Source organism: Arthrobacter sp. AK01 (genome assembly GCF_021109375.1).
GTDB lineage: Bacteria > Actinomycetota > Actinomycetes > Actinomycetales > Micrococcaceae > Arthrobacter.
This window is the reverse complement of record NZ_JAJOHP010000006.1, coordinates 1-104,055: the sequence shown is the minus strand read 5'-3', so window position 1 is coordinate 104,055 and position 104,055 is coordinate 1. Positions and strand designations below refer to the sequence as shown.

Sequence of the window (104,055 nt, the reverse complement as noted above, 5' to 3'; positions counted from 1 at the left end):
CCGGCCCCCCCGCCCGCGGCCTCCCCCCCCCCCCCCCCCCCCCCCCCCCCCCCCCCCCCCCCCCCCCCCCCCCCCCCCCCCCCCCCGCCGGCCGGGGGGCGCGCCCCCCCCCCCCCCCCCCCCCCCCCCCCCCCCCCCCCCCGCCGACTGGCACAGGACCGTTCCCGAAAGGACTGCACCCCCTATGACGTATCGCCTCGAATCAGATTCCCTGGGATCCATCCGCGTCCCAGCCGATGCCTTGTGGGGCGCCCACACTGCCCGGGCCCTGGATAATTTCCCCATCAGCGGGATCCCCGTGTCCCGGTATCCCGGACTGGTGGTGGCCCTGGCCCAGGTAAAGCGCGCGGCCGCCCACGCCAACTCCGGCCTTGGAGTCCTGGATCCCGCCATAGCCACCGCGGTCAGCCACGCCTGCCGGGACATCGAACAAGGGCAGCATCACCAGCACTTCTGCGTGGACATGATCCAGGGCGGCGCCGGGACAAGCACCAATATGAACGCCAACGAGGTCATCGCAAACGTAGCCCTGGAGACCATGGGCCACCCCCGTGGCAGCTACCAGCATCTGCACCCCATCGACCACGTGAACAAATGCCAGTCGACCAACGATGTCTACCCCACCGCCATCAAGCTCGCACTGATCACCGCCGTACAGGACCTTGACCACGAACTAGGCCAATTGACGCAGTCCATGCGGGAGAAAGGGGCCGCCTTCGCCCACGTGGTGAAGATAGGGCGAACCCAGCTGCAGGACGCCGTCCCCATGACGCTCGGTCAGGAGTTTGGAGCCTTTGCCGCCACGATTGAGGAAGACAGATGCCGCCTGAGGGAGTCCGCGGGGCTCATGCTCGAATGCAGTCTGGGAGCAACCGCGATCGGGACAGGGATCACGGCCGAGCCCGGTTACCGGGAGCGGGCCGTTGATGCCCTTTCCGAAATTTCCGGGCTGCCCCTGGTACCGGCGACTGACCTGCTGGAGGCGACATCCGACGTCGGGGTTTTCATGCATGTATCCGGGATGCTCAAGCGATCGGCCATCAAGATCTCCAAAATCAGCAGCGACCTGAGACTGCTGTCCAGCGGTCCGCAAAATGGCTTCGGGGAGATCCAATTACCACCCCGCCAGGCGGGGTCATCCATCATGCCGGGCAAAGTAAATCCGGTGATTCCCGAGACCCTGAACCAGATCGCTTTTGCGGTTGCTGGTGCGGATACCACCGTCACCATGGCCGCCGACAACGGCCAGTTGCAACTGAATGCCTTTGAACCCGTCATGGCCCATGCCCTTTTGCAGGGCTTTTCCTGGCTCACCAACGGCGCGAGGATTCTCAGGACCCATTGCGTCCAGGGCATCACGGCAAACGAGGAACTGCTTGGTGGGCGGGCTGCGGGCTCTGCTGGACTGGCCACCGCGCTGATACCCGCCCTTGGCTACGCAGCCGCTGCGGAGGTGGCCAATCGTGCGTTGAGTGGACGCATGGCAGTGGTCGATGCCGTCACATCGATGGGACTCATGGAACGGGACGCCGCCCAAATGATCCTTGAGGGCGCCTCTGCGTACGGACGCTGAGTTACTGCGATACCCGTCGAATCACGTTGGACAAGGTCATGGCAGTGACGGTGTTGGTCACGCCGGGGAGGGCAGAAATCTGCTCCCAAATCTCCTGCACCCTGCCATGGGATCGGGCTTCGACGCGCACGATCAAATCAAAGTCACCGCTCAGCACATCACACAGAACGATTTCGGGAATCGCCCTGAGCTCACTCAGAACATCCGCTCCCCGCATGCGGTCTTTCCGGTAGACCATCAGGAATGCAGACACAAGATCCTGGGTCCCTACTCCGGCCACGACGGTATAACCCTGGATGTAGCCCTGCCGCTCCATGCGCTCGATCCGCTGGCGGACAGCATTCCTGGAAAGCAGGACCTTTCCGGCCAGCTCGGCGTGCGGGACACGGGCGTTCTTGGTGAGCTCCGAAAGGATCCTCTGATCGATGCCGTCCAGGCCCGCACGCTCCATGAATCCCTTCCCAGTAAAAGCCCCTCAGGAGCCCAGAGGCTCCTGCCCTGACCGAAAGGCCACGAAGAAGATGATACGTCCAGAGCACCACAAACCACTCCCGGGGGCCTACTCGTGCATCCTGTTCGACATGGATGGCACGCTGGTGGACTCGGCCAAGGGAGTCACCGCCAGTGCGGCAGAAGCACTGGCCTCTGTGGGAGCCACCGTGCCAGGTCCTGACCAGTTGCGCCGGTTCGTGGGACCACCCATGATTGACTCGTTCCGGAGCGTCGTTGGGCTTGACGAGAACGTGGCGAAGGTTGCTCTCCAGCACTACCGGGCGGCCTACGCCAGGACCGGAGCTGCCCAGGCCCAGCTCTACGACGGTGTTGAGGCGCTCCTTCATCAATTGCACTTACGGGGCATCCCCATGGCGGTGGCAACGTCGAAAGTAGAGGACCAAGCCATCAGGCTGACCCGCCACTTTGGCGTAGCCCACTACTTCGCGGATGTCTGTGGCGCGTCCGATGCCCACGGCCGCTCGCGCAAAGACGATGTGATCGCGGAATCGCTGAACCGGCTCCGTTCACGCGGCGTCGACACATCGCGGCCCGTCATGGTGGGCGACCGGATATACGACGTTGACGGAGCAGCCAGCTTCCGGATACCTGCCATCTTCGCGCTCTGGGGCTACGGGGAACCCGGCGAATCCGTCCACGCCGCTGCTACCGCGTCTTCTCCCGGCGAACTCTTACCGCTGCTGCAAGGACCCGCGCAGCAATCGACGGCGGTTCAGTAGTCCGGGTTGCTCGGCACCACAAGCCCGGTTTCGTACGCGTAAACCACAACCTGGACACGGTCCCGCAACTGCAGCTTGCTGAGGATCCGGCGCACGTGGGTTTTCACGGTGGCCTCGGAGAGGAAGAACTTGTGGGCAATTTCCGCGTTGGACAGGCCCTCGGCGATGGTGGTGAGGATCTCGGTTTCACGCGGTGTGAGCTCGTCCAGCAGCGGATCGCGGTGCTGGCTGGGCGAGTGACCGGGCACGGCACCACCACGAACATACGTTTCCAGGAGCCGTTGCGTTACCCGGGGAGCAACCACGGCATCGCCACTGGCCACCAAACGCACCGCGTGGACCAGCTCCGAGGGGGCCACGTCCTTGAGCAGGAACGCTGAGGCCCCGGCCTGCAAACCAGTGAAGGCGTACTCATCAAGGTCGAAGGTGGTGAGGATGATGACCCGGGCGTCCGAACCGGAATCCGAGATGCGACGGGTCGCTTCGATCCCGTCCATGGCGGGCATCCGTACATCCATCAGCACGACGTCCGGTTGCAGGGCTTCTACTTGGCGGACGGCCTCGACGCCATCGGACGCCTCGCCTACAACGTGAAGGTCCTCTTCGCCTTCGAGGATCAGCCGGAACCCCATTCGAAGCAGCGGCTGATCGTCAACGAGCAGCACTTTGATGATGTCTTCTGTCATGATTCCCCCTTGTCGCCGTTCCAGCGGAGCTCGGCGTGGACCGCCCAGCCTCCCCTTTTTCCCGGACCGGCAGTAACGATTCCAGCATAGATTCCGGCGCGTTCATTCATCCCGGCAATGCCTTGGCCAGTACCCAGGCTTCCCACGGAGTCGCTGCCACCTTCGTGGGTTCCGCGGCCGTCGTCGAGCACGTCAATGGTGACCCGGTCGCCGTCGCGGGCCACTTGGACGTCCACACGGCTCAGCGACCGGCCGTAGCGGAGGACGTTGGTCAACGATTCCTGGACGATCCTGTAGACGGTGAGCTCGAAAGCAGGGTCTGCCGGCAAGGCTGGACCTGAATGCGCATAATGCAGCGGCAGTCCCGCGGTCCGGAAGCCGTCCAGGAGCTTGGACAGGTTGTGTCCGGATGCGAGCGGCGTGAGCGGTGCGGGCCGGCCCGAATCATCACGCAGGACACCAAGGACGCGACGCATATCTGCCAGGGCGGCACGGCCGGTACGCGACAGTTCGCTAAGGACTTCGCCGGCACGCTCCGGATCCTTCTTGACCACTACGGCTGCGCCGTCCGAGAGGCTGATCATCACCGTCAGCGAATGAGCCACGACGTCGTGCATTTCGCGCGCGATCCTGTTCCGCTCGGTGACCTTGCCCAGCTGTGTGGTCCGGGCTGCCCAGGCGGCGATCTCGGCCTCATGTTCCCTGCGCTGGCGAACAGAAATGCCGATGCCGGTGGCCAATAGATTGGACAACATGATGGTGATTGCCGTGGCGATGTTGTTGATGAGGTGGAAGTTCTCCGGAACGTCCTGCAGGGTGCCCATCTGACTCGGACTTGTCCACATGAACAAGTACAGGAGGCTCAGCGGCAGGCTCGCCGCAGCAAAGACCACCAGGGCGATGCCACGCTTCTTGATGGATGCGAACGCGTATAGCGCAAACCACAGGCCGGCGGAAACGTTTGAACCCCACGGGTTCAGGATGGTCGCCGCAACTTCCAAGAGCCCGACGGCGGCAACCACCTGGAGGGGGAACCGCCGCCTGAACATCAGTACGGCGGCGATCAGCGCAAGCAGCACGGCCACGAGCCACTTGCCGTCGATGATGGAGGTGACCATGGTGGGCAGGGCCAACAGCACGTAGCAGAGGACCACCACAACATCCATCGCACGAGGCCGCTTGTAGAAGTAGCGGCGGATCCTGCCCCTGCGACGCTGGGCAATTTCAGCGAAGGACGCATCGGCCGCGGGGGCCGATGCGTCCTTCACCTGTGGAGCTTCAGTCATGAATTGAGCCTAGACTGCGCCTAGACGTCACGCTTCTTCAGCAGGATCATGGCCAGCGCTACCGGCACAACCACCCAAGCGCCCAGAACCAGGGCCGCCTGCCACGCTTCGAGCGTGTCCGGAACATGTTCGACGGCGGTCAGCGGACTGAGCGTGCTGGTGGGCAGGTACTTGCTGGCTTCCTTGAAGAAGTCGCCCGGGATGAGCTGGAACGCGATCGGCAGAACAAAGAAGATGCCCACCAGGCTCATGATTCCGCCTGCGGAGTTGCGGACGATTGTTCCAAGTGCCATACCAATGGCGGCCACGGCTGCAACGTAGATGCTGTTGACCAGCAGCAGCTTGATGGACTGTGAGCTGCCAAGATCCAGCTTGAGACCGTAGTTATCCACGATCGGCAGCGACACCAGGCCCGCGATGTAGGTGGACACGGCAGTCAGCAGGAAGGCGCTCACAACCACCACAATGAGCTTGGCCAGGAACGGTGAAAGCCGCTTGGGTACGGCAGCAAACGTTGAGCGTGCCATGCCCGTGGTGAACTCGGAGCTCATGAGCAGGACGCCCAAGGAACCGAGGATGAGTTGGGCGAAGGAAATACCCGATGTTGGGATGCTGACGGCCAGATCCCCGCCCTGCGCTGCGATTGCTGCTGCAGCTTCGGGATCCCGTGCGGCCTGCTCTGCAAAACTTCCTGTTCCCCATGCCGCGAGGGCCGCGAAACCAACCATGACGATCGCGGTGGAAGCCAGGAGGATCAACGTGGACATCAGGGTACGGAACTTGATGAATTCCGAGTTCAGCACGCGGTGGAAAGCCGGTCCGGGACCGACGGAGTTACGAATGGACCTGCGGTCCAAAGTGGTGGTGCTCATGTCTATTTCCCTCCGGCCTGAGCGGGAACCGAGGCCCCGGTGGTGATGTGCGAGTGGTATTCGACCTCGTCCTTGGTCAGTTCCATATAGGCCTCTTCCAGGCTCGCCTGGAGCGGGGTCAGTTCGTAGACCATGACCTGGTTCTCAAGCGCAGTCTTGGCGATGCCCCGGGGATCCAGTCCGGACACCTCGAGTAGTTCGCGCTCGTGGACTTCAACGGAAACGCCGGTCCCGGCAAGAAGCTGCATGAGCCGCTCCGGCTGGTCCGTACGGACTCGGGTCCGCGCCTGGCCCTTGCCCGTGATGATTTCGGCGATGGGTGCGTCGGCAATGATCTTGCCGCGCCCAATCACGATGAGGTGGTCGGCCGTCAGTGCCATCTCGCTCATGAGGTGGCTGGACAGGAAGACTGTGCGGCCCTCGGAGGCCAGGTATTTGACGAGGTTGCGGACCCACACCACGCCTTCGGGATCGAGGCCGTTGACGGGCTCATCCAGGATGATGGTCTGCGGGTCGCCCAGCAGCGCGGCGGCAATACCGAGGCGCTGACCCATTCCGAGCGAGAATCCCTTGACCTTCTTCTTCGCCACGTCACTCAGGCCGGTCATCTCGATGACTTCGCGGACCCGGCTCTTGGGGATGCTGTGCGTGGCCGCCATGGCAAGGAGGTGGTTGTATGCAGTGCGGCTCGTATGGACAGCCTTCGCGTCCAGGAGGGCACCGATTTCACGGAGCGGGGCCTTGTGCTGGGCGAACGGTTCACCGTTCACGGTCACAAGTCCTGCCGTGGGAGAGTCCAGCCCCATGATCATGCGCATGGTGGTGGACTTGCCGGCACCGTTCGGACCCAGGAAGCCCGTGACCCGTCCGGCTTGGACAGTGAAGCTGACACCGCCCACGGCGGTTTTCTCGCCGTAGACCTTGGTCAGGCCTTTTGCTTCGATCATGGAAGCGTTCCCTCCTCGGAGCACATGAGTGTGCAAGTGAGTTTTGAATGTACTCACAACGCTACTCACGGACGGGAAGTAAATCGCCTGTCTCAGGGATGATTCAGGGTCCAGTCAGGGTAGTCCTCCCGGATGACCCGCGCCGGATCAGCCAGCCGGCAGCGGCGAGTACACGCGGAGTTCGCGCGGCTTCGCAATGAACGTGGCCGTACGGACACCAGGCTTCGGCTCACCGTCCACGGCCAGGACCAGGGGCTGCCCTATCGCTTCCACAGTGATGGTGGTGGCCTCAGTCAGATGAGTGACTTTGGACGCTGCGACGGTGCCTGTCACCACCGCCCACAGCAGGCGCGCGCGGGCAAACGGCTCGTCCGCCGTGATCATCCGAATGTCCAGGACGCCGTCGTCCAGCACCGGCCTGCGAAGCGGGGCGTGATCCCGCGGGTAGTAGCGGCCGCGCCCCAGGTAAAGGATCCAAAGTTTGTGTTTCACTCCGTCCACGGTGAGCGTGGTGGGCGAGTTCACGCCAAAGGTGCGCAGGGAGGCAACCAGTCCTGCCACGGGTTTCCCGAGCGCCGGCTGGAGCCGCTCACGCCTGCGGACTAGATTGGGATACACCCCTACGCTGGCGGTGTTCAGCATCGCCAGCTCGGTGATCTCCGGAGTCTCCGGCAACCCGCGCTGGACCACGACGTGCCCCAGGTCAACGGACGCTGCCTGCCCCTTGGTCACCGCTTCGATGGCGTCGTCGATCGAGCTGGTGCCCACGTCGCGGGCGAAGTGGTTGAGGGTTCCGCCCGGCAGCACCAGGAGCGGGAGTGAATGTTCGACGGCGGCCGCAGCCGCAGTGCCCACCGTTCCGTCTCCGCCCCATACGCCCAGTGCAACGGTGCCTGGTCGGGTTGCTGCGGCCTCCATCCCGGCCGCAATGTCATCGCCCTCCACCAATTCCCGAATATGCGCTTTCGGGAATATCTCCTTCAGGAGCTCTCCCGTCTCCGGCGTGTAGGAACCACCCATGACGTTGACCGCAATACTGAGCCCCTCGCCGTCGTGGATTGCGGGCGCCTCCACGGGCGTGCGGCGGGGAGTTGGCTCCGGCGGCCGGGCTGGCCACCAGTTGCGTGTCACCAACGCGGCGCCGGCGCCGAGAGCCGAACCCAGCACCACATCGGAGGGCCAATGAGCGCCGGTGTGCACGCGGGAGTAGGCCACCCCTGCTGCAATAGGGGCCAAAGCAAGTCCGATAGCCGGGGACACTATTCCGGCGCCCACAGCGAAGGCAACCGCAGATGCAGAATGGCCCGAAGGCATGGAGGAACTTGTCGGCTGGGGATTCACGAAGCGGAACAGCGGAAGGTGCTCGGGAAGAGGCCTGGACCGGGGGAGTGCCCGCTTGAAGATGACGTTGGTGACGCCGGAGGCAACGCCCAAAGCCAGGAGGCCGTGAAGGGCTGCCCTGCGTGGCTTGCCGGGGAAAGCTGCCATGACTCCCGCGACACCAAACCACAGCTTCCCTTTGGTGGCAACGGCAGAGAGCCTGCGAAAGAAGACGTCGTGATCGCCCTGGGGTTGCCGGGACACCGCCCTCACCAGGAAATGGTCAAGCCGTGCAACCCGTTTGGGGCCCTTGCCCACGAAACCTCGCATCCCAACACAGTAACCCTTGTGGCCTGCCCTAGTGGCGTGGAGCCGAAGTACGCAGCCTTGCATTGGCGGCCATGGCTACGATGTAGTGATGGTTCGCGACATCCTTCGGCGTCAACGGCCCGAGTGGCAGTTGGTGACTCCCGGCCTGCTCCTGCTGTGCGCTTTTGCGGTCCCGGCCGGGATGTTGCTGGCCGGGCAAGGCGAGCCGGCCTTCAACGGCGTGGACACCATGTGGCAGGCCTACTCATTCACCTTGCACTCGCCGTTCTGGGATGCCGTGAATACAGTGCTCAATTGGGCCGGATATGTGGGTGTACTGATCTTCCACACGCTGCTCGCAGTTGCGCTTGTTGTGGCGCGCCGACCCATGACCTCGATCTTCGTCGCCGCTTCCGGCATCTCCGCGCTGGCGCTCACGCAACTGGCCAAAACAGTCGTGGGGCGAAGCCGGCCCGAAGGCGCAAAGGTTTTGACCGACACCGGTTCATACCCTTCAGGGCATGTATCGGCCACCACTGCTTTCCTGATGGTGCTGGTTGTACTCATCGCCCGCTGGTGGATGACTGCGATCGCCACCCTTGGAGTCATCGCCATGATGATCAGCAGGACCTACCTTTCGGCCCACTGGCTGAGCGATGTCCTCGGTGGCGCCTGCTTGGCTGCCGGTGTCGTCCTGCTCCTGTGGTGGCGCTTCCGGGATATATGCACCGAGGAGAACGCCAAAGCCGGCGGAAGAACTATTTGGGCGGCAAAGGCTTCGCGACCCCTGCAAGCAGAAGAGCGAGCAGAATAGGCGCTCCGATGGCCAGCAAGGCCAGGTGGATCCCGGTGTGGTCGCCCAGGTAGCCCAGAAGCGGCGGGCCTGCCAGGAAGGCGATATAGCCGATGGTGGAAACAACAGACACCCGGGCTGCGGCGTGCTTGGGGTCGTCCGCTGCGGCTGACATGCCCATGGGGAAGGCCAGGGCCGCCCCGATGCCCCACAGCGCCGCGCCGATCCCTGCCAGAACGACGTTGCCGGCAAAGACGAACAACGCCAGGCCAGCTGCGGCCGCTGCCATGCTGGCCCGGAGTACCGTCACACGGCCGAACCTGTCGATCGCCTTGCCACCGAGGAACCGCATGACCGTCATCGCCAGGACGAAGAGCGCGAACAGCAACGCGCCCGTGGATTCGGAGGCGCCAAGACCATCAACGGCCGCCTTTGCGATCCAGTCGTTGCCCGCACCTTCGGTGAGGGTGGCACCCAGGACCACGACCCCGATGAGCAGCGTCCTGCCATCGCGCCAAGCCGAGGGGCCCTTCTCAGCCGGCACGCCGCCGTCGTGAATTTCCGTTGACTCGTGCGGCAGGAAGTATCTGGGGACCGTCAGCGCGAGGGCGACGGCAATGGCGGCGATGACCAGCAGGTGCTCTGGCAAACCAACACCGAGCTGGGACAGTCCGGCGCCGATCAGCGCGCCCAGGAAGGCGCCACCGGAGAAGGCCGCGTGGAACTGGGGCATAATGGTGCGCTTGAGCCGGTGCTCAACGTCAGCTCCCTCGATGTTCTGCGCGACATCCCACAGGCCGATTCCGATGCCGAAGAAGAACAGCGCGATTGCCGTGGCCGGAACTGACGCGGCCATCAGCGAGAAGGCAATGGCTGCACCGGCAGCACCCGCAACGATCCCCGCAACGCGAACCGTGTTCGCTGTGCCGATCCTGCCAACCACCCAGCCGGCCGATGGCAGGGCAAGCAAGGACCCTACCGCTGTACAGAGCAGCAGGGTGCCCATCTGGCCTGAGGTAAGGCTGAGGGCCTCGGTAACGGCCGGAATGCGGGCAGCCCAGCTGGCGAACACCAGACCGTTCATGCCGAAGATCAGGAAGGTCGCCACCGCCGCTGCATTGACGTTGGTGGTGCTTCTGGTGTTGGTGGTCATGCAATCACAACTTCCACGGAGAGTTTGTTGAGCCGGGCGAGATCTTCTGGGGATGGTTCCTGGTCTGTCACGATGACGTCCACGGCCTCCATGGCGGTAACCAGGGCCACGGCGCTGGCATTCCATTTACTGCCTGCGGACGCCACGATGACGCGCGCCGCCGATTCGAGGCCGGCGCGTTTCACTGCCGCATCGTCAAGGTCGTGGGCCAGGAGGCCGTCCTTGAGGTTGAGGGCGCAGGGAGTTACGACGGCGGTGTCGAACCTTAGTGAGCGGATGTTGGCTTCCGCCATGGGTCCCCGGAATGATTGTTCGCCTTGGACAAGCCTGCCACCGGGGAGGATGAGTTCAGGTGCCCTGCCAGCCGTCTTTCCTGTCAAAGCCTCGACGCCGTGGAGGGACATGGGCATGACCGTGAGTTCCCGTGTGGCAAGCCTGCGGGCGATCTCCGTTGCGGTTGAGCCGCTGTCCAGCCACACGTGCTCCCGGTCCCTGATGAGGTCGTCAACGGCCGCCGCTATGCGGATCTTGGCGTCGTGGTCTTCCAGCTCGCGCTGCCCGTAGCCTGGGTTTTCTCCCCGGGCCAACAAGCTTCGTGCACCACCGTGGACGCGCTTCAGCACCCCGTTGGCTGCAAGGATTTCAAGGTCCCGGCGGATCGTGGCACCGGAAGCCCCCGTGGCATCCACCAGTTCATCCACAGTGGCTTGTTCGCGCGTGCGCAGCAGCTCGCCTATGAGCCGGTGGCGGTCAGCAGTTCCCATTCTCCAACCGTAGCAAGCTCTGCGCATTTAATCATGCGTTGTGATCACTTACGCACAGACGTTCTCTCACCTCCCGTCGCTTAAAGCGGAACGCTCTCGCAGCCAGTGCAAGAGCGTCCGCGGAAAGTCGCCGATAGGTGAGAGTGGATCCGTGGTTAGCGGGCGCGCTCCACCCGTTTCTCGTCCCACACGGGCTCTTCGGATTCATAGACTTTGCCGTCGGAACCGAAGATCAGGAAACGGTCAAAGGACTTGGCGAACCAGCGGTCGTGGGTCACGGCCAGGACGGTGCCCTCGAAAGCGTCGATCGCCCGCTCCAAGGCCTCGCCCGAGTGCAGGTCCAGGTTGTCCGTCGGCTCGTCGAGCAGCAGGAGCGTAGCCCCAGAGAGCTGAAGAAGCAGAATCTGGAAACGTGCCTGCTGACCACCCGACAAAGACTCGTACTTCTGCTCGGACTGACCGGCCAGCCCGTAAGAGTCCAGCGCTCCGGCAGCGGCCTCGCGGGGGAGACCCGAGCGGTGTTCGTCACCGCGGTGCAGGATCTCCAGCAAGGTCCGGCCCAGAAGATCCGGACGCACATGGGTCTGGGCGAAGAACCCGGGCCTGATGCGGGCGCCAAGCTTCACGGCCCCTTCGTGCGGCACTTCAGCAATAACGACGTCGGACACGGGCAGGTGCTCCCGCTCCGGGTCGGTGCCGCCGGTGGCGAGCAGCCGCAGGAAGTGGCTCTTGCCCGATCCGTTGGAACCCAGCACGCCCACGCGGTCACCGAACCAGATCTCGGTGGAGAACGGCTTCATGAGCCCGGTCAGTTCGAGTTTCTCCGCCACCACGGCGCGCTTGGCAGTGCGACCACCCTTGAGGCGCATCTTCACGTTCTGCTCGATGGGCAGCGCCTCGGGCGGTCCCGCCTCCAGGAACTTGGCCAGGCGGGTCTGCGCTGCCTGGTACCTGTTGGCCATGTCAGAGCGGAACGCGGCCTTGTTCTTGTACATGTTGACGAGTTCCTTGAGCTTGATGTGCTCCTCGTCCCAGCGCTTGCGGAGTTCCTCGAACCGGGCGTTGCGGTCGGCGCGGGCCTCGACATAGGAGCCGAAGCCCCCACCGTGGATCCATGCGCCGGCACCGTTGATGCCTGGCTCGAGCGTGACGATACGCCCGGCCGCGTTGTTGAGCAGCTCTCGGTCGTGGCTGATGAACAGCACAGTCTTCTTGGACTCATTGAGCTTGCCCTCCAACCAACGCTTGCCGGGGACATCCAGGTAGTTGTCCGGTTCGTCCAGGAGCAGGAGCTCGTCCGGGCCGGCAAAGAGCGCTTCCAGCACCAAGCGCTTCTGTTCGCCACCGGACAGGGTGGAGGCGCGGCGGAACTGCGCTTTGTCGAAGGAAATCCCCAACGCGGCCATGCAGACTTCGTCCCAGACGGTCTCGACGTCGTACCCGCCGGCATCGCCCCAGTCCACGATCGCCTGGGCGTACTTCATCTGCGTGGGCTCGTCGTCGTGCTCCATCATGGCGAGCTCTGCGTCCTCCACCGCCTTTGCAGCGGCAGCAAGCCCGGCCTGGGCCGTGGAAACCAAAAGGTCGCGGACGGTTGATTCGTCGCGGACCTGGCCCACGAACTGCCGCATGATGCCCATGTTGCCTGAACGGCCCACAACACCTTCGTCCGGCGTGAGGTCGCCGGAGATGATCTTGAACAGGGTGGTCTTACCGGTGCCATTCGGTCCGATGAGAGCGGTCTTGGTGCCGTCGGGGACCTTGAAGGTCACTCCGTTGAGCAGCTGGGTGCCGTCGGAGAGGAAGTAGTCGATGCCGGAAACGTCAATATGGGCCACGTTTCAATCCTCCCACGGCACGGGATAAGGCTCGACGGCGGTACTCGGCTACGGCTTCCGGCGGGCAAATTCCGGCGCATGCTCGGGACGCGGACCGAAGGCAATCATTCGCGCCGGCAGCTTCCCGAAGGAAGGAAAGTTCCTCGCCACGAAGACCAAGGGCTTGGGAGGCTTCGGTTGCTTGCCGGCCATGACCTGCGCGAACACCACTCGGTGCAGGACCCGCTGGAAGGTCTGGACGATGACAGTGGGAAGCCAGCGCCGCTTTTGGACCGCGGCGAGGTGTCCGTCGTCGAGCGTTTCACCTAGCAAAGGCGACGCGAGCACGCGCGCTGCCGCCACCGCGTCCTGCACCGCAAGGTTGATCCCCACACCGCCGGCTGGGGACATCGCATGCGCGGCATCCCCAATGAGCAATAGCCCCGGCCGGTGCCATCGGGGCAGGCGGTTGAGTTTCACGTCCAGGAGGTGGAGGTCGTCCGTGGATTCGATGGTGTCCACTCGGTCGGCGAGATCCGGCCGCAGGCTGGCAACCTTGTCGCGAAAGGCCTCCACCCCTGCAGCCCGCAGTTGTGGGTCCGAGCCTTTAGCGGCCAAGTACGCGATCTGGTGATAATCCTTGCGGGTCAGGCTCAGCAGTACGTCAGAGGCGCCAAAACGCGGCGAGATGGAGGACATTGGTTCGTCCTCGCCTGCGGTTCGCGGCAGCCTGAACCACCACGTATCGAACGGCACGGGAAATTCATGCGGCACCAGCCCGGCCTTGGTACGGAGCACCGAGCCGCGTCCATCGCATGCCACCGTCAAAGGCGCCTTCAGTTCGCCGGTTGCTACAACAGAACCGGTCAGGGGATCGCGGGTTTGGTATGCCACTCCCGCAACAGCGCCCGAGGAATGGCGCAGCAAGTCCGTGGCCTCAGTGTTCATCAGCAACGTGAACGCAGGTTCCTGTCGAGCTGCCTCCACCAGGAAGTTGAGCAGGTCCCACTGCGGCACCATGGCCACGTAATTGTAGGGGGCCTTCAAGCGTCCAAAATCAGCGAGGACCACTGAGTCGCCTGGCCCGGTCGGTAGCCGGAAATTGCCCAGTTTGCTCTGGGGAAGGGCGCGGAATCCTTCTCCGAGGCCCAGCTCATCCAAGAGCCGAATGGTTGAGGCGTGGACGGTATCACCCCGAAAATCACGCAGGAAGTCGGCGTGCTTTTCCAGCACAGTCACCCTGACGCCGGCACGGGCAAGCAGCAGCCCCAGTACGATCCCTGCCGGCCCTCCGCCGACCACCACACACTGGGTACCTGCCGTCATAGTCTGCCTCCGAATCAGCCCGCCGCAGTAAGGAACGACTTCAACAACGGCCCGCTGGTGGTAGCGCCAAGCCCGCCGTCTTCAACGAACACGGCGACTGCGAGGTCGCCGTGGGTAGCCACGATCCACGCGTGTGTCTTCGGCGGGTTGTCGTTGCCGAATTCCGCGGTACCGGTCTTGGCTCCTACGGGTGCCCCGGGCACCTCCGCCAGGAAGCCGGCGTGGCCGGATGTCACCACGGCGCGCATCATGTCCGCCAGTGCAGCGGCTTCTTCCTTGGTGATCGGCTTGGTGGACGCTGGCGCAGCGCTTGCTGTTGCGGAAGCGGACGACGGCGATGCGGAGCCACTTTCAGTGGGGGTCGAAGCTGCGCTGGGGTCCTGTGCTGCATCGGCGTTCAGCACCAGCTGCGGTGAAACCGGGGCGCCGTTGGCTACGGACGCGGCCATGACGGCTGCCGAGAGTGGCGAGAAGAGGACTTTGCCCTGGCCGATCATGGAAGCGGCGTGCTCGGTGCCTTCTGCGGCGCCGGGAACCGAGCCAAGGAACGCGTCAGCGCCCAGCTTGGGGGCTTCAACGGCCACACCCAAGGCCTGTGCAGCGGATTCGAGTTGGTCCTGGCTGACGGTTTCGCGGGCGTTGATGAAGGCAGTGTTGCAGGAGTGCGCAAACGCATCCCGCAGAGCCACGGAGCCCAGCGAGGTTTCGGGGTAGCCCTCGGCGTTCTTGAAGGTTCGGCCATCGACAGTCAGCGTGGAGGGGCATTCCACGGTGGAATCCGGGGTGGCGCCGTTGCGGAACATGGCCAACGAATCAACGATCTTGAATGTGGACCCGGGAGCGTACTGCCCCAGAAGTGCGGTGTTGTAGCCGTTGCTGCCCGGTCCGGACGCTGCGGCAAGAACGGCGCCTGTGGATGGTCTGAGGGCCACAATGGCAGACGCCGGCTCGACTCCTGCCAACGTTTCCTCCGCCAGCTGCTGAAGCTTCAGGTCCAGGGTGGTCTTGAGGGTGGTGCCCGGCGAGGGAAGGGACGAGAAGAACACCTTGGTACCGGGGGTCTCTCCTTCGGCCTTTTCAGCCGGGGTGGCCACGACTTCCACGCCGTCCTTGCCGCGCAGCAACGAGTCGTATTTCTGCTGCAGGCCGCCGGTTCCCGTGGTGTCTCCGGCTCGCAGGACGCCATTGGATTTCTCGATCTGCTCTGCACTGGCTTGCCCAACGCTGCCCAACAGCGCGCGGGCAAAGGTCCTGGTGGGAGCCAGGGCCATGGAGTCCAGGATGCTGACACCGCCAGGGATGGCTTTGATCCTGGCTTCAGTGATGTCCGCCGTATAGGCACGGAGTACAAGGCCTTCCACAAAAGCCTGGGGTCCCGAAGCAGCAACCTGCTTGGCGTACTCCTCGGCGTCCAGTCCCAGAAGGGCTGCCATGGCACGCGCAGAAGCATCGGCCTGTTCGGCGGGAACCTTGGTCTTGTCGATGCCTACCCGGAAGACAGGCCGGTCCTCAACAATCGGGGCGTCGCCGGCACCAAGGATCTGGCCGCGCTGGGCGGCAACGGTCTTGACCGACAAAGTTTCACCGTCGGAGAGCTGCGGCGCAAGCAGGGCAGGGTTCCATTGGACCGCCCACTTGTCGCCCGACTTCTTCAGCGTGGCTTCGGAGCTGTACTCCCACTTGGCCGAGCCAATGTTCCAACTGTAGTTAAGGGGGAAAGTGGCGGTGTCGCCGTCGAGTTTCACCTCCCCGGACGCAACCGACGGCTTGGCGTCAAGGCCCTCGAAGACGGCTTTGAGTTCATCGTTGGCCGCGGCAGCGTCCTTGCCCTCCACGGCCAGCGAACCGACGTCGAGCGCTGACAGCGAGGAGGCCAGCTGCTTGGCTGCTCCCTCCGCACCGGCCCGTCCGTCATCACAGGCGGTCAGTGAACCAACCATGACAAGAGTCACGAGACCAAGGACAAAACCCTGCTGCATTTTCAGTTTCCCCATTTGCGACATTATGCCCCGTTCCCCTGACAGTTTCTTGTCGTGCCCGGGAAGCGGACAGCCGCCGCCTGCCATCCCCGGGAAGAGGCGGCAAGCGGCGGCTGTCTGGAAATCAAACTAGGGAGCGCACGTGAACTTGGCATCACCCCAGACACCATGCGCGCCGTTGATGGAACCGGACGGGTCCACCACCAATTCCACGTAGGCCACGCCTGTCAGGTCAACAGACACCGATTCCGGAGCGAATCCGGGGGTGTACGTGCGCGACTGGTACTTGTTCACGCCGTCTGCGTTGACCTTGAAGATGATGTTGCCGCCGAAACCGCTCTCAAGGCCCACCTGCGAGGTGAATGTCGAACACTTTCCGCCCAGGTAATACGTGATCTTCGAGGCAGCGTGGACGCCAAGACCCTTGGTGAACACGGGCTGCTGCCCGGTTGCGGGGTCCGTGTAATTGATGGCCAGGGGCTTGTCCGGGGACGACGCCGAGTCCTTGTTGGCCACGTTCTTGCCGATCACGCCGTAGCCGTTCAGGGCCTGGACCCAAGGTGTCTCGGAGGCATATACGGAGCCAACCGGGACGTTCGGCAGTGGCTGGGAGGTCACCTTCCAGTCGAAGAACTTCACCCGCGTATCGGTAGGCAGCGTCACGGACGCCAACTCCTTGGTGGGGTTCAACCGGACAGTGTTGGAGAACGCCTGGTACTTGTACTGCGTGTACTCCGGCGACGGGCCGTTGGCGTTGTTGCGGCCCTGTTCGGACACCGCCAACACTGCCCCGTTCAGCACGGACGGCTGCAACCAGTTGGGGAAGAAGATCGATTGCTTTTCCATGCTTCCATCGGCATATGTCAGGGTGAGCTCGGGACTGGTGCCGTTCCCAACCGCTGCGGATCCGAGGACAGCCAAGTGGGTTCCCTTGCCCTTGACGGCGATCGTTTGCGCGGACAATGCCACCGAGTTGGCGACGTCCGGCCCGACGGCCGGCCACGTGTAGTCCACCTGCGTAGGCTTCCCGGCGTCCACCGTTACCGTGCTGCCCGGTCGGACACCGCCAGCCGGTACCGTAGCGGCAGCCAGCTGCTCGGCCGCGAAGGTGGCCCCTCCGCCGTCGAAGTTTCCGAGTGCCTTACCTGCCACGGTGGTGACTGAAACGGTGTTGTACGCGGCGGCCAAGGAACCGTAAGCGACGTAGATCTGGTTGCCGCCGGTCACTGACTGGGCGGAGCCCGAAGCAGTGTACGACGCCGAAACCCGCACGGTCTGTTGGCCTGCCTTGGCGCTGGAGCCGGGTTTGATGACGAATGTTGCCGTGGTTGTCCCGCCACCGTTGACCTTCGCCGCAGTTGCGCCGGTGGAAGAGACCACGGTCCACCCCTCAGGGAGAACCGGCGTCAGGACCACGTTGGTCTTGGCTTTGGTTCCGGTGTTCACGAAGGCCGCGGTGACGGTGGTTTCCTGGTCCTGGAAGACCTGCTGGCCAGTGGTCACGCGAACTTCGGCCGCCGTGTCTTCCTGGCTCTTGCCACCCAGCGGACCTGCTTGCTGGAGCTGAACCGTTGCGGACTGGTTGGAAGCGATGGAACCCGTCTTCACCCAGATGGTGCCGTTGTTGGCCTCATCGAAGTACCAGCCGGTTGTTGCTGCGGCGTAGGCGGCTTGGGTGGAGTGCTGCGTGAGCTTGGTGCCCCCGATCTTGACGTCCTTGGGAGCTGCGCCGGCGTGGACTTTCAGCTCATACGGTCGGGCAGCGGCCTTGCCGGTGTACTCGCCCTTCCGTTCACCGATGGACACCTTGACGCTGCTGTTGCCCTTGCCCGGAGCGTCCACTGCGAACAGCTGGCTGGAGGACTTTCCGTCCTTGAATTCGCGGGTGACTTTGTCATCCTCGTAGAGCGTGAACGTGTCCTGGCCCTGGGCGTAAACGTCCAGGGTGATCATGGAATCTTCCGGAACCAAGGAGGCGTTGCGGGCCACGATGCCTTGCGGGATCACCGCTCCGGCACGAACGAACACAGGCAGCTTGTCCAAGGGTGCGTTATAGCCGTTGAGGATCTGGCCGCCCTGGTAAAGCTTGCCGGTCCAGTAATCCACCCACTGCTGGCCTGCCGGAAGAAATATGCCGTTACGGACATCTGTCTGGGTGAAGACCGGTGCCACCAGGAAGTCGGAGCCAAGCATGAACTGGTTGTTCGCCTCGGCACCGTAGGACCACTGCTGGTCGGGGAATTCGAGGGCCATGGAGCGCATCATCGATACGCCCGTGGTGGAGGATTCCTGCGCCAACGAGTAGATGAAGGGCATGAGCTGCTGGCGGAGCTGGAGGTATTGGCGGTTGATGGCCGTGGCTTCATCGCCGTAGAGCCACGGACGCTTATCCGTAGCCGCCCAGCCGGACATGGAGTAGAGCGCCGGCGCGAAGGCCTTCCACTGAAGGTCGCGGACATACGACTCCGCAGAGCCGCCAAAGATGCCGTCCACGTCACCCGTGGTGAACGCCAAACCCGAGTTGCCGGCGCCGGTGAGGGCCGAGACCTGCCAGCGGACGGCGTCGAGGTTTCCTGAATGGTCACCCGTCCACTGCATGCCGCAACGCTGGGAGCCGGCCCAACCTTCCACCATCAGCGAGGTGCCGCGGGCATTCGAGTACTGCTCGATGCCGCCGTGTGCTGCCTCGCAACCGGTGAGGGCCTGGCGGTAGCCCTGCCCCACCCACGCAACGTCAAGCTTGCGGAGCCGGACCCCGGCCTCACCTACTTCGTACTCCTGGTTGGTCAGGGAACGCTGGGTCCACAGGCCAACCTTGAGATCGGTTTCTTCCTCGATGTTGCTGACGGTTTCCGGGAGTTGCTGATATTCGCAGCCGTATCCGTCGTTGACCAGCATCCAGCCCGCGGGCATGTCGTTCTCGACGAACTTCCGCGCGGTCTTGATGGCGTCGGGCGTGCGCTGCTTGGCGCCGTCGGGATCGCCGTAGCCTGAGGATGAATAACCCGGGTTGGAGCGGTTGTAGCAGTCGGCATCGCCGTATTCCAGGGCGTAGACCGGTGGCATCATCGGCTTGCCGGTCAGCGTGGTGTAGGCGCCCAGGGACTGCTTGTAATCGCCCACGAAGTAGTAGGCGTCGAAGCGCTTTTCCTCATGCGTGGTGGTGGGCTGGCCGCCGAAGTTGTAGGAACCGCGGGCAAAGGTGTCGCGGAGGACGCCGTAGCCCTTGGAGGACATGTAATAGGGCACGGCGTTGGGGTAGCCGTCGTCGTCCCAGTCGAAGTTCTTGGCGATGTTGATGAGGGCGCCGGTGTGGACGGAGCGGCCGTTCTGCATGCCGCCGCCGATGAACTGCTCGCCATCCTGCTGCGCGAGGTGCTGCGTGGCGGAGTTCGCCCCAAAGGTGATGGGCGCGGACTCTTCCAGGACCAAGGAACCGTCAGCCCTGAGAACCCGGAGCTGGGTGGTGGCTTTGTTGATCTCAACGGTGATCTTCGCGGTCTTCAGGACCAGCCAGTCGCCATCCGTGACGGTTGGGGTGGTCCCGGCGAACTTGTCCTTGCCCACCACGATGTTGGCGGTCCTGGCCGGGTCGCCTTGGTCCGTGTTGGCGGGGTCCGTGAACTTTCCGCTGGGGTCCGCTTCAAGGCGGAAGTTGCCGTCGTCCAGGAACGTGACGCGAATGGCGCCGTTCCCGGTGGAAAGGTCGACGACGTTGCCGGACTGGGTAAAGCCTGTCACCGCACCAAGGGGTACTCCAGCTGCATCGACAGGTACTTCGGGGGTGACGGCTTTAGTGGCGGCGGGGTCGCCGGGCACGGCATTGGCGGCCGCGGCAAACGTGAGCGCAGGGATGGCACCTGCGAGGAGGAGGGAGGCGAGGCCGAGTGACGCGGCCTTTCTGGCTAACGAACCTTTTTTGGCGCGTCCGGAGCTGCTGGGGGCAGCGCCGGACAGGCCCAAGGAGGGTGCGGACATGTGGGGCCAACTTTCGACGAGTGACTTTTTGTGATCTAACTCATAGCGAAACGTGCACTAATCGTCACTGCAAAAGAGCAAAAGGTCAACCGTTTCACCAAAATTGCCGACCCAACTTAGTGCCCGCGGATGATCCTGCGCTGCGTCGCAACCGAGATGGCCGCCGTGCGGTTGTCCACCCCGAGCTTGGCGTAAATGTGCACCAGGTGGGTCTTTACAGTCGCCTCGGAAATGAAGAGTTGCTTGGCCATGGCACGGTTGCTCATGCCCGTCGCGAGCAGCTCCAGTAACTGGACTTCCCGGGCACTCAACGCCGGCGCAGGATTCCGGATCCGCCCCATGAGCCGGGCCGCGACCTCAGGTGCCAGCGCAGTCTGACCGGCAGCTGCCGACAGCACAGCTTGGCGGATCTGCTCAGGCGGAGCGTCCTTCAGCATGTAGCCACTCGCGCCTGCCTCCACCGCGTTGAGGATGTCCGCGTCGGTGTCGTACGTGGTCAGAATCAGCACGGGCGGCGGGGGAGTCCCGGCCTCACCCGCTTTGATCTTCCCGGTGGCCGTGACCCCATCCATGCCGGCCCCCATCTGGAGGTCCATAAGGACCAGGTCCACGGGCTCGCCGAGGGCATGCAGCTTGCTGAGCTCAGCCAGTGCAGCATCGCCGTCAGACGCTTCGGCAACTACCGTGACGCCCGGGAACTCAGCCAACATTGCGCGGAGGCCGGCACGGACCACGGGATGGTCGTCCACCAACAGGACACGGATTTCACTCATGCCACACCTTCATCTACCGGCAGCGGTACCCGAACGGCCACCACGGTTCCTTCGCCCGGAGCCGACTCGATCTCCAGGCTGCCTTCCAGCGCGGCAAGCCGCTCGCGCAAACTCATAAGTCCGACGCCGGTGCCGTCGCCCCGCGCCGTACGGGCCGCCGTCGAGGGCTCGAAACCTATACCGTCGTCGAAAACGTCCAGTGTCACCTCGGCGCCAAGAAAGGACAAAGTCACGACGGCGGCACGTGCGTGGGCGTGCGCCCACACGTTCGCGAGGGAGGCCTGAGCGGCCCGGAGCAAGGTGGTCTGGTACGTGTTGGGCAGCTCCACGGGCGTGCCCACCAGTGCGAAACGGCACCGCAAGGCCGTTCCACGGGCAGCGGCCTCGGTCTCCGTCTTTCCACAGAGCCTGCGCAGGCTGTCCACCAAGCCAGACTGTTCCAAGGCAGGTGAACGCAGGCCCCGGACAAAGCTCCTGGCCTCCGCAAGGTTCGTCGATGCTGTGTCCTGCACGATCCTCAACCGCTCCTTGGCCGCCTGCGCGTCCCCATCGTCCAAGGCCTTCTCCGCGGACCTTCCCATCAGGATGATGCTGGAGAATCCCTGAGCCAGGGTGTCGTGGATTTCGCGGGCCAGCCGCTCACGCTCAGCCAGCATGCCGGCGTCGTGCTGGGTTTGGGCGAGTTCGGCGCGCGTCCGCCGGAGATCGTCGGCCACAACGCGTTGATTCTCGGCCTCCAGGAACAAAGCTCTGTACGCCAGCCCGGTCACCACTGCGAAGCCCGCCCCGAACACCGGTCCCAGGACCATGGCGAGCTGCAATCCGCCGTCGGCCGAACCCCGGCTATGGAACCACAAAGCACCAACCAACAGTGCCGTGCTGAGCGCAATAGCGGGCAACGACAAGCGCCGGGGCAACAGATGAAGCTGGAGGAAGAACAGGGGAAAAGCCACCCACGCGAAGTCGCTGCTGACCAGCAGGAGCAGCAACCAGAGCAGCATGACAGCGGCCAGCCACCACCGCGCATAGGGAGTGGGGTCGAACCGGCCGGCATCGCCTGAGTGGCGCTTCTCCAGGATGGTTCCGGCGAGGTAAACGAGGGCCAGCACGGCGGACAAGCCCAATCCACCCACCACAGCCACGGGAGAAGGCGCCCCGGCAGATCCGACACCAGTCAGCAAGCGCCCAATCGCAACCAGAAGGAGAATTGCGAAACCCACGTGCAGGCAGACGCGCAGGACACGGAGGATGGTGGCGGCACCGGTGGACTGCATGCCTCCCAGCGTATCCCTGGCGCTTCCTTTCAAGGCCCGGATTCGGCGCCGCGACGCGCGAATCAACCATTCGGATGATAGCCGGCTCAACCCCTCGGATCGCGCCAATCCATCCACCTCACGATGTCCCGGCGCGCCATCGCCGGAAGAGTGGAAAGAGCCGGGATCAAGCCCGCAATCAAGCAAAGGACTCTGATGTTTCTCGCCATCCGCGACATTCGTTTCGCCAAGGGCCGCTTCGCGCTCATGGGCAGCGTCGTCGCCCTGATCACCTTGCTGCTCGTCATGCTTTCCGGGCTGACGGCAGGCCTGGGCAATCAGTCGACGTCGGCCATTGCGGCCCTGCCCGTTCAGCAAATCGTGTTCGGCGCGCCTGCAGGCGGTGAGCCCAAGGCGTCGTATACCGAGTCGGAAGTCTCCGGCCAGCAGCTCGAGGCGTGGCGGGAACAGCCCGGCGTTGCTTCCGCCCAGGCAGTGGGAATCAGCCAATCCCGGCTTCAGCCCGTGAGCGATGGCGGCGCGCCGGGCGGCACAGCGAACGTCGCAGTCTTTGGCGGCTCCTTGGCACCGTCCACTGTGGAGGACGGGACCGTTGTGGTCGGCGAATCCTTGGCCAAGGACCTGTCGTTGGAGGCCGGCGGCCGCGTTCGTGTCGGCGGAACTGATCTGACCGTCTCGGCAGTTGTTGAGGACCAGTGGTATTCACACACGGGTGTCGTCTGGACCACCCTGGAAACCTGGCGAACCATCGCCCACGCCACCCCCGGCACCGCTACCGTGCTCGCGGTAACGCACGACGCCGGCACCTCCTTGGACCTCGACGCCGCCAATGCGGCGGCCGGCACAGTGAGCATGGATCCTGTGGGTTCGTTCCAGGCCTTGGCCTCGTACAAAAGTGAAAACGGATCACTCATGCTCATGCAGGCATTTCTCTACGGAATTTCCGCGCTGGTCATTGTTGCCTTCCTGACGGTCTGGACAGTCCAAAGGACGCGCGACATCGCAGTGCTCAAGGCGCTGGGCGCCTCCTCCTCGTACGTATTGAAGGATGCTTTGGCCCAGGCAGCCATGGTCCTGCTGGCGGGCGCCGCAGTGGGTGGTGCCATGGGCCTCGCCGGGGGACTCTTCGCGGCCCAGGCCGCTCCGTTCCTGATCACTCCCCTCACCACATTGCTGCCGGTTGCCGGGATCGTCATCCTTGGCCTGGCTGGCGCCGTCCTCGCCGTTCGCAAAGTCACCAAGGTGGACCCCTTGCTGGCCCTCGGCGGCAACTAATACTTTCCTCGAAAGGAATACACCATGACCACCGCTCTCAACCTCGTCAACATATCCCTCGAATATCCGGACGGCGGATCCACCCTCAAGGCCCTGGACGCTGTGGATCTCGCCGTGCAGCAAGGGGAGTTCCTGTCCCTGGTGGGCCCTTCCGGGTCCGGCAAATCCTCGCTGCTCGCTGTAGCCGCTACCCTCGTCAAGGCCACTGCGGGGCTGGTCGTCATCGATGGGCAGGACGTCTCCGCGCTCAAGGAGGCCGAACGCACAGAGTTGCGCCGCGACAAGGTGGGAATCATCTTCCAGCAACCGAACCTGCTGCCTGCGCTGACCGCCGTCGAGCAGTTACTCATCTGCGAGCATCTGCGCGGCAATCCGTTGAAGGAGGCGCGCCGCAAGGCGGTTGAGCTGCTGGAGGTCGTAGGCCTGTCCGGGGCCGCGCACAAGCGTCCACACCAGTTGTCCGGCGGTCAACGTCAGAGGGTGAACATTGCCCGGGCCCTCATGGGCAGTCCCACTGTCCTGCTGGTGGACGAGCCGACCGCTGCCCTCGACCACGAACGGAGCGAGTCAATTGTCCGGCTTTTGCGCAGCGTCACCGATGAGTTCCAAACGGCTACCGTGATGGTCACGCACGACACCGAATTCCTGCCCCTGACGGATTCAGTCGCGACCATGCGGGACGGGCGGATCAGCCGCGCGTTGGTCCCGTCCGCCCAGCCCAAGTAGGTAGCAGCAGACGCTCTATTGAGCCACCATAAGGGCATTTGCTGCTACTCAGTTGGGGGAGCCGAGGAGGGCTTCGTCCTGTGCGTCGTCGTAGGCATCGCGGGCCTCAAGGATGGTGGGGACGTGGCTCTCCGCCCACTCGCGAAGCATGGACAGGGGCTGCAGCAGGGACTCACCCACCGCCGTCAGTTCGTAGTCCACCCGCGGCGGTACCTGGGCGTGAACGGTCCGGGTGATGAGTCCGTCGCGTTCCAGTGCCCGCAGCGTTTGCGTCAGGACTTTAGGGGTGACCACGCTGACCATCTTGCGAAGGTCGGAGAAGCGCACCGGCCCATCGCCGAGTACCTGGATCACCAGGGACGCCCACTTGTCCCCGATACGCTGGAAGATCACGCGGGACGGGCAGTTGGGGTCCAGGATGTTGGCCGGGAGGTCTTTCGGTTCCATTGTGAGTATCCCTGAGGTAACTAGGTTTCTTTGAAGCTATCAGTATCCGTTGGATACCTTTGACTTATTCGAGGATACCAACCCCAAGGAGAGCTATGAAAATCGCAGTCTACGGCGCAACGGGCATGGTCGGCAGCCAGATCGTCAACGAGTCCCTCACCCGCGGCCACCAGGTCACGGCCATCTCCCGGAAGGGCGCAGAGGTAACCGGTGCCGCAGCGCAGGCCGCTGATCTGGCTGACGGCCAGGCCTTCGCCTCCATCGCAAAGGATCACGACGTCGTTGTGTTGGCGACGGGCCCCAGCCGCACCGGCGGCGACCACGGAGAATGGCTCGACGCCATGGCTGCCGCTTACAGCAACGCCGAAGGGACCCGCCTCATGATCGTTGGCGGTGCCGGAACCCTGGAAATCGATGGTGTCCGCTTGCTCGATTCCCCGGACTTCCCGGAGGCGTACAAAGCTGAGGCCACCACCGCTGCCAAGGCCTTCGAAGCCGTCAAGCAGACCCCGGAGAACATCGACTGGACCGTTCTGGCTCCGGCACCCGTGATCCAGCCGGGTGAGCGCACCGGGGAGTACAACGTGGCCAAGGACTCGCCTGCAGGCAACAGCATTTCCACGCAGGACTATGCCGTTGCGATGTTGGATGAGATCGAACGCCCGGCCTACCGCCGCGCCCGTTTCACCGCCGCCAACTAACGTCAGCTAAAGCCCCAGGCCCAGCCCGGGTACCCGCATCTTGAATATGTCCTTAAGGGCATGTTTTGCCGCGTGGTACCCGGGCATCCCTGTCACACCCGGCCCGGGCGGTGTTGACGACGAACAGAGATACACGCCCGGCATCGGAGTCCTCCACGGCACGTTGGAAACCACTGGCCGTTGCACCAACCCACGCAGGTCCAGGATCCCGGCGCTGAAGTCGCCCCCAACGTAGTTTTCGTTGTACGCAGACAGTTCTGCCGCCGTCGTGGTCTGCGACGCAACCACAACATCCCGGAAGCCCGGCGCGTACCGCTCGATGCGGGCGGTGACGGCTTCCGCCATGTCCACCGTGGAATTGGCAGGTACATGGCAGTAGGACCACAGGACGTGGCGTCCCTCCGGCGCCCGGGTCGGGTCCACCACGGATGGCTGGGACACCAGGACGTAGGGCTCGGAGGGGTGCTTACCCATGGCCACGAGGTTCTCGGATTCGGCCATGGCAAGCCGCGACCCGCCCACATGGACCGTTCCTGCCACCGCCAGGCCAGGGTCCAGCCAAGGAACCGGACCCGACAGGATGAAGTCCACTTTGCACGCTGCATTCCCAAAGCGGAATGTTTCCAGTGCGCGCCGGTACCGGTCGGGTACTTCTGTTCTGCCCAGCCTGGCAAGCGTAGGCGGAGCGACATCCAACAAAATGGCTTTCGATGGCCGGACCTGGTCCAGTGAATCGACGCGTTCTCCAACGTGGATGGTTCCGCCGTGGGCTGTCAGGTCATCTGCCATGGCCGCTGCAATGGAGATCGAACCACCAACGGGTATTGCCCAGCCGCCTGCATGGGCCAGGACGCTGAGCAGAAGCCCAGCCCCGGTTGAGCTCAGCGCTGGCTGCGAACCAAGGGCATGCGACATGACGCCCGTCAGCAACGCAGGAGCGGCATCTTCCCGGAAGCGGCGCCCCCACAGAGGTGTGCCTTGGTCCAGGGTGGCAAGCCCGAACATCATGGCCGCCAAAGGGTCTTTCGGGACCCTCAGCAGCTGGTTGGAGGTAAAGTCCACCACGCCATTCACCCGGGCCAGGAGGGGCTCCAGCAGCCGTCCGTAAGCCGGACCGTCCACACCTAACCCGAGGACTGTCCGCTCCAGCGACTGATACGCCAACGCCGCCCCGCCCGAGTCCAGGGGAGTACCGTGCTGGACTTCGGGAAGCCGGAGATCTATGCGGCGGGATAGCTCGAAGGCACGGAAGAACGGTGATGCCAGGGCCATGGGATGAACTGCGGAACAAACGTCGTACAGGTAGCCCGGTTCGATCAACTCGCTGGTGCGCGAACCTCCGCCGATCATGTCAGCGGCCTCATAAAGATGCACGTCCAGGCCTGCGCGGGCCATCACTACTGCGGCGGCCAGGCCGTTGGGACCAGCCCCGACGACGGCGACATCAGCCATCGCTGCCTACCTCCGCTCGCTGGGCTGCTTGGAGTCATCAGTATTCACAGCAGTTCCGGGCTGCCATGGAAAGACGGACCGCGAGGGACGGAAGAGGTCGATTCTCAGCCAGTCCCTGGCTCCGTTGAAAGGCCCGCCATGGGGATCGTCCTCGTCATGGATGCGCAGCGGGTCCTGGGCAGGATCCCATATGTCCATGACCACTCGTGCCATCAGATAAGCGGTCGCCATCATGTGCAGGCCAACGGCCAGGACGTAGTAGGACATATCTATGTTGTGCTGGACGGAGCCGCCACTGGTCGCTTGGCCCAGGTACATCCAGATGGCGGCCCAGTGCAGACCCTCGGCGGCCTGCCAGATGAGGAAGTCACGCCACTTGGGCCGGGCAAGAGCCAGCAGCGGGATGAGCCAAATAACAAACTGTGGTGAGTACACCTTGTTGGTGAGGATGAACGCGGCCACAATCAGGAAAACCAGCTGGGCGATCCGGGGCCGCCGGGGGGCACATAACGCCAGGGCACCAATGAGGGCACAGGCCAGGATGAACAGGTACAGGGCCAGCGAGTTGATGGTTGCAGCATTCATTTGCGTCCACTGAAGCCGGTCAGCCACAAGGTTGTAGGCAAACCATGGCGAGCTGTAACCCGCGGGACGTTCCTGTGTGAATTCGAAAAAATAGCGCCAGCCAGGGGGATTCATCGCTGCGATGGGCAGGTTCACTGCCAGCCACGAAGCCAGGGCTGACCCGGCGGTGATGAAGAATGTCCGCAGCTTGCCGCTGCGGAGGGCCAGAACCAGCACAGCACCGAGTATCAGCACGGGGTACAGCTTGGTCGCCGTCCCCAGACCGATGCACACGCCGGCAAGGATCAGCTTGTCCCGCGAGAAGAAGTACATCCCCAAGGCAAGCAACCCAACGGCCCACATGTCCCAGTTGATGAATCCGGCCAGGATGATCCCTGGTGCGACTGCCACCATGGCCGCGTCCCAAGGGCGACGCTTGTTGATACGTGCCGTCAAAAGGACCGTGACGATCCAGACCGCCACGATCAGTGTGGCGTTGATGTCGAAGTAACCCAGAATCCGTTCATTGCCCACGCCTTGGCCGGGAACCAACAAAGCGGTGATGCCCGCGATGATCCCCATCAGGACGGGGTATTCGAACAGGCTGCCTTGGGTGAAGAAGGGGAACACGCCATCGCCCAAGCCGCGGTTCTTGAAGAGCTCGGGGAAATCGGAGTAGCAGGTGGCGTAGAACTGGCCGGGAGTCTGCCAACCGTTGACGCGGCAATAGTCCTTGGCGAGCACGGCAAGGACCGCGGCAATCACGGTGAGGATAATGAGGACCCGTTCAACGGTGAAGGGGCCGGAGGAGGCCATTCCCGGTGCCGAGTGCTTCCCCAAAGGGCCGCCGATGAGCTCCGTAAAGTTCCGAAGCAGGGAGTCGCTGCGGCTGGGAACCACAAAGCGGGCACGTTTTTGCTGCCGGTGCGGCTTCGTCTCCTGCATGGATCGAGCTTACAGTCATGCCTTGAAGTACAGCAGCACACGCAGCAGTGCGGCACCCACATCCAGGCCGGTAAGAAGCACTGTTAAAAGGGGGGAGCCCACGCGCAGCCGCGTGGGCTCCCTGAGGGTCAGCATGAATGTGTTGCATCTGAACTCCCTTCGGGGTCGCTCAGGACATCAACGGATGAGTCCCATTTGGTGCAGGACAACGTAGACATCTTCACGACGTTGGTCGAGGAGTTGGCCGTTGAACAGCGTGCGGTCCTTGGGAGCATCGCTGCTCTTGAAGAAGCGCATTTCTTCGGGGCGCTTTAACATGGTTCACCTCCTTTCGGGAGAATATGCTCCGGAATTTAGGCACAACAAATAGAGCCAATTGAATTCATGAGAAATCAAGGCCTGAAAAGGGCACAAAAAGCCGAGGCTAATAAGGGGGATAAAGCGGACCGAATCGGGAAACCCCGAACCGTCGTGCATAATTGCGCGTGCTTCCGGCAGTCGACCCAACAAGAAGCTGGTTCCGAACTTTGGGGGAAACTGCGCACCCGCGGCATGCTGCGTGGAGTCCGCGCCTACAACTGACTACTCAGAAGGCCAACCACGGAGTGTGGCCGACCATGAAAATCCGCCGGCGTCAGGGCCGGTCCGGATGGTTCAGGAGTGGGTCAGAGAGCAAAAGTGGCGTCGATCATCAGCAGAGGCCGGGGTAGCAGTGACGGTCAACTTCCGTCCGCTAGTCAAAGTAATCATTTTCCCAACCTCCTTTTCCCGGCCATTACAGCCTGCTGTGGCATTGTCCCGGCTGACTGAACCGGAGAATGCGCGCCTGGTTCCCGGCGAGTCGCTCTGGGAACAAGATATAAGCTACCCCATCAAGACGGAGTTTGACCAGCGCAATTGGCTAATTTGCCAAAAGTTTTTCTAAATTCTTTCCTTAGAGGCCCCAGCGCACAATTGCCGGCGTGCGCTTATCCCAACCAAGCGTGCAGACCTTGGCTGTCCCAAGAATGAAATGACGGCCTTCGCGGGCGTCCATTTCCAGCCAGCGGGCGGTAAGGATCCGGGAGAAATGACCGTGCGCAACCACAAGGACATTGTCCATTCCGGATTCCAGGACGCGTCCGATGATCTTGTCGGCCCGGGCAGCAACTTCGTCCAGTGTTTCGCCGTTGGGCACGCCGTCGGTCCAGATGAGGTAGTCCGGGTTGTCCTTGCGAATGAGGTCGGAGCTGATGCCCTCGTAGTCGCCGTAGTTCCACTCAACAGCCAGCGGCTCATGGACTGCCTCCGGGTAGCCTGCAAGTTCCGCCGTGCGGCGGGCGCGGCGCAGCGGCGAGGTCAGGACGAGGTCGAAGTCGATGCCTTCCAGGACCTTGCGCGCCTCGACGGCCTGCTGCTCTCCCTCAACAGTGAGGGGGAGATCCGTCAGGCCGGTGTACTGGCCGCTCTTGGACCACTCCGTCTCGCCATGGCGAAGGATCCAGAGTTGCGGACGCGGGGAAGTCGCAGCGTTCATGATGGCTCCTCAGTTTCGGTCAAAGGCTCGACGACGGCGGACTCGGGTTGCGCTTGCCACCAGGCCAAGAGCTTCTGCTCGGCTTCCTCCGGGGACAGTGGTCCGTGTTCCATGCGTTCCTCAAGAAGGAACTTATAGGCCTTGCCCACTACGGGGCCGGGCTTGAGTCCCAGGAGTGCCATGATCTGCGCTCCATCGAGGTCCGGCCGGACGGCCGCCAGCGATTCCTGTTCCAAGAGCGCCGAGATGCGTCGTTCAAGGTCATCGTAGGCGAACGACAGGCGGTCGGCCTTGCGCTGGTTACGCGTGGTGACGTCGGATCGGGTGAGGCGGTGCAGGCGTTCGAGCAGGGGACCGGCGTCGGTCACGTAGCGGCGGACCGCCGAATCGCTCCAGCCGGCATCGCCGTAGCCGTAGAAGCGCATATGCAGTTCGACGAGGCGCGATACGGCTTTGATCGACTCATTGTCGAAACGCAGCGCCTTCATCCGTTTGGCCGTCAGCTTGGAGCCCACAACATCGTGGTGGCGGAAGCTGACCGCACCGCCCGGTTCGAAACGGCGCGTAGCCGGCTTGCCGACGTCGTGCATCAAGGCCGCGAACCGCAGCACAAAGTCGGGGCCTGGCACCGGACCGTCAGGACCTGTTTCCAGCGCGGCGGCCTGCTCCAGAACCTGCAGCGAGTGCTGATACACGTCCTTGTGGCGGTGGTGCTCGTCGGCTTCCAGGCGCAAGGCTGAAACCTCCGGGAGCACGAACTCAGCGAGCCCCGTGTCCACCAGGAGGTCTATGCCTACGCGGGGGTGGGCTCCGTTGATGAGCTTGACCAGTTCTTCCCGGACGCGCTCCGCGGAAATGATCTTGATGCGGTCCGCCATTTGGGACATGGCGAGCCGGACGTCGTCATGAACCGACACGCCGAGCTGGGAAGCGAAACGCGCCGCGCGCATCATGCGCAGGGGGTCGTCCGAGAAGGAGGCCTCCGGGGCGCCCGGCGTGGCGAGCTCGGAGGCGTGAAGGTCGCGGACGCCGCCGAAGGGGTCCACGAGCTCCAGGCTGGGCAGCCGCAGCGCCATGGCGTTGATGGTGAAGTCGCGGCGGAGGAGGTCTTCGGTCAGCGAGTTGCCGAACGCCACTACCGGCTTGCGTGAATCGGGGTCGTAGGCCTCCGCGCGGTAGGTGGTGATCTCGATCTGGAAACCACTCTTTTTCATGCCGATCGTGCCGAACGCGCGGCCGATTTCCCAGAAGTTGTCCGCCCACTTCTTGATGACGGCAATGGTCTGGTCCGGCGTGGCGTCGGTAGTGAAGTCGAGGTCCGGGGATGTCCTCCCCAAGAAGAGGTCGCGCACGGGCCCACCGACCAGGGACAGCTCATAGCCGGCATCGACAAAGCGCTGCCCGAGGTCGAGCACCACCGGATCGATGGTGAAGTTAACAGAAGAGCTGTCCAATACGTGCGCCATAGTTCCTTAAGCTTGGCAGATTTTTGCGCAGCAGTGGGCCACTGTTCCATGCGAAATCAGGCATGTGTCCGCGGAGCGTCTCCCGCAGTCCATCTTGTGGCCATGTCCCGGTCATCACTCCGGGGCAAGAGTCGTTAGAGTGGACCACATGGCCAACCCGATCCCGAGCGCTCCTGGCAGGAGGACAAACGCACCGTTGCCGTCGGCAATCGGTGCGCACGTCGCGCCTGCCCAGCAGCATCCGGTCCAGGCCTCGCTTCCCACGGTGGAGGAAGTGTCGGCGGGCGGCGTTGTAGTAGACACGTCCGACGGCGAACTCCGGGTTGCGATCATCGCGCGCCTTAATAGGGGTGGCCGGCTTGAGTGGTGCCTGCCGAAGGGCCACCCAGAGGGTCGGGAGAACAATGAGGAAGCTGCTGTTCGCGAGATCGCCGAGGAAACCGGCATCGAAGGCAGCATTCTGGCACCCTTGGGCAGCATCGATTACTGGTTCACGGTGAGCGGCCATCGCGTCCATAAAACCGTGCACCATTTCCTGCTCCAGGCGACGGGCGGCGAGCTGACCATCGAGAACGATCCCGATCAGGAAGCCGTGGACGCCGCGTGGGTTCCCATCCAAGAACTGGCCCGCAAACTGTCCTTCCCGAACGAACGCCGCATCGCCGACCTGGCACGGGAAGTGCTGCCAGAACACCTCTGACCCGGGTACGTGGGACGATAAAGGCGATGTCTGAAGCCAAAACCACCCAGTCCGTTCAATCCGGAGAAGCACGTTCCAGCGCCATCATGGCCGCAGGAACGCTCGTTTCCCGGTTCCTTGGCTTCGCAAAAACGTGGATGCTCGGCGCCGCCCTTGGCCTGGGTTCCACGGTCAATGACACCTTCATCAACGCCAACAACCTGCCCAACCTGATCTTCCTGCTGGTGGCCGGTGGCGTGTTCAACGCTGTGCTTGTCCCGCAGATCATCAAGGCAAGCAAGGCCCCGGACCGCGGTGCGGACTACATCAGCCGCCTGCTGACCCTGGCCGTGCTGGTCCTGCTGGCGTTGACAGCCCTGGTGACGCTCGCGGCGCCTCTGGTCATTGACCTCACCACCCAGGGTTACTCCGAGCAACAAAAGGCCTTGGCCGTCACGTTCGCGTTCTGGTGCCTCCCGCAGATCTTCTTCTACGGCCTCTACGCCATGCTCACCCAGGTGCTGAACGCCCACGGCGCCTTCGGCCCGGCTATGTGGGCGCCTATCCTGAACAACCTTGTGGCCATCGCCGGCCTGGGCATGTTCATCTGGATCCTGGGCGCCAACATCACCAACCCACACACCGTGGACAACTGGGGGCCAACCCAGACATTCCTGATTGCCGGGTTCTCGACCTTCGGCGTGATCGCCCAGACGGCCATCCTGCTCGTCCCCGTCTTCCGGCTTCGCCTTGGCCTTCGTCCCCGCTTCGGGTGGCGCGGGGTTGGACTTGGCCAGGCTGCCAAGCTGAGCGTCTGGACCTTGGCGACTGCCGCCGTCGGACAGTTGGCGTTCCTTTACGTCATGAGGATCGCCACCATTCCCGGTGCTGAGCGCCTCCGCCTGAGCAATGCAGGGAATACTGTTGCCGCGGCTGTGTTGCCCGGCAACGCCGTCCTCGAGGTCGCAAGCCAGCTGTACCTTCTGCCGCACTCGATCATCGCGTTGTCCCTGGCGACTGTCCTCTTTAACCGCATGACACGCGCGTCCCAGGATGGCAACAAGGGCGAGCTGCGCGATGCCCTGTCCCATGGCCTTCGCACCATGGCCGTTGCCACGGTTTTCGGTGCCTTGGCATTGTTCGCCCTGGCGGGTCCGCTGGGCATGTTCTTCTCGGGTGGCGAAAAGCAGGATGGCGTCATGCTGGCCCAGACGCTCACCATCCTTGCCCTCAGTACACCGTTCCTGAGCGCCAACTTCATGATGTCCCGCGTGTTCTATGCCAACGAGGACGCCCGCACGCCCTTGTACGTCCAGTTGTGGCTGGCGGTCATCTACGTGGTGGGCGCGTTCTTCATCCAGTTCCTGCCCGTTGGGCAGATCATTTACGCGATCGCGATCCTCTACACCCTGGGCAACATTCTTTCCGTGGTGATCAGCGTGGTGTTCCTTCGCCGCATGCTGGGCCACCTGGACGGCCCTCGTATCGCCAATTCGTACATCCGCATGGGCTACGCCGGCTTGGGCTCCGCGTTGGCCGGTGCGGCTGCGCTGTGGCTCCTCGGCAGCTACCGTGCCGACGGTTTCGCCTGGAGCAGCCGCCCGGCCGCTCTGGTGACCGTGGTCGTCGTCGGGCCCGTCATGTTGGTCGCCTACCTGGTCCTGCTGCGCGTCTTCCACGTCACCGAACTTCGCGACCTCCTGCGCCCGCTGATGGGGCGCTTGGGACGCGCTCCCGCACCGGTGACGGGCGCCGTTGCAGAACCCACGACGGCGGCCCGCGCCACGGTTTCAGACGATACAGGTTTGATTCCCCGTATCTCGGGCGAGTTCGACGCGGCGTCCTACCGGGCCGGCCCTGCTGTGGAACGCGTTGCTCCGTTGTCCAGTACGGAGGCTCCGGATGCGCCGAAAACCTATCTGCCGGAAGAGGACGCGCCCAGCACGGCCCGGGGCGGCAGGTTCAGGCCTCAGGTCCCGTTGCCGGGTCGGCGTACCTATCAAGGCGACGCCGGACGCAATCCCTACTTCCCAACGCGCGGAAACCACCGGAAGTGAGCCGGTGCCGTCAACGTGGGCGCAGGGCATCAATCGGCTAGGCTAGAAAACGAATACAGGTAGTTGCAAAAGCGGTTGAACCGGCTCGCCGGGCCGGCCGCGTGCAGGACCCGCAGCTCCCGGACAGCCTAGGAGGAACACGTGTCCCACCCGATCGACGTCGGATCAGTACTTGGCGGCCGCTACAAGGTCACGGCCAATGTGTTGACCTCGCATGACCAAGATCAGGTGCTCGACGGCGTGGACCAGGTCCTCAACCGTCCCGTGAGCATCCTTGTCGCCGGTCCCGGAAACGCGGAACAGGTAGCTCAGAGCGCCCGTGAAGTGGCCACAGGGGAGCGGCCGGGCCACGTTCAGATCCTGGACCTCGGCGTCAGCGACAACACCACCTACCTCATCACCAACCACAGCACCGCGCCTGACTTGCTGGATCTGGTGGTTGCCACCAACCCGCCCTACATCGAGCCCTTCTTCACTGAGACGCTCGGCAGCGAGATCTTCGGCCAGGCACGCACCTACGAGCCCGAAACGTACGACGGCCTGTACGAGGACGATGAGCACGACGCCGAGTACATCCAGTACGACGAAAACGGCTACCCGATCCCATCCGATGACGACACCCAGCAGGACGCCACCGGATCCCAGGCCGGCAATGTGCCTCCCATGCCTTCTTCCAGCCCGTCGTCGTCCAAGAGCGGCATCGCCGGAAAGCTGGCTGCTGCTGCGGGTGCCGGAGCAGCCGGACTCGCCGCGCTGAAGAACTCGGCTTCCAAGAATCACGACGCCGGTGCAGCTGCCGGCCCTGGTGCCGCTGCCCCCGGAGCCGCTGCCTCCGGTGCCGCTGCCTCCGGTGCCGGCGCGGCTACAGCCGGTGTCCAGGCCCAGCCGCCCACCCAGGCCGTGACGTCCCAGCCGGCTCCGTCGGCTCCACCCGCACCGGCCCAGCCCCCGACCCAGGCCGTCAATGCGCAGCCGACAGCGGCACGTGAACCGGCTGAGCCCAAGGTTTCGCTGTGGTCCGAAGAGGACTACGGCTTTGCCGGGGGAGGTGCCGCGGCTGCTGCTGGAGGCACTGCAGCCGCTGCGCGAGGTACCTCAGACGCCGGTTACGACCGTGCCCCCACCAGTTTCCCGGCGTCGGCCGCTGTCCAGGACGATTACGACGACGAGGAAGTTTACGAGGACGACGCTCCGGAGAAGGAGCCCCGTTCGCTGCGCTGGCTCGTCGGCGGCTTGCTGGCTGCCGTGCTGATCGTGGGACTCGTCCTCGCAGTCACCAACCTGGGCAGCCTCTTTCCCAGCGGTACGCCCGCAGCCACGCAGAACACGACTGCGCCTCAGACCAACAGCACCCAATCAGAGGAACCCACGCCTTCGGAGACTGCGCCTCCTGCCGTGCCGCCTGCCATCGCTGGAATTACGCGTCTTGGTGATTTCCCCTTCGCTGCAGAGTACGACAAGGACCTCACCAGGGCTTTTGACGGCAACGCGGCAAGCTACTGGTCAGACATGGAGTTTGCTACAGCCGACTGGGGTGGACTCGTCACCAACATGCCGCTGGTCATTGAGCTCAAGGAAAAAACTGAGGTCAAGTCCATTGTGTTGAACCAATTGGGTGGATCCGGCGGCAGCATAAATGTTTACACCAACGACCGTCCGGCCATGGACGGCGCCAAGCTGGTAGGCACCAACAGCTTCACTTCTCCGGAGCTGACCATGCCCCTGGCTGCGCCGACGCAGACGCAGTACGTCATCGTGGATATCAAAACGCTCCCCAAGCTGGCCGCACCGAAGACCCGTTTCGGCTTCGGCCTGCGCCTGGCTGAGGTAACTGTTCAGTAGTTCGATTCTCATTCTTTCGCCCAGTGGGGGCTCCCGGTCACGGGAGTCCCCACTTCGATTTGCCGTGTCTCCAGACGGTACCCTGAATGATGGTGGCTTTTAGGGTCCCCAACTCCAACGGAATATTTGGGGCGTAACCGGGGTTGAGTCAGGTGGCTGCCCCGAAAGCCGCAGCATCGACTAAGGAAGAGGTTCACGCCACGTGAGCATTGCAGAAAACAGCGCATCGCAGGTGCGTGACGTCATCATCGTAGGTTCAGGCCCAGCCGGCTACACCGCCGCTGTTTATACCGCCCGTGCCAACATGAAGCCTCTGCTCATTGCCGGTTCGGTCACCGCTGGTGGCGAACTGATGAACACCACGGACGTAGAGAACTACCCGGGCTTCCCCGAGGGCATCATGGGTCCGGACCTCATGGAGAACTTCGAAAAGCAGGCCGCGCGATTCGGCACCGAAATCCAGTTCGAGGACGTCACCGAACTCGATCTCGACGGCGACATCAAGACCGTGACCATCGGAACGGGGGAGACCTTCCAAGCGAAGGCCATCATCCTGTCCACTGGCTCTGCCTACCGCGAGCTCGGCTTGGCGAACGAAAAGCGCCTCTCCGGCCACGGTGTTAGCTGGTGTGCAACCTGCGACGGTTTCTTCTTCAAGGACCAGGACATCGCCGTCATTGGCGGTGGCGACTCCGCAATGGAGGAAGCACTGTTCCTCACCAAGTTCGCAAAGTCTGTCACTGTTGTCCACCGCCGCGATACGCTCAAGGCTTCCAAGATCATGGGCGACCGCGCGCAGGCACACGAGAAAATCAATTTCGTCTGGAACACGGCCGTCGAGGACGTTCTTGGCGGAGACAAAGTCACTGGCCTGAAGCTGAAGAACCTGGTGGATGGCACCGAGTCCGAACTCGCGGTCACTGGCGTCTTTGTCGCTATCGGCAACGATCCCCGCACGGACCTCATCAAGGGCAAGATTGACCTGACGCCCGAGGGAACCATCGCCGTCGAGGGCCGTAGCTCCCGTACCAACATTAAGGGTGTCTTCGCTGCAGGCGACGTCATCGATCCCACCTACCGCCAGGCCATCACGGCTTCGGGCTCCGGTTGTGTGGCCGCACTCGATGTTGAGCACTACCTTGCAGACCTGAACTCCTAAGCTGCATCCAAGCAACCATACGAAGGGAAAAGTTATGAGCAACGCAAAAGACGTAACTGACGCAAGCTTCAGCACGGATGTCCTGGCTTCCGAGAAGCCGGTCATCGTAGACTTCTGGGCAGAGTGGTGCGGCCCCTGCCGCAAGCTTGGCCCGATCCTCGACGAAATCTCCGTTGAGTACAGCGAGAAGGTTGACGTTGTAAAACTCAATGTCGACGACAACCCCGCAATCGCGGCCGAGTACGGCATCACGTCCATCCCGGCCGTGTACCTGTTCAGCGGCGGAGAAGTTAAGAGCACTGTCATTGGCGCCAAGCCGAAGCAGTTCTTCGAGAAGGAATTTGCGGACGTTCTGTCCTAGGTTCACTTCCGTATCCTGATTCGTCGAAAGCCGGCGGTTGCCGCTCCTGAGGGGGTGGGAACCGCCGGCTTTTGTCGTTTTTCAAGGAAATGAACCAAATTCGGTCTCTTTCCCGTGGCTGGTTGCCGTAGTGGGCTTCGTTCGCGACCGCTTCGTGCATTTCACTTCTCCCTACCTGGGGTAGGCCGAAATTCGCGCCGACCGGCCAAACCCACTCTCACCTACCTCCAGTGCGACCGAGGACCGGGTGCTGATTCCAGGGAGCCCTCATGTCGACGCCCCCAACCGTCTCTGACATACCGACCCCCGAACAGAGATGCCATGAGCTGAGTCCGGCCTCCCTCTCAAAAGCCAGGAATCCTTCAGGTTGATTCGCTGGGGAGCTGGCCGCTCGCTAGGATAATCGTCACCCATGGGAAATGGATGGCGGAGGCTGCACCGGCGGGTAAGGTCTTCTCTACGTTTGCGCCGGTTCCAACGGACCACCTTCAGTTCCCTGAACGTCAGAAGCATTGAGAGTAAGGGGTACTCAGAAGCGCTCGGTTCTAGCCATAGCAGTCCGAGCAATGCAAGCGTAGACGGCTGAGTTATGGTTCCGTGTGTTCTCCCAGCACCGGTAGCCCGCGCCGAGCAAAGAACTGCGGTCGAAGGAATTGCATCCTTGTCTCGTCTGGAAAGGGTTGCAATGAATCCGAACTCGAACTGAAGTTCGGATACGCCCCATTCAGTGGATCTTGCCTAGACAAGACCAAGTGGGGGAAACTGTCCGCTTTTTCGTTGCCAGGAAATGTTCCTGGTTCCGCAACTGTAGACAAGTGCTAGGTCCCACATTTGGTCAAATCCCACGTGCTCAGGTGAAGCCGGCGCCGCATGGAGGCCTTCCTGTAGGGGAGAAATGCGTCGAATGTGTGGCTGTTTCACGTGAAACACTCGGCCTGACTTCGAACCCAGGGCTTGGGAGGTCGGTGTACCCCAGTTGGGGAGTGCCTGCACTCATCACCGGCGCAGGGGTGCAAAGGGGAAGAGTCAGTCTACGGCCCGCCAGAGTACTTCGTAACGCCATGGAAGTAGTCACAGCAGTCGACCACTCAGCCCCTCGTGGATGCCTGGTGTTTGAACGGTCCCATTGCAGGTATCGGTGGAATCCGACCGGCTGAAGGCGCTCTCAGAGCCTCCTGAGAGCCCTGGCATGCATCCACACCAAAGAAGGTCAGGAACTCAGCGTTGGTGCGCTCTGATTGGAATTCAAGCAACCGAGTCCCTACCGCTGGATGGCAGGTAGCTGAGCAAACGAACCCAATAATAGTTTTGGGAATTATCCACCGACAGACTCCAGGTGCGCCAGCAACGACTATGGGTCCATCGCGGGCTTGGATAGATCAGAGCGACAATCAAATCGTCGTGATTGACGCCTCTCAACAGGTATAGAAGCCACGACACCGAAAGGATCACTTGTTGGGCATGAGCGCTCCAGCAAAGAAGCGTGACGTATCGCCTTCGCTCTGCTGCCTCCGGGCTGCCCACGAACAGAAACAGTCCAAATCCTGTGTCACCGCACCACTTGAGTGACCGCCTTCCGCATCCTGATGATTAGTCGTCCCGCCAACTCTGCAGCTCGCAACCACGCTCAGATCAGAGTCTTCGGTGCGGTCTTGCGGTGTTTCACGTGAAACACACCCGAACATTCCGCAGCTGTGGCCCCCCGCACGGTCTCCCAAGGGCCACGGATGCCACAACCGTGCCTGGGTAAGGCCCTGGGTAAGAAGGTCGTCCTCTCCTCAACGGAACACCTACCAGCGCATACGGTTCTGGTGCTGCAGGGTCCGGCGGTTCCCAATATTATGCCCCCCCGCAGTGCCTCGTCCTGCCAAGTGCTGCTGACCTACTCAAGGCCTATCGCTTGAGCCGCGTTCCAGTCCACCAACCGATGACGGGAGCACGCCACCTGCAAAGGTCCAAGTGCCCCAGACGTGACGATTGAGCCCCCTAACGCGTCTCGCGCAGGAATGGGGCGCAGCACACAGAAGGGCCGGCAGGAACCCAGCGAGCTCACCTATAGAGCCGTCGCCACTGCCCGGAGGAAGCCTGCTAGAGGATTCACCCGACCGGCAGAATGAAAGCTCCAGAAACGCACCAGGCGTGCTCGAAAGTGCACTCACACACTGGCCCCTCCATCACCGGAGACTCACACAGTGGTCAATCGATCCTGCGATGTTTCACGTGAAACTGTGGCCACCCGAGCACGCCTTGTTTCACGTGAAACGTCGCAGCACTCGTATCCAGCACATGGCGTAGCGCTGTGCCATAGACGGGTGCAGCAAACTGGATTAGACACTGACGGCTACGGACGACGTGGCCACGCTCCTCCATGGATGCTTCGGCGTCCACACTCGTAGCCGGCAGTTCACGACTGGACCAAGTCTGGCCATTCAAAACGCCAACCAAGACCCGGGGGAGGTGAGCAATGACCACCCTGCGGCGGAACTGCGGAGCGCACCGCAGATTGTGCTGGAGGTCGAACGCTGACGTTGCCAGCACTTGCGACCAACTGACCTCCAGGACTCAGCGCTCGACCCTATCCTGATGCTTCAGGATAGGGTACGGGGACGCCGCCACGGGAAACCACCGAGTAGCTGACCGCAGCAGACATCTGCTCTAGACATCGGATGAATGTGCATCCTCGAAGAAGCTGGCTATTCTTACCGATCTGCGAAGTGGCGTTCAGATGGCAACTAGAACCGCTGTTGGTCCGCAAAGAAGTGGCGGCTATTCCAACACGGCAACATGAACGCGAGCAACCCCCTACAATGAACCACTATTCGGGAGGCTGGGTCAGACCGTCGGAGCGAGCTAAATCGCGGACGTGACGACGAATGCACGTGTCAACGCAGACACTTGTCCACTGATGCACCTAACCCGACATTGAAGTTGTGCACACTCTTATCCACAGGCTTATCCACGGCCCATGACATTATTCACAGAGCCCTACGTCGTCCGTGGTGGGTCAATGAAGACCCTACCGAATTCACCGCTTTCAAGCTGCCGCATTGCACGGCTCTGCGAGCTCGTCGGACTCAAGTGAAAGTACGCCAAAATCAAAGGAATATGGCGTTAAACACAGTCAAAAAAGCCCGCCGCGTCAGCCACCCGGGACCGCCGTATACGCAGTGCTCCTAGCGACGGATAGCAACCAGGCGAGAACCCTGGGGCAAACCGCATTGCGCTCCGAAGGTGGGAGTGAAACCGAAACTTGCACACAAAGTTATCCCCAATGTTATCCACAGAGATATCCACTGCGATATGCACAGTCGCGAGGCACCCGTGACAGTGCTTCTGCAGCGTGAGTCGGGTCGTCTGTTTCACGTGAAACATGTAACAACTATGAGGATCAAGAGAGATGACAAGGCGACCCCTAGCAAGGGCAAACCTTCCTTTCTTAGGCGCAGGGAGAGTGTTGCTCTGTCGTGACGGGCGGTCAACAGGTGAGACCCTGTAGCGGCACAAACGACATCAGACCATTCCGAGGCCGTTCCCAAGTGCGCCTGCGCCGAACCCACAGTTGCGCGCGTCTTTGGAAGGTGTTCTTTGAAGGCGCTGCACTGAAACGTTGAGACGGCCCATGCTGCACTGCAGCTGTCACCTCGAGGGGGAGGCCCCGTATGCTCCAGAGTTCCACGTATCAGTTCGGCGTGATGCTTCAGCAGCCCGGATCGACGCCTGCGCCCATAGCCAACTGCAGGGAGACAAGACAGCGGGGATGCCCAAAGCCCCCACGCCTGATGCGTCTCCACGCGTGCACAACTCAAGCCCACCGCAGCCAAGCACACACACCTGTCCACGACGCCAGGAGCACTCGGAAATTCCGGCCACCATAGCTCTCCGGCGAGGAGCGGCCTGCGCCCTCTATCGAATGTTCGGTGGCTGCTCCCCAGGACGGTGAGCGCGGGGGACTTCGGCACGTGGCCCAGTCTCCGAACCGACTACGTTTGCCCTGGTGCCTCTGCCTGCAGACCTCCACGTGCGTGGCTCAGTTCAGCACCGAGGTTAGCCGAAGTTGGACTCTCCACCGCCTAGGCCGGATAGGAACGACACCGTCTCCAACACAACAAGATGCCGGGGGCCTGGCCACGCGTTAGTCAATGATCCAACCTGTCACTTTCCCAGATGCGCATGGGCCATTCTCAGCCCATCCGGCACGCCAACGTCGAAGTACGCAGCCTACGTCTTCCAAGGTCCTCTGCCAGTCGACGGAGAGGCACTGATCGTACTATGTCCATCACATTCCGAATACGGCACGGATCGCAGTGAGTTGCGGAGGGCATTGTCACAGCACAATCCGGAGCGGGCCTGATATGGCAATGGAAATTATGCCTTCCAGCCACTGGGGTCCTGGAGGGCATCCAGCCAGGGGACTGCTCTTCGCGACCCAATCACGACTCAAGTGACCCCGACTGCACTCCTCACAACTGGACCTCATTCCAAACAGACAGGGGAGCGGTCCAGTATGGTCGTGAGGCACAATGCCGCCCACCACAGCCCGCACCCCTACATCACTCAGCTGCCCCCCCTACATCCCAATGCCCGAGAATCTCGGAACTGCACAATAGGGCCGCTGAGGTTTCATCATTGGATTTGCCGAGACACCTGTTTCACGTGAAACATCCAAGGAGCCGGGGAATTGGTGAATGACATGCAACGAGACTCTAATGCGGAGTTCCAGGTTGGTTCATATCGGCAACCGCGCGTTAGGCGGCTTGGGGACTGAAGCAGGGATCCAAACCCTATTCATCCACTGACTAAGATCGAACCCTAACCAACATGACTCCCATCATCTCTTGAGTGATTCGTAACCCCTTTACCGATATGCGAGTGGCACCGTTTCACGTGAAACGTCGGCACGTGATCATAGAAGGCACACAGGCAGAGAGCTCGTACCAGCCGGCTAGGCAGCCACAGCTCAAGAAAACAACCTACGGAGTCCTTTGCCCGACACCATCATTCAAGTTTTGCCGGTACTACCTGGTGCAATGGGTCAGAAACCGAGTACCTTGACGCCATCCAACCGAGGCATGGAGCCTACTTCATTGTTCACGGCAGGCAGCTATCGAGCCGAACGATTGCGGAAAGCGGGTCTCCCGCCTCTCATAGTTGGGCGGACGGGCTGCCACCCGCCCAACTGTTCGCCCACGGTTCTGAGTCTCAGGCATTCTGCCTAATGGTACGAGAGCCGCGCAGGCCCCAGAACAGACCGCAATCTTAGAGATACTCGCACGCCGGAGACTGTCCACAGCAGTTTCACGTGAAACATCCCAAAGAATGATCCTTCTGCTCGTTCAAGACCAACGAGACCGATCAAGCGATGGAGCTGCCCACCCTCATGAGTCGCTACGGCCACCACCAAATGTGTTCCGCAGCAGCGAATACTCATTCCGGACGCAAAGGAGTGTGCACTCCTTCCAATGCGCCCCCCCACCATCCACCTGCCTCACAGTCAGCGTGAAACCGCCACAATCGAGCCTACTCCTCGGCGTATGCGCATTCTTAGCCGCGTAGGCACGAGCCTATCAACCAAGCGACACAGTCGCCTGACCACTCAGGGGTGCAGCATTTCGACGATGGACTCGGCAATAGCCATTCAGCGACCAATTCGAAGCGCAAACTGACCAAATCCATCGGAGACCTGGAGCCGTAATTCCTGCGCTGCAAACCTACTAGGCGCAGTCTCACCACGCGGATTTCCCTCAGAATGGCGGCCTGGCTGCAATCGCCAGTTTCACGTGAAACATTGCGCCGGGACCATCCACTCACAAAACCAATGCACACACTTCCGGCAGGAACAGTCTTGAGCCACGCGGGCAGATTAGCCACCCGCTCTAAATGGGCCATTCCTACTGAGTTATGGCACAAAAATGGGACTCACTCGAAGAGTAAGCCCCATTCAGTTGAATCAATATGAACTAGTCTTCGGCACCAGGTCCAAGTACATCCATGATGCGGTTGAGATCCTCGACGCTGGCGAACTCAATGCTCACGCGTCCTTTACGTGCGCCAAGGGTAATCTTCACGTTAGTATCCAAACGATCCGAAAGGGATGACGCCAAGTAGTCCAAGCGCTCATGGCGCGCGTTGGCCTTTGGGATGCTGCTCTTGGCAGGAGTAGTGGGATCCTGATACAGAGCCACTGCCTCCTCCGTAGCTCTCACAGACATACCCTCAGCCACAATCTTCTGTGCCAAGCGTTCCATCGCAGCTGCATCAGGAAGTGCGAGGAGAGCACGTGCATGGCCGGCAGACAACACACTGGCGGCCACCCGACGCTGCACCAACGGCGGAAGCTTCAGGAGGCGGAGAGTGTTGGACACCTGGGGGCGTGATCGACCGATACGGTCCGCAAGCTGCTCGTGAGTGGTCCCGAAGTCTTCAAGGAGCTGCTGATAGGCCGCGGCCTCTTCCAAAGGGTTCAGCTGGCTGCGGTGCAGGTTCTCCAGCAGAGCGTCGCGCAGCAGGTCGTCGTCGGTGGTGTCGCGGACAATTGCAGGAATGGTTTCCAGTCCCGCGGCCTGTACTGCACGCCAGCGGCGCTCACCCATAACCAATTCATACGGTTCTCCACCCTTTTCGGTTGAAGTACGTACAACAATTGGCTGGAGGACTCCAATTTCCCGGACAGAGTGCACCAGCTCGGCCATGTCGTCTTCATCGAAGACCGAACGGGGCTGTTTGCGGTTCGGGTGAATGTCGCCCACGGGAATCTCGGCAAATCGAGCACCGGGAACCTCCACCAACTCCACGTCCGCAGCAGAGCGAGTGGACGACGTCGTTGCAGCCTCAGCGGATTCCGAGTCATCCACCGTCAGATCAGCGGACGCGGCAGCTCGCTTAGTAGCAGGCTTCGCTGGCGATGACTTCGCGGTGGACTTGACCGGGGCCTTGGCAGCCGCAGTTTTGGTCTTTGGCGCTGCAGCCTTGCCAGCGGCCGGCTTGGACTCCGCCTCAGGCGTTGATTCGTGAATCGGAGCTTCTACGGCCTGCTCTTCTGTCTTCCTTGCTTCCGGAAAGAACAGGTCCACTGGGCGGGATGGTGCGGCGCCGTTTCCCTGGGCCGCGGCCGAGCTAGGAATGAGAGCCCCAAGACCCCTGCCGAGGCCCCTTCGCTTTTCGCTCATTGATTCATCCCTCCGATGAAATAGCCGAGCACGGAACTGCTCAGGCTGTTGCAGTGTTTCAAGAATTCTAGCGTTCAGCGATTTCGGCAGCGGCTTCCATGTAGGACAGCGCGCCGCTCGACGAAGGATCGTAGGTCATGACCGTTTGCTGGTAGCTCGGCGCTTCAGAGATGCGCACGGAGCGCGGAACCACAGCTCCCAAAACTTGCTCGGGGAAGTGCTGACGGACCTCGGACGCCACCTGCGCAGCCAAGTTTGTCCGACCGTCGTACATCGTCAGCAGAATCGTGGAGACCACCAGGTCAGCGTTGAGGTGCTTCTGGATCATCTCGATGTTCTTGAGAAGCTGGCTCAGGCCTTCAAGTGCGTAGTACTCGCACTGAATGGGAATGAGCACTTCACTCGCGGCACAGAACGCATTGACTGTCAGCAGTCCCAGACTCGGTGGGCAGTCAATGAAAATGAAGTCCAGGCGGCCTTCGCCGTTCTTCTCCCGCTCCTTGGCATAAACGTCAATGGCGCGTCGAAGCCTCTGCTCGCGGGCCACCAGGGAAACCAGCTCAATCTCTGCGCCGGCGAGGTGAATAGTCGCGGGTGCACAAATCAGGTTCGGAATGTCTGGGCACGGAGCCACAACGTCCTTCAACGGAAGGTCATTGATCAGGACGTCATAGATGCTGTCGACGTCGGCATGGTGCTCAATGCCCAAAGCCGTCGATGCATTGCCTTGGGGATCGATGTCGATCACCAGCACGTTGAGGCCAGCAGAGGCCAGGGCAGCGGCGATGTTCACCGTAGTAGTCGTCTTACCGACCCCACCCTTCTGATTGGAAACCGTGAAGATGCGGGTCTTGTCCGGCTTGGGCAGTTCCCTGCCAATCAACCGTTCGCGCCGACGGGTCTCGTTGGCCAATTGGCGGGCGATGGGACTCGAATCGTCAATGGAATCCATCACGTTATGCACTCCATCAGATACGGTTTCACGTGAAACAGCAGCATTATCAACCGAATCAGTGCGCACTATCGCCGACTGAAGAGACGCAGAGGGTGTGGCCATGGCCCGCGCGGACCCCAAAGACATAAACGGGGGGATTCGCTGCGTGGAGGTTTCACTACTGCCCACTGGTCACACTCTCACTCTCATTCGGCGCTTGCTGCCGTTCTCTAGCCTAACTGCTCAGCCGCCGACACGCGGGAAACCGAGCGGGTCTCAGACTGTCTTTCCGGGCTTATTGACGATAATCCTCACCACGGTGGTGGGTTCCTCCAAAAGCTCCTGTCCACAAACCACAACGGACGTTTCCACGCCGCCAAGTTTGCGGATGACCTTCTTTGCCTTCTCAATCTCCTCGGCGGCACTGCGACCCTTGATGGCCACCACTTCACCACGGCCGTTCAACAGCGGAATCGTGAGGCCTGCCAGGTTGGACAGAGCAGAAACTGCCCGGGCGGTAACAACATCTGCGTCAACCATTCCGACAGCGAGCTCAGCACGCGTCCTCATGATGGTGACGTTGTCCAGGCCGAGGTCATCAACGACTTCCTGGAGCCAGATGACTCGACGTTCCAGCGGCTCAATCAACGTCAGCTCAAGGTCCGGACGGGCAATCGCCAGGCAGAGACCCGGCAAGCCTGCGCCGGAACCAACGTCGGCCACATGGCTGTCCATGGCAATGGCGGATTCAATGACTGCACAGTTAAGAACGTGCCGGCTCCACAATCGCGGAATCTCGCGAGGGCCAATCAGTCCGCGCTCAGTTCCTGACGTCGCCAGGTGTTCCACATAGCGCTTGGCGAGATCCAAGCGCTCCCCAAAGATCTTCTCTGCCGCTTCCAATTCAGCTGCGGTGATGTCAACCATGAGCTGCTAGTCAGCCGAGACGACGATGTGGCGGCCAGCGCCTTCGCCTTCGGACTCGGAAACAAATCCGAGGTCGGCGACAGCATCGTGCACGATCTTGCGTTCGTAAGCGCTCATCGGCTCAAGGGCGACGGTTCCGCCGTCGGACTTGACCTTGGCAACGGCGTCTTCGGCGATCTGCTGAAGGACGCCGGCGCGCTCCTTGCGGTACCCGTTGATGTCCAGCACCAGGCGCGAACGGTTTTCGGTGGCAGAAAGAACAGACAGGCGGGCCAGCTCCTGCAGTGCTTCCAGGACCTCACCGTCGCGTCCTACGAGGCTGTCCAAGGCTGCGGACTCTTCATCGGCGCCGATGGAGATGTACGTGCGTCCATTGCGAACCTCGATGTCGATGTCGCCATCGATATCGGCAATATCAAGAAGTTCTTCGAGGTAGTCGGCAGCAATGTCGCCTTCCTCTTCCAAACGGCTGGCCGTCTTGGACTGCGTCTCTTCCGTGGAGACTTCCTGGTCTTCAGTCACAGCGGCGATAACTTCTTCAGTGCTCTCGGCAGACATTACTTCTTCTTCCTGTTCTTACGTTGTGGCTGGACGCGCTGGGCACGGATTTCGGCTGCTGCAGCGGCAGCAGCTTCGGCTTCAGCAGCAGCGTCCGCGGTCTTCTTGCCACCCAGCAGCGGCGGCAGGCCCTTCGCAGCGCGTCGCTCCTCCAGTGCCTTGGCGGCAGGTGAGCCCGGGGTGGGCATACGACGGATGACGAAGAACTGCTGGCCCATGGTCCAGAGGTTGGTGGTGGTCCAGTAGATAAGGACACCGATCGGGAAGTTGATGCCGCCGATACCGAACACGAGCGGCAGGATGTAGAGCATCATCTTCTGCTGGCGCATGAACGGGCTGGCCATGGCCTCTTCGGACATGTTCTTGGCCATGATCTGCTTCTGGGTGATGAACTGCGAGGCCGTCATGGCGACGATCATCACGATAGAGAGAACTACCACCGAGACGTTTCCAGCCCCGCCGTGCAACAGCGCAGAAGAAAGTGGTGCGCCGAAGATGCTGGATTCGTCGAACTCAACTACCTGCTGGGCACTCATGGCACCGATGCCATTGCCCGCGTTCTTGGCGTTGGAGATACCCGACAGCACCTGGAACAGCGCGAAGAAGAACGGCATCTGAATCAGCATCGGCAAACAGGCCGAGAACGGGTTGGTGCCGTGCTTCTTGTACAGCGCCATCTGCTCCTGCGCCATGGCCTGGCGGGAGAGCTGATCGGTCTTGCCCTTGTACTTGGTCTGAAGCTTCTTCAGGTCCGGCTGCAGCAGCTGCATGCCGCGCTGCGCTTTGATCTGCTTGACGAAGACTGGAATCAGGGCGGCACGGATCACCAACACGAGGCCGATGATGGACAGAGTCCACGTCCAGCCGTTCGCGGCGGGCAGGCCAATGAAGCTCAGTCCCTCGTGGAAGCCAACCATGATGATTGACACCAGCCACTTGAACGGAAACATGATCGTTTCAAAGAAGTCCATACGATATCCCTATTCGTTAGGCCGCCGAGCGGCCTTCTTCATCAGCCTGAGCAGCCAGGAACTGGTCCGGATTGTTCAGTACAACAATTGTGGGCGTCCGGCCTTCGGGCCAGTGACGGTGACCGGCGGGGACGTGGTCCACTCCACCGGCGTTCCAAGGGTGGCATTTGGCGAGCCTTTTGGCTGCGAGCCAGCTACCCTTTACGGCGCCATGCACCGTTACTGCTTCCAGGGCGTACGCCGAGCAGGAGGGAAAGAAACGGCAAACCTGGCCGTACAGGGGCGAGATGACCTTGCGGTACGTCTTCAGCAAGAGAATGAGAATGTTGCGCGGCAACTCCCAGAGGAAGGTGCCCACCGCAGCGGACAGATTCCTGGAGGGAACCTGTCCGGAGGGCGCGCTTGAAGAAGGAACGACGGCGGTGCTTAGGTCATGCACGCGGTGTCCCTTCCGTTGTGGTGCCGTTGTGTTCAGTCGAAGCGTTGCGTGGAACTGAGCCACCCAATCGCTTCGTCGTCACTGCCAGTGCGGCGTTGTAGTCAGAGAGCAGTTGCTCCCAGCTGGCAGATGCAGCTGCAGGCAATGCCCGGACCACGACCGCCAGACCCGTTCCATGCGTGTGCAAGGACAGTCCGCCTATTTCTCTCAGTCTCCTCTTAACGAGGTTCCTGGTCACGGCGTTCCCGACGGCTTTGGAGACAATGAAGCCGATTCGACTCGGCTCCCCGGCCCCGATAGAGGCCGTATATAACACTAAGTTCCGGCGTCCATTGCGGACGCCGGAACGTACAGTTGTTGAAAAGTCGGTAGACGTCCGCAGACGGTTAGGGGTGGCTAGCACCGTAAAACCCGCAAAAAGACCCTGACCGACAAGTCAGTTATTTACGCCGACAGTTCGACGCGGCCCTTGCCGCGACGGGCAGCCAGGATGGCGCGGCCGGCACGGGTGCGCATACGAAGGCGGAAGCCATGCTTCTTGGCCCGACGGCGGTTATTCGGCTGAAAAGTCCGCTTGCTCACGTTAGTTACTCCAGTGGATCAAAGGTGCGCCCACCCGATCAAAAAAGGGGAAGAACTGGCCGACGCTAAGTTTTGTATGTGCCTGCCGCCGTTGCCTTCCATACGGTGAACGTACGGAGTTACAACTGATCTCAAAAGCGGACACAAAGGACTTCACAACGTTAGGGCAAAAAGGCACCCACAGTCAAACCGGGAGCCTGCCGCGGAGCTATCCACAGCTGTGCCCAACCATCGTTCCCAGCCTGTGGATGAAGTGGCTCACAGCCCTGATTCCAGAACCACAACGGTGTAATTATCCACAGGCAACTTCCCAGCTATCTTCTAGCGATTCCATCCCCTAGAGTGGCTCAGTAGCCCAATGTCCACCCGCTGTGTATAACTCTGTGGATTATCGCCCAGAACAGCGCCGCCGGAGAGACTTCGGCTGCCAGCAACGCCGGCAAGCAAGTATTTAGGAACTGATTGATGACAGTAGACGAAGCCAACCACGCCAACACTGTCGGAAGTTCCTGGCGCAGGGTGCTGAGCCTCATGGAACAGGACGACCGGGTTTCACCCCGTCAGCGCGGTTTCGTCATCCTCGCCCAGGCACAGGGCCTTATCGGTTCCACCTTGCTGGTGGCCGTTCCCAATGAACTCACCCGCGAAGTCCTGCAGACGCAGGTCAAGGATGCCCTGGACGATGCCCTCCGCAGCGTCTTCTCGGATGACATCCGCTGCGCCATCGACGTAGACACCGATCTGGTGCCCGTCCATGCAGAGCCGGAACCCGTCGTCGAGCTGTCCGCAGTGTCCGACTTCGCCGAGCCGAAGCCGCAGCCTACTCCGCCCAGCACCTCGCATGAGTTTGGTCGCCTGAATCCGAAGTACATCTTCGATACCTTCGTCATCGGTTCCTCGAACCGCTTTGCGCACGCGGCCGCCGTCGCCGTCGCCGAAGCGCCTGCCAAGGCGTACAACCCGCTGTTCATCTACGGTGACTCGGGGCTCGGCAAGACCCACCTGCTGCACGCAATCGGACACTACGCCCGCCGGCTCTACAGCGGCATCCGGGTCCGGTACGTGAACTCCGAAGAGTTCACCAACGACTTCATCAACTCCATCCGTGATGATGAGGGCACCAGCTTCAAGACCACGTACCGCAACGTGGATGTGCTTTTGATTGATGACATCCAGTTCCTGGCGGGCAAGGACCGGACCCAGGAAGAGTTCTTCCACACGTTCAATGCCCTGCACAACGCCAATAAGCAGGTTGTCATCACCTCCGACCAGCCGCCCAAGATGCTCGCCGGCTTCGAGGACCGCATGACGTCCCGCTTCGAGTGGGGCCTGCTGACGGACATCCAGCCGCCCGAACTCGAAACCCGCATCGCCATCCTCCGCAAGAAGGGCCTGAGCGAAGGCCTTTCGGCGCCGGACGATGCCCTGGAATACATCGCGTCAAAGATCTCCAGCAACATCCGCGAACTCGAAGGCGCCCTCATCCGCGTCACCGCATTCGCAAGCCTCAACCGCCAGCCGGTGGACGTTGCCCTGGCTGAAATGGTTCTCAAGGACCTCATCACCGACGACGGTGCCCAGGAAATCACGGCGAAGCAGATCCTTGACCAGACGGCTGACTACTTCAAGCTCAGCATGGAAGAGCTCTGCAGCAAGTCCCGAACCCGCACGTTGGTGACAGCGCGACAGATCGCTATGTACCTGTGCCGCGAACTGACGGATATGTCCTTGCCGAAGATCGGGCAGGAGCTCGGCGGGCGCGATCACACCACCGTCATCCACGCTGACCGCAAGATCCGCGAGCTGATGGCAGAGCGTCGTGTGATTTACAACCAGGTCACCGAGCTGACCAACCGGATCAAACAGCAGCAGCGGGACTCCTGAATTCCACATCGCTCCCGGCACTACATACCTTATTAACAGGCGCATGTGGATAAGCCTGTGGATACTTAAGGGGACAAGCGCGGTTAATGGGCTTAAAACCCTTAAGCCGTCTGTGGATCGTTAAAAACGGGCCTGGGAGTTGTCCCCATCCACACCCTGTTTAAAACCCAGTTAACACACAATCCGTGAACAGGGCTTAACCGCGGAACGACGCGGTGGGATCGGGTTATCCACAGTTTCCACAGCAGTTATTAACACTACGAATCCCAAAAAATTGAAATCCCTCAAATAACAATCTCGTTCTGCCACCCACCCGACCATCCCGAGGACAGACCAACGGCCTGGCCAATGCCACCCTCCGGCTGTCCACAGAGGAGGGCTCCGCCCGGTCGGGGATGGGTTAATCGCGGATCTTCCGGCTAAGCTGTCAGCAGCGCTCCCATCCCTGGGTCTGTTTGTAGTTCGCTCAGCGCGGACCATGCAGGTTCCGGTGCCGGACTGCGAAGATTTAGCGGCTTCCAAGCAGGAATCCGCAGCTACTACATGGCAGCAGCAATGAAAGGCGGCACCCCTCCGTGAAGTTCAGAGTCGACCGCGACGTCCTGGCAGAAGCCGTTACGTGGACCGCGCGGTCGTTGTCTCCGCGGCCGCCCGTACCTGTGCTTTCCGGCCTCCTCCTCAAAGCCGAGGCAGGAACCGTCAGCCTCTCAAGCTTCGATTACGAGACTTCCGCACGCCTGGAAATTCCGGCGGATATCGCCGTTGAGGGCACAATCCTCGTTTCCGGACGCCTGTTGGCAGATATCTGCCGCAGCCTTCCCTCCGCTCCCGTCGAAGTCGAGACTGATGGCAGCAAAGTCACTCTCACGTGCCGTCGAAGCAGCTTCCACCTGGCCACCATGCCCGAGGCCGAATACCCGGCACTGCCGGCATTGCCTGCCATCAGTGGCACGCTGCCCGGGGATGCTTTCGCGCAGGCCGTGTCCCAGGTGATCATCGCAGCGAGCAAGGACGACACCTTGCCGATCCTCACCGGTGTGCGCATGGAGATCGAGGACGACCTCATTACGCTCCTGGCAACGGACCGTTACCGTCTGGCCATGCGTGAAGTCCCTTGGAAGCCTGTCACTCCCGGCATTTCGACAAGTGCCCTGGTCAAGTCCAAGACGTTGAACGAAGTAGCCAAGACCCTTGGTGGCAGCGGCGACATCAACCTTGCCCTCGCAGACGACGACAGCAGGCTCATCGGCTTCGAGAGTGGCGGACGCACCACCACCTCGCTCCTGGTGGACGGCGACTACCCCAAGATCCGCTCCCTGTTCCCGGACTCCACCCCGATCCATGCAACTGTTCAGACCCAGGAATTGGTCGAAGCAGTTCGTCGTGTTTCGCTTGTTGCCGAGCGGAACACCCCGGTCCGTCTCGCCTTCACGCAAGGACTTTTGAACCTCGACGCCGGTACCGGTGAAGACGCGCAGGCTTCCGAAGAACTTGAAGCACAGCTTTCCGGTGAAGACATCACCGTGGCCTTCAACCCGCATTACCTCGTTGAGGGCTTGAGCGTCATCGAAACCAAATTCGTTCGATTCTCCTTCACCACTGCCCCCAAGCCCGCCATGATCACGGCCCAGGCTGAAGCGGACGGCGAAGACCAGGACGACTACCGCTACCTCGTGATGCCGGTCCGCCTCCCCAACTAGCCGAAACGTACCCGCCACCTTCGCAGAAAAGAGTTCACACTGTGCACATCGGTCTGATCGGCCTCGGAAAAATGGGTTTCAACATGCGCCAGCGCATGCGGAACGGCGGCATCGAAGTCACTGGTTTCGACCGCAATCCGGACGTCACTGATGTTGCTTCCGTAGATGAACTCATCGCGGCCCTTCCCACTCCCCGACTGGTCTGGGTCATGGTGCCGTCAGGCGCGATCACCGACGCCGTAGTGACCGAACTGGGTGAGAAACTGAGCCCTGGCGACTTGGTGATCGATGGCGGGAACTCGCGTTTCACCGAAGACCAGAAGCACGCTGCAGCACTTGCCGAAAAGAACATCCGATTCGCGGATTGTGGTGTTTCCGGCGGTGTTTGGGGCCTCGAAAATGGTTACGGCCTGATGGCCGGCGGCGCCGATGAAGACATCGAACTGGCTCTGCCGGTGTTCGATGCCCTCCGGCCTGAAGGCGAACGCGCCGACAGCTTCGTCCACGTTGGCGGTGTCGGTGCAGGCCACTACGCGAAGATGGTCCACAACGGCATCGAATACGGCCTTATGCAGGCGTACGCAGAGGGTTACGAACTGCTGGCGGCAAAGGACATCGTGAAGGACCTTCCGGGAACTTTCCGGGCCTGGCAAAAAGGTACCGTTGTGCGCTCATGGCTCTTGGACCTCATGGTCAAGGCACTCGATGAGGATCCGGGCCTGGCCTCGATCGACGACTACGTCGAGGATTCCGGCGAGGGTCGCTGGACCGTGGAGGAAGCGATCGCCAACGCAGTGCCGGCTCCGGCCATCACCGCCGCGCTCTTCGCTCGGTTTGCTTCCCGTGAGGACAACTCGCCGGCCATGAAGATGGTCTCTGCCTTGCGCCACCAGTTCGGCGGACACGCCACCCGTCCGGCCAACTAGGCCGCAGGAGTCCTGCAAACGGCGTGTACCTCGAACATCTTTCGCTGACGGATTTCCGCAGCTACGCACAGGTTGACCTGAAGCTCGGCCCCGGCGTGACGGTCCTGGTCGGTTCCAACGGGATTGGCAAGACCAACCTGATGGAAGCCATCGGGTACCTTGCCACGCTGAGTTCACATCGGGTGAGCACAGATGCGCCCCTGCTCCGGTTCGGCGCCGAGCGCGCGATGATCCGCGCCAGGCTTGTCCGTGGAGAGCAATCAACGGTCATTGAGCTTGAAATCAATGCCGGCCGGGCTAACCGGGGCCGTATCAACCGCAGCAATCCGGTCCGGGCAAGGGACATCCTGGGCATCTGCCAAACTGTTTTGTTCGCACCCGAAGATCTGGCGTTGGTCAAGGGAGACCCTTCGAACCGCAGGCGCTTCCTGGATGAACTGTTGGTCAGCCTTGTTCCGCGGCATGCTGCAACCCGCAGCGACTATGATCGCGTCCTGAAGCAACGTAATGCCCTGCTGAAATCGGCGCGGGCCGGGAAATTCACGGCCGGCCATGAGGCAACCCTGGACGTTTGGGACCAGCACATGGCCCGCGCCGGCGCGGAACTACTCCACGCCCGGCTCGAACTCGTGGAAAGATTGCGTCCCCATCTGAACAGCGCCTACGCACAGCTCACCGACGGATCCAAAGAGGCGGGTGCGGTCTACCGCTCAACCATCCAGGGCGTCCTGGACGACGACGGCGGCCCGGCGGACCACGGAACGGAACCTTCGCCGTCGGTTGACGACCTTCGGCTCCTGTCCGTGGATGAACTCACTGAACGCTACATCCAGGCCTTCGCAGCATCACGGAAGAAGGAACTGGAACGGGGCATCTCCCTGGTGGGCCCGCATCGTGACGAACTGGAGCTCACTTTGGGCCAAGCTCCTGCCAAGGGCTATGCATCCCACGGTGAAACATGGTCCATGTGCTTGTCCCTCCGGCTCGCTTCCTACTACGTGATGTTGGACGATGCCCGCACCGGAGGCACCGCTCCGATCCTCATCCTCGATGACGTTTTCGCCGAACTGGATGTCCAGCGCCGGCGTAAACTGGCTGCAATAGTGGCTGGCGCCGAGCAGGTGTTGGTGACTGCCGCCGTCGATGCCGATATCCCTGAGGAGCTGGCCGGACGGCGCGTAACCGTTGTTCCGGGAGGCATCGATGGCGAAGGATAGCCGCGACGGACTTCAGCCCGGACGCGATCCGGACGAGATCGATGCTGCCCAAGCGGCGCTGAACCGGATGCGGGAGGCTGCTGCCGCCCGCGGTGAAGTGAGGCAACGGGCCCCCAGACCTGGGTCTGCCCCGAAGCGTAAGGGCATCCGGGATACCAGGGGATTCGCGCAATTCCACGGCAGCGGACGGGACCCCTTGGGCCTCGGAAATGTCGTTGGCCGATTGGTGGCCGAACGCGGGTGGACATCGCCTGTGGCCGTGGGCTCGGTGATGGCGGAATGGGAAACCTTGGTTGGAGGGGACATCTCGGCACATTGCACGCCGGAGAGCTTCACGGACACCACTCTCCATGTCCGTTGCGATTCAACGGCTTGGGCCACCCAACTGCGTTTGCTGAGCACGAGCCTCCTGGAGATGTTCCGCAATGAGCTTGGAGAAGGCGTGGTCACCAGTATCCAGGTGCTGGGCCCGTCGGCTCCAAGTTGGCGAAAAGGCGGGCGCAGCGTCAACGGTCGGGGCCCGAGGGATACTTACGGCTAAACGGCGTGCAGGGCGAATCAACGCCCCTGAGTCGTATAGGCCCCCATCGGGACCACCGTAGGGCGATTGCAGATAGGACCAGTGGCCTCCTACGGCCATATTCAGCTCTCGGCTGCCCCCGTATTTGCAAGGATTCGAGCGTATCCACGATAGAATTGGCGTAGATCACTGAGCGCCGGTGAAACGTCGTTGGGGTACTGGATCCACTCGCGTGGCATAGGGACCCCCTTCGTCGGATTAATCGGCGCAATCAGTCACGTGCCCGTTGGCGGCCGCGGTTCGCCGTGGGCAACACCGGGAACGGCCGACATCGAGTACAGAGGAGTCGAAAGCGCCTGTGGCTAACGACAATGCAGAGACCTTGGCAGTAGAGCCCGAAGAGGAGACTGTTCCCAAGCCTGACACGCCCACTGAGGCGCCCAGGGAGTACGGTGCCAGCGACATCACCGTGCTGGAGGGCCTCGAAGCCGTGCGCAAACGCCCCGGCATGTACATCGGTTCCACCGGTCCTCGTGGCTTGCACCACCTGGTCTATGAAGTGGTGGACAACTCTGTTGATGAGGCACTGGCTGGTTACTGCAGCCACATCGAAATCACTCTCCGTGCCGATGGCGGCGTCCGCGTTGTTGATGATGGCCGCGGTATTCCCGTAGACATTCACCCGACCGAAGGCAAGCCAACGGTTGAAGTGGTCATGACCATCCTTCACGCCGGCGGTAAGTTCGGCGGCGGCGGCTACGCGGTTTCCGGCGGCCTCCACGGTGTGGGTATCTCCGTGGTCAACGCCTTGTCCCGCCGCGTGGACACGGAAGTCCGCCGGCAAGGCCACGTTTGGCGTATGACCTTCGCCGACGGCGGCAAGCCCCAGGGCGAACTCGTCAAGGGTGAAGCCACTGACGTCACCGGTACGTCCCAGACGTTCTACCCGGACGGGACTATCTTCGAGTCCACTGAGTTCGATTTCGAGACGCTTCGTGCGCGCTTCCAGCAGATGGCCTTCCTCAACAAGGGCCTGCGGATCACCCTGACGGACGAGCGCCCGGTGAACCGCGACGGTGATGATGACCTCGACCTCGACGCCGTTGCCACCGAAGGCGAAGTCGCCGCCGAGCACCGCACAGTGGTGTACCAATACCCGGACGGCCTGCTGGACTACGTCAAGCACCTGAACTCGAACAAGAAGGTCGAAATCGTCCACGAGGACGTCATCGCCTTCGAAACCGAAGACACGGAGCGGCACATCGCCGTGGAGGTCGCCATGCAGTGGACCACCGCGTACTCCGAAAGCGTCCACACATACGCAAACACGATCAACACCCATGAGGGCGGAACGCACGAAGAAGGCTTCCGCGCCGCGATGACCTCGCTGATCAACCGCTATGCGCGCGAGAAGAGCATCATCAAGGAAAAGGAAGACAACCTCACCGGTGATGACATTCGTGAAGGCCTGACGGCCGTTATTTCCGTCAAGCTTTCCGAGCCTCAGTTCGAAGGCCAGACCAAAACCAAGCTGGGCAACTCCGAGGTGAAGGGCTTCGTCCAGCGCGTTGTCACGGATCAGCTGGGCGACTGGCTGGAACGCAACCCCGGCCCCGCACGTGATGTGATCCGCAAGGCCATTTCCGCTGCCCAGGCACGCATGGCGGCCCGCAAGGCCCGCGATAACGCCCGCCGGAAGAGCCCCCTGGAATCCTTCGGTATGCCCGGCAAGCTCTCCGACTGCTCCTCGAAGGATCCTTCGCGTTGCGAGGTTTACCTGGTGGAGGGTGACTCCGCAGGTGGTTCGGCCAAGCGTGGACGCAACCCGGAGACCCAGGCCATCCTGCCACTGCGCGGCAAGATCCTGAATGTTGAGCGGGCCCGCCTGGACAAGGCCCTCGGCAACGCCGAAGTCCAGTCGATGATTACCGCCTTCGGTACAGGCATCGGCGAAGACTTCGACATTTCCAAGCTGCGGTACCACAAGATCGTCCTCATGGCCGATGCTGACGTTGACGGCCAGCACATCACCACGTTGTTGATGACTCTGCTGTTCCGCTACATGCGTCCGCTCATCGAGAACGGCTACGTCTACCTGGCCCAACCCCCGCTGTACAGGATCAAGTGGTCCAACGCGGCCCACGATTACGTCTACAGCGACCGCGAACGAGATGAAACCATCCGCAAGGGTGCTTCCATGAACAAGCGACTCCCCAAGGACAACGGCATCCAGCGCTACAAGGGCCTGGGCGAGATGGACTACACGGAACTGTGGGATACCACCATGGACCCCGATCGCCGCACCCTGTTGCAGGTCACCATGGATGATGCACTGGCCGCTGACCAGACCTTCTCTGTCTTGATGGGCGAGGACGTTGAATCGCGCCGTAACTTCATCCAGCAGAACGCCAAGGACGTCAGGTTCCTCGATATCTAGGGCTCCACAAGGGCATCTGAATATTCCAGAACTGACATATACCTGAAACGGAAACCTTAGATTATGAGTGACGAAACTCCCGAAGTCCCGGCGGAATCGAATGACGCAGAGGATGTTGTTCTTGAGGGTGATGTGCTGACCGACCGCGTGGAGCAGGTGGACCTGCAGACGGAAATGCAGAGGTCCTACCTGGACTACGCCATGGCCGTTATTGTGGGCCGCGCCCTCCCTGACGTCCGTGACGGACTGAAGCCGGTGCATCGCCGCGTTTTGTACGCAATGTTCGACGGCGGCTACCGCCCCGACCGCTCTTTCAACAAGTGCGCCCGCGTGGTGGGCGATGTCATGGGTACCTATCACCCGCACGGTGACATGGCGATCTACGATGCTTTGGTCCGCCTGATCCAGGACTGGACCATGCGGTACCCGCTGGCACTTGGCCAGGGCAACTTCGGTTCGCCCGGTAACGACGGCGCTGCCGCACCGCGTTACACCGAAACCAAGATGGCCCAACTGGCCATGGAAATGGTCCGCGATATCGACGAGGAAACCGTCGACTTCCAGGACAACTATGACGGCAAGAACCAGGAACCGACCATCCTGCCGGCGCGTTTCCCCAACCTGCTGGTCAACGGCTCCTCAGGCATCGCCGTCGGCATGGCCACCAACATTCCGCCGCACAACCTTCGCGAGGTCGCAGAGGGTGTGCAGTGGGCGCTTGAGAACCCCACCGCCACCCGCGAGGAGCTCCTCGAAGCACTGTTGCTGCGCATCAAGGGACCCGACTTCCCAACTGGTGCCACCATCCTTGGCCACAAGGGCATCGAGGATGCGTACCGTACCGGGCGTGGCTCCATCACCATGCGGGCCGTGGTCAATGTCGAGGAACTCCAGGGCCGCACCTGCTTGGTGGTCACCGAACTTCCTTACCAGGCCAACCCGGACAACCTTGCCATCAAGATTGCTGAACTGGTCAAGGACGGCAAGATCCAGGGCATCGCAGACCTCCGCGATGAAACCTCCGGCCGAACAGGCCAACGCCTGGTGATCGTGCTCAAGCGCGACGCCGTGGCGAAGGTGGTCTTGAACAACCTCTACAAGCACACGCAGCTGCAGGACAACTTCTCGGCGAACATGCTGGCAATTGTCGACGGCGTCCCGCGCACCTTGAGCCTGGATGCTTTCATCCGCCACTGGGTTGCGCACCAGATGGACGTCATTGCACGCCGTACCCGCTACCGCCTTCGCAAGGCCGAGGAAGAAGCGCACATTCTGCGTGCACTCCTCAAGGCACTGGACATGCTGGACGAGGTCATTGCCCTCATCCGCGCTTCCAACACCACAGAAGCTGCCCGCGAAGGCCTCATGGGGTTGCTGGAGATCGATGAACTCCAGGCCCGCGCCATCCTGGACATGCAGTTGCGCCGACTGGCCGCCCTGGAACGCCAGAAGATCCAGGATCGTCACTCCGAGCTCGAAGCGATGATCGAGGAGTACAACGCGATCCTGGCTTCCGAGGAACGCCAGCGCCAGATCATCAGCGAGGAACTCGCGGAGATCGTCGCCAAGCACGGAGATGACCGCCGGACGCACATCCTGATGGGCTTCGACGGCGACATGTCCATGGAAGACCTGATTCCCGAAGAGGAAATGGTCGTCACCATTACGCGCGGTGGGTACGTCAAGCGCACCCGCAGCGACAACTACCGTTCCCAGCAGCGTGGCGGCAAGGGGATCAAGGGTGCGCAGTTGCGAGGCGACGATGTCGTTGAGCACTTCTTCGTCACCACTACCCACCACTGGCTGCTGTTCTTTACCAACTTGGGTCGCGTCTACCGTGCCAAGGCTTACGAGCTCGCTGAAGCCGGCCGTGATGCCAAGGGCCAGCACGTCGCCAACCTGTTGGCCTTCCAGCCGGATGAGCACATCGCCCAGGTTCTTGACCTAAGGGACTACCAGCAGGCTCCGTACTTGGTGCTCGCCACCAAGAACGGACTGGTCAAGAAGACGAGGTTGGAGGACTATGACACCAACCGCACCGCCGGTGTCATCGCGATCAACCTGCGCGACGAGGACGAGTTGGTCTCCGCCCAGCTGGTCAGCGAGACCGATGACCTGCTTCTGGTTTCACGCAAGGGCCAGTCGATCCGATTCACAGCCACCGATGACGCACTGCGCCCCATGGGCCGGGCTACCTCGGGTGTAACCGGTATGAAGTTCCGTGAAGACGACGAACTGCTTGCCGCAGATGTGGTCCAGGACGGCTCCTTCGTCTTCATCGTTACTGAGGGTGGCTACGCCAAGCGGACCGCAGTGGACGAATACCGCCTGCAGGGCCGTGGCGGCCTGGGCATCAAGGTAGCCAAGCTTGCTGAAGACCGCGGTGACCTTGTGGGCGCCTTGATCGTGCAGGAAGAGGACGAAGTCCTGGTAGTCATGGAAGGCGGCAAGGTGGTCCGCTCGGCAGTGACCGGCGTCCCTGCCAAGGGCCGTGACACCATGGGCGTCATCTTCGCCAAGCCGGACAAGAATGACCGCATTATTGAGGTTGCACGCAACAGCGAACGCGGCCTGGAAGGCGAAGAGTCCGAAGACGGACTCGACGATGACGTAACGTTGGCTGCAAACGACGGCGCCTCCGAGGCGACCGTGACGGCCGAAACGGAAAACGACGCAGACCCGGATATCGAAACGGGCGCGGAGCTGAACGAAGACAACACCGGAGGTAACGAGTGAGTAATTCCGACTCATATCCCAAGCCGAGCACAGGTGTCCCCGGCGGACTCCGGCAGCCCTCGGGCAGCGCACAGGCAGGAACCCCTGCACGGCCCCAGCAGCGTCCCGGAACCGGGTCCACCGGTTCCGGTGCCACAGGAGCACGACCCGCTAACGGGACCAACTCCGCTCAGCGGCCCGCCGGCGCTCCGGGACAGCGACCCGCGCAGGCAGGTCAGCGTCCTGCCGGCGCCCCCGGGCAACGACCGGCTCAGCCCGGCCAGCGCCCCGCGGGTTCCGGGGCCCAGCGCCCCGCCCAGGGCGGTCCCGGCCTGGTGAAGCCTGCTCCCAAGGCCAAGGTTCGTCGCGCACGCCTCTTGGTCAGCAAGGTGGACCCGTGGTCAGTCCTGAAGATGGCATTCCTGCTGTCTGTTGCGCTGGGCATCGTCACCGTAGTTGCTGCCATCGTGCTCTGGACGGTGCTGGATCTCACGGGCATCTTCAACCAGGTGGATAGCCTTCTGGGCACCCTGGCGGGATCGGAGGGCAGTGGATTCGAGCTGAAGAAGATTGCCTCGCTGGGCCAAGTTGCATCCTTCGCCACCATTATTGCCGTGGTGAACGTGGTCTTGCTGACCGCACTGTCCATGCTCTCAGCGGTTCTGTATAACATTTCCGCAACGTTGGTTGGCGGCGTCGGCGTCACGCTGACCGACGACTAGCAAAAACCCGCGGAATGACGCCGAAATCGGCGGAAAACCTCCGCGGAAAAGCCTCGATTTGAGATCGGGCCGGGATGTGCTGTACAGTCATATCTCGGCCCGATGAGGCATCGGGGCGTATAGCTCAGGCGGTTAGAGCGCTTCGCTGATAACGAAGAGGTCCCAGGTTCAAGTCCTGGTACGCCCACGGAACCGAAAGAGGTTCAGGTAAAACTGAACCGGAATGAGGTACTTGTGAAGAAGTTGCTGGTACTAGTGGCAGCGGCAATCGCAGGTGTCCTGGTCTATAAAAAGGCCCAGGAATCCGAAGCCCGGAAGGATGTCTGGAGCAAGTCAACCGACAAGGTCGACTAGCCGAAGGGCCCGATTCGAACTGGTAATTGCCAGCTCGGACATGGGGTATGATTGACGGGTTGCTTCTTATGGGGGCATGGCGCAATTGGTAGCGCACCTGCTTTGCAAGCAGGGGGTTCGGGGTTCGAGTCCCCGTGCCTCCACCATAAGAAAAGTCCCGGTCAGAAATGACCGGGACTTTTGCCTTTAATGCCCGATGCCCGGGGATAACATTCGGCCTCCCTCAGCATCATTCCGACGGCGCTGGTCGCCTCGCGCACACAACGGTTCCTAGCTGGGCGGTACAGTCTGCAGTGCCCGCTCGAGGAATACGGTCAGTTCGCCATTGCCCAGGACGGGCGTCACCACGCCAAGTTCCAACGTTGGCTGCGTCTTTGCCCCGGCTGTCTTCAGGGCGCCCTGCACGTTGATGCGGGCTGCGGCGGCGGCCTGTGCATCGCCACGCTTGGCGGCCTCCAGCATGTTCAGGGCAGCCTCCACGCCACGTCCGTACTCTGCCGCCGCTGCAACCCACGTGGAGCCGTCCTGGGCGAAACCGGGCATCGCCATGCGTGGCAGGAGTTCGGGAAGCCGTTGAAGCAGCCCAGCGCGACTCCCCAATGCCTCCGATGGTGACTTGCCGGCGTCGTAATCCGTCCAGAACTGGTCAATATCGCCTCGCAGCTCCGGGGCGGATGGTGTGAGGTCGTCGTCCTGCCAGTCCTGGTTCAGGTCCACGAAAGCCCGCACCGCGGCTTGGACTTCCGGGTCGGGTCCGGAGAGCAGGGACAAGGCCGCGTTCATGGATTTGGCGGGGTTGTATGCCGGGCCGTTCCAGGAGAGGTCCGCGTAGTTGAAGATGGCTGGCAAGGACAGATAGGGCTGAATCATGGGGTTGGTGACAATGCCCTGGATGGACTGATGGAGGTTGGCGTCCCTCCCGATCACGGGGGCCAGGAAGAGATGATCCTGGGAAAAGTCGTTGACAGGATAGTTGTCCCAAATGACGATGGGCCGGGAGTCGCCAGGGCTCCCGTAGGTCCCGGCGGCCGTTTCCGCTGATTTCAGGGTGATCCGGTGTGAGACCACATCCTCACCCGTCCACTGCACCACGATCCCGGGATTCAACGCCTGGCCAAGTTCCCGCTTATAGGGAGTGCTCGCGGAGCCGTTGTAGAAGGTGGGAACCGTTTCCAGTGGGAGGACGCCGTCCTTGGCAGAGATGAACTTGGCATTCACGTCGTTGAGGAAGGATGCCTGTGCCTTTGCCAGGTTGGCCTGACCCGAACCAAACTCCCGGAGATCGTCGGCACATTGGACTTTCGTGGCGATGTCATCGAGGGGAATCACGAAGGAACGGACACCCAGCGAATACAGGGATTCAAGCTTGGCCACCGCGTCATCGAGGTCAGCCTCGCGCGAATAGCAAATGTCGATTCCCGGTGAGAGGGCGTAGCTGAAACGGATGTGGTTGGCCGCTGCTGTGTCGATGAGCTCCCGCAGCTCCTCAAGCTCCTGATTCGTGTAAAGGTCCCGCCATCTTTCCCTCAACAAGGGATCGTCCTTCGGCGAATAGATGTAAGTGTTCATCTTCTGCCTGCCCGCGAATTCGATGACATCCAGGCGGGCCTGATGGGACCAGGGGGTGCCGTAGAAGCCCTCGATGACACCGCGGGTTTCCATCAGCGGCCAGTCACCCACCAGGACCGGAACCACTGAACCGTCCCTGAGCACCTGCCGTAGGGTCTGGACGGCGTGGAAGACGCCGTCGTTGTCCCGTCCTGCCAGCACGGCCGTCGGAATCCCGCCGGGCTGTCCTGTGGCAACCACATAGCCTTCTGCGTGCCCAAGAGCGTCCCGGAGAGTGGCATCGCTGTCCAGCTGCAAATCGCTGAGAACCGGAGCTACGGCTGAGTCCACGCCCAAATGGATGGCAGATGACCCTTCGCGTGGGTTCGCAAGCGCTGTCACCACCTCCGACGTGCCCCCGGCGCCTGCCACAAGGTCCTGCACTGCGGCGGTGGAGGCTTGATCCGTTCCAGCGGGGGCAACCACGTACACGTGGCCGTTCAAGGGAACAGGGCTGCCCGTTCCGGCCTTGGCGTGCTGCGGCACGGGGAAGATACTTGGAACGCCCGCCCTGTTTCCTTCGGGCTCGTCAGGGCGGTCACGTGGAACAGCGAACCACCCGGCAACAACGAGCGCGGCCGTCAGCACCCCGGCCGCGACCAGCAGCAGAACAGATCGCCGGCGCTTGGTGCCGGTGCCGACGGGTGCCGTGTTCAATCAGATAACCCCTTGGGTACGCCGTGACCGGCTCACTGGAATGCTGAGTCAAGACAACCACACTGTTGGAGCATCAGATAGGGCTGGAGCGCTCCCCCGCCCCACTAGGGTTGATCCGTGACCCTTCTCATTGCTGCCCTCGGCGTACTGGGTGTTGCCTCTTCCGGACCACTCATCGCAGGAACCCTTGGAGCCACCTCCGTTACGGCCTTGGCCATCGCCTTTTGGCGGAATGCGATAGGTGCGGTGGTGATGGCTGCTCCCGTCGCTATCCGTGAGCCAAAAGCATTCGGCAGGATCACCCGGCGCGAGTTTGGCTGGTCCGCCCTGGCCGCTATTGCACTTGCGTTCCACTTCGCCTGCTTCATCACCGCGCTTCAGCTCACGTCCGTTGCGGCCGCTACGGCCTTGGTGTGCCTGCAATCGGCATGGATAGCGGTGTTGCAGATGTTCCGGGGTACACGGCACCGCTGGCCGGTGTTGTTGGGCCTTGGGATCGCTTTTGGCGGCGTGGTTGCCATCACCGGATTCGACATGGGGTCATCTCCTGAGGCCCTGCTGGGCGATCTGCTGGCGCTGGCCGGCGGCGCGCTGGCTGGCCTCTATACCCTTGCGGGAGGGAAAGCCCGTCAATCCATGGGAACCGGGACCTACACGACTCTTTGCTACGGCATGTGCGCGGCGATCGTGGCGGTACTCGCCTTGTTCAGCGCGCAGCCACTGACAGGGTTCGACGCCGGAGGCTGGCTTGGCATTATCGCCATCACCGTTTGCGCCCAGCTGGTGGGGCACACGGCCTTCAACCATCTGCTTGCCACGATGAGCCCTTTGTTGGTGTCCATGATCATCCTGCTGGAAATCCCGGGTGCTGCAATCCTGGCAGCCATTTTCCTGAATGAGACCTTGCCGGCGGGCACCTATGCGGGATTGGCGCTGATTCTTGTTGGCCTGGCCGTGGTCGTTGCCGGGCAGCGGCGTGGCCGGACTGAAGCAGACCGGCGCGAACCCGAGCTTGGCGCTGACTGACGTTCCGGCGTCGTGCGTATGCCGTGGGGCGCAGGGCGCCTAAACACCACCGCGGCGGGCGCCTTGGGCGGTGTTGGCCGTATGGATGGCCCGTAGCAACTTTGCCGGGAAGTACACAGAGAAGAACACCACCATGGGCGCTTTCAATGCCATCTTCTTAACGTTGTGGGCCTTGTACGTCCGGTCGAAACGTTGGACGTAGTAGCGGTAATCGCGAGGTGAGTCCTCGAGGCGGCGGGCAGACATGCCGGACACCATCTGGGGCAGGTACTGCACTTTGAGGTCGTGTTCGAAGAGGTGCAGCGAGAGATCGATGTCCTCGTGCATCTCGTCCCTGGGGTCCAGGCACGCTTCGTCGCGGATGGTCTCCCATGCGGTGCGACGCAGGGCCATGTTGGAACCGAAAAGGAAGTGGTACTGGTGCTTGGCCAGCCGCAACATGAGTTGGCGCATCTTGTCGTCGGCCTTGAGCCCGAAGCGGCGCATGGGCATGTCGTAGTAGACCACTGGTCCTGTGGCGGCGGCGACCGAGGGATCCATGAATGCCTTTTGGACCTGCTCCACCCAGTCGGGTTCCAGAACGGAGTCGGCGTCGATCCGGCCAACAACGTCGCCCGTGGCGTTGTTCAGCCCGTGATTCCGGGTGGGAATCAGGCCCTGCGCGGCTTCCTGCCGCAGGAGGATGATGGGGCTTTCCGGATATTCCTGCTGCATCTGCCGCACAATTTTGGCCGTGCGGTCCGTGGACAGATTGTCCACCACGATGATCTCATCGGCAGGTACGGACTGGTAGATGGCCGCGATGAGGCACTGGCGAATGACGCTTTCCTCGTTATACGCCGGGATGACAATGGACACGCCCGGGAGCACCGGACCATCCTGAAGGGCACCCGCAGAGGGTCTATCGGCTGACATCACTCCAAATCTAACACCCGTGGCAGTGCGTCCGATGGAGGCTTTGGTTACAAGCCGGCAAACACTGAAGGGACCCCGGCCGAGGCCGGGATCCCTTCAATTGCCTGACTTGATGCCCTGGTGGGGCGGTTCGTCAGGTGTTAGTTCTGTGTACCTTTGGCAGCGGAGTCCGTGCCTTCGGTGTCCTTGTGCAGGCTGGCAGCGATGTTCTTGACGGCAGTCTTGGCGTCGGTGGCCACCTTGGCCGTGGAATCTTCAACGTTCTTGAAGGCGTCCTTGGTTGCCTGCTCAGCCTCAGCTGCTGCTTCTTCCGGAGTGATGTCCGAGGTGCCGGACGCTGTGGCTGCTGCCGTGGCTGACGCAGCAGCATCGGCCGGAGCCGGAGCTGCCGACGTTGCCGGTACCGGAGCGGGCGTCGGTGTGACCGGGGAAGGCGTCTTCCACGGATCCTCCACCGGCTTGGAAGCCTTCCATGCGGCAACACCGGCGGCAGCGGCTGCGGCGATAACAGTCACAATCAGCCAGCCGCGCTTCTTGGGCTTCGGTTCTTTGCCCAGCTTGGAGGAGACGGCCTTGGTCGCATCCTCCGCCACTGCCTTGATCTGCTTGCCGGTGGCCTGCGCCTGCTCCTGGACGCTGTGCACGACGCCGGAATCGACCAGCTTCTGCGCTACGGCGTCAACCTGGGCCGGCGCGTTCTCCAAGGCGTGGTGGACTGCTACCGATGCCTGGCCCAATTGCTCGGACAGCTTGGGCAGGTATTCGTCCACTACTTTGTCCCGGGCGTGGCCAAGCGCCGGAGTTGCCTTGTTGAGCGTCTCCTGGATCCTGGGTGTTGCGTCCTCCACTGCGTCATGGATCTTCGGCGCGAGGTGCGCCAGTCCATCCTGAATCCGCGGCGTAACCACTGCAACGCCGTCGGCGAGGTTGTGCGCAGCGGACTTCAGCCCCTCTTGGATCTTGGGGGAAGCGGTGTCAATGCCGTGCTGGATACGCGGAACAGCCCAGTTGACGGCTGCTTCCACACGGGGCGCAGCCCAGTCGCGGGCGTTATCCACGCCGGTCACAACGGATTGTTCGAGGTCGCGGGCAATACGGTCTGATTTCTTCACAACTACCTCCCGATACACATGCTCGTTTGTTGCTAGCCTACGTCGCTTGGGGAACACCGGCTATTCATCTGCCGGATTCGTCCCGGATTTCACCGAGCGCGGAACCGGCTTTACAACAGCACCGGCGTTGACCCTGCATGAAACAATGGGGCCATGACCATCGCAACCGCAAAAGCAACGATCCACACGACCCTCGGCGACATCAAGGTTGACCTCTTCGGCAACCACGCGCCCAAGACGGTCGCCAACTTCATTGGCTTGGCCACGGGCGAAAAGTCCTGGAACCACCCTGAAACGGGCGAAGACAAGACCGGGACGCCGCTGTATGACGGCACCATTTTCCACCGGATCATCAAGGACTTCATGATCCAGGGTGGCGATCCCCTGGGTCGCGGCGTTGGCGGACCGGGTTACCAATTCGACGACGAAATCCACCCGGAACTGACCTTCAACGCTCCTTACAAGCTGGCCATGGCCAATGCGGGTATCCAGATGGGCAAGGGCACCAACGGGTCACAGTTCTTCATCACCACCGTGAACACCGACTGGCTGTTCGGTAAGCACAGCATCTTCGGTGAAGTCACTGACGAGGAATCCCGCAAGGTTGTGGACTCGATCGAGGCTGTCCGCACCGGCATGGGTGACCGCCCTGTTGAGGACGTCGTCATCAACAGCATCGACATCGAACAGCTCTAGTCACAACCTGAACCTGAGCTCATGAGTTACGGAATTCCGTCGGCAGAGCCGTCCGCTGATATTCCGGTGTGCCCAAGGCACCCGGACAGGCCCTCCTATGTGCGGTGCCAGCGCTGCGGGCGCCCTGCGTGCCCCGAGTGCCAGCGGGCGGCCGCCGTCGGGTTCCAATGCGTTGACTGCGTCAACGAACAAAAACGTACGACGCCGACATACCGGTCGCCGTACGGCGGCGCCTTGGCCGTGGGACGGCCGTTGGTGACGTACGTGATCATCGGCTTGTGCCTGCTGATCTTCGTCCTTCAGTGGATTGTGCCAGGGGACTTCGTCTTCCAGAACTTCGCCTTCGCGAATATCTTCGCCGATAGCCAACCGTGGCGCATGCTCACCGCAGCCTTCCTGCATTCGCAGGGATTCCTGCTTCATATTGTCTTGAACATGTACACGCTGTGGATCTTCGGACAAGCCCTGGAGCCGTTGCTCGGGCGGATCCGCTTCCTCGCTTTGTACCTGATCTCTGCCATCGGCGGATCGGTGGGCTACTTGGCCCTCACCCCCATGTTGCCGCCCGTAGCCGTCGTTGGCGCTTCCGGTGCCATCTTCGGTCTCTTCGGCGCCATGCTGGTGGTACAACGTCATCGCGGCGGAGAAACCAAGCAACTCTGGGTCCTGATCGCCATCAATGGCGCGATCGGATTCTTTGTCCCCAGCATTGCCTGGCAGGCCCACCTGGGAGGTCTGATCACCGGCGGCCTCGCGGCCGCCGTCATCGCCTATGCCCCGCGCGGCAAGAACCAGGCCTTGCTGCAGGCCGGGGGGCTCATCCTCGTGGCCGGCCTGTTGGCTATAGTTACCGTGTTCCGCGTCACCGCTGGATAGCGGGCTTCCCGTGCTCCATCTTTCTTAGACCACCGCAGGCTTCTTTAGACCACCGCAGGCTTGACCGGCTGGCGGAGGATGGTCTTCAGCTTTTCCGGTGCCGTCCGGCGCACATCGCCGAGGTAGATTTCATGGTGCTTCCCGGTCATCGCCAGGGAGTTCCCGGGGATAAAGCTGCTGTGCATCTCCTCGAGGACCGGTCCCTCAGCGTCGTATGGCCCTATATGGAGCGTCTGCACGCTCAACCCCTCTTCAAGCGTCTCCAAGCGGAGCGCCTCCAATGCCGGGGCCTCCCCCTTCTTGGCAACCACTTCGCGCGCAGCGTCGAAATGCTCAGACGTGATCCAGCCCGGAACCATGTTCATCAGCGTCCAGTCCCACTGTGACTTGTCCCGGGCGCTGGTGAACGCCTCCATGTCATCAGCCCACCAGAGGCCCTCCAAGGGCATCACACCGTAATCCTTGTCGAGTTCGTTCTTGCTGAAGAACTTCAGCTTGTAGGCGACTGGATACAGCGTGGCCAGTGCGTCCTTATAGGCCTCGGAGGTGTTGGGATTCCCGTGGCCGTCGATCATCAGAAACTGCAGGGGTGGGACGGTCACCAAGGAGAACTCACCGTGCTTGGCACTGTAAGTCCGGATTTCTTTCTTGAAGTCGCTCTTCATGGCACCACGGTACGCCCAGGGAAATCCGCCACGGTACTCGATCCCGGCACCCACCTAGGACAAGTTATCCACAGCTGTTATCCACACTGTGCGTAACTTACATGGGTGTAGTTAGAGCTTCATTGTGTCGGTGGGGCCGTCAGATCGGCAGATATCCCCGGAAAGGCATGAATTTCTCCACACCTGTGGATAACTTTGTCCCCGCCCAGGCCGGATATGTGGATAAAGAGGGCCAAATGCCTGCACATGTGGACAACCCTGTTAATTACGCCCTGCAGCAGTAGCTATCAACAGGCTTATCAACATTGTTAATAACTTACACGCGTGTAGTTCACGCTAGGTCCGGAGCTCTGAGCCCCGGCATCGCGGGGATTCGCGCAGGGAAACCCACACGTTATCCCCACCTGTGGATAACGTGTGGGTAGGTGGTTGTTATTAAGTGGGTAACTTTCAGACCAGGTTGCCCTTGCGCAGGGAAACGTGTCCGCGGAAGGGCATAGGGCCGAGACCCTCCGGAATGACTCCAAGCAAATCCGGCAATGCCGCGATGTTGAACTTTCGATGAAGTTTGGAGCACTATCCACAGCGCAGTACACAGTGGGTATAACTGTCCCCACCCGGACGGCACGATCAAAATCTGCGCCAGTGCAACGATTTCGAGCCAATATGCATGGATGTCCACAGAGTTTATCCACGCCTGTGGATAAAGTTGCCCACTTCTGTGGACAAGGGTTGGGGATTACCGGGGCAAAGAATCATCACGGGTGGGCCCGCAGTTCAGGACCATACCCCCGACGACCCGCGGCGATGGCTGTCCATCAGGTGGGTGTCAATGATTCCAATTGCTTCCATCAAGGCATACATGGTGGTGGGCCCGACGAATGCGAAACCCTTCTTCCTGAGTGCCTTGGATAAGGCAATTGACTCAGGGGACGTTGTGGGGATGTCGGCGAAGGTGTGGGGCGCCGGCGTGGAGGCGGGCTGGAAAGACCACACGAAGTCAACCAGGCCTCCTTCGTCGCGCAGGGCGATGGTGGCTTTGGCATTGGTGATGGCGGCGCGGATTTTGAGGCGGTTGCGGACGATCCCGGCGTCGACCATGAGCCGCTCAACGTCGTCTTCGGTGAAGGCGGCAACGCTTTCCGGGTGGAAGTCCAGGAACGCCTTCCTGAAAGCCTCCCGTTTCCGGAGGATGGTGGCCCACGAAAGACCCGCTTGGAACGCCTCGAGGCTAATGAGTTCGTACATGCCCTGCTCGTCGCGGACAGGCATGCCCCATTCGTGATCGTAATAGGCCTGCATGAGGGGATCCGAAGCAGCCCACAGGGGACGGGCAAGGCCGTCCTCACCGATGGTGGTGCCGTTGTCCGGGGTCATTCATGCTCCTCCGCGGCCGGATCTCCAGGGGCTCCGGCCAGTTGTTTGGCTTCTGGGGATATTCTGCCGGGTGCCTCCGACATTCAATGCCTCTGGTGCTGGATGCTCCAACGCTCGGTGCCTCGGAATTACCGCCTCAAGACAATCCGGTGACCCGCATGGTGATGTTGATCCGTCCGTGCGACAGGCCGCTTTCCTCTGGAGCCGTTCCGGGGAGCACCTTGGGTATGCCGTGATACGCGAACCGGGACGGCCCACCGAATACGAAAAGGTCTCCGGAGCGGAGTTCAACATCTGTGTACGGCTTGTTTCGGGTCTTGGTGTTACCGAACCGGAAAACGCACGTCTCACCGATGCTGAGGGACACTACTGGGGCGCTGGAACGTTCATCCTTGTCCTGGTGCATCCCCATGGCCGCGCCGTTGTCGTAGAAGTTCACCAAGGCGGCATCGGGTGTGTAGTCACTAACGGAGAGGGCCAAGGCGCCATCTGATTCGCCTCCGGAAGGAAAGGCTGCGGCGACGGCTTTACGGCCCAGGCGGACCATCCAGTCAGGGAAATCGAGCACAGGCCGACCGTTGACGTCGGTGGCTTCCCGGGTGTACTTGTAGGGCTGCCAATGCCAGCCGAGGCACACGGTGCGCACCGACATCTTGTGCCCACCAGGAAGAGTCGCTGCGCGGAGCGGCACGGGTCCTTGTGTCCACTCGCCAAATCGTTCCACTATCCACCGTTGCTGCTCCAGGCTCAGCCAGCCGGGCACGTGAACCGCGCCTGGAGCAACCAGGCGAGGACCGGCGTCGTGGTTTTCCGGCTGAACCAACTGCAGCGGAAACAGTGCATCTTCGCTCAAGCGGCTGCCTCCAGGGTGAGAAGCGCTCGTTTTGCATCCGCCCCGCCGAGATAGCCGCCGAAGTTGCCGTCCGACTTCACTACGCGGTGGCATGGGACGATGACGGGCAGTGGGTTGGTGGCACAGGCGCTTCCGACGGCGCGGACTGCGTTGGGGCTGCCGGCGGCCAAAGCGACCTCCGCATAGCTTTCGGTGTGGCCATAGGCGATGCGGGGCAAATGCTGCAGCACATTCAGGCGGAAGCCGCGGGACAACCGGAAATCCAGGATGAGATCGAACTCCGTCCGGGTGCCGTTGAAGTACTCGTCGAGTTGGCGCGCAGCATCATCCAAACGCGCAGGCGCCTGGAGGATGCGGGGGCTGACGGTGTTGGCAAGAACTTGCAGGACGTCGCCGTGGTCTTCCACTTCAAAGGCGACGCGGACTATTCCACGGTCTGTGGCGGCCAGGAGGAGTTTCCCCACGGGTGAGTCCACCACCCGGTATGCAACGTCCAAAGTGTGGGTCAGTTGCGCGTCGCTGGCCAGACGGGCGCGAAGGCTGGCGAGGGCAAGTTCAAGTCCAGCATCGAGGGGTTCCAGGAGCGAGGTTACATCGCCGTGGTCCAGGCTTTGTTCGATGGTCAACGGATCTCTCCTTTCGAAGATGAATGTGCCAGAGCTGGAAGGTCAGCCAGAGCACTGCGGAGGGCTTTGACGCCGTCTGATCCGGCTCGTCTGGCAGCCTCGGGGGTTCCTCCAAGAATCGCAGCCACGTCCACGTAGGGAAGCCCCGCAAGGTAGTGGTACGCCACGGCCTGTCTTTGTTTCGGTGGAAGGTGCGCGACGGCGTCCACGAGGTCGGCATGCCCGTCACCGGGGATGCCAAGCCGGGACGGTTGCTCCGGCGGTGAGTCCACCGGGAGGGCACGGCGACCTCCGGCACGCACATGGTCGATGCATTTACGGTGTGCGATGGTGACAAGCCAAGCTTGCACGTTGGCCTCCGGAGGGAGGTCGGGATAGGACTGAAGAGCCGCAAGGAAGGTATCGGACCAGGCGTCGTCGGCATCGTGCACGCCGAGGACTGCACGGCACACTCGAAGCACGGTGACGCCATTTTCCTGGACCACTGCTTCGAAGGGCTTTTTGGTGATCAACTGCCTGGCCTTCATCAGAAAAGTTTGCCCTCTCTCACGGCTGCTGGCTCTTCCAACTCCAAGAGGAAGCGCTTGTTCCGAAGCCCACCGGCGTATCCGGTCAATTGACCCTTGCGTCCCACCACGCGGTGGCACGGGATGATGATGCTGATGGGGTTGCGGCCCACCGCCGACCCAACGGCCTGGGCAAGATGCGGATCGCCCAGTTCAGTGGCCAGCTCGCCGTAACTGACGGTTTCTCCAAAGGGAATATCTTGCAGCCGCAACCAGACCTTCTCCTGGAAGGTGTTTCCACGCGCTTCAAAAGGAACATCGAAAACGGTGCGGTGTCCGCCCAGATACTCATCGAGCTCAATCCTAGTCAGTGCGAATACCGGATCCTCGATCCCTGCGGGGACCCCGAAGTAGTCGGGTGGCGGCAGGTGCCAGTGGCTCTCATAGAAGATGCCCGTCAAAAATTCCCCGCTGGCAGTCAGCGTCAACTGCCCCAACGGGGAATCCATGGTGGTGTGCCGGATGCTCATACCTTGTAGACGTTCACGGGCACGGAATTGTGAGGTGCGGGTTTCCTAGGAGCGCCAACGGGTGGTCATCAGGAAGCCGACAATCGCGATGCCGAAGCCCGCAACAATGTTCCATGATGCCCAGTCGCGGACGGGGAACTGGCCTTCTGTGATGTAGAACGTGATGATCCAGATCAGGCCGAGGATCATCAGGCCGAACATGACGGCTTTGTACCAAACCGGGTTGGGCTTGTACTGCTGCGCGGCGGAAGTCTGCTGGGCCTGACGGGCAGGCCGCTTGCGGGGCTTGGACTCGGGCACGGATCCTCCTTGGCTGTAGGTTCATACCGGTTCCGGCCAGCCTTGATATCCTGCAGGAAGGAAATTTCCAGCGGTTAACGGCCACGCGGCGTTCCGGGTTGGTTCTAGCTGTCAAGTCTAGCCGCAACTCGGGGTCCGCCCGCCCGCGCCCGTGCCCGAATCGAGGAGACCCCGTGGCGCACCAGCAGACGACGGCGGCTTCTGCCGTGCCGTCGGGCCGGCGAGGGCAGGAGCAGGAACCGCGCAGGCAACTCCGCGCGTCCGATGTCATCCGCAAGATCAGCCAGATCCTGGGTGAACTCCTCATTACGGCAGGTATTGTGCTGTTGCTCTTCGTGGGCTGGGAACTGTGGTGGACCAACGTTGAAGCCAACGCCAAGCAGAATGAGGCAGTCCAGAGCTTCGCGCAGGACCTCACCGGACCCGTAACTCCGGCAGCACCGGCCAATCAGGCAGACTTTGGACCTCCGGTGGTGGGAACGGCTCCTGCAAACGGGGAAACGATCGGGATTATGTACATCCCCCGCTTCGGCGCGGACTACACGAGGCCCATCATCGAGGGCACCGGTGCGGACGTCCTGGATACGTTGGGACTTGGCCGCTATGGGAGTACCAGCATGCCCGGAGCCATCGGCAACTTCGCGGTTGCGGGCCACAGGCAAACGCACGGAGCAGTCCTGGACAGCATCCATACGCTGGTTCCCGGGGACAAGATCTACGTTCAGACAGCGGACGGCTTTTACACCTATGTCTTCCGCAACAACCAGATCGTGCTTCCCAACCGCACTGACGTCCTCATGCCAGTACCAACGCAACCGGGCATCGTGCCGAAGGAACGCATTCTGACCATGACCAGTTGCAACCCGCGGTTTGGGTCGCAGGAACGGATCATTGCCTACTCCGTGATGGAGGGTTGGCAACCGGCCTCTGCAGGACCGCCGTCGGAAATCGCCACCCAAGTAGCCAAGGTACAAGGAAAGGGGTAACGGATGTACTCGTGGATTTTCCGCAACTTGCCCGGACCCGTGTGGGTGAGGATCCTGACGTGCTTGGTACTGGTGGCGGTAGCACTGATACTGATGGTCCAGTTCCTCTTCCCCTGGTTCTCCCAATTCACCACTTTGACTGACTCGACGATTGGTTTAGTGCAGCAACCATGAGCACAACAAGAATTCTTGTAGTAGATAACTACGACAGCTTCGTTTACACCCTGGTGGGATACCTCCAGGAACTCGGCGCCGAGACAACCGTGGTCCGCAACGACGATGTGACTCTTGCCGAGGCCACGGAGCTCGCAGCAGCCCGCGATGGCGTCCTCGTTTCGCCCGGTCCTGGAACCCCTGCCGAAGCCGGCGTGTGCATCGAGCTCATCAAGTGGTGCGGCGAGAACAGCAAACCCATGTTCGGCGTCTGCCTGGGGCACCAAGCCCTCGCTGAGGCGTACGGTGGCGTGGTAACCCACGCGCCCGAACTCATGCACGGCAAGACGTCCCCTGTCCGGCACGAAGGTAAGAGCGTCTTCGCAGGCCTCCCCTCGCCTGTGACGGCCACGCGCTACCACTCACTCGCAGCGGTGCGCGATTCCATTCCGGACGTCCTGGAGATCACCGCAGAGACCACCAACGGCGTGGTGATGGGATTGCAGCACAAGACCGCACCACTGTGCGGTGTGCAGTTCCACCCGGAATCGGTCCTCACAGAGGGTGGCTACCAGATGCTCGGCAACTGGTTGGAGTCCCTGGGGATGGCCGGAGCGGCTGAACGCGCATCCAAGCTGAGCCCGCTCATCAAGCAGTAGGCCAACGGAAGCCCGTCCTGCTGCGGGCCGGTGAGCGGTAGCAGGCCGCTACTTCTTGGTGGCCGTTGGCTTAGGGGTCGGCTTGTCTGTGGGCGTCGGGGTTGGCGTGGGGCTCGGAGCAGGAGCCTTCGCAACGGTGATGGTGACCGACTTTCCCTGATCCACTTCGGTGTTGAACGTCTCGCTCTGCGCCGTCACGGTGCCCGGCGCGACTTCCGAGTTTTCCTGCTCCACAACCACCATGGGCAGGCCGTTGGTCTTGAGTGAAGCTTCCGCTTCGGCCAGGGGCAGCCCAATCAGCTGCGGCATGAGGACCTTGCCAGAGGAAACCTGAAGTTCCACCTTGGTGCTGATGGCGATTGCGCCGCCCGGGGCCGGGCCAGTGTTGATGACCAGGCCGATCGGAACCGTAGCGCTGTGGGTTCGGACGGTCACGATGTCACCAGTGATGCCCAGCCTGCGCAAGGCGTCCCTCGCATCCGACTCCGTGCGGCCCACGATGTCGGCGGGGATGGTCACCGAGTTGGGTCCGCTGGATATTTTCAGGACAACCTCGGCGTCCTGGTCCAGCATGGACCCCGCGGTGGGAGACGTGCCGATGGTCATGTCCTTGGCCACCGAGTCGCTGGCCTCGCGCACGGATTTAGGTACCAACTTGGCTGAATACAGTTCCTGGATGGCCTGGGATTCAGACATGTTGGCCACCACGGGCACGGCGATCTTTGCAGGGGGCGGTGGCTGCAGGTTCATGAGGCTGTAAAGCCAGAATCCGCCACCGGCCAGCACTATCAGCGTGAAGATCACCAAGGTTGCTATCCACGTACGACGGCGTTTGTTCTGGCCCGCGGTCCGCTCGCGTTCCGGTGGGAGGCCCAAGGGAAGGGGTTCTTCCTGGGGCTGGTCAGCGGGTTCGTCCCTGGCCTGATCGGCGGCCAGGAATCCCACGGCGGTGGAGCTCAGGATCTGGGTGGCCGGGTCGTCCTGGTCCACGAGGTCGTTCGGATCGGTCGGTGCCTCGCTGGGTGGCATTGCGGGGACAGGAATCCCGTTGCTTGCCGCGCGCAGAGCGCGGCGGAAGGACGCAGCGTCCTGGAAACGGTCTGTCCGGCTCTTCTGCAGGGCTTTGGCAAGGACTGAATCGAGGGCCTCGGAAACATCGGGGTTGTGGGAGCTGGGCATGTCCGGGATTTCGCGGACGTGCTGGTAGGCCACCGAGACCGGGCTGTCCCCCACAAAAGGTGGACGGCTGGTCAGCAATTCGTACAGGAGGCAGCCGGCTGAGTAGAGGTCGCTGCGTGCGTCCACGGTTTCACCGCGGGCCTGCTCCGGTGAAAGGTACTGTGCCGTGCCGACGACGGCCTGTGTTTGGGTCATGGTGGCAGCGGAATCGGCCATGGCACGTGCGATGCCAAAGTCCATGACTTTGACGTCCCCGGTGTCGGCGCAAACCATGACGTTGGCCGGCTTGATATCGCGGTGGACAATACCTGCCCGGTGGCTGTACTCCAGTGCGGCAAGGACACCCAGGGTGAAGCCGATGGAATTCTCCACACCCAGCTCATTCGCCTTGATCATGTCCCGCAGGGTACGGCCGGCGACGTATTCCATGACGATGTACGGCACGCGGACATCCTCGCCGGGACCCCCGGGTACGGAGTATTCGCCGGTATCGAAGATCGCCACGATGGACGGATGGTTCAACGCCGCAACGGCTTGGGCCTCACGTTTGAACCGGGCCTGGAACTGGGGATCGCGGGCAAGGTCCGCACGCAGGACCTTGACAGCGATGGTCCGCCCCAGCAAAGTATCCGTTCCGCGGTATACGTCCGCCATGCCGCCACGACCGATCAGCTCACCGAGTTCGTAGCGGGCATTGAGGATGCGCTGTGAAGACACAGGTGTGCTCTCCTCTCGATGCGCGGGACCGTGGCGTGGCGTAGACATGGCGGATCAGTTAGTTGCTCGGGCTGCCGCTGGGGCTGGCGCTCGGGGAACCGGAATTGGTGGGGGCAGCGGCCCTGGACAGGAAGTAGGTGACAGTGGAGCCTGCGGCAACCTCGGCTCCAGCGGCCGGCGAGGACCTCACGAACGTGCCAGGCTGCTGGCCCACGGCACCGTTCACTGGATCTCCAGCTACCCAACGCAACCCGGCGCCCTCAATGGCCGCCCGGACCGATGACTCGCTGGCTCCGACGCTGATGGTGGGGACGGCAACGGCTTCAGGACCCTTGGAGTACTGAACCGTGATGGTTTGTCCCGGATCAACAGGTCCGGTGGGGTTGAGATCCACCACGGTCCCTGGAACGGCCGGGTTGAAGACCTCCACACCGTTGACGCCAAGGCCCAGGTCGCGGAGTTGCGCACTGACGGTCTGGAACGGCTGGCCAAGGTACTGCTCAGGGATGACGTTGATCTTCTCCGGCGTGGTCTGCGTGGGCGTCGGAGATGGTGACTCCGAGGTCGGCGTAGGCGTCGGCGTGGCGGACGTCGACGTCGGGCTGGCGCTCCGGCTGGTGCTGGCAGTGGTGGACTGGCTCGGGCTGGGGCTCGGCGAGAAGAATCCGGACTGGGTGATCAGGAAACCAACCAGCGCGAACAGCACCAGCAGGATCAAGGCAACCATCGGCCAGGTCCAGGGGCTGCGCTTCTTGCGTTCCGGCTCGCGATCGTCGAAGTTCTCGTCGTCGCTGTAGGCAACTTCCTCTTCGTCGTTCAGTTGGCGCTCTGCCTCCAGGGCATTCGCGCGTGACAGAGGGTTGTCGGATGCGGCTGCAGCTGCCCCAACAGCAGCCCCGGCAGCCCCGGCACCCAGCACCGGAAGTGCGGAGGTCGCCGTCGACGACTGCTCCTTACCGTAAGGCGAGGTGACGACGCCGGTGGGTGCCGTTGCGGTGTCCACCGGCGCTGTGATGGGTCCGGTAGTGGATTCGAAAAGCAACATGCCGGGTACGGCGGCGTGGGCCGTAGCGATGTCTCCGTTGCGGATGGCGTCGGCGGCTTCGGCCAGCTTGATGGCGTTGGCGGGACGGTTCTTGGGATCCTTGGCCAGCATGGACATCAAGAGGGCACGGACAGGCGTGGGAAGGGTTTCCGGGAGGGGCGGCGGTGCGTCGTTCACCTGCGCCAGGGCAATGGCAATCTGCGATTCGCCGGAGAACGGACGGTGGCCGGTGAGGCACTCGTAGCCGATGACACCCAGTGAGTAGATGTCCGAGGAACCCGTGGCGGTCTGGCCGGTGGCCTGCTCAGGAGCCAAGTACTGGGCAGTGCCCATGACCTGGCCGGTCTGTGTCAGCGGAACCTGGTCCGCGAGGCGGGCGATGCCGAAGTCGGTGACCTTGACGCGGTTGTCCGGCGTGATCAGCAGGTTGCCCGGCTTGATGTCGCGGTGGACCAGGCCCTGTGCGTGCGCAACGGCAAGGGCGCGGGCAGTCTGCGCGATGATGGAGAGCGTCATATCCGGGGACAGCACTTGCTCTCGCTCAAGGATTCCGCTCAAAGGGTGTCCCGGGACGAGCTCCATGACCAAATAGGCCGAGCCGGCTTCTTCGCCGTAGTCGAAGACGTTGGCAATGCCCACGTGGTTGAGCAGGGCGGTGTGACGCGCCTCGGCACGGAACCTCTGGAGGAAGCCGGGGTCCCCCGTGTATTCCTCCTTGAGCACCTTGATGGCAACGATCCGGCCGAGGATCTGGTCCTTGGCCTTCCAGACCTCGCCCATGCCGCCAATCGCAATGCGACTGGTCAGCTGGAACCTGCCGCCGAGTGTGATTCCCGAAGTAGGCCTCACTTATTCAACACCGCCTCAAAAATCTTCTTTGCGTTCGGACTGGTTAGCTGGGCACCGCTGAGCACATCCACACCTTCCATGACGATGGTGACGGCTACTTGCGGGTCGTTTGCCGGGGCGAACCCGGTAAACCATGAGTTGTTCAAACCTGAATCGCCGAGTTCCGCGGTACCGGTCTTGCCGGCCACCTTGACGCCGGAAACGGCTGCTCCCTTGGCAATGCCGTTGTCCACGGCGCTGGTCATCCACTCGGTGATTTGCGCTGCGATGGGCTGGGTGGTGCTGGTGCGGAGGGCCTCGGGCCTGAGTTCGCTGATGACGCGGAGGTCAGGAGCGCGGACGGTCTCCACCAAATTCGGCTTCATCTGCACACCGCCGTTGGCAATGGCCGCCGTCATCATGTTGATCTGGAGCGGAGTGGCCTTGACGTCCCGCTGACCTACGGAAGACTGGGCCAACTGGGCCTGGTCCAGGTCCTCGGGGAAGATGCTTTTTGCCTGCTGGAGCTTGAGCTGATCGCCGAAGGTCTCGCCGAAGCCGAACTTCTGTGCCTGATCGCGGATGGCATCCTGTCCCAGGTCCAGGGCAATGCTGGCGAACGGAGTGTTGCACGACTGCTCCAGGGCAAAGACGAAGGTTGCCGTTTCACGGACGTTGCAATTGCCGCCGGCGTAGTTTGGCAGGCTGGCACTGGATCCGGGCAACGGCAAGCTGCTGGGATTCGGCAACTCGCTGTCCTTGTTGTACTTGCCTGAATTCAGCGCGGCAGCGGTGTCGATGAGCTTGAAGACCGAGCCAGGTGACAGCAGGTTCCCTGTTGGACCGCTGACGTTCTGGTTCAGGTTAATTCCCGGAACCTGGTTCAGTTCGTTGTAGTTGGCATCTGCGGCGGCACGGTCATGGGTGGCGATCAGATTGGGATCGTAGGAGGGCTTGGAGACCATAGCCAGAATAGCCCCGGTCCTGGGATTGGTAACCACGATGGATCCACGCTGGCCGTCGGGGATGAGGTCGAACGCCAACTTCTGGATTTCAGGATCCAGCGTCAGCTCCACCGAAGCACCCTTGGGCTCATTGCCCAGGAACATCTGGCTCATTCGATCCAGGAAGAGTTGGTCGGAGTTGCCCGCAAGGGTCTCTCCCATGGACTGTTCCAAACCTGTGGACCCAAAGAACTTGGAGAAGTAGCCGGTGACGCCGGCGTACAGCTCGGGTTGGTTGTACTTGCGCTGGAAGGCGCAGGACTCGGTTCCGGGGACAGACTCCGCGACTGGTTTGCCGCCCACGATGATTGAGCCGCGCTCGTTGCAGAACGACGCCAGGACGGCCCGCTGGTTCCAGGGGTTGTCGTTGAGGTCGTCAGCGCCAATGACCTGGACATAGCTGATAGCGCCGAAGATCAACGCAAACATGGCCACTGCGGCCATCCAGGAGCTACGAATAGCCTGGTTCATTGTTGCTTCACCGCCTCTGTTGGTGCGCTTGGTGTCTGTCCTGTGGCCGGTTTACGCGTGCCCGGCGTGCTGCTGCTGGCCGGAGGTTTACCGACCATGGGGGTTGTGTCCACGGGTCCGCGGGCCGTGTTGGAGATCATGAGCAGCAGGCCGACGATTATCCAGTTGGCCAGGAGCGACGAGCCACCGGCCGCCAGGAACGGTGTAGTCAGGCCCGTCAGCGGAATGAGCCGCGTGACGCCGCCGATGACCACGAAGCACTGCAGGGCAATGGCAAAGGACAAACCGCACGCCAGCAGCTTGCCGAATGCGTCACGGGTTCCCAAGGCAGCGCGGAAGCCGCGGGTAAACAGAAGCAGGTAGAGCATCACCACGGCGAAGAGGCCGATCAGGCCGAGTTCCTCGCCAATGAGGGCCACGATCATGTCGCTGTTGGCAAAGGGCACCAGATCCGGCCGGCCTTGGCCCAAGCCGGTTCCTACCAGCCCGCCGTCGGCCATTCCGAACAAGCCCTCGACGATCTGTCCACTGCCACCGGGTGACCTGCCGAAGACCTCCGGTGTGAACGCGTTGATCCAGCTGTCGATTCGGAAGGCTACGTGGGAGAAGATCTGCGAGGCGATGAAGCCGCCACCAAGAATCAGCAGCAAGCCAATGACAACCCAGGAGATACGGCTGGTGGCCACGTAGATCATCACGATGAACAGGCCGAAGAAGAGGATGGATGAGCCGAGGTCGCGCTGGAAGACCAGGACGCCGATGCTCACCAACCAGGCGGTGATCATGGGCCCGAGGTCCTTGAACCGCGGGAACTGCATGGGGCCGATCTTCCGACCGGCCAGGAGGATGAGATCCCGGTTGGAGGAAAGGTACCCGGCGAAGAATATTGCCAGCGTGATTTTGGCGATTTCACCGGGTTGGAACGTCATGGGTCCCACTCGGATCCACACGCGGGCTCCAAGGATTTCGCCGGCCGAAATGCCCGGAATCAAGGGCAGGAGCAGCAGGAACGCACTGACGGCCAGGGAAATGTAGGTGAAACGGCGAAGGATCCGGTGGTCCTTGAGGAACCAGATCACGGCGATGGAAACTGCCATGGCGATCAGCGTCCACCGGAGCTGGTTGTTGCCGGTGTCGTCGCCGGGGCCGTCCATTCTGTGGATCAGCGCCAAACCCAAGCCGTTCAAGGCTACGACGATGGGAAGTATTACCGGATCGGCATATTTCGCCCGGAGCCTGAGGACCACATGGAAGGCAAAGGCGGCAACTGCGAGCAGGCTCGACTGGAACCAGAAGTCCCGGTCCAACCCGACATCGGAGTTGATGCTCACCAAGGCACTCGCGCCGACACCGACGGCAAGGGCCAGCACGATGAGGACAAGCTCAACGTTGCGGCGCGGTTTAGGTGCAGTTTCAGTCTGTATCACTTGGCCGCCCCACAGGGAGTCGGTACGGGCGAAGGCGAGGCAACGGCCGCAGTACTAGGCACGGGCACGGTGGTGGTGGGAGATGGCGTCGGCGTCGATGTGGCCGAAGTCGTGGGGCAGTTGGCCGAAGCGCTGCCCGTGTTCTTCAGGTTCTCCACAATGCTCTGGGCGTCGTCGAGGTCACCCGCCGGAACTGTCTGGCGTACGCTCTGCTGGCCGTATTCCGGCAATGAATCCACCCTGATGTCGGTTACGGCTTCAAGCCGGGAAAGCTGAATGGGACCGAGGCGCTGCGAAATTCCGTTGAAGATGGCAACGCGCTGATCGTATTCGCCCACGTAGTAACGGGTTTGGGTCCAGGCGTAGCCAAGCCACAGGCCAACCACGACACCCACCACAACAACAGCTGCGACGGCCGGCATCAGCCAGCGGATGCGGCGCCGCGTGGGCTCCTCGACGTCCAGCCGGTCCTGCTCGGCCTTGTGCGTGAGGACCGTGGCAGCCCTGCGGGCGACTGTCCTGCCGGCAACAGTCGGTATGGATCCTGTCTCTGCAGCTGTGGCCGCTGCGCCTACCAGTTCATGGGGACGGCTGGCCAATTCTTCGCGCAAAACCTCTGCGGAGAGGTGCTCACCGAGGTGCGGGTCGGTGGTGGTGGGTGGTTCTTTGGAATCGTCCGGGGATTTGGACGCCTCAACGGATTCGTCCGCGTCGCTGGTCGGGTCACCCGCGCTGAACGATGATCCAGCGTCAGCCGCCAGGGCGGCTTTTGCCTTGGACCCGGACTTCGGATCCTCAGCCGGCTTGGTCGCGGAAGGACCTTCGGGAGACTTGGATGCCGTGACTGCTTGAGGTTCGTCCAACTCGGCAAGCGCTGCGGCCGGAACGACGTCGACGGCGGCCGTGTTGACGTCGTCGTCGGTCTCTTCGGCAATCTCCAGCATCACCACGGTGACGTTGTCCGGGGCGCCGGCTTCCAGCGTCAGATCCACCAGTATTTCCGCACATTCGCGCAGGTCCTTGGTCTCGCGCACCATGCGTTCAACGACATGTCCCGCAACGTAGTTGAGGCCGTCGGAGCAGAGCAGCCAGCGTTCGCCGGGTTCGACGTCCAGGATGTCCAGATCCAGCTCTGGACTGGCATCAACGTCTCCGAGGACTCGCATCAGGACGTTTTTGTGCGGATGCGTCTCGGCTTCCTCCGGACGGAGGCGTCCCTCATCTATCAGGCGCTGCACAAAGGTGTGGTCCACGCTGACTTGTTCAAACTTCTTGTTGCGCAGGCGGTAGGCGCGCGAGTCGCCGATGTGCGCGAAGTGGAGCTTGCGGTCTTCAAGCAGGAGGGCGGTCACCGTGGTACCCATGCCGGAGAGCTTTGGGTTCTGGTGAACAAGCTCGGAAAGAAGGGAGTTGGCGGTCTGGATTTCGTCCGCAAGGACTGTCTCTGCGCCATCCGGATAGTCGTCATGGTCCAGGTGGATCATGTCCAGCACCGTTGATGCAGAGGCGACATCGCCGCCGGCGTGACCACCCATGCCGTCGGCCACGACTGCAAGATGGCGGCCCACGTATGCGGAGTCGTCATTCTTGGAGCGGATCCGTCCGACGTCGGAGCGGGCCGCGTAGCGCATGATGAGTGGGCGCTCCGCGGGCTTCTCCTTGCCTTCGGGGGTCTCGGGGGAGGCCATGGACTACGGCCTCAATTCAATGACCGTCTTGCCGATTCTCACGGGGACGCCAAGCTCAACCGGCAATGCGCGGGTGAGCTGTTGATCGGCCAAGTAGGTGCCGTTGGTGGAGCCGAGGTCCTCGATGAACCACCGGCTGCCTTGCGGGAACAGTCGGGCGTGCCGGCCGGAAGCGTAATCGTCCTCCAGGACAAGGGTGGCTTCCTGGGCACGGCCAAGCAGGATGGGGCTGGCAGCGAGGGGGACCGTGGTGCCCTTGAGGGGGCCCTCTGTGACCACCAGCGTGCGCGCATGCTGGATGGCTGGCGGCGGTGACGCGGCCAGTTCCGGATGCTTGCGAACTTCGCGGGCCGTGGGAGCTCCGGTGACGGCCTTGCGGCCGATCTGGAGATCACGGCGCATGGTGGTCACGATGCTGAAGATCAGGACCCACAGCAACAGGAGGAAACCGAAGCGAAGCGCTGTGATGGTCAGTTCGCTGATGTCGTTCACGCGTTGCCACCCTGGTTTTGGGGGAGGAGGCGGAAAATGATCTTGGTACGTCCCATCGTGATGGTCGAGCCGTCTGTGAGCTCTACGCTGCCGTTCACTTTATGGCCGTTGACGTAGCTTCCGTTGGTGGAGCCAAGGTCAACGGCCCAGGTGCTGCCATTCTCCGTGCGTACTTCAAGGTGCTTCCGGGAGACGCCTGTGTCATCCACAAGGATGTCGGCTTCCGAGGAGCGGCCCAGCACTACGGAGCGGGCGTTGAGGGAATATCGTTGGCCGCCGATGTCCAGAACGGGCTGGAGGCGGGTGGGCTGCCGTGCCGGGGCTGCCGGGACGTGGGCCCGCGGGGCTTGGGGAGCGGGGCCAGCGTCATCGGAAGATTTCTCGGTCCGGGACGTGATCTCAAAATGTCCTGCCCGCTCTTCGTCATTCCGACGGAACGAGATCCGGACAGCGCCCTGAAGGGTGTAGCCCTGGCTGCGGACATGCTGGATGACGACGTCGCACAACTCCTCGGCGAGGGGTGTTCCCCATTCCTGGGCCCTGGCGAAATCCTCGTCACTGAGCAGGACATCGAAAACATTGGGAGCGAGCGTACGGCCGGCAGCGATGGTGATGGACTTGTTGTCCAACTCGCGCCTCAGCTTGCTCGCAATCTCCACCGGCTCAACACGTGCACGCGACCCCGTGGAGAAGACGTTGCGAACGGCCTTTTCAATGCCGCGCTCGACTTTGTCCAGCAAACCCATGTCCTTCTCCTTTCCTTGCCGCGGCACCCGATGCGCCTGGTCCGATAGTCCATCGTTTGGTCCGTCTGCGCACACGGCGAAGTACGCGCCTGACGGCCCTTCCACTTCCCGATACTACTGGGACTGACTGGGAATGGCCTTAATCCACAACGCCTTGCGACCCGGAAAAGTTCGCGCCCGGCGCTTGCTGGCGCGGGAGTGGGGGCATGAAAATTTCGTGGGAATCAACCCTTGTAGGCGGCCTTTCCGGCGGCTCTTCTGCCTCCCGGTGGGGCCCTCCTGGCCTCGATTGGTGTTTTGCCGGGAATGTCCGTTATGCTTGATCTCGCTGCTTTTGAAGGAAACGAAGCTGGGAAACCGGCAAAAGTCCAGAAAAAGAAGTTGCGCGCGAGTGGCGGAACGGCAGACGCGCTGGCTTCAGGTGCCAGTATCCGAAAGGGTGTGGGGGTTCAAATCCCCCCTCGCGCACGCAATTGAAAGAGCCCCAGTCTTAGGACTGGGGCTCTTTTGTTTTATACGGGATCCCAACTGGGTGACAGATAACGCTCCATTGGCGCTTCGTAGGAGCGAGGTGCTGTTACCTGGTTGGGTGAGGCGCGAGTGACCGTCAGCCGCGCGCAGAACCTGTGAACCGGCGTCGTGAGTTGCCCAGATGCAGGCGCATCGCTGCCGCGGCAGCCACTTGGTCGCCCTCCGCAATTGCTGCGTATATAGAGGAGTGTTCGTGGACCACCTGCGCAAAGCGTTCCGGGGATTCTTGATCTTCGCTGGCGACCAGGCGCGGGCGGGGCATGGTGATCATGGTTTGGCCAAGGGCTGAGATGCAGTCCGTATAGAAGGGATTGCCGGACGCCGCAGCAACGGCCCGGTGGAACTCGAAGTCCGCTTTCATGGAGTGGGCGGGGTGGCCTGAACTCGCGGTGAACTGCTCCAGGGCGCCGTGGACGGCCTTGAGCTGGTGTTCGGTGTGGTTGCGCGCGGCCAAAGCCGCGGCTTCGGTCTCGACGCCGATCCTGAAATCGAGCATCTGCAGCCGGTCTTCCATGCTGGAAACGGGCCGTGATCCAGGCGCCGCAGCGGGTCCTTCCGCCGGCGGAGTCAGCGCGAAGCTGCCCCGCCCACGTTCGGTTTCCACGAGACCCTCGGCCTGCAAGCGGGTCAGCGCCGAGCGGACCACGGTCCGGCTCACCCCGAACTCGCTGATGAGGGTGTTTTCGCTGGGGAGCTTCTCACCTGGCTGGATGGCGCCGTCGACGATGCGGTTGCGAAGGTCGGCGGCGAGATCCGCGGTCAGGTTTCGGCTCATGGGTTCAAGATTACGCGCCGAACTCCACTGACTCCGTGGTCCAGGCGCGGGCCTGCCCGCTGAGGGTGACGCCCAGTCCGGGGCGGTCCGGGACGATCATGCGGCCGTTCTTGGTCTCCAGGCGTTCCTCGAACAGGGGGTCCAGCCAGTCGAAGTGCTCCACCCAGGGCTCACGCGGGTAAGCGGCAGCCAAGTGGAGGTGGATTTCCATGGCGAAGTGCGGTGCCAGGCCGAGTCCGCGTTCATCCGCCAGGGCCGCGAGCCGCAGGAACTGGGTGATACCGCCAACGCGCGGAGCATCCGGCTGGATGATGTCGCAGCTGTTGGCGTTGATGAGGCCCTTGTGTTCCGCGACGGACGCGAGCATCTCACCGGTGGCGATGGGCGTATCCAGGACCTGGGCCAGGTGCGCGTGGCCTTCGAAGTCGTAGGCGTCCAAAGGTTCTTCGATCCAGACGAGGTTGAATTCCTCGAGCTGGCGGCCCATTCGCAGCGCTGTGGCGCGGTCCCATTGCTGGTTTGCGTCCACCATGAGCGGGACGTCCCAGCCGATGTGCTCGCGGACTCCGGCCACCCGGCGCAGGTCCTCCTTGGAGTCGGGCAGGCCAACCTTGATCTTGATGCCGCCGATGCCGTCGTTGATGGACTGAGTGGCGCGTTCCTTGACCTCTTCCAGGGTGGCGTTGAGGAAGCCGCCTGAGGTGTTGTAGGTCTGCACGGAGTCGCGGTAGGAACCCAACAGCTTGGCAAGGGGGAGCCCGGCACGCTTGGCCTTGAGGTCGTAGAGCGCGATGTCGATGGCCGCCAGGGCCTGGGTTGCCACGCCGGACCGGCCCACGGAGGCACCGGCCCAGAGGAGCTTGGTATAGATCTTGCCGATGTCATTGGGATCCTCGCCGATGATGCCCTCTGCGACTTCCTTGGCATAGGCGTACTGCGCGGGCCCGCCAGCGCGCTTGGAGTAGCTGAAGCCGATGCCGCTGTGGCCCTGTTCCGTGGTGATCTCGGCGAACAGGAACACCACTTCGGTCATGGGCTTCTGCCTGCCGGTGAAGACTTTCGCATCGCTGATGGGTACGGTGAGGGGCAAACGTGCCGTGGACAGCTTGACGTGGCGGATCAGATCTACGGTGCTCATGGTTCTCCTCGTGGGTGCGGCATCCTTGCCTGCCACTTAGGATACAAGTTATGCACTTGTACTACAAGAGTGTGGGGGTTGTGGTGGCGACTGCCGAGGCTTCGCAGACCCATCTGTTCCCCGGGGCCGTTCTCGTTATGGCCGGGAGGGGCCCTTCGATTTGAGGAAAGTGGTCCGGGGCTTTCGTCCGTGCCAGCGGACGCGGCTGCCCCACAACTAAGGAAGTGGGACACGAGGCGATCAGTGAACGGCTGCTTTAGGCAAAGCCTCCGGCTGTTTTGCCCTAAATCTGTTGTGGACGAAGGCCAGCATGATCGCGGCGAAGCCGAGAAGGCATGAGCCGACGAGCGCGGGGGACTGGACGGAGGTGCCCACCAGTGCTGCTCCGCCGGCGGATCCGGCGGCGATTCCTGCGTTGAACGCGACTACTGCGGCTCCGGAGGCCATGGTCTGGTTTCCGCGCGAGCGGTCGAGGATTTCTGACTGCATGAGTGTGGGTAGCAAACCGAAGCACGTTCCTGCCATGGCTGCAGTTGTGAACACCAGGACGGGTCCTGCGAGCAGGGCGGCACCAGCGAGGATGACAGCTTCGGCAACCATGACGATAAACGCTCGTTGCAGTCGTCTTTTCCCGGCCAGGCGCCCGGAGAGTGCTGTCGCGATGATGACGGCTCCTCCGTAAACCGCAAGGACAAGGGACGGTTGGGTTCCCGCGTGGGTGGCCATGGGTGCGAGGAACGTGTAGTACGAGAAGTGTCCAGCCAGTGCCACGGCAAGGATGAGAGCTATGGGCACAAAACTGCCCTTGGATCCTGCCTTCGTGGCGAGCTCTGCCTGTGGAGGACTTGGTTGTGGTCGGGGCGCGCAGATCATGGCTGCGAAGACGCCGCAGGACGCCAAGGCAAGGGGGATCCGCCAGTCGATGGAGCTTAGCGCCTCAGCAGCCGGTACGCCGAGGGCGAGGGCACAGCCGTTACCCAGGAGTACCCTGGCGGTTGCTTTGCCGGTGTTGGTTGGTGAGGCCGCGGCTGCCAGGGCCAGGACCAAGGGGAAGAACGCGCCGTGGGCGGCTCCTTGGATTGTTCGGAGGACCAGATAAGTGGACATGTCAGGGGCAGCGCTGGTGGCGAGGCCTAGGACTGCGAAGATGCCGGCGGTGAGGATTGCTGTCTTGCGGAGATTGAATCGTTGGGCCAGGGCTGAAAGCGGAAGCGCAAACAGTGCGGTGCTGAAGGCGTAGAGACTCGAACCGGCGGCGGCTGTTCCAATGTCTGAACCAAAGGCCCTGGCGATGTGTTCCAGCGCACCGGTGGGGGCCATCTCGACTGTGACGGCAAAAAAGAGTGCGAAGGGCAGGGCCCAGGCGGTGAGCTGCCCTGCCCTTCGCGTTTCAGATGGCACGTTCACTTTCGGGTAGCTCGGGAACTCTGGGCGGGAGGTTGCTGGTGACCGTCTGAGGGTAGGTCCTGACGCTTAGCAGGATAGTTTCCGTCTCGGCCCGCAGCGTTCCCTGCTCTTGAGCTGGCGCAAGCAGCACGGACCCCGCTGACAGCTTCCTGCCTTCGATATCCGCCTGACCGGAGAGAATGATGAACGCTTCGTGCACGCCTTGCTCGCCCAGGGCCAGGCTTTGCTGAGGGGCCAGCCTCCAGTGCTCGATGGCTTCCGTTTCGCTGTGAAGCATTCCGCGGCGGATCAAGCAGCTCCAGTAATCTGCCGGGTCCGGTGTGGTGATGATCATGAGCCGGGGGTCCTGAGCTCTACGGCAAACAATTCCACGTTGGAGGTTGCTGTCAGCACGGCAGGCGATCCGTTGGGCACCAGGAACGATGCTGGTGCATCGATGGTGGCGGTCGTGTCAGCGAATGAAAGTGTGGCACTGCCGGTGTTCAGGAAGCCAGCGATTTCGGCGCCGGGCTTTCCGAGCTTCATGTTTTGTTCTGGAGTGAGGGTGTGCCGTTCGATGGCGGCCAATGGCCCGTCAAAGGTCCCTTGTGTGTCGACGCTGGGGGTTGCATGGAGGTCATGGATCCGGGCAGGCATGGGCGGCCTTTCTGTGCGGTGGCTGCCTTCGAGGCAGCTCTGGGTGTGTGGTGTGAGGGTTTCAATGACCCACCAGTTCAGCGTCGTCGAGCCGGTGTTTCGCAGGCCGTGGGTGTTCCCCGGTGTCGTCAAGGCGAGGGTCCCGGGGCTGACCTTATGCGCTGTGCCATTAAGGAAAAACTCACCCGTTCCCTCCAGAATCAAATAGATTTCCTCGGTACGCGTGTGGCGGTGTTCACCGCTGACCCCACCCGGCGGGAGAGTAGCCCATTCCACGGCTTCTGTCGCTGATTCGAGCTCGCGTCGGGTATAGAAGGCCTTCCATCCGGTGGTGCCTGCGGCGCCGTGGACGCCAAGGACCGTGGCGTGGCCGTTGGGGGTGCGGGGCCGTGGAGGCGCTTTGGTGGGGGTGTTCATGCCGCCGACCTTTCCAGGTCCCTGTTATCGGCGCCGGTGAGGATGTTTAGTGCTGCTTCGATGTCGAGGGGTGTGAGGTCGTTGACGAAGATAGCCGCGCCGATCCCGGTGGGCAGAGGCAGGCGCTGGAGTCCATTGCGGTGGCGGGTTGTATCGATGAGTGCCTGGACCAGGACATCGACACTCATGGAGGGGTGGGTGACAGGCAAACCAAGTGTGCGCATGACCCTGAATATCCGGCTGGCTTCGTCCGGGGTTACCAGACCCCGGTGGACGCTGATGGCGGTGGTGAGGGCCATGTCCAGGCAGACGGCTTCACCGTGAAGCAGTTCAGGTAAGGCGGTCATTTCCACGGTGGGGGAGAAAGTGTGGCCGTAGTCGACCAAACGTTCCAGGGTCTGTTCCCAGAGGTTGGGTTCCAGCTCTTCCAGCATCCCGCTGATGGCTTTGTCGATGATTTGTTGTTGGGCCTCGGTGTGCTGTTGGAACCGGCCGGCCAGTGCAGCCGCGCCGTGCTCTTCGAGCAGGGCGAACAGTTCTTCGTCCTTAACCAGAGCGATTTTGAGAATCTCCGCGAGTCCGTTGGAGACGTGGCGCTGCTCGAGGGAGCTGAGGAAGGAGGTGTCGAGGAGGTTGCGGGACGCGGCGAAGTAGGTGCCGATTTTGTTTTTGCCGGTCTGGAAGTTCACTCCGGTCTTGACTCCGACGCTTGCATCAACGATTCCGATCAGAGTGGTGGGGACTCTGACGAAAGGGGTGTTGCGGCGGTAAATGCTGCAGGCGAATCCTACGATGTCGGTGAGGACTCCGCCCCCGATGGCGATCACGGGTTCACGACGGCGGTCGAGCTTGAAGGTTTCGATGGCTTCGAGGACGGTTTCTACTGCGCTCCAGCGTTTGTTCGTTTCGCCATGGGGCAATACCAGGATCTTGTATTCGGAGAGGTTCGCTGCGGCGTAGGCGCGGATCCTCTCGCCGTAGAGATCATTGACGGTGGTGTCGGTGACGATGAGTCGTCGTGAGCCGTGCTCTCCATCGACCAAAGTCGGGTTGGCCGGGTCAAGGATGTCAAAGGTGGTTTCTACCCGGTATTGGACGTCCTGCTGGGCGGAGACGGTCCATGCGCGGTTGATGGTAGTCATTTCAGGCCTCTCGGGAGATGGTGGGTCGTGCGGAGAAGGGGTTGCGGGAACGCAGTGCGTTGTTGGCCGGGACTTCAACCAGCCGCCAGAGCAGGTAGGCGCAGCCGAGGCTGAGCACGAAGGCGGCAAGAATGGTTAAGGCTGCCGGCAAGGGCTGCAGCGCCGCCGACCCGACGATGGAGCGGGTCAGGGTCAGGACGATGTCGTGGACCATGTAGAACGCGAAGGACAATTCGCCCAGGCGGACCGCTGCGGGGGAAGCGAAGATCCCCGGTGGGGAGGTATCTTGCGCTGCGGCGATGACAAGCAGCAGCACGGGGATGACGTAGGCGGCGTCCATTTGCCAGGTAATGGGGAGGAAGAGGGACCCCCCGTAGCCGAGCGCCGCAACCAGAAGGGCTGGCCCCAGCGGGATGGTAGGCAGGATTCTCTCGCGGACGGCCCGGGCTGCGAGCATGCCCAGGGCGAATTCGAGGAGCCTGACCGGTGGCAGTGCGTAGACGGCCCAGATTTGTGGGATGGATGCGCCGAACAGTGGCGATTGGGCATGGTTGGGACCGAAGAGTTCTCCGGCGGGGAGCAGCCCGGCGGCCAGCGGTGCCAGAGTGATCAGTCCTATCAGTGCGGTGCCGATGAGGAGGAGGCCGTGCCGTGGGATGCGGTTCACCAGTGGCAGCACAAAAGGGAACGCGACGTAGAAGAAAAGTTCGGCTGAGAGCGACCAGCTGGGGTGGTTGATGCTGAAGAAGGCGGTGTCGGCCGGTATCCAGGCGTGGATCAGCAGGAGGTTGGCGACCGCTTCACCGATCGTGGAGGCCCCGAGCCCTCCGATGGCCAGAGCGAGGAAGAAGGTCACGGCATGGTTCGGGACGATCTTGGCGATTCGTCGCCAGATGAACCGTCCGGGAGTGTCCCCGGCGCGGGCAGACCACATGAGGACGAACCCGGAGAGAATGAAGAAGAACGTGACGCCGAACCATCCACCGTTCTTGAGGATGAACTGCAGCGGTTCAACTATGTCCGAATCGCCGAGGTAAAAGCGACTCAGGCTGATGTGGAAGGCGAAAACGAGCAGCGCGGCGTAGAAGCGGAGTCCCGTCAGGGCGTCAAGGCGGCGTGCAGTTACCGGAAGCGTGCCGGTTGGTTCAGGCAAGAGGGATGCTTTGGGCATGGGAGAACACTCCCTTCGGGTCGTAGGCGGCGCGTGCGCGTTTGAGGCGTGGCAGGTTGCCCTTGTAGTAAAGGTCGAACGAAGTTAGTCCGGAGGTGTTCCAGGCGCTGTCGTCCAGGTCCGTGTCTGCGTAATTTACGAAGGCACCATCTGCTGTGGAGTTCAGGGGAGGGACTCCGCCGGTGGAGGCGAACATGCCCTGGTAGGTGTTGCGGGTCCAGGTGACGTTGGCTTTGTCATCTTCGGGGTTGTCCCAGATGGAGACCACTTGGAATTTGATGATGGAGTCCCGTTGGGGGACGGCTGTCGCGTCCGGGGCGACGCTGTTAACGGCACCTCCGTAGGAGGCAATCATCAGCAGCGCTCCCGGGTTGGCGATCCTTGGATCGTTCAGGCCGCGGTAGGCAGCGGCGATCGCCTCGGGTGTGAATGTACGACGCAGGTACGCTGACTTACCTTTGAACCGGCGGGTGGAGTCGGGTCCGGTGAACCCGGTCCATTGCGTGGCCTGCATCCACGGCACGATTCGGCGCTGGGTGACCTTCGCCGCGGGCACTCCCTCCGACACGGCTGTCAGGTAGCGGTCCAGGACACCTTCAGCATCAGGGGTTGCTGCGTCAACGATGGTGTCCATGGTGATAAAACCGTTGGAACGGTGCCAGGTTTTCAGTTGGGCGAAAAGGTTTGCTTCCGGGGTTCCGGGGGCTGCGTTTCTTTCGTGCCATTGGCCGTGGTTGTTCAGCAGCCGGGTAAATGCTGCTTCATCGATGTCAGCCCAGGACCAGGACACAGTGCTGAGCCAGACATGACGCGGAGGTGAAGGCAAGGCCTTTTCCGGCCGGTTCTCCGTGGCTGAGGGGCTGCGAAGCCAGTACCGGGTCGCGATGCCAAAGTTCCCGCCCCCACCGCCCGTGTAGGCCCACCACAGTTCGTGGTGTCGGTCCTTCGGGTCCCGGGTGCCGCGACTGATCGCGACGGAACCGTCCTTGCGGACGTGAACGGCTTCAACGGCGAGGAGGTGGTCAACGACGAGGCCGTCGCGGCGGTTCATTGATCCGTAACCGCCGCCGGCGATGTGGCCGCCGGCAGCAACAGTGGGGCAGTTCCCTGCGGGAACGTAGACGCCCCATTGCTTGTAGAGCAGTTGATAGACCAGCCCGAGTTGCGCGCCGGCTCCTACCTCGAAGGCATTCATCTCCGGGTCCCAGCGGACTTGGTCCATGGCGGAAAGGTCGATGATGGATTTCACGGCCGGGTTGGCGACGAATCCTTCGTAGCAGTGCCCTCCGCTGCGGGCAGAAGGACGCAGTCCCAGCCGCAGGACGGCGCGAAGTTCTTCGGCGACCTCGGCTGCCGTGCGTGGGAAGGCGATGCGCTCGGCTTCACCTTTCCACCTCAGGTTCGTGCCTTGTTGCAGGTCATCGAACTGTTCGGAGACAGAGGTGATGACTTGATAGCCCCTGGTACGGGTTTGGGGCTCGGCGGCTTGGGCGCGCGCTGGCACACCGCTCAGGGCGATAGCGCCCAGCAGTGCGCCGCTTGCGCTGAGCATCGACCGGCGGGAGGCGGTGTGGCTCAAGAGAACGCTCCGATCGCGATGGGGGTCCGGAGCGCAGCAGCGTCCCTTTCATAGGGCAGGGTGCCGTCGGGCATGTTGATGATCTCGAGTTGGAGCCCGAATGGAGAGTTGAGGTACACCCACCTGTCTCCTGCGATGGGTCCGTCAATGATGGTCTCGGGTTCACCCAAAGTGGTGTAGCCGCTGATGTTCCGAATGGAGTTGACCGTCTTGTCCACGTGGTCGGCGTGGAACGCTACGTGATGGCCGCCCAGGTCGCTGTTGGCTGGCCGGGGTGAAGGAGAGTTCCCATGGAGTACTGCGACTGGCAGTCCATGGTCGCTGGCGAAGAGGTAACCGGTGGCCCCGAATGCGGTGGTGGCCTCCTGTTGGCTGAAACCGAGCGTGGATGTGAGTTCGTGCTGGGCCGTCGCGAAGTCGTACCGGCTCAGCGCAACTGCTCCGAGGAGACGCTGCACTGGTCTGTACTGGATTGCCAGATTGATCCCGGAAGGCAGTGCTACCTCATACCCGTTGATCGGGTGCTCGATGGGGCGGACTGTCGCGTTCTCGTTGTAAAGCCTGGCGATCACGCGGTCAGGGTTCGGGGTCTGGAAAATGAGGAAGAAGCTGCCCGCCGCTCCCGGAGGAGTGTCCCAGGAGCGGCGTTCGGCGCCGACGTATTCGAAAAGTTCGAGGTTGATACCGCGAACATTCATTGCGGCCACCGTCAATGAGCAGGTTCCCCGGGCTCCCAGTTTCGCCGCCATCCAACCGGGTTCCCGATCAGTGATCGGGCCCTCTACGTAGCAGACCTCAGCGCCAAGGGCGTTCCGAAGGTCGTGGATCGCTTGGCGAAGCGATCTGATAGTGAGACCGAAATGGTCAATGCCACGAATTTGGGCACTGTTCATGATTCCCCCTGGATGTGATGCGAGTCAGGCCTAGGTTGGGCCCTGTGCGGATGTGACGCTTCAGGACGCGGTAAGCGTCCAGATAGTGCGGTGTGTTAGAGGTTGGTGCCGCCGGTGGCGTCGATCTTCTGCCCCGTGATCCAACGCGCTTCGTCGGAGGCAAGGAAAGTCACGATGCTCGCAATATCGTCGGGCTGGCCCACGCGGCCCAGGGCACTGCTGGCAGCTACCCCGGCCTGGGCTTCTTCGTTGCCGCGGAGCCAACCAGCATTGATGTCGGTGTCAACGACACCCGGGGCGACCGAGTTCACGGTGATTTCCCTGGGCCCGAGGTGTTTGGCGAGGGTCAGGGTGAAGGCTTCAATGGCGCCCTTAGTGAGGGCGTATCCAATGATTTCCGGGAAAGCTATGCGGGTGACGCCGGAGGAGATGTTGATGATGCGTCCCCCGTCTGCGATCCGGGGCAGCCCTTCCTTGACGATGAAGTAGGGCGCATTGACGTTGATGGCCTGCTGGGTAAGGAAATCTTCCCGGCTAAAGTCCTCGATGGCCCCCCGCAAGGTGACCCCGGCATTGTTCACGAGAACGTGAATGGGCTGGTTCAAGACACCGGCTTCGGCAGCGGCTTTGTCATAGGAGGCCCAAAAATCCTGGGCCGCGGTATCGGTCCCGAGATCTGCCTGGAAAGGGAAAGCCTTTCCTCCGGCGGCTTCGATGGAGGCCGCTACTTCCGCAGCCGCCTTCCCGTCCTGTCCGTAGTGGACAGCAATAGTCAAGCCTGCGGTGGCAAGGCGGGAGGAGATTGCCGCGCCGATCCCTCGGCTGGCTCCAGTCACGACGGCGATGTGGTCTTTGTGTGTTTCGCTCATGAATGAGATACTTACATACGTTTAGCGATCACTACAAGAAAGATTTCGAAAACATATGTGTGGCGCTGACCACATTATGAAAAACCACTCTCGTGGAGGCGGCGGGAATAGATGCCTGCTGCTGGGGGCTCTTCTTGAGAGGAACGACGAGAGGACGACGATGTCAGGAAAAGCAGGCCAAGGGCGGAAATTCAATATCGATGATGCCTTGGAAGCCGCCACTTTGGTCTTCTGGGACAGCGGATACGAGGGCACCTCACTTGCGGAGCTCACGAAGGCCATGGGCATCAATCCGCCCAGCCTTTATAAGGCCTTTGGCTCCAAGGAAGACCTCTTCTTCTCCGTTGTGGATCACTACAACGCCACCCACGGAAGCTTCATGTCCATCGCCTTCGCAGAAGAAGACTCCGGGCTGAAACTTATGCGGCGGCTGCTCATGGAAGCCGCCGACCACTACCCGTCCAAGACGTTCCCGGGCGGCTGTCTGGTGATCAGCTCCGCCGTCGCGGTGACCTCCGCGAACCGCCACGTCGCAGAACGGCTGTCCAAAATGCGCAACGACAACATCCTGGCCATGGCAGAGGCGCTGACCGGGGATCGCGAAGCAGGCCGGATCCCCCAAAGCACCGACACCCATGCAATGGCAGCCTTCGTCGGAGCGACACTACAAGGAATGAGCCAGCAAGCCCGCGACGGCGCCAGCAAAGAGGACCTCCTCCGCATCGCCCACTACGCCATCGCCGCTATCGGGGCCTGACAAACGACACGGCCGGACACAATGAAGACCAAGTTCAGGCCGCCGTGGTGCAACAGGGGCGGGGCAGCCAATCCAACCCACCATCGCTCCGAAGAACTCCGGCAATAGGCGAATGGAAAAAGCCGGTCAGCGCCCGTTGGACGGTGGCCCTCAACTTCGGTGGGAGCGTCTACGACCCGCACGATCCGGTGGGAAAGCTGCTGTTCAACGTCTGGGCATGGTGGCCGAGTTCGAAGCCACATGCACCACCGATTCCACAGCCTCGAACCAAAGGCAACTACCCCCGCAGCGCCCCGAACCCCGTAATCAGCGCCTCAAGTCCCAAGCTGAACGCGACGTCAGTCGGGCGCGCATGCCGTTCAAGAGCCAACCGGTCCACAGCGGCCGTGAAATTGGGGACCCGATCGGCGAGGCTGCCGGCGTCGAAGATGTCATCCGGCGCGGTGACGTCGTAGGCCGCCCCGAAAACAAATGCCTCCAAAGCGACGATTGCCGAGATGATTTTCTCTTCCGGGAACCCGGCGTCGCGGAAGCCTGCGGTCACGGCCTCGTACATCGCCAAAGTCTTGGGCGCATTTGCCACCGGAAGTACTGCAATGACAGGGATCAGCGGCGTATGCTCCGAGAAAACGTCGCGGTAGGACCAGGCCCAGCGACGTACAGCGGCATCCCACGGCTCCACCCCGAAAGCAGTCACATCCACCATTGCTGCCAAGTGGTCCTCCACCAACAGCAAAACGTCATCCTTGGAGGCCACATGGTTGTAGAGGGCGGAAGGCGCGACGCCGAGGGAGCGTGCCAGGGCAGCCATGGTGAGTCCGTCGTAACCCTTGCTGCTGATCAACTCAAGCGCCGCCGTCGTGATGCCGTCCTGGTCAAGGATCGCCGCAGTCGGCCTGCCGGCGCGGCGGCGTACCGGGCCGGCGGAAGTGGCCGAAGGGGCGGGGGTCGGTTCGGGCATCGGAGGCCTTTCTGCTGCCTGTGTCCCCAGCATTATTCCACCGGGCCTTCACACCGGCCGACTCCAACGCTAGTATGGATATAAATGAACGCCATTCATTTACTGGTCAGCCACCACGGACGGCCACGGAGAGGACATCATGCAGAATCTTGATCGCGACGTTGTGATCGTCGGTGCCGGGCCGTCAGGGTTGACGGCGGCACGCGAATTGAAAAAGGCCGGACTCAGCGTTGCTGTGCTCGAAGCACGCGACCGCGTGGGCGGCCGCACCTGGACCGACACCATCGACGGTGCAATGCTGGAGATCGGCGGCCAATGGGTTTCTCCGGACCAGACGGTCCTCATGGAGCTGCTGGACGAGCTCGGACTGAAAATGTACTCGCGCTACCGCGACGGTGAGTCGGTCTACATTGGCGAAGACGGCAAGCGCACGCAGTACACCGGTGACACTTTCCCGGTGAACGAGACCACCAAAGCCGAGATGGATAAGCTCGTCGCCATCCTGGACGGACTCGCCGCCGAGATTGGACCGACCGAGCCCTGGGCACACCCCAAGGCCCGGGAGCTGGACACCATCTCCTTCCACCACTGGCTCCGCCAGAACTCCAACGACGAGGAAGCCTGCAACAACATTGGCCTCTTCATCGCCGGTGGCATGCTCACCAAGCCTGCACACGCATTCTCCGCACTCCAGGCAGTGCTCATGGCCGCCTCCGCCGGATCCTTCAGCCACCTGACCGACGAAGACTTCATCCTGGACAAGCGCGTCATCGGCGGCATGCAGCAGGTTTCGCTGCTGCAGGCAGCCGAGCTGGGGGATGACGTCATCCTCAACAGCCCGGTTCGCACCATCAAGTGGTCCGACAACAACGTCACGGTCATCTCAGAACAGGCAACTGTCAACGCGCGCTTTGTGATCATGGCTGTGCCGCCGAACCTGTACTCCCGCGTCTCGTTCGATCCGCCGCTCCCGCGCCGCCAGCACCAGATGCACCAGCACCAGTCGCTGGGCCTGGTCATCAAGGTCCACGCCGTCTACGACACTCCGTTCTGGCGTGAAGAAGGACTGTCCGGCACGGGCTTCAGCGCAGGCGCGCTGGTCCAGGAGGTCTACGACAACACCAACCACGGCGATTCCCGCGGCACCTTGGTGGGCTTCGTGTCCGACGAAAAGGCCGACGCCGTGTTCGAGCTCAGTGCCGAGGACCGCAAGAAGGCCATCCTTGAGTCCATCGCCGGTTTCCTGGGCGACAAGGCCCTCACCCCGGAGGTCTACTACGAGTCCGACTGGGGCTCAGAGGAATGGACCCGCGGCGCCTACGCTTCCAGCTACGATCTGGGCGGCCTGCACCGCTACGGCAAGGACCAGCACGCGAACGTGGGACCGATCTACTGGTCCTCGTCCGACCTCGCCGCCGAAGGTTACCAGCACGTGGATGGCGCAGTCCGCATGGGACAGGCAACTGCCGCCCGCATTGTTGAGGCCAACAAGCTGACTGCTGTACCTGTCGCCTAACGCGATCAGCGCCAAAACCGGCAGGCCGGGGGAGCTCCATCCCCGGCCTGCCGGCTCCACTGTTTAAGCACCAAGCCGGTTTCAGCACCACCAGGAAAGGACCACCATGCGCTACGTAGTGGGCTACACCGCCAATGCGAGGGGGCACGACGCCGTTCACCTTGCCGTCGCGCTGGCCCGGAACCACGATGTCAGCCTGGACCTGGTCCTGGTGGTCCCGGAAGACTCCCCATTCAACGCCGTCTACCCGCCTGAGGCCGGCTACAACGACATCCTCAACGAGCAAGCACAGCGCTGGCTGGACGAGGGACTCGCGCTGGTTCCGGACGACGTCACTGCACGCGCCCACATCCGCCGCGGCGATTCAGAGGCGCAGGCCTTGATCGATGCCGCCGTGGAAATGGACGCCGCGGTGCTGGTGATTGGCGCCACCAACAGCGGTCTTTTCAAGCGCTTCACGATCGGTTCCGTGGCGGGTTCGCTGCTCCACTCGTCGCCCGTTCCGGTCGCTTTGGCGCCCCAGGGTTACCACCGCACCGAGCCGATCACCCGCTTGAGCTGCGGTTTCGGGACGCGCCCGGGCGCTGACGAACTGCTCGACGTCGCCGTCGAGTCAGCCCGCGACCGGGGCCTCCCGCTGCGGCTCGTCTCCCTGTTGGCGCTCGACGGCGGTAACTCGCCGGGGTTGGCCGACGCCGCCTGGGTGCATGCCGCCGACCGGCTTGCCGCCGTCGGAAGTTCCGGTTCCGCCGACGCGACCGGTTCCGCTGACGCGGCAGATGTGCCTGAACCGGAGATCGTCGTCGCGCAGGGCCGCACCATCGAAGAAGCCGTTGACCGACTCGACTGGGAAGACGGCGAAATCCTGCTGATCGGATCCAGCCGCCTGGCCCAGCAGCGGGCCACCTTCCTGGGCACCACCGCAAACCGGATCCTGCGCGCCCTTCCCGTTCCCATGATCGTGGTCCCCCGCGACTACACGCGACAAAGCTCCTAGAAATCGCCTGAGAGGCAAAACCATGTCAACTGCACCAAAGACGGTCCAGTCGAAAGAATCGTCCCTAAGTGAAAAGGGGCTGAAAGCCGGATCGGTGGGCCTGATCGGCGCCGTCGTGATCGGCGTTTCCTGCATCGCACCCGCCTATACCCTTACCGCGGCCCTTGGCCCTACCGTGTCCGAAGTTGGCGTGCACCTGCCTGCCATCTTCCTGGTGGGATTCATCCCGATGTTGCTGGTGGCACTTGGCTACCGCGAACTGAACAACGCAATGCCCGACGCCGGCACCTCCTTCACGTGGGCGACGCGCGCCTTTGGTCCTTGGATTGGTTGGATGGGTGGCTGGGGGCTGATCGCGGCCACGATCATTGTGCTCTCCAACCTGGCGGCCGTGGCGGTGGACTTCTTCTACTTGATGCTCGCCCAGATTTTCAGCAACCCGGAGTTGGGTGAGCTCAGCAAGATCCTGCCGCTGAACATCGCCACCACGCTGGTGTTCATTGCCTTGGCCTGTTGGATTTCCTACCGCGGCATGGAAACCACCAAAGGCGTGCAGTATGTCCTGGTGGCCTTCCAACTGTTGGTCTTGGGCTGGTTCGCGGTGTCAGCATTCGCACACGTGGCAAACGGGACGGCTTTCGATGCCACCGCTATCTCGCCCGACTGGTTCAACCCCTTCGCCGTCGACTCGTTCTCGTCGTTCGCCGCGGGTGTATCGCTCTCGATCTTCATTTACTGGGGCTGGGACGTCACCCTTACCATGAACGAGGAAACCAAGAATCCCGAGAAGACCCCGGGCCGCGCAGCGACCATCACCGTGCTGGTCATCGTGATCATCTACATGACTGTCGCGCTGGCCACCCTGTCCTTCGCCGGTGTTGGCGAGACGGGGCTGGGTGCCGGCAACCCGGAGAACCAGTCCAGCATCTTCGCCGTGCTGGCAGGTCCGGTGATGGGCCCGTTCGCGATCCTCATGTCGCTGGCCATCCTGAGCAGCTCGGCCGCATCGTTGCAGTCGACGTTCGTTTCCCCCGCCCGCACCATGCTGGCCATGGGCCACTACCGCGCCATCTCGCCCAAGTTCGGCAAGATCAGCCCCACCTACAAGTCGCCCAGCTTCGCCACGATCGCCGCCGCGATTGCCGCTGCCGCCTTCTATGTGATCACCCGGACCGTCTCCGAGAATGCACTGTGGGACACCATCACCGCCCTGGGCATGATGATCTGCTTCTACTACGGCATCACCGCGCTGGCCTGCGTCTGGTTCTTCCGGGCCGAGGCTTTCCGCGGTGCGCGGGCGTTCTTCTTCAAGTTCCTTGCACCGCTCGTTGGCGGTGTGATCCTGCTGGTCATGTTCGTGAAGACGGCTCTCGATTCCATGGACCCGGAGTACGGCTCGGGCTCGTCCGTGGGCGGCGTGGGCCTGGTGTTCGTCCTGGGAATGGGCGTGATCCTGCTGGGCGTAGTGGTCATGCTGGTGATGTACCGGCTGCGGCCCGAGTTCTTCAAGGGCAAGGTGCTGACCCGGGCCTAACCTCCCGGGAAATGGACGCGGCGAATGCGAGCACGGCCGCGGAGAAGTCCAGCACGTCCGGCGCTGCCCGCTGGCCGTGACCGCCGCGGTCCTCGTGGAGCAGCCAAGCCCGGCCCCCGCGTCCGCGGATTCCGGTAACAACCTCGACGGCGGCACTGTTGTCCACGCGTTCGTCCCGCCCCAGGAGGCAGCACAGGAGGGGCGGTAGCGCGGTGGCGGAGTTGAGTCTGCCCAGCACGTGTACCGGCGAATAGGCTGCCCGATCATGGTCAGAGCACTCCCCGTCGGCGCCAAACTCGTGCAGCCATTGTTTCCCCAATCCATGGCGGTGAAGGTCCACGGTGTCCAGCAATGGAGCCACAGCCACCACTCCGCCGAATGAGGAGGGGGACAGGAGGGCTGCTGCCGTGACCACCAGGCCACCATGTGAGGCCCCGAAGGCCACGGTCTGGGCGGGCGTGGTCCACTGGGTATCGGCGAGGTAGCCGGCCACGTCAATGAGGTCCAGGATGGTCCGCATCTTCCGTGGACCCCGGCCCGCCTCATGCCAGTCCCGGCCCATTTCCCCGCCCCCACGTAATTGCGCAGCCACGTACACCCCGCCGCTCTCCAGCCACGCCGGCACGCTGGGTTCGGCCTCGGTCCTGTGCGTGACGCCGAAACCGCCGTAGCACGTGAGAATCAGGGGCAGTGGCCGCACCGGGAAGCCGTCTGGCCCAAGGTCTGAAGCCCGTGCGGAGATGACCAGGGGAATCTCGACGCCGTCACTCGCCAGGGCTGTGACCCCGCGGTGGACGATGTGGCGAGGGGAGTCTCTGGAGTTGTTGTTCGAGGGCGCCGGTTCGTCCACACAGAAGACCCCCGATGGACGTTCCGGGGAGGCCGTCTGGATCCAGAGATCAGTGGCATCTGCACGGGGTTGGGCGGCGAACGATGACACGTATTCTGCTGGGGATAGACGGTAGACCGGGCGGCTATCCAGCGTGACTGTAGTGCCGTGGTGGTCGGAGACCAGTTCTACACGGTTCCCGCAATCGGCTGCAGCCACGGTACGCCAGGCCCCGGACTCCAACTCCCACTCTTTGGTGCCGGTCCTTGGGTTCTTCGCCGCGAGCCGCAGATTCGCCCCGGCGCGCGTCAGCGCGAGACGGCTGCCCGTGGTGTCGCCAAGATCCGCCGGCAGCGGGAGCTCCTGTAAGTGATCTGAGCCGAGCGGGCAGCGCATGATCTTGTGGGATGGTGGCATGCCGGTCAAAACCCAGATTCCGCGCCCGTCTGGCTCCCAAACGGGCGCTGCGTACCAAGCCGTCGCCCCTGGGATGTGGACGGGTTGGGTCCCGGCAGCGAGGATCCAGGTTTCCGCCAGTTCGCTGGTGGAGGTGCTCAGCAAGGCTGCGATGCGCGTTCCGTCAGGGGAGATGGTGAATCCGCGGACGATGGTGCCCGGTGGCGTGGGGAGCCGGACACCGGGCGGAGCGGCCACCTCCAAGTGGGCCCGGCGAACATTCCAGGCATCCCGAAGCCCGGCCTCGGGTGCCAGATGCAAGGACGCAAACGCTTCGCCAGGCCCCCGCCAGAGAAAGGCCGCCTGTCCGCCGGCGAACTGGGGGAGCCCTTGGCGGGGTGTGGAGTCCCAGCGTTCCAGGAGGGAACGGAAATGCGGCCGAAGTCCCATGCCCGGAACAGCTTCCTCGATGGTGCTCATCGGCCCACCGTGTCGCCCGGCACCGCGTCCACAGCAGAGAGCCAGGCGAGGTGGCCGCCGTCGTGCAGGGGACTGCCCAAGGTGATGGTGCGCAGAGGGCTACCGGCCGCTGACGTGTCAACTACGTGAAGTTCGCCGTGCCCACCGCGGGTCACGGCGACCAGTTCCGAGGACGGCGAAGCGGCAATGGCTCGCCGTTCGGCGTTGTCCCAGGGTTCATGGCCGGGCCGTGGGGCGCCGTCCATGCGAGGGAGGTCCCACGTGCCCCGTAGCGTTGGAGAGCCCGCCTCCAGCGGTCCAAGGTGGTGCACCGAAAGCTCGTCACCCTCCGGATGGACGCGGGCGGTCGCGATGCCGGTGGCAGTCAGCGCGAAGCGGAAGACCAACCCGTGGCCCAGCGGTGTGGTCCGCGTCAGCCCGGTATCCACGTGGTGCACCCACAAAGTGTTGCCCCATTGCGCCCAGCCCCTGGGCTCCCCGCCGCCGTGGCGAAGAACGGCCACCAGGACACGCCGCCGCGGGCAGAAGCGCAGGAAGTAGGCGCGGCCGGGAGCATCCCACGCGATAACGCCAAGGGCCTCCGGCTGCGGCTTGCGGACGTCGAAGCGTTCCAGGCCCTGGCCCGTGGCCACGAACATGGTGCCCGTGACGGGATCCAAGGCGTCCCCATGGCCGTCGGGGGAGGCCTCGGCCCGCAGACCTTGCAGGGGCGGGCAGTGCACTCCTTCGGCCAGGATCCGCTGCACGCTGAAGGATTCGATGCCGCCGGGTTCACGGTGGCGGACGACGGCGGCAGGCCCCTCTGGCGTTTTGCCCACCACAACGCCAGGCTCCCCCGCCCTGGTGCGGATGCGGCGTGAGGTGGGTCCGCCGTCGGACTCCAGGTCCACAACCGTGAGGAGATCGCTCCAAGGTTCCCATGAGACACCAAGCCCGGTGGTGACGGCAATGAAGCGGCCCGACGGGTCGCAGGCCAGGTGCTCACCCGGGATGGCTACGGGAATGGTGCGGGGCGGGGTGTTGGTGAATGCATCGGCAATGACCAGGGCACCTCCGGCGTCATCAACGAACGCGCATCGTCCGCCTCCCAACGGCAGGAATCCGGCGTGCTCCGCCAGGACCACGGAGTCCAGGCGGTGCTGGACTGCCCCGGTGACCGGATTCAGGAACTGTACGTTGCCCGCTTTTTGGTCGGCGACAACCAAAACTTCGGAGTTCATGGGCTCTCCCTTTCGCCTAATTTGAGAATGGTTCTCATTAACTATAGTGTGACGTTGTCGCCGCAACAGCGGAGGCAACCACCACCACCGAAAGGAGACCAACCATGGAAAAGACCACGGTTCTGGTTGAAGTTGAAGAGACCGAGCAGCTGGCACACCTGTCGGCAACACACTCGAATGCACTGGTCGAGAACCCGTTCGACTAGTCACTAAGCCAGGGGGGGGGGGGGGGGGGGGGGGGGGCCCCCCCCCCCCGCCCCCCCCCCCCCCGGAGGGGGGGACACACCCCCGGCAAGCGAGAGGACAACACCACCGCCGGGGGGGGCGGGGTGGGGGGCGCG

Annotated in this window: 87 protein-coding genes, 3 tRNA genes and 2 pseudogenes; 34 read left to right on the top strand and 58 right to left on the bottom strand. The window is 62.3% G+C overall.

Annotated features, from left to right (window positions below; all coding sequences use genetic code 11):
* Nucleotides 1-184 precede the first annotated feature (184 nt).
* Entirely contained in the window at nt 185-1,573 is a 1,389-nt protein-coding gene (locus LN996_RS03660; RefSeq protein WP_231338821.1) for an aspartate ammonia-lyase, read from the top strand.
* Nucleotide 1,574: 1 nt separating this feature from the next.
* Here LN996_RS03660 and LN996_RS03655 read toward each other — a convergent pair whose 3' ends face one another.
* Nucleotides 1,575-2,024 carry an Lrp/AsnC family transcriptional regulator gene (locus LN996_RS03655; RefSeq protein WP_231338820.1) on the bottom strand — a complete coding sequence of 150 codons (450 nt, stop codon included), beginning with the start codon at nt 2,022-2,024 and terminating at the stop codon, nt 1,575-1,577.
* Nucleotides 2,025-2,094: 70 nt separating this feature from the next.
* Between LN996_RS03655 and LN996_RS03650 the strand changes: the two genes are divergently transcribed.
* On the top strand, nt 2,095-2,805 hold the full coding sequence (locus tag LN996_RS03650) for an HAD hydrolase-like protein (protein WP_231338819.1): 711 nt from the start codon (nt 2,095-2,097) through the stop codon (nt 2,803-2,805).
* On the opposite strand, the gene LN996_RS03645 is transcribed toward LN996_RS03650, so the two are convergent.
* From LN996_RS03645 to LN996_RS03625, 5 genes are all read right to left on the bottom strand, one after another.
* Nucleotides 2,799-3,491 carry a response regulator transcription factor gene (locus LN996_RS03645; RefSeq protein ID WP_231338818.1) on the bottom strand — a complete coding sequence of 231 codons (693 nt, stop codon included), beginning with the start codon at nt 3,489-3,491 and terminating at the stop codon, nt 2,799-2,801. The genes LN996_RS03650 and LN996_RS03645 overlap by 7 nt on opposite strands.
* A complete protein-coding gene (locus LN996_RS03640) occupies nt 3,488-4,777 on the bottom strand; it encodes a sensor histidine kinase (protein WP_231338817.1) in 1,290 nt (429 codons plus the stop codon). The genes LN996_RS03645 and LN996_RS03640 overlap by 4 nt, the downstream gene beginning before the upstream one ends.
* Before the next feature lie 20 nt (nt 4,778-4,797).
* On the bottom strand, nt 4,798-5,649 hold the full coding sequence (locus LN996_RS03635; protein WP_231338816.1) for an ABC transporter permease: 852 nt from the start codon (nt 5,647-5,649) through the stop codon (nt 4,798-4,800).
* A 2-nt stretch (nt 5,650-5,651) separates the two neighbouring features.
* Nucleotides 5,652-6,596 (bottom strand): ABC transporter ATP-binding protein, encoded by a 945-nt coding sequence (locus tag LN996_RS03630; RefSeq protein WP_231338815.1) that lies wholly within the window; start codon nt 6,594-6,596, stop codon nt 5,652-5,654.
* Between the two features lie 147 nt (nt 6,597-6,743).
* Nucleotides 6,744-8,246, bottom strand: coding sequence for a bifunctional phosphatase PAP2/diacylglycerol kinase family protein (locus tag LN996_RS03625; RefSeq protein ID WP_231338814.1), 1,503 nt, complete (start codon nt 8,244-8,246; stop codon nt 6,744-6,746).
* Nucleotides 8,247-8,334: 88 nt separating this feature from the next.
* Here LN996_RS03625 and LN996_RS03620 point away from each other — a divergent pair, with 88 nt between their 5' ends.
* A complete protein-coding gene (locus LN996_RS03620) occupies nt 8,335-9,039 on the top strand; it encodes a phosphatase PAP2 family protein (RefSeq protein ID WP_231338813.1) in 705 nt (234 codons plus the stop codon).
* On the opposite strand, the gene LN996_RS03615 is transcribed toward LN996_RS03620, so the two are convergent.
* From LN996_RS03615 to LN996_RS03580, 8 genes are all read right to left on the bottom strand, one after another.
* Nucleotides 8,984-10,171: an MFS transporter gene (locus LN996_RS03615; RefSeq protein ID WP_231338812.1), complete on the bottom strand. Its 1,188-nt coding sequence runs from the start codon at nt 10,169-10,171 to the stop codon at nt 8,984-8,986. The two genes, LN996_RS03620 and LN996_RS03615, sit on opposite strands and share 56 nt — an antisense overlap.
* On the bottom strand, nt 10,168-10,935 hold the full coding sequence (locus tag LN996_RS03610; protein WP_231338811.1) for a DeoR/GlpR family DNA-binding transcription regulator: 768 nt from the start codon (nt 10,933-10,935) through the stop codon (nt 10,168-10,170). Before LN996_RS03610 ends, LN996_RS03615 begins: the two co-directional genes overlap by 4 nt.
* Nucleotides 10,936-11,090: 155 nt before the next feature.
* Nucleotides 11,091-12,773 carry an ABC-F family ATP-binding cassette domain-containing protein gene (locus tag LN996_RS03605; protein WP_231338810.1) on the bottom strand — a complete coding sequence of 561 codons (1,683 nt, stop codon included), beginning with the start codon at nt 12,771-12,773 and terminating at the stop codon, nt 11,091-11,093.
* A 48-nt stretch (nt 12,774-12,821) separates the two neighbouring features.
* Entirely contained in the window at nt 12,822-14,078 is a 1,257-nt protein-coding gene (locus tag LN996_RS03600) for an FAD-dependent oxidoreductase (protein ID WP_231338809.1), read from the bottom strand.
* Nucleotides 14,079-14,092: 14 nt separating this feature from the next.
* Nucleotides 14,093-16,081: a penicillin-binding transpeptidase domain-containing protein gene (locus tag LN996_RS03595; RefSeq protein ID WP_231338808.1), complete on the bottom strand. Its 1,989-nt coding sequence runs from the start codon at nt 16,079-16,081 to the stop codon at nt 14,093-14,095.
* A 105-nt stretch (nt 16,082-16,186) separates the two neighbouring features.
* Entirely contained in the window at nt 16,187-20,035 is a 3,849-nt protein-coding gene (locus LN996_RS03590) for an NPCBM/NEW2 domain-containing protein (protein WP_231338807.1), read from the bottom strand.
* Nucleotides 20,036-20,151: 116 nt separating this feature from the next.
* Nucleotides 20,152-20,808 (bottom strand): response regulator transcription factor, encoded by a 657-nt coding sequence (locus LN996_RS03585; RefSeq protein WP_231338806.1) that lies wholly within the window; start codon nt 20,806-20,808, stop codon nt 20,152-20,154.
* Nucleotides 20,805-22,082 carry a sensor histidine kinase gene (locus LN996_RS03580; protein WP_231338805.1) on the bottom strand — a complete coding sequence of 426 codons (1,278 nt, stop codon included), beginning with the start codon at nt 22,080-22,082 and terminating at the stop codon, nt 20,805-20,807. Before LN996_RS03580 ends, LN996_RS03585 begins: the two co-directional genes overlap by 4 nt.
* Before the next feature lie 195 nt (nt 22,083-22,277).
* On the opposite strand from LN996_RS03580, the gene LN996_RS03575 reads away from it, so the two are divergent.
* Both LN996_RS03575 and LN996_RS03570 read left to right on the top strand, forming a co-directional pair.
* Nucleotides 22,278-23,357 (top strand): ABC transporter permease, encoded by a 1,080-nt coding sequence (locus tag LN996_RS03575; RefSeq protein WP_231338804.1) that lies wholly within the window; start codon nt 22,278-22,280, stop codon nt 23,355-23,357.
* 24 nt (nt 23,358-23,381) lie between these two features.
* Nucleotides 23,382-24,083 carry an ABC transporter ATP-binding protein gene (locus LN996_RS03570; protein WP_231338803.1) on the top strand — a complete coding sequence of 234 codons (702 nt, stop codon included), beginning with the start codon at nt 23,382-23,384 and terminating at the stop codon, nt 24,081-24,083.
* A gap of 48 nt (nt 24,084-24,131) precedes the next feature.
* Here LN996_RS03570 and LN996_RS03565 read toward each other — a convergent pair whose 3' ends face one another.
* Nucleotides 24,132-24,530, bottom strand: a complete 399-nt coding sequence (locus LN996_RS03565; RefSeq protein ID WP_231338802.1) for a helix-turn-helix domain-containing protein — start codon at nt 24,528-24,530, stop codon at nt 24,132-24,134.
* 95 nt (nt 24,531-24,625) lie between these two features.
* Between LN996_RS03565 and LN996_RS03560 the strand changes: the two genes are divergently transcribed.
* On the top strand, nt 24,626-25,231 hold the full coding sequence (locus LN996_RS03560) for an NAD(P)-dependent oxidoreductase (RefSeq protein ID WP_231338801.1): 606 nt from the start codon (nt 24,626-24,628) through the stop codon (nt 25,229-25,231).
* Between the two features lie 6 nt (nt 25,232-25,237).
* On the opposite strand, the gene LN996_RS03555 is transcribed toward LN996_RS03560, so the two are convergent.
* The 5 genes from LN996_RS03555 to LN996_RS03535 form a co-directional block, all read right to left on the bottom strand.
* Nucleotides 25,238-26,683 carry an NAD(P)/FAD-dependent oxidoreductase gene (locus LN996_RS03555; protein ID WP_231338800.1) on the bottom strand — a complete coding sequence of 482 codons (1,446 nt, stop codon included), beginning with the start codon at nt 26,681-26,683 and terminating at the stop codon, nt 25,238-25,240.
* Between the two features lie 6 nt (nt 26,684-26,689).
* Entirely contained in the window at nt 26,690-28,192 is a 1,503-nt protein-coding gene (locus LN996_RS03550; protein ID WP_231338799.1) for a glycosyltransferase family 87 protein, read from the bottom strand.
* A 177-nt stretch (nt 28,193-28,369) separates the two neighbouring features.
* Entirely contained in the window at nt 28,370-28,510 is a 141-nt protein-coding gene (locus LN996_RS03545; protein ID WP_231338798.1) for a hypothetical protein, read from the bottom strand.
* Nucleotides 28,511-29,126: 616 nt separating this feature from the next.
* Complete coding sequence (locus LN996_RS03540; RefSeq protein ID WP_089597061.1) at nt 29,127-29,708, bottom strand: histidine phosphatase family protein; 582 nt, start codon at nt 29,706-29,708, stop codon at nt 29,127-29,129.
* A complete protein-coding gene (locus LN996_RS03535; protein ID WP_231338797.1) occupies nt 29,705-31,174 on the bottom strand; it encodes a CCA tRNA nucleotidyltransferase in 1,470 nt (489 codons plus the stop codon). Before LN996_RS03535 ends, LN996_RS03540 begins: the two co-directional genes overlap by 4 nt.
* A gap of 196 nt (nt 31,175-31,370) precedes the next feature.
* Here LN996_RS03535 and LN996_RS03530 point away from each other — a divergent pair, with 196 nt between their 5' ends.
* The 5 genes from LN996_RS03530 to trxA all read left to right on the top strand — a co-directional run bounded on the left by LN996_RS03530 (nt 31,371) and on the right by trxA (nt 37,272).
* Nucleotides 31,371-31,874 (top strand): NUDIX hydrolase, encoded by a 504-nt coding sequence (locus LN996_RS03530; protein WP_026541026.1) that lies wholly within the window; start codon nt 31,371-31,373, stop codon nt 31,872-31,874.
* A 26-nt stretch (nt 31,875-31,900) separates the two neighbouring features.
* Nucleotides 31,901-33,910: a murein biosynthesis integral membrane protein MurJ gene (gene murJ / locus LN996_RS03525; protein WP_231338796.1), complete on the top strand. Its 2,010-nt coding sequence runs from the start codon at nt 31,901-31,903 to the stop codon at nt 33,908-33,910.
* Between the two features lie 141 nt (nt 33,911-34,051).
* Nucleotides 34,052-35,752: an ABC transporter substrate-binding protein gene (locus tag LN996_RS03520; protein ID WP_231338795.1), complete on the top strand. Its 1,701-nt coding sequence runs from the start codon at nt 34,052-34,054 to the stop codon at nt 35,750-35,752.
* A gap of 202 nt (nt 35,753-35,954) precedes the next feature.
* On the top strand, nt 35,955-36,911 hold the full coding sequence (trxB, locus tag LN996_RS03515) for a thioredoxin-disulfide reductase (RefSeq protein ID WP_159700378.1): 957 nt from the start codon (nt 35,955-35,957) through the stop codon (nt 36,909-36,911).
* Nucleotides 36,912-36,945: 34 nt separating this feature from the next.
* Entirely contained in the window at nt 36,946-37,272 is a 327-nt protein-coding gene (trxA, locus tag LN996_RS03510; protein ID WP_014923339.1) for a thioredoxin, read from the top strand.
* 5,957 nt (nt 37,273-43,229) lie between these two features.
* On the opposite strand, the gene LN996_RS03505 is transcribed toward trxA, so the two are convergent.
* From LN996_RS03505 to rpmH, 8 genes are all read right to left on the bottom strand, one after another.
* Nucleotides 43,230-44,438, bottom strand: a complete 1,209-nt coding sequence (locus LN996_RS03505) for a ParB/RepB/Spo0J family partition protein (protein WP_231338794.1) — start codon at nt 44,436-44,438, stop codon at nt 43,230-43,232.
* Nucleotides 44,439-44,505: 67 nt separating this feature from the next.
* Complete coding sequence (locus LN996_RS03500) at nt 44,506-45,561, bottom strand: ParA family protein (protein WP_231338793.1); 1,056 nt, start codon at nt 45,559-45,561, stop codon at nt 44,506-44,508.
* An 87-nt stretch (nt 45,562-45,648) separates the two neighbouring features.
* Nucleotides 45,649-46,299: a 16S rRNA (guanine(527)-N(7))-methyltransferase RsmG gene (gene rsmG / locus LN996_RS03495; protein WP_231338792.1), complete on the bottom strand. Its 651-nt coding sequence runs from the start codon at nt 46,297-46,299 to the stop codon at nt 45,649-45,651.
* Between the two features lie 6 nt (nt 46,300-46,305).
* The gene (locus tag LN996_RS03490) at nt 46,306-46,857 is read right to left on the bottom strand and encodes a R3H domain-containing nucleic acid-binding protein (protein WP_231338791.1); all 552 of its coding nucleotides are present in this window, start codon (nt 46,855-46,857) and stop codon (nt 46,306-46,308) included.
* The gene (gene yidC / locus LN996_RS03485) at nt 46,857-47,828 is read right to left on the bottom strand and encodes a membrane protein insertase YidC (protein WP_231338790.1); all 972 of its coding nucleotides are present in this window, start codon (nt 47,826-47,828) and stop codon (nt 46,857-46,859) included. Before yidC ends, LN996_RS03490 begins: the two co-directional genes overlap by 1 nt.
* Nucleotides 47,829-47,844: 16 nt before the next feature.
* Complete coding sequence (gene yidD, locus LN996_RS03480) at nt 47,845-48,330, bottom strand: membrane protein insertion efficiency factor YidD (RefSeq protein WP_374110761.1); 486 nt, start codon at nt 48,328-48,330, stop codon at nt 47,845-47,847.
* The gene (gene rnpA / locus LN996_RS03475) at nt 48,260-48,670 is read right to left on the bottom strand and encodes a ribonuclease P protein component (protein ID WP_231338789.1); all 411 of its coding nucleotides are present in this window, start codon (nt 48,668-48,670) and stop codon (nt 48,260-48,262) included. The genes yidD and rnpA overlap by 71 nt, the downstream gene beginning before the upstream one ends.
* Before the next feature lie 41 nt (nt 48,671-48,711).
* Nucleotides 48,712-48,849, bottom strand: a complete 138-nt coding sequence (gene rpmH / locus LN996_RS03470) for a 50S ribosomal protein L34 (protein ID WP_011776797.1) — start codon at nt 48,847-48,849, stop codon at nt 48,712-48,714.
* A gap of 465 nt (nt 48,850-49,314) precedes the next feature.
* Here rpmH and dnaA point away from each other — a divergent pair, with 465 nt between their 5' ends.
* The 11 genes and pseudogenes from dnaA (at nt 49,315) to LN996_RS03415 (ending at nt 61,470) form a co-directional block, all read left to right on the top strand.
* Nucleotides 49,315-50,733 carry a chromosomal replication initiator protein DnaA gene (dnaA, locus tag LN996_RS03465; RefSeq protein ID WP_026541014.1) on the top strand — a complete coding sequence of 473 codons (1,419 nt, stop codon included), beginning with the start codon at nt 49,315-49,317 and terminating at the stop codon, nt 50,731-50,733.
* Nucleotides 50,734-51,308: 575 nt separating this feature from the next.
* Nucleotides 51,309-52,433: a DNA polymerase III subunit beta gene (gene dnaN, locus LN996_RS03460; protein ID WP_231338788.1), complete on the top strand. Its 1,125-nt coding sequence runs from the start codon at nt 51,309-51,311 to the stop codon at nt 52,431-52,433.
* A gap of 11 nt (nt 52,434-52,444) precedes the next feature.
* Nucleotides 52,445-53,359, top strand: a pseudogene (gnd, locus tag LN996_RS03455) (phosphogluconate dehydrogenase (NAD(+)-dependent, decarboxylating)); the annotation flags it as partial.
* A gap of 23 nt (nt 53,360-53,382) precedes the next feature.
* The gene (recF, locus tag LN996_RS03450; RefSeq protein ID WP_231338786.1) at nt 53,383-54,576 is read left to right on the top strand and encodes a DNA replication/repair protein RecF; all 1,194 of its coding nucleotides are present in this window, start codon (nt 53,383-53,385) and stop codon (nt 54,574-54,576) included.
* Nucleotides 54,563-55,117: a DUF721 domain-containing protein gene (locus LN996_RS03445; RefSeq protein ID WP_231338785.1), complete on the top strand. Its 555-nt coding sequence runs from the start codon at nt 54,563-54,565 to the stop codon at nt 55,115-55,117. Before recF ends, LN996_RS03445 begins: the two co-directional genes overlap by 14 nt.
* Nucleotides 55,118-55,454: 337 nt before the next feature.
* The gene (gene gyrB, locus LN996_RS03440; protein ID WP_308102693.1) at nt 55,455-57,533 is read left to right on the top strand and encodes a DNA topoisomerase (ATP-hydrolyzing) subunit B; all 2,079 of its coding nucleotides are present in this window, start codon (nt 55,455-55,457) and stop codon (nt 57,531-57,533) included.
* 63 nt (nt 57,534-57,596) lie between these two features.
* Nucleotides 57,597-60,269, top strand: a complete 2,673-nt coding sequence (gyrA, locus tag LN996_RS03435; protein WP_231338784.1) for a DNA gyrase subunit A — start codon at nt 57,597-57,599, stop codon at nt 60,267-60,269.
* Entirely contained in the window at nt 60,266-60,970 is a 705-nt protein-coding gene (locus LN996_RS03430) for a DUF3566 domain-containing protein (protein WP_231338783.1), read from the top strand. The genes gyrA and LN996_RS03430 overlap by 4 nt, the downstream gene beginning before the upstream one ends.
* Before the next feature lie 113 nt (nt 60,971-61,083).
* Nucleotides 61,084-61,157 (top strand) — tRNA-Ile (locus tag LN996_RS03425).
* 47 nt (nt 61,158-61,204) lie between these two features.
* Nucleotides 61,205-61,324 (top strand): DLW-39 family protein, encoded by a 120-nt coding sequence (locus LN996_RS03420; protein WP_231338782.1) that lies wholly within the window; start codon nt 61,205-61,207, stop codon nt 61,322-61,324.
* 70 nt (nt 61,325-61,394) lie between these two features.
* Nucleotides 61,395-61,470: transfer RNA gene (locus LN996_RS03415), tRNA-Ala, on the top strand.
* Between the two features lie 124 nt (nt 61,471-61,594).
* On the opposite strand, the gene LN996_RS03410 is transcribed toward LN996_RS03415, so the two are convergent.
* A complete protein-coding gene (locus tag LN996_RS03410) occupies nt 61,595-63,589 on the bottom strand; it encodes a beta-N-acetylglucosaminidase domain-containing protein (RefSeq protein ID WP_231338781.1) in 1,995 nt (664 codons plus the stop codon).
* A 117-nt stretch (nt 63,590-63,706) separates the two neighbouring features.
* On the opposite strand from LN996_RS03410, the gene LN996_RS03405 reads away from it, so the two are divergent.
* The gene (locus LN996_RS03405; protein ID WP_231338780.1) at nt 63,707-64,615 is read left to right on the top strand and encodes a DMT family transporter; all 909 of its coding nucleotides are present in this window, start codon (nt 63,707-63,709) and stop codon (nt 64,613-64,615) included.
* Nucleotides 64,616-64,654: 39 nt separating this feature from the next.
* On the opposite strand, the gene LN996_RS03400 is transcribed toward LN996_RS03405, so the two are convergent.
* Both LN996_RS03400 and LN996_RS03395 read right to left on the bottom strand, forming a co-directional pair.
* Nucleotides 64,655-65,530 carry a glycosyltransferase family 2 protein gene (locus tag LN996_RS03400; RefSeq protein ID WP_231338779.1) on the bottom strand — a complete coding sequence of 292 codons (876 nt, stop codon included), beginning with the start codon at nt 65,528-65,530 and terminating at the stop codon, nt 64,655-64,657.
* A 140-nt stretch (nt 65,531-65,670) separates the two neighbouring features.
* On the bottom strand, nt 65,671-66,642 hold the full coding sequence (locus LN996_RS03395; RefSeq protein WP_231338778.1) for a hypothetical protein: 972 nt from the start codon (nt 66,640-66,642) through the stop codon (nt 65,671-65,673).
* A 153-nt stretch (nt 66,643-66,795) separates the two neighbouring features.
* Between LN996_RS03395 and LN996_RS03390 the strand changes: the two genes are divergently transcribed.
* Together LN996_RS03390 and LN996_RS03385 are read left to right on the top strand one after the other, a co-directional pair.
* A complete protein-coding gene (locus tag LN996_RS03390; protein ID WP_026541003.1) occupies nt 66,796-67,338 on the top strand; it encodes a peptidylprolyl isomerase in 543 nt (180 codons plus the stop codon).
* Nucleotides 67,339-67,359: 21 nt separating this feature from the next.
* Nucleotides 67,360-68,214, top strand: a complete 855-nt coding sequence (locus tag LN996_RS03385) for a rhomboid family intramembrane serine protease (RefSeq protein WP_231338777.1) — start codon at nt 67,360-67,362, stop codon at nt 68,212-68,214.
* A 44-nt stretch (nt 68,215-68,258) separates the two neighbouring features.
* Here the strand turns inward: LN996_RS03385 and LN996_RS03380 are convergent, their stop codons facing one another.
* From LN996_RS03380 to LN996_RS03350, 7 genes are all read right to left on the bottom strand, one after another.
* Nucleotides 68,259-68,879, bottom strand: coding sequence for a GyrI-like domain-containing protein (locus LN996_RS03380; protein WP_231338776.1), 621 nt, complete (start codon nt 68,877-68,879; stop codon nt 68,259-68,261).
* A gap of 777 nt (nt 68,880-69,656) precedes the next feature.
* Nucleotides 69,657-70,256: a DNA-3-methyladenine glycosylase I gene (locus tag LN996_RS03375; protein WP_231338775.1), complete on the bottom strand. Its 600-nt coding sequence runs from the start codon at nt 70,254-70,256 to the stop codon at nt 69,657-69,659.
* A 136-nt stretch (nt 70,257-70,392) separates the two neighbouring features.
* On the bottom strand, nt 70,393-71,109 hold the full coding sequence (locus LN996_RS03370) for an alpha-ketoglutarate-dependent dioxygenase AlkB (protein ID WP_231338774.1): 717 nt from the start codon (nt 71,107-71,109) through the stop codon (nt 70,393-70,395).
* Entirely contained in the window at nt 71,106-71,735 is a 630-nt protein-coding gene (locus LN996_RS03365; protein ID WP_231338773.1) for a methylated-DNA--[protein]-cysteine S-methyltransferase, read from the bottom strand. The genes LN996_RS03370 and LN996_RS03365 overlap by 4 nt, the downstream gene beginning before the upstream one ends.
* The gene (locus LN996_RS03360; protein WP_231338772.1) at nt 71,732-72,262 is read right to left on the bottom strand and encodes an RNA polymerase sigma factor; all 531 of its coding nucleotides are present in this window, start codon (nt 72,260-72,262) and stop codon (nt 71,732-71,734) included. The genes LN996_RS03365 and LN996_RS03360 overlap by 4 nt, the downstream gene beginning before the upstream one ends.
* Nucleotides 72,262-72,771, bottom strand: coding sequence for a methylated-DNA--[protein]-cysteine S-methyltransferase (locus tag LN996_RS03355; protein WP_231338771.1), 510 nt, complete (start codon nt 72,769-72,771; stop codon nt 72,262-72,264). Before LN996_RS03355 ends, LN996_RS03360 begins: the two co-directional genes overlap by 1 nt.
* A 45-nt stretch (nt 72,772-72,816) precedes the next feature.
* On the bottom strand, nt 72,817-73,071 hold the full coding sequence (locus LN996_RS03350; RefSeq protein WP_159700295.1) for a cell division protein CrgA: 255 nt from the start codon (nt 73,069-73,071) through the stop codon (nt 72,817-72,819).
* Between the two features lie 173 nt (nt 73,072-73,244).
* Between LN996_RS03350 and LN996_RS03345 the strand changes: the two genes are divergently transcribed.
* Together LN996_RS03345 and LN996_RS03340 are read left to right on the top strand one after the other, a co-directional pair.
* A complete protein-coding gene (locus tag LN996_RS03345) occupies nt 73,245-74,057 on the top strand; it encodes a class E sortase (protein ID WP_374202210.1) in 813 nt (270 codons plus the stop codon).
* A 170-nt stretch (nt 74,058-74,227) separates the two neighbouring features.
* Nucleotides 74,228-74,869 carry an aminodeoxychorismate/anthranilate synthase component II gene (locus LN996_RS03340; protein WP_231338770.1) on the top strand — a complete coding sequence of 214 codons (642 nt, stop codon included), beginning with the start codon at nt 74,228-74,230 and terminating at the stop codon, nt 74,867-74,869.
* A 48-nt stretch (nt 74,870-74,917) separates the two neighbouring features.
* On the opposite strand, the gene pknB is transcribed toward LN996_RS03340, so the two are convergent.
* Genes pknB through LN996_RS03305 form a run of 7 tightly spaced genes read right to left on the bottom strand, consistent with a single transcriptional unit; the run spans nt 74,918 to nt 84,466 of the window.
* On the bottom strand, nt 74,918-76,813 hold the full coding sequence (gene pknB / locus LN996_RS03335; RefSeq protein ID WP_231338769.1) for a Stk1 family PASTA domain-containing Ser/Thr kinase: 1,896 nt from the start codon (nt 76,811-76,813) through the stop codon (nt 74,918-74,920).
* Nucleotides 76,814-76,823: 10 nt separating this feature from the next.
* Nucleotides 76,824-78,659, bottom strand: a complete 1,836-nt coding sequence (locus tag LN996_RS03330) for a protein kinase (protein ID WP_231338768.1) — start codon at nt 78,657-78,659, stop codon at nt 76,824-76,826.
* Complete coding sequence (locus tag LN996_RS03325) at nt 78,656-80,113, bottom strand: penicillin-binding transpeptidase domain-containing protein (RefSeq protein ID WP_231338767.1); 1,458 nt, start codon at nt 80,111-80,113, stop codon at nt 78,656-78,658. Before LN996_RS03325 ends, LN996_RS03330 begins: the two co-directional genes overlap by 4 nt.
* A complete protein-coding gene (locus LN996_RS03320) occupies nt 80,110-81,540 on the bottom strand; it encodes an FtsW/RodA/SpoVE family cell cycle protein (RefSeq protein ID WP_231338766.1) in 1,431 nt (476 codons plus the stop codon). The genes LN996_RS03325 and LN996_RS03320 overlap by 4 nt, the downstream gene beginning before the upstream one ends.
* Nucleotides 81,537-83,228, bottom strand: coding sequence for a PP2C family serine/threonine-protein phosphatase (locus LN996_RS03315; protein ID WP_231338765.1), 1,692 nt, complete (start codon nt 83,226-83,228; stop codon nt 81,537-81,539). The genes LN996_RS03320 and LN996_RS03315 overlap by 4 nt, the downstream gene beginning before the upstream one ends.
* Before the next feature lie 3 nt (nt 83,229-83,231).
* Nucleotides 83,232-83,711: an FHA domain-containing protein gene (locus LN996_RS03310; protein ID WP_090822625.1), complete on the bottom strand. Its 480-nt coding sequence runs from the start codon at nt 83,709-83,711 to the stop codon at nt 83,232-83,234.
* Between the two features lie 5 nt (nt 83,712-83,716).
* Entirely contained in the window at nt 83,717-84,466 is a 750-nt protein-coding gene (locus tag LN996_RS03305; protein ID WP_231338764.1) for a DUF3662 and FHA domain-containing protein, read from the bottom strand.
* A gap of 385 nt (nt 84,467-84,851) precedes the next feature.
* Between LN996_RS03305 and LN996_RS03300 the strand changes: the two genes are divergently transcribed.
* Nucleotides 84,852-84,934: transfer RNA gene (locus tag LN996_RS03300), tRNA-Leu, on the top strand.
* A gap of 139 nt (nt 84,935-85,073) precedes the next feature.
* Here LN996_RS03300 and LN996_RS03295 read toward each other — a convergent pair.
* From LN996_RS03295 to LN996_RS03250, 10 genes are all read right to left on the bottom strand, one after another.
* The gene (locus tag LN996_RS03295; protein WP_231338763.1) at nt 85,074-85,772 is read right to left on the bottom strand and encodes a FadR/GntR family transcriptional regulator; all 699 of its coding nucleotides are present in this window, start codon (nt 85,770-85,772) and stop codon (nt 85,074-85,076) included.
* A gap of 10 nt (nt 85,773-85,782) precedes the next feature.
* Entirely contained in the window at nt 85,783-86,910 is a 1,128-nt protein-coding gene (locus LN996_RS03290) for a mandelate racemase/muconate lactonizing enzyme family protein (RefSeq protein WP_231338762.1), read from the bottom strand.
* Nucleotides 86,911-87,150: 240 nt separating this feature from the next.
* The gene (locus LN996_RS03285) at nt 87,151-88,311 is read right to left on the bottom strand and encodes an MFS transporter (protein WP_231338761.1); all 1,161 of its coding nucleotides are present in this window, start codon (nt 88,309-88,311) and stop codon (nt 87,151-87,153) included.
* Entirely contained in the window at nt 88,301-88,651 is a 351-nt protein-coding gene (locus LN996_RS03280) for a hypothetical protein (protein ID WP_231338760.1), read from the bottom strand. Before LN996_RS03280 ends, LN996_RS03285 begins: the two co-directional genes overlap by 11 nt.
* On the bottom strand, nt 88,648-89,370 hold the full coding sequence (locus tag LN996_RS03275) for a cupin domain-containing protein (RefSeq protein ID WP_231338759.1): 723 nt from the start codon (nt 89,368-89,370) through the stop codon (nt 88,648-88,650). Before LN996_RS03275 ends, LN996_RS03280 begins: the two co-directional genes overlap by 4 nt.
* Nucleotides 89,367-90,512 carry a sedoheptulose 7-phosphate cyclase gene (locus LN996_RS03270; RefSeq protein WP_231338758.1) on the bottom strand — a complete coding sequence of 382 codons (1,146 nt, stop codon included), beginning with the start codon at nt 90,510-90,512 and terminating at the stop codon, nt 89,367-89,369. Before LN996_RS03270 ends, LN996_RS03275 begins: the two co-directional genes overlap by 4 nt.
* A 1-nt stretch (nt 90,513) precedes the next feature.
* The gene (locus LN996_RS03265; protein WP_231338757.1) at nt 90,514-91,683 is read right to left on the bottom strand and encodes an acyltransferase; all 1,170 of its coding nucleotides are present in this window, start codon (nt 91,681-91,683) and stop codon (nt 90,514-90,516) included.
* Complete coding sequence (locus LN996_RS03260) at nt 91,658-93,262, bottom strand: FAD-binding oxidoreductase (protein ID WP_231338756.1); 1,605 nt, start codon at nt 93,260-93,262, stop codon at nt 91,658-91,660. The genes LN996_RS03265 and LN996_RS03260 overlap by 26 nt, the downstream gene beginning before the upstream one ends.
* Complete coding sequence (locus LN996_RS03255; RefSeq protein WP_231338755.1) at nt 93,259-94,155, bottom strand: hypothetical protein; 897 nt, start codon at nt 94,153-94,155, stop codon at nt 93,259-93,261. The genes LN996_RS03260 and LN996_RS03255 overlap by 4 nt, the downstream gene beginning before the upstream one ends.
* 95 nt (nt 94,156-94,250) lie before the next feature.
* Complete coding sequence (locus tag LN996_RS03250; protein ID WP_231338754.1) at nt 94,251-95,024, bottom strand: SDR family oxidoreductase; 774 nt, start codon at nt 95,022-95,024, stop codon at nt 94,251-94,253.
* Between the two features lie 160 nt (nt 95,025-95,184).
* Here LN996_RS03250 and LN996_RS03245 point away from each other — a divergent pair, with 160 nt between their 5' ends.
* Nucleotides 95,185-95,781: a TetR/AcrR family transcriptional regulator gene (locus LN996_RS03245; RefSeq protein WP_231338753.1), complete on the top strand. Its 597-nt coding sequence runs from the start codon at nt 95,185-95,187 to the stop codon at nt 95,779-95,781.
* A 143-nt stretch (nt 95,782-95,924) separates the two neighbouring features.
* A pseudogene (locus tag LN996_RS23860) lies at nt 95,925-96,019 on the top strand (recombinase family protein); the annotation flags it as partial.
* 39 nt (nt 96,020-96,058) lie between these two features.
* Here LN996_RS23860 and LN996_RS03240 read toward each other — a convergent pair.
* Nucleotides 96,059-96,775 (bottom strand): TetR/AcrR family transcriptional regulator, encoded by a 717-nt coding sequence (locus tag LN996_RS03240; protein WP_231338752.1) that lies wholly within the window; start codon nt 96,773-96,775, stop codon nt 96,059-96,061.
* 64 nt (nt 96,776-96,839) lie between these two features.
* Between LN996_RS03240 and LN996_RS03235 the strand changes: the two genes are divergently transcribed.
* The 3 genes from LN996_RS03235 to LN996_RS03225 all read left to right on the top strand — a co-directional run bounded on the left by LN996_RS03235 (nt 96,840) and on the right by LN996_RS03225 (nt 100,789).
* On the top strand, nt 96,840-98,258 hold the full coding sequence (locus LN996_RS03235) for an NAD(P)/FAD-dependent oxidoreductase (RefSeq protein ID WP_308102694.1): 1,419 nt from the start codon (nt 96,840-96,842) through the stop codon (nt 98,256-98,258).
* A 106-nt stretch (nt 98,259-98,364) separates the two neighbouring features.
* A complete protein-coding gene (locus tag LN996_RS03230; RefSeq protein WP_231338750.1) occupies nt 98,365-99,255 on the top strand; it encodes a universal stress protein in 891 nt (296 codons plus the stop codon).
* Between the two features lie 22 nt (nt 99,256-99,277).
* Complete coding sequence (locus LN996_RS03225; RefSeq protein ID WP_231338749.1) at nt 99,278-100,789, top strand: APC family permease; 1,512 nt, start codon at nt 99,278-99,280, stop codon at nt 100,787-100,789.
* Here the strand turns inward: LN996_RS03225 and LN996_RS03220 are convergent.
* Together LN996_RS03220 and LN996_RS03215 are read right to left on the bottom strand one after the other, a co-directional pair.
* Nucleotides 100,761-102,494: a prolyl oligopeptidase family serine peptidase gene (locus LN996_RS03220; protein WP_231338748.1), complete on the bottom strand. Its 1,734-nt coding sequence runs from the start codon at nt 102,492-102,494 to the stop codon at nt 100,761-100,763. The genes LN996_RS03225 and LN996_RS03220 overlap by 29 nt on opposite strands.
* Nucleotides 102,491-103,714, bottom strand: a complete 1,224-nt coding sequence (locus tag LN996_RS03215; RefSeq protein ID WP_231338747.1) for a YncE family protein — start codon at nt 103,712-103,714, stop codon at nt 102,491-102,493. The genes LN996_RS03220 and LN996_RS03215 overlap by 4 nt, the downstream gene beginning before the upstream one ends.
* Before the next feature lie 104 nt (nt 103,715-103,818).
* On the opposite strand from LN996_RS03215, the gene amiA reads away from it, so the two are divergent.
* Nucleotides 103,819-103,920 (top strand): streptamidine family RiPP, encoded by a 102-nt coding sequence (gene amiA, locus LN996_RS23620; protein ID WP_242703463.1) that lies wholly within the window; start codon nt 103,819-103,821, stop codon nt 103,918-103,920.
* Nucleotides 103,921-104,055 lie beyond the last annotated feature (135 nt).

Bases quoted from the DNA above. Each gene is read 5' to 3' on its own strand.
- LN996_RS03660 (WP_231338821.1), top strand. From the start codon at position 185: ATGACGTATCGCCTCGAATCAGATTCCCTGGGATCCATCCGCGTCCCA.
- LN996_RS03655 (WP_231338820.1), bottom strand. From the start codon at position 2,024: ATGGAGCGTGCGGGCCTGGACGGCATCGATCAGAGGATCCTTTCGGAG.
- LN996_RS03650 (WP_231338819.1), top strand. From the start codon at position 2,095: ATGATACGTCCAGAGCACCACAAACCACTCCCGGGGGCCTACTCGTGC.
- LN996_RS03645 (WP_231338818.1), bottom strand. From the start codon at position 3,491: ATGACAGAAGACATCATCAAAGTGCTGCTCGTTGACGATCAGCCGCTG.
- LN996_RS03640 (WP_231338817.1), bottom strand. From the start codon at position 4,777: ATGACTGAAGCTCCACAGGTGAAGGACGCATCGGCCCCCGCGGCCGAT.
- LN996_RS03635 (WP_231338816.1), bottom strand. From the start codon at position 5,649: ATGAGCACCACCACTTTGGACCGCAGGTCCATTCGTAACTCCGTCGGT.
- LN996_RS03630 (WP_231338815.1), bottom strand. From the start codon at position 6,596: ATGATCGAAGCAAAAGGCCTGACCAAGGTCTACGGCGAGAAAACCGCC.
- LN996_RS03625 (WP_231338814.1), bottom strand. From the start codon at position 8,246: ATGCGAGGTTTCGTGGGCAAGGGCCCCAAACGGGTTGCACGGCTTGAC.
- LN996_RS03620 (WP_231338813.1), top strand. From the start codon at position 8,335: ATGGTTCGCGACATCCTTCGGCGTCAACGGCCCGAGTGGCAGTTGGTG.
- LN996_RS03615 (WP_231338812.1), bottom strand. From the start codon at position 10,171: ATGACCACCAACACCAGAAGCACCACCAACGTCAATGCAGCGGCGGTG.
- LN996_RS03610 (WP_231338811.1), bottom strand. From the start codon at position 10,935: ATGGGAACTGCTGACCGCCACCGGCTCATAGGCGAGCTGCTGCGCACG.
- LN996_RS03600 (WP_231338809.1), bottom strand. From the start codon at position 14,078: ATGACGGCAGGTACCCAGTGTGTGGTGGTCGGCGGAGGGCCGGCAGGG.
- LN996_RS03595 (WP_231338808.1), bottom strand. From the start codon at position 16,081: ATGTCGCAAATGGGGAAACTGAAAATGCAGCAGGGTTTTGTCCTTGGT.
- LN996_RS03590 (WP_231338807.1), bottom strand. From the start codon at position 20,035: ATGTCCGCACCCTCCTTGGGCCTGTCCGGCGCTGCCCCCAGCAGCTCC.
- LN996_RS03585 (WP_231338806.1), bottom strand. From the start codon at position 20,808: ATGAGTGAAATCCGTGTCCTGTTGGTGGACGACCATCCCGTGGTCCGT.
- LN996_RS03580 (WP_231338805.1), bottom strand. From the start codon at position 22,082: ATGCAGTCCACCGGTGCCGCCACCATCCTCCGTGTCCTGCGCGTCTGC.
- LN996_RS03575 (WP_231338804.1), top strand. From the start codon at position 22,278: ATGTTTCTCGCCATCCGCGACATTCGTTTCGCCAAGGGCCGCTTCGCG.
- LN996_RS03570 (WP_231338803.1), top strand. From the start codon at position 23,382: ATGACCACCGCTCTCAACCTCGTCAACATATCCCTCGAATATCCGGAC.
- LN996_RS03565 (WP_231338802.1), bottom strand. From the start codon at position 24,530: ATGGAACCGAAAGACCTCCCGGCCAACATCCTGGACCCCAACTGCCCG.
- LN996_RS03560 (WP_231338801.1), top strand. From the start codon at position 24,626: ATGAAAATCGCAGTCTACGGCGCAACGGGCATGGTCGGCAGCCAGATC.
- LN996_RS03555 (WP_231338800.1), bottom strand. From the start codon at position 26,683: ATGGCTGATGTCGCCGTCGTCGGGGCTGGTCCCAACGGCCTGGCCGCC.
- LN996_RS03550 (WP_231338799.1), bottom strand. From the start codon at position 28,192: ATGCAGGAGACGAAGCCGCACCGGCAGCAAAAACGTGCCCGCTTTGTG.
- LN996_RS03545 (WP_231338798.1), bottom strand. From the start codon at position 28,510: ATGTTAAAGCGCCCCGAAGAAATGCGCTTCTTCAAGAGCAGCGATGCT.
- LN996_RS03540 (WP_089597061.1), bottom strand. From the start codon at position 29,708: ATGAACGCTGCGACTTCCCCGCGTCCGCAACTCTGGATCCTTCGCCAT.
- LN996_RS03535 (WP_231338797.1), bottom strand. From the start codon at position 31,174: ATGGCGCACGTATTGGACAGCTCTTCTGTTAACTTCACCATCGATCCG.
- murJ (WP_231338796.1), top strand. From the start codon at position 31,901: ATGTCTGAAGCCAAAACCACCCAGTCCGTTCAATCCGGAGAAGCACGT.
- trxA (WP_014923339.1), top strand. From the start codon at position 36,946: ATGAGCAACGCAAAAGACGTAACTGACGCAAGCTTCAGCACGGATGTC.
- LN996_RS03505 (WP_231338794.1), bottom strand. From the start codon at position 44,438: ATGAGCGAAAAGCGAAGGGGCCTCGGCAGGGGTCTTGGGGCTCTCATT.
- rsmG (WP_231338792.1), bottom strand. From the start codon at position 46,299: ATGGTTGACATCACCGCAGCTGAATTGGAAGCGGCAGAGAAGATCTTT.
- LN996_RS03490 (WP_231338791.1), bottom strand. From the start codon at position 46,857: ATGTCTGCCGAGAGCACTGAAGAAGTTATCGCCGCTGTGACTGAAGAC.
- yidC (WP_231338790.1), bottom strand. From the start codon at position 47,828: ATGGACTTCTTTGAAACGATCATGTTTCCGTTCAAGTGGCTGGTGTCA.
- dnaA (WP_026541014.1), top strand. From the start codon at position 49,315: ATGACAGTAGACGAAGCCAACCACGCCAACACTGTCGGAAGTTCCTGG.
- LN996_RS03445 (WP_231338785.1), top strand. From the start codon at position 54,563: ATGGCGAAGGATAGCCGCGACGGACTTCAGCCCGGACGCGATCCGGAC.
- gyrA (WP_231338784.1), top strand. From the start codon at position 57,597: ATGAGTGACGAAACTCCCGAAGTCCCGGCGGAATCGAATGACGCAGAG.
- LN996_RS03400 (WP_231338779.1), bottom strand. From the start codon at position 65,530: ATGTCAGCCGATAGACCCTCTGCGGGTGCCCTTCAGGATGGTCCGGTG.
- LN996_RS03390 (WP_026541003.1), top strand. From the start codon at position 66,796: ATGACCATCGCAACCGCAAAAGCAACGATCCACACGACCCTCGGCGAC.
- LN996_RS03385 (WP_231338777.1), top strand. From the start codon at position 67,360: ATGAGTTACGGAATTCCGTCGGCAGAGCCGTCCGCTGATATTCCGGTG.
- LN996_RS03380 (WP_231338776.1), bottom strand. From the start codon at position 68,879: ATGAAGAGCGACTTCAAGAAAGAAATCCGGACTTACAGTGCCAAGCAC.
- LN996_RS03375 (WP_231338775.1), bottom strand. From the start codon at position 70,256: ATGACCCCGGACAACGGCACCACCATCGGTGAGGACGGCCTTGCCCGT.
- LN996_RS03360 (WP_231338772.1), bottom strand. From the start codon at position 72,262: ATGAAGGCCAGGCAGTTGATCACCAAAAAGCCCTTCGAAGCAGTGGTC.
- LN996_RS03355 (WP_231338771.1), bottom strand. From the start codon at position 72,771: ATGAGCATCCGGCACACCACCATGGATTCCCCGTTGGGGCAGTTGACG.
- LN996_RS03340 (WP_231338770.1), top strand. From the start codon at position 74,228: ATGAGCACAACAAGAATTCTTGTAGTAGATAACTACGACAGCTTCGTT.
- pknB (WP_231338769.1), bottom strand. From the start codon at position 76,813: ATGTCTACGCCACGCCACGGTCCCGCGCATCGAGAGGAGAGCACACCT.
- LN996_RS03325 (WP_231338767.1), bottom strand. From the start codon at position 80,113: ATGAACCAGGCTATTCGTAGCTCCTGGATGGCCGCAGTGGCCATGTTT.
- LN996_RS03315 (WP_231338765.1), bottom strand. From the start codon at position 83,228: ATGGCCTCCCCCGAGACCCCCGAAGGCAAGGAGAAGCCCGCGGAGCGC.
- LN996_RS03305 (WP_231338764.1), bottom strand. From the start codon at position 84,466: ATGGGTTTGCTGGACAAAGTCGAGCGCGGCATTGAAAAGGCCGTTCGC.
- LN996_RS03295 (WP_231338763.1), bottom strand. From the start codon at position 85,772: ATGAGCCGAAACCTGACCGCGGATCTCGCCGCCGACCTTCGCAACCGC.
- LN996_RS03290 (WP_231338762.1), bottom strand. From the start codon at position 86,910: ATGAGCACCGTAGATCTGATCCGCCACGTCAAGCTGTCCACGGCACGT.
- LN996_RS03280 (WP_231338760.1), bottom strand. From the start codon at position 88,651: ATGATCATCACCACACCGGACCCGGCAGATTACTGGAGCTGCTTGATC.
- LN996_RS03275 (WP_231338759.1), bottom strand. From the start codon at position 89,370: ATGAACACCCCCACCAAAGCGCCTCCACGGCCCCGCACCCCCAACGGC.
- LN996_RS03270 (WP_231338758.1), bottom strand. From the start codon at position 90,512: ATGACTACCATCAACCGCGCATGGACCGTCTCCGCCCAGCAGGACGTC.
- LN996_RS03265 (WP_231338757.1), bottom strand. From the start codon at position 91,683: ATGCCCAAAGCATCCCTCTTGCCTGAACCAACCGGCACGCTTCCGGTA.
- LN996_RS03255 (WP_231338755.1), bottom strand. From the start codon at position 94,155: ATGAACAGTGCCCAAATTCGTGGCATTGACCATTTCGGTCTCACTATC.
- LN996_RS03250 (WP_231338754.1), bottom strand. From the start codon at position 95,024: ATGAGCGAAACACACAAAGACCACATCGCCGTCGTGACTGGAGCCAGC.
- LN996_RS03245 (WP_231338753.1), top strand. From the start codon at position 95,185: ATGTCAGGAAAAGCAGGCCAAGGGCGGAAATTCAATATCGATGATGCC.
- LN996_RS03240 (WP_231338752.1), bottom strand. From the start codon at position 96,775: ATGCTGGGGACACAGGCAGCAGAAAGGCCTCCGATGCCCGAACCGACC.
- LN996_RS03230 (WP_231338750.1), top strand. From the start codon at position 98,365: ATGCGCTACGTAGTGGGCTACACCGCCAATGCGAGGGGGCACGACGCC.
- LN996_RS03225 (WP_231338749.1), top strand. From the start codon at position 99,278: ATGTCAACTGCACCAAAGACGGTCCAGTCGAAAGAATCGTCCCTAAGT.
- LN996_RS03220 (WP_231338748.1), bottom strand. From the start codon at position 102,494: ATGAGCACCATCGAGGAAGCTGTTCCGGGCATGGGACTTCGGCCGCAT.
- LN996_RS03215 (WP_231338747.1), bottom strand. From the start codon at position 103,714: ATGAACTCCGAAGTTTTGGTTGTCGCCGACCAAAAAGCGGGCAACGTA.
- amiA (WP_242703463.1), top strand. From the start codon at position 103,819: ATGGAAAAGACCACGGTTCTGGTTGAAGTTGAAGAGACCGAGCAGCTG.